Source organism: Wolbachia endosymbiont (group A) of Cydia strobilella, assembly GCF_964026745.1.
GTDB classification, from domain to species: Bacteria; Pseudomonadota; Alphaproteobacteria; order Rickettsiales; family Anaplasmataceae; genus Wolbachia; species Wolbachia pipientis.
The window spans coordinates 980,415-1,095,757 of the sequence record NZ_OZ034694.1; the positions used below are offsets into that span (position 1 = coordinate 980,415).

General features: G+C 35.2%; 114 protein-coding genes, 5 tRNA genes and 6 pseudogenes (2 of these 125 cut by a window edge). 59 read left to right on the forward strand and 66 right to left on the reverse strand.

Annotated features, from left to right (window positions below; genetic code table 11):
• The 6 genes from AAGD76_RS04885 to rseP form a co-directional block, all read right to left on the reverse strand.
• On the reverse strand, window positions 1–756 hold the 5' portion of the coding sequence (locus AAGD76_RS04885; RefSeq protein WP_155969468.1) for a proton-conducting transporter membrane subunit. 804 nt of this gene lie to the left of the window's left edge; only the first 756 of its 1,560 coding nucleotides appear in the window; the start codon lies at window positions 754–756; the stop codon falls past the left edge of the window.
• Window positions 757–1,059: 303 nt separating this feature from the next.
• Window positions 1,060–3,942, reverse strand: a complete 2,883-nt coding sequence (locus tag AAGD76_RS04890; protein WP_341820468.1) for an FAD-dependent oxidoreductase — start codon at window positions 3,940–3,942, stop codon at window positions 1,060–1,062.
• 45 nt (window positions 3,943–3,987) lie between these two features.
• Window positions 3,988–4,419 carry a 3-hydroxyacyl-ACP dehydratase FabZ gene (gene fabZ / locus AAGD76_RS04895; protein WP_065094742.1) on the reverse strand — a complete coding sequence of 144 codons (432 nt, stop codon included), beginning with the start codon at window positions 4,417–4,419 and terminating at the stop codon, window positions 3,988–3,990.
• Window positions 4,420–4,423: 4 nt separating this feature from the next.
• Window positions 4,424–4,975 (reverse strand): OmpH family outer membrane protein, encoded by a 552-nt coding sequence (locus AAGD76_RS04900; RefSeq protein ID WP_077188197.1) that lies wholly within the window; start codon window positions 4,973–4,975, stop codon window positions 4,424–4,426.
• On the reverse strand, window positions 4,976–7,312 hold the full coding sequence (gene bamA, locus AAGD76_RS04905; protein ID WP_264719027.1) for an outer membrane protein assembly factor BamA: 2,337 nt from the start codon (window positions 7,310–7,312) through the stop codon (window positions 4,976–4,978).
• 8 nt (window positions 7,313–7,320) lie between these two features.
• On the reverse strand, window positions 7,321–8,439 hold the full coding sequence (gene rseP, locus AAGD76_RS04910; RefSeq protein ID WP_341820469.1) for an RIP metalloprotease RseP: 1,119 nt from the start codon (window positions 8,437–8,439) through the stop codon (window positions 7,321–7,323).
• 99 nt (window positions 8,440–8,538) lie between these two features.
• On the opposite strand from rseP, the gene AAGD76_RS04915 reads away from it, so the two are divergent.
• Entirely contained in the window at window positions 8,539–8,817 is a 279-nt protein-coding gene (locus tag AAGD76_RS04915) for a succinate dehydrogenase assembly factor 2 (protein WP_006279484.1), read from the forward strand.
• Here the strand turns inward: AAGD76_RS04915 and AAGD76_RS04920 are convergent.
• The 3 genes from AAGD76_RS04920 to AAGD76_RS04930 form a co-directional block, all read right to left on the reverse strand.
• Window positions 8,792–9,118, reverse strand: a complete 327-nt coding sequence (locus tag AAGD76_RS04920) for a cell division protein ZapA (protein ID WP_010082086.1) — start codon at window positions 9,116–9,118, stop codon at window positions 8,792–8,794. The genes AAGD76_RS04915 and AAGD76_RS04920 overlap by 26 nt on opposite strands.
• A 72-nt stretch (window positions 9,119–9,190) precedes the next feature.
• Window positions 9,191–9,469, reverse strand: a complete 279-nt coding sequence (locus AAGD76_RS04925; RefSeq protein ID WP_341820470.1) for an HU family DNA-binding protein — start codon at window positions 9,467–9,469, stop codon at window positions 9,191–9,193.
• A 29-nt stretch (window positions 9,470–9,498) separates the two neighbouring features.
• Window positions 9,499–11,151 (reverse strand): 30S ribosomal protein S1, encoded by a 1,653-nt coding sequence (locus AAGD76_RS04930; RefSeq protein ID WP_012673366.1) that lies wholly within the window; start codon window positions 11,149–11,151, stop codon window positions 9,499–9,501.
• Between the two features lie 139 nt (window positions 11,152–11,290).
• On the opposite strand from AAGD76_RS04930, the gene trmB reads away from it, so the two are divergent.
• Window positions 11,291–11,956, forward strand: coding sequence for a tRNA (guanosine(46)-N7)-methyltransferase TrmB (gene trmB, locus AAGD76_RS04935; RefSeq protein WP_012673367.1), 666 nt, complete (start codon window positions 11,291–11,293; stop codon window positions 11,954–11,956).
• Between the two features lie 476 nt (window positions 11,957–12,432).
• On the opposite strand, the gene AAGD76_RS04940 is transcribed toward trmB, so the two are convergent.
• Entirely contained in the window at window positions 12,433–13,080 is a 648-nt protein-coding gene (locus tag AAGD76_RS04940; RefSeq protein ID WP_010963039.1) for a heme exporter protein CcmB, read from the reverse strand.
• Between the two features lie 106 nt (window positions 13,081–13,186).
• On the opposite strand from AAGD76_RS04940, the gene AAGD76_RS04945 reads away from it, so the two are divergent.
• A complete protein-coding gene (locus tag AAGD76_RS04945) occupies window positions 13,187–13,579 on the forward strand; it encodes a TraR/DksA family transcriptional regulator (RefSeq protein WP_010963040.1) in 393 nt (130 codons plus the stop codon).
• A gap of 296 nt (window positions 13,580–13,875) precedes the next feature.
• Window positions 13,876–15,060: pseudogene (locus AAGD76_RS04950) on the forward strand (IS4 family transposase).
• Between the two features lie 9 nt (window positions 15,061–15,069).
• On the opposite strand, the gene AAGD76_RS04955 reads toward AAGD76_RS04950, so the two are convergent.
• Window positions 15,070–15,279: a hypothetical protein gene (locus AAGD76_RS04955; RefSeq protein ID WP_010081834.1), complete on the reverse strand. Its 210-nt coding sequence runs from the start codon at window positions 15,277–15,279 to the stop codon at window positions 15,070–15,072.
• 131 nt (window positions 15,280–15,410) lie between these two features.
• On the opposite strand from AAGD76_RS04955, the gene der reads away from it, so the two are divergent.
• The 5 genes from der to AAGD76_RS04980 all read left to right on the forward strand — a co-directional run bounded on the left by der (window position 15,411) and on the right by AAGD76_RS04980 (window position 19,935).
• Window positions 15,411–16,736, forward strand: a complete 1,326-nt coding sequence (der, locus tag AAGD76_RS04960) for a ribosome biogenesis GTPase Der (protein WP_010963041.1) — start codon at window positions 15,411–15,413, stop codon at window positions 16,734–16,736.
• On the forward strand, window positions 16,733–17,254 hold the full coding sequence (locus tag AAGD76_RS04965) for a disulfide bond formation protein B (protein WP_010963042.1): 522 nt from the start codon (window positions 16,733–16,735) through the stop codon (window positions 17,252–17,254). The genes der and AAGD76_RS04965 overlap by 4 nt, the downstream gene beginning before the upstream one ends.
• Window positions 17,229–17,771, forward strand: a complete 543-nt coding sequence (locus tag AAGD76_RS04970; protein ID WP_006279362.1) for a demethoxyubiquinone hydroxylase family protein — start codon at window positions 17,229–17,231, stop codon at window positions 17,769–17,771. The genes AAGD76_RS04965 and AAGD76_RS04970 overlap by 26 nt, the downstream gene beginning before the upstream one ends.
• Before the next feature lie 580 nt (window positions 17,772–18,351).
• The gene (mraY, locus tag AAGD76_RS04975; protein ID WP_209472500.1) at window positions 18,352–19,332 is read left to right on the forward strand and encodes a phospho-N-acetylmuramoyl-pentapeptide-transferase; all 981 of its coding nucleotides are present in this window, start codon (window positions 18,352–18,354) and stop codon (window positions 19,330–19,332) included.
• A 6-nt stretch (window positions 19,333–19,338) separates the two neighbouring features.
• The gene (locus AAGD76_RS04980) at window positions 19,339–19,935 is read left to right on the forward strand and encodes a ribonuclease HII (protein ID WP_010082329.1); all 597 of its coding nucleotides are present in this window, start codon (window positions 19,339–19,341) and stop codon (window positions 19,933–19,935) included.
• Between the two features lie 3 nt (window positions 19,936–19,938).
• Here the strand turns inward: AAGD76_RS04980 and virB9 are convergent, their stop codons facing one another.
• The 3 genes from virB9 to AAGD76_RS04995 form a co-directional block, all read right to left on the reverse strand.
• Window positions 19,939–20,721 carry a P-type conjugative transfer protein VirB9 gene (gene virB9, locus AAGD76_RS04985; protein ID WP_010082330.1) on the reverse strand — a complete coding sequence of 261 codons (783 nt, stop codon included), beginning with the start codon at window positions 20,719–20,721 and terminating at the stop codon, window positions 19,939–19,941.
• A 185-nt stretch (window positions 20,722–20,906) separates the two neighbouring features.
• Complete coding sequence (locus AAGD76_RS04990) at window positions 20,907–21,362, reverse strand: outer membrane lipid asymmetry maintenance protein MlaD (protein WP_010082331.1); 456 nt, start codon at window positions 21,360–21,362, stop codon at window positions 20,907–20,909.
• Window positions 21,363–21,364: 2 nt separating this feature from the next.
• Window positions 21,365–21,679, reverse strand: coding sequence for an NADH-ubiquinone oxidoreductase subunit NDUFA12 family protein (locus AAGD76_RS04995; RefSeq protein WP_182321137.1), 315 nt, complete (start codon window positions 21,677–21,679; stop codon window positions 21,365–21,367).
• Window positions 21,680–21,743: 64 nt separating this feature from the next.
• Between AAGD76_RS04995 and AAGD76_RS05000 the strand changes: the two genes are divergently transcribed.
• Genes AAGD76_RS05000 through purF form a run of 3 tightly spaced genes read left to right on the forward strand, consistent with a single transcriptional unit; the run spans window position 21,744 to window position 25,778 of the window.
• Entirely contained in the window at window positions 21,744–23,210 is a 1,467-nt protein-coding gene (locus AAGD76_RS05000; RefSeq protein WP_038199409.1) for a proton-conducting transporter membrane subunit, read from the forward strand.
• 53 nt (window positions 23,211–23,263) lie between these two features.
• Complete coding sequence (gene rodA, locus AAGD76_RS05005; protein WP_341820471.1) at window positions 23,264–24,367, forward strand: rod shape-determining protein RodA; 1,104 nt, start codon at window positions 23,264–23,266, stop codon at window positions 24,365–24,367.
• Window positions 24,368–24,392: 25 nt separating this feature from the next.
• Window positions 24,393–25,778 (forward strand): amidophosphoribosyltransferase, encoded by a 1,386-nt coding sequence (gene purF / locus AAGD76_RS05010; RefSeq protein WP_341820472.1) that lies wholly within the window; start codon window positions 24,393–24,395, stop codon window positions 25,776–25,778.
• On the opposite strand, the gene AAGD76_RS05015 is transcribed toward purF, so the two are convergent.
• The 5 genes from AAGD76_RS05015 to AAGD76_RS05035 all read right to left on the reverse strand — a co-directional run bounded on the left by AAGD76_RS05015 (window position 25,760) and on the right by AAGD76_RS05035 (window position 30,758).
• Window positions 25,760–26,299 carry a DNA-3-methyladenine glycosylase gene (locus tag AAGD76_RS05015; RefSeq protein ID WP_341820473.1) on the reverse strand — a complete coding sequence of 180 codons (540 nt, stop codon included), beginning with the start codon at window positions 26,297–26,299 and terminating at the stop codon, window positions 25,760–25,762. The genes purF and AAGD76_RS05015 overlap by 19 nt on opposite strands.
• Before the next feature lie 389 nt (window positions 26,300–26,688).
• The gene (gene ruvB, locus AAGD76_RS05020; protein ID WP_341820474.1) at window positions 26,689–27,669 is read right to left on the reverse strand and encodes a Holliday junction branch migration DNA helicase RuvB; all 981 of its coding nucleotides are present in this window, start codon (window positions 27,667–27,669) and stop codon (window positions 26,689–26,691) included.
• Complete coding sequence (gene ruvA, locus AAGD76_RS05025) at window positions 27,666–28,238, reverse strand: Holliday junction branch migration protein RuvA (RefSeq protein WP_341820475.1); 573 nt, start codon at window positions 28,236–28,238, stop codon at window positions 27,666–27,668. The genes ruvB and ruvA overlap by 4 nt, the downstream gene beginning before the upstream one ends.
• 862 nt (window positions 28,239–29,100) lie before the next feature.
• Window positions 29,101–29,430, reverse strand: coding sequence for an SWIM zinc finger domain-containing protein (locus AAGD76_RS05030; protein WP_007548583.1), 330 nt, complete (start codon window positions 29,428–29,430; stop codon window positions 29,101–29,103).
• Window positions 29,431–29,801: 371 nt separating this feature from the next.
• A complete protein-coding gene (locus tag AAGD76_RS05035) occupies window positions 29,802–30,758 on the reverse strand; it encodes an IS5 family transposase (protein WP_209472359.1) in 957 nt (318 codons plus the stop codon).
• 41 nt (window positions 30,759–30,799) lie between these two features.
• Here AAGD76_RS05035 and AAGD76_RS05040 point away from each other — a divergent pair, with 41 nt between their 5' ends.
• Window positions 30,800–30,976 (forward strand): hypothetical protein, encoded by a 177-nt coding sequence (locus tag AAGD76_RS05040; RefSeq protein WP_264705856.1) that lies wholly within the window; start codon window positions 30,800–30,802, stop codon window positions 30,974–30,976.
• 180 nt (window positions 30,977–31,156) lie between these two features.
• Here AAGD76_RS05040 and tyrS read toward each other — a convergent pair whose 3' ends face one another.
• From tyrS to rsfS, 3 genes are read right to left on the reverse strand one after another with little or no spacing between them, the layout of a single operon-like run.
• A complete protein-coding gene (tyrS, locus tag AAGD76_RS05045) occupies window positions 31,157–32,407 on the reverse strand; it encodes a tyrosine--tRNA ligase (RefSeq protein ID WP_007548582.1) in 1,251 nt (416 codons plus the stop codon).
• Between the two features lies 1 nt (window position 32,408).
• Window positions 32,409–32,648, reverse strand: a complete 240-nt coding sequence (locus tag AAGD76_RS05050; protein WP_010963049.1) for a hypothetical protein — start codon at window positions 32,646–32,648, stop codon at window positions 32,409–32,411.
• Window positions 32,639–32,956, reverse strand: coding sequence for a ribosome silencing factor (gene rsfS, locus AAGD76_RS05055; RefSeq protein WP_006279567.1), 318 nt, complete (start codon window positions 32,954–32,956; stop codon window positions 32,639–32,641). Before rsfS ends, AAGD76_RS05050 begins: the two co-directional genes overlap by 10 nt.
• Before the next feature lie 179 nt (window positions 32,957–33,135).
• Between rsfS and AAGD76_RS05060 the strand changes: the two genes are divergently transcribed.
• Genes AAGD76_RS05060 through AAGD76_RS05070 form a run of 3 tightly spaced genes read left to right on the forward strand, consistent with a single transcriptional unit; the run spans window position 33,136 to window position 34,998 of the window.
• Entirely contained in the window at window positions 33,136–33,753 is a 618-nt protein-coding gene (locus AAGD76_RS05060) for an AAA family ATPase (protein WP_022626414.1), read from the forward strand.
• The gene (locus AAGD76_RS05065; RefSeq protein ID WP_006279569.1) at window positions 33,746–34,234 is read left to right on the forward strand and encodes an RNA pyrophosphohydrolase; all 489 of its coding nucleotides are present in this window, start codon (window positions 33,746–33,748) and stop codon (window positions 34,232–34,234) included. The genes AAGD76_RS05060 and AAGD76_RS05065 overlap by 8 nt, the downstream gene beginning before the upstream one ends.
• Window positions 34,231–34,998 (forward strand): TatD family hydrolase, encoded by a 768-nt coding sequence (locus AAGD76_RS05070; RefSeq protein ID WP_010082353.1) that lies wholly within the window; start codon window positions 34,231–34,233, stop codon window positions 34,996–34,998. The genes AAGD76_RS05065 and AAGD76_RS05070 overlap by 4 nt, the downstream gene beginning before the upstream one ends.
• 27 nt (window positions 34,999–35,025) lie before the next feature.
• Here AAGD76_RS05070 and mdh read toward each other — a convergent pair whose 3' ends face one another.
• Genes mdh through AAGD76_RS05105 form a run of 7 tightly spaced genes read right to left on the reverse strand, consistent with a single transcriptional unit; the run spans window position 35,026 to window position 38,831 of the window.
• On the reverse strand, window positions 35,026–35,976 hold the full coding sequence (gene mdh / locus AAGD76_RS05075; RefSeq protein ID WP_007548577.1) for a malate dehydrogenase: 951 nt from the start codon (window positions 35,974–35,976) through the stop codon (window positions 35,026–35,028).
• A 3-nt stretch (window positions 35,977–35,979) separates the two neighbouring features.
• Window positions 35,980–36,552 (reverse strand): NADH-quinone oxidoreductase subunit C, encoded by a 573-nt coding sequence (locus AAGD76_RS05080; RefSeq protein ID WP_006279573.1) that lies wholly within the window; start codon window positions 36,550–36,552, stop codon window positions 35,980–35,982.
• Window positions 36,545–37,051, reverse strand: a complete 507-nt coding sequence (locus AAGD76_RS05085; RefSeq protein ID WP_006279574.1) for a NuoB/complex I 20 kDa subunit family protein — start codon at window positions 37,049–37,051, stop codon at window positions 36,545–36,547. Before AAGD76_RS05085 ends, AAGD76_RS05080 begins: the two co-directional genes overlap by 8 nt.
• Window positions 37,052–37,054: 3 nt before the next feature.
• Entirely contained in the window at window positions 37,055–37,408 is a 354-nt protein-coding gene (locus AAGD76_RS05090) for an NADH-quinone oxidoreductase subunit A (RefSeq protein ID WP_006279576.1), read from the reverse strand.
• A gap of 18 nt (window positions 37,409–37,426) precedes the next feature.
• Entirely contained in the window at window positions 37,427–37,795 is a 369-nt protein-coding gene (locus AAGD76_RS05095; protein WP_010082356.1) for an HIT domain-containing protein, read from the reverse strand.
• 3 nt (window positions 37,796–37,798) lie between these two features.
• On the reverse strand, window positions 37,799–38,056 hold the full coding sequence (locus AAGD76_RS05100) for a hypothetical protein (RefSeq protein WP_006279579.1): 258 nt from the start codon (window positions 38,054–38,056) through the stop codon (window positions 37,799–37,801).
• Between the two features lie 16 nt (window positions 38,057–38,072).
• Complete coding sequence (locus tag AAGD76_RS05105) at window positions 38,073–38,831, reverse strand: hypothetical protein (protein WP_341820476.1); 759 nt, start codon at window positions 38,829–38,831, stop codon at window positions 38,073–38,075.
• A gap of 183 nt (window positions 38,832–39,014) precedes the next feature.
• Here AAGD76_RS05105 and AAGD76_RS05110 point away from each other — a divergent pair, with 183 nt between their 5' ends.
• Both AAGD76_RS05110 and AAGD76_RS05115 read left to right on the forward strand, forming a co-directional pair.
• Window positions 39,015–40,544 (forward strand): UDP-N-acetylmuramoyl-tripeptide--D-alanyl-D-alanine ligase, encoded by a 1,530-nt coding sequence (locus AAGD76_RS05110; RefSeq protein ID WP_264329492.1) that lies wholly within the window; start codon window positions 39,015–39,017, stop codon window positions 40,542–40,544.
• A gap of 50 nt (window positions 40,545–40,594) precedes the next feature.
• Window positions 40,595–41,545: a complex I NDUFA9 subunit family protein gene (locus tag AAGD76_RS05115; RefSeq protein WP_010082395.1), complete on the forward strand. Its 951-nt coding sequence runs from the start codon at window positions 40,595–40,597 to the stop codon at window positions 41,543–41,545.
• A gap of 8 nt (window positions 41,546–41,553) precedes the next feature.
• Here the strand turns inward: AAGD76_RS05115 and AAGD76_RS05120 are convergent.
• Window positions 41,554–41,627, reverse strand: a tRNA-Arg gene (locus AAGD76_RS05120).
• A gap of 1,062 nt (window positions 41,628–42,689) precedes the next feature.
• Here AAGD76_RS05120 and AAGD76_RS05125 point away from each other — a divergent pair.
• Window positions 42,690–43,142: pseudogene (locus AAGD76_RS05125) on the forward strand (terminase); the annotation flags it as partial.
• Here AAGD76_RS05125 and AAGD76_RS05130 read toward each other — a convergent pair.
• Window positions 43,140–43,660, reverse strand: a pseudogene (locus tag AAGD76_RS05130) (IS5-like element ISWpi1 family transposase); the annotation flags it as partial. The pseudogenes AAGD76_RS05125 and AAGD76_RS05130 sit on opposite strands and share 3 nt — an antisense overlap.
• Before the next feature lie 41 nt (window positions 43,661–43,701).
• Between AAGD76_RS05130 and AAGD76_RS05135 the strand changes: the two are divergent.
• From AAGD76_RS05135 to AAGD76_RS05155, 5 genes are all read left to right on the forward strand, one after another.
• Window positions 43,702–44,814, forward strand: coding sequence for a WH2 domain-containing protein (locus AAGD76_RS05135; RefSeq protein WP_341820477.1), 1,113 nt, complete (start codon window positions 43,702–43,704; stop codon window positions 44,812–44,814).
• A 102-nt stretch (window positions 44,815–44,916) separates the two neighbouring features.
• Window positions 44,917–46,185 (forward strand): proline--tRNA ligase, encoded by a 1,269-nt coding sequence (gene proS / locus AAGD76_RS05140; protein WP_341820478.1) that lies wholly within the window; start codon window positions 44,917–44,919, stop codon window positions 46,183–46,185.
• Window positions 46,182–46,559 (forward strand): holo-[acyl-carrier-protein] synthase, encoded by a 378-nt coding sequence (locus AAGD76_RS05145; RefSeq protein WP_341820479.1) that lies wholly within the window; start codon window positions 46,182–46,184, stop codon window positions 46,557–46,559. Before proS ends, AAGD76_RS05145 begins: the two co-directional genes overlap by 4 nt.
• 11 nt (window positions 46,560–46,570) lie before the next feature.
• Window positions 46,571–46,825: a hypothetical protein gene (locus AAGD76_RS05150; RefSeq protein ID WP_010962852.1), complete on the forward strand. Its 255-nt coding sequence runs from the start codon at window positions 46,571–46,573 to the stop codon at window positions 46,823–46,825.
• A 114-nt stretch (window positions 46,826–46,939) separates the two neighbouring features.
• Window positions 46,940–48,436, forward strand: a complete 1,497-nt coding sequence (locus tag AAGD76_RS05155; RefSeq protein ID WP_010962853.1) for a proton-conducting transporter membrane subunit — start codon at window positions 46,940–46,942, stop codon at window positions 48,434–48,436.
• Here the strand turns inward: AAGD76_RS05155 and AAGD76_RS05160 are convergent.
• From AAGD76_RS05160 to AAGD76_RS05180, 5 genes are all read right to left on the reverse strand, one after another.
• A complete protein-coding gene (locus AAGD76_RS05160; protein WP_010082435.1) occupies window positions 48,433–49,095 on the reverse strand; it encodes a hypothetical protein in 663 nt (220 codons plus the stop codon). The two genes, AAGD76_RS05155 and AAGD76_RS05160, sit on opposite strands and share 4 nt — an antisense overlap.
• Window positions 49,096–49,163: 68 nt before the next feature.
• Window positions 49,164–49,958 carry a hypothetical protein gene (locus AAGD76_RS05165; RefSeq protein WP_022626354.1) on the reverse strand — a complete coding sequence of 265 codons (795 nt, stop codon included), beginning with the start codon at window positions 49,956–49,958 and terminating at the stop codon, window positions 49,164–49,166.
• A 73-nt stretch (window positions 49,959–50,031) separates the two neighbouring features.
• Window positions 50,032–50,853 carry an AAA family ATPase gene (locus AAGD76_RS05170; protein ID WP_038199127.1) on the reverse strand — a complete coding sequence of 274 codons (822 nt, stop codon included), beginning with the start codon at window positions 50,851–50,853 and terminating at the stop codon, window positions 50,032–50,034.
• A 17-nt stretch (window positions 50,854–50,870) separates the two neighbouring features.
• Complete coding sequence (locus AAGD76_RS05175; RefSeq protein ID WP_006280292.1) at window positions 50,871–51,458, reverse strand: L-threonylcarbamoyladenylate synthase; 588 nt, start codon at window positions 51,456–51,458, stop codon at window positions 50,871–50,873.
• Window positions 51,459–51,576: 118 nt separating this feature from the next.
• On the reverse strand, window positions 51,577–52,047 hold the full coding sequence (locus AAGD76_RS05180) for a hypothetical protein (protein ID WP_341820480.1): 471 nt from the start codon (window positions 52,045–52,047) through the stop codon (window positions 51,577–51,579).
• Between the two features lie 75 nt (window positions 52,048–52,122).
• Here AAGD76_RS05180 and miaA point away from each other — a divergent pair, with 75 nt between their 5' ends.
• Window positions 52,123–53,016: a tRNA (adenosine(37)-N6)-dimethylallyltransferase MiaA gene (miaA, locus tag AAGD76_RS05185; RefSeq protein WP_341820481.1), complete on the forward strand. Its 894-nt coding sequence runs from the start codon at window positions 52,123–52,125 to the stop codon at window positions 53,014–53,016.
• A 3-nt stretch (window positions 53,017–53,019) separates the two neighbouring features.
• On the opposite strand, the gene AAGD76_RS05190 is transcribed toward miaA, so the two are convergent.
• The gene (locus AAGD76_RS05190; protein WP_264374043.1) at window positions 53,020–53,847 is read right to left on the reverse strand and encodes a hypothetical protein; all 828 of its coding nucleotides are present in this window, start codon (window positions 53,845–53,847) and stop codon (window positions 53,020–53,022) included.
• Between the two features lie 296 nt (window positions 53,848–54,143).
• Between AAGD76_RS05190 and recG the strand changes: the two genes are divergently transcribed.
• Both recG and AAGD76_RS05200 read left to right on the forward strand, forming a co-directional pair.
• Window positions 54,144–56,165 carry an ATP-dependent DNA helicase RecG gene (gene recG / locus AAGD76_RS05195; RefSeq protein WP_341820482.1) on the forward strand — a complete coding sequence of 674 codons (2,022 nt, stop codon included), beginning with the start codon at window positions 54,144–54,146 and terminating at the stop codon, window positions 56,163–56,165.
• Window positions 56,166–56,753: 588 nt separating this feature from the next.
• On the forward strand, window positions 56,754–57,041 hold the full coding sequence (locus tag AAGD76_RS05200) for a hypothetical protein (RefSeq protein ID WP_007549783.1): 288 nt from the start codon (window positions 56,754–56,756) through the stop codon (window positions 57,039–57,041).
• Window positions 57,042–57,056: 15 nt separating this feature from the next.
• On the opposite strand, the gene AAGD76_RS05205 is transcribed toward AAGD76_RS05200, so the two are convergent.
• The 4 genes from AAGD76_RS05205 to walE1 all read right to left on the reverse strand — a co-directional run bounded on the left by AAGD76_RS05205 (window position 57,057) and on the right by walE1 (window position 60,016).
• Entirely contained in the window at window positions 57,057–57,632 is a 576-nt protein-coding gene (locus tag AAGD76_RS05205; RefSeq protein ID WP_010962863.1) for a hypothetical protein, read from the reverse strand.
• An 18-nt stretch (window positions 57,633–57,650) separates the two neighbouring features.
• Window positions 57,651–57,725 (reverse strand) — tRNA-Gln (locus AAGD76_RS05210).
• Window positions 57,716–58,051 carry a divalent-cation tolerance protein CutA gene (gene cutA / locus AAGD76_RS05215; RefSeq protein ID WP_006279213.1) on the reverse strand — a complete coding sequence of 112 codons (336 nt, stop codon included), beginning with the start codon at window positions 58,049–58,051 and terminating at the stop codon, window positions 57,716–57,718. Before cutA ends, AAGD76_RS05210 begins: the two co-directional genes overlap by 10 nt.
• 441 nt (window positions 58,052–58,492) lie before the next feature.
• Window positions 58,493–60,016 (reverse strand): actin bundler, encoded by a 1,524-nt coding sequence (gene walE1 / locus AAGD76_RS05220; RefSeq protein ID WP_341820483.1) that lies wholly within the window; start codon window positions 60,014–60,016, stop codon window positions 58,493–58,495.
• Between the two features lie 155 nt (window positions 60,017–60,171).
• Between walE1 and AAGD76_RS05225 the strand changes: the two genes are divergently transcribed.
• The 8 genes and pseudogenes from AAGD76_RS05225 (at window position 60,172) to AAGD76_RS05260 (ending at window position 69,791) form a co-directional block, all read left to right on the forward strand.
• Window positions 60,172–60,387: a hypothetical protein gene (locus AAGD76_RS05225; protein WP_006279848.1), complete on the forward strand. Its 216-nt coding sequence runs from the start codon at window positions 60,172–60,174 to the stop codon at window positions 60,385–60,387.
• Window positions 60,388–60,469: 82 nt separating this feature from the next.
• A complete protein-coding gene (hflK, locus tag AAGD76_RS05230; protein ID WP_341820484.1) occupies window positions 60,470–61,504 on the forward strand; it encodes an FtsH protease activity modulator HflK in 1,035 nt (344 codons plus the stop codon).
• A gap of 2 nt (window positions 61,505–61,506) precedes the next feature.
• Window positions 61,507–62,379, forward strand: coding sequence for a protease modulator HflC (locus AAGD76_RS05235; RefSeq protein WP_341820485.1), 873 nt, complete (start codon window positions 61,507–61,509; stop codon window positions 62,377–62,379).
• Between the two features lie 3 nt (window positions 62,380–62,382).
• On the forward strand, window positions 62,383–63,876 hold the full coding sequence (locus tag AAGD76_RS05240) for a DegQ family serine endoprotease (RefSeq protein WP_341820486.1): 1,494 nt from the start codon (window positions 62,383–62,385) through the stop codon (window positions 63,874–63,876).
• Window positions 63,877–63,992: 116 nt separating this feature from the next.
• A pseudogene (locus AAGD76_RS05245) lies at window positions 63,993–64,730 on the forward strand (hypothetical protein); the annotation flags it as partial.
• Window positions 64,731–65,123: 393 nt separating this feature from the next.
• Window positions 65,124–66,404, forward strand: a complete 1,281-nt coding sequence (locus AAGD76_RS05250) for a hypothetical protein (RefSeq protein WP_341820487.1) — start codon at window positions 65,124–65,126, stop codon at window positions 66,402–66,404.
• Between the two features lie 272 nt (window positions 66,405–66,676).
• A complete protein-coding gene (locus AAGD76_RS05255; protein ID WP_341820488.1) occupies window positions 66,677–66,871 on the forward strand; it encodes a hypothetical protein in 195 nt (64 codons plus the stop codon).
• Window positions 66,872–66,908: 37 nt separating this feature from the next.
• Window positions 66,909–69,791 carry a hypothetical protein gene (locus AAGD76_RS05260; RefSeq protein WP_341820489.1) on the forward strand — a complete coding sequence of 961 codons (2,883 nt, stop codon included), beginning with the start codon at window positions 66,909–66,911 and terminating at the stop codon, window positions 69,789–69,791.
• Window positions 69,792–69,971: 180 nt separating this feature from the next.
• On the opposite strand, the gene uvrB is transcribed toward AAGD76_RS05260, so the two are convergent.
• Both uvrB and AAGD76_RS05270 read right to left on the reverse strand, forming a co-directional pair.
• On the reverse strand, window positions 69,972–71,879 hold the full coding sequence (uvrB, locus tag AAGD76_RS05265) for an excinuclease ABC subunit UvrB (protein WP_341820490.1): 1,908 nt from the start codon (window positions 71,877–71,879) through the stop codon (window positions 69,972–69,974).
• A 395-nt stretch (window positions 71,880–72,274) separates the two neighbouring features.
• Window positions 72,275–72,595, reverse strand: a pseudogene (locus AAGD76_RS05270) (transposase); the annotation flags it as partial.
• Window positions 72,596–72,680: 85 nt separating this feature from the next.
• Between AAGD76_RS05270 and AAGD76_RS06435 the strand changes: the two are divergent.
• The 5 genes and pseudogenes from AAGD76_RS06435 to AAGD76_RS05280 all read left to right on the forward strand — a co-directional run bounded on the left by AAGD76_RS06435 (window position 72,681) and on the right by AAGD76_RS05280 (window position 73,753).
• Window positions 72,681–72,854 carry a hypothetical protein gene (locus tag AAGD76_RS06435; protein ID WP_010082315.1) on the forward strand — a complete coding sequence of 58 codons (174 nt, stop codon included), beginning with the start codon at window positions 72,681–72,683 and terminating at the stop codon, window positions 72,852–72,854.
• A gap of 167 nt (window positions 72,855–73,021) precedes the next feature.
• The gene (locus AAGD76_RS06440) at window positions 73,022–73,177 is read left to right on the forward strand and encodes a transposase (protein ID WP_369408983.1); all 156 of its coding nucleotides are present in this window, start codon (window positions 73,022–73,024) and stop codon (window positions 73,175–73,177) included.
• A gap of 5 nt (window positions 73,178–73,182) precedes the next feature.
• A pseudogene (locus AAGD76_RS06445) lies at window positions 73,183–73,364 on the forward strand (transposase); the annotation flags it as partial.
• Window positions 73,341–73,493 carry a transposase gene (locus tag AAGD76_RS06450; RefSeq protein ID WP_369408987.1) on the forward strand — a complete coding sequence of 51 codons (153 nt, stop codon included), beginning with the start codon at window positions 73,341–73,343 and terminating at the stop codon, window positions 73,491–73,493. The pseudogene AAGD76_RS06445 and the gene AAGD76_RS06450, both read left to right, overlap by 24 nt.
• 41 nt (window positions 73,494–73,534) lie before the next feature.
• Window positions 73,535–73,753: a transposase gene (locus tag AAGD76_RS05280; RefSeq protein ID WP_209472609.1), complete on the forward strand. Its 219-nt coding sequence runs from the start codon at window positions 73,535–73,537 to the stop codon at window positions 73,751–73,753.
• Between the two features lie 344 nt (window positions 73,754–74,097).
• Here the strand turns inward: AAGD76_RS05280 and AAGD76_RS05285 are convergent, their stop codons facing one another.
• The 3 genes from AAGD76_RS05285 to AAGD76_RS05295 are packed head-to-tail and all read right to left on the reverse strand — an operon-like array spanning window position 74,098 to window position 75,863.
• Window positions 74,098–74,484, reverse strand: coding sequence for a cytochrome c-type biogenesis protein CcmH (locus tag AAGD76_RS05285; protein WP_182309927.1), 387 nt, complete (start codon window positions 74,482–74,484; stop codon window positions 74,098–74,100).
• Window positions 74,468–75,508, reverse strand: a complete 1,041-nt coding sequence (locus tag AAGD76_RS05290) for a hypothetical protein (protein WP_341820491.1) — start codon at window positions 75,506–75,508, stop codon at window positions 74,468–74,470. Before AAGD76_RS05290 ends, AAGD76_RS05285 begins: the two co-directional genes overlap by 17 nt.
• Window positions 75,501–75,863, reverse strand: a complete 363-nt coding sequence (locus tag AAGD76_RS05295) for a ferredoxin family 2Fe-2S iron-sulfur cluster binding protein (protein ID WP_077188202.1) — start codon at window positions 75,861–75,863, stop codon at window positions 75,501–75,503. The genes AAGD76_RS05290 and AAGD76_RS05295 overlap by 8 nt, the downstream gene beginning before the upstream one ends.
• A gap of 943 nt (window positions 75,864–76,806) precedes the next feature.
• Here AAGD76_RS05295 and AAGD76_RS05300 point away from each other — a divergent pair.
• The 3 genes from AAGD76_RS05300 to AAGD76_RS05310 are packed head-to-tail and all read left to right on the forward strand — an operon-like array spanning window position 76,807 to window position 79,294.
• On the forward strand, window positions 76,807–78,360 hold the full coding sequence (locus AAGD76_RS05300) for a Mur ligase family protein (protein ID WP_007549232.1): 1,554 nt from the start codon (window positions 76,807–76,809) through the stop codon (window positions 78,358–78,360).
• A 6-nt stretch (window positions 78,361–78,366) separates the two neighbouring features.
• Window positions 78,367–78,957: a COQ9 family protein gene (locus tag AAGD76_RS05305; RefSeq protein WP_341820492.1), complete on the forward strand. Its 591-nt coding sequence runs from the start codon at window positions 78,367–78,369 to the stop codon at window positions 78,955–78,957.
• Between the two features lie 4 nt (window positions 78,958–78,961).
• Window positions 78,962–79,294, forward strand: coding sequence for a hypothetical protein (locus AAGD76_RS05310; RefSeq protein WP_341820493.1), 333 nt, complete (start codon window positions 78,962–78,964; stop codon window positions 79,292–79,294).
• Here AAGD76_RS05310 and rsmD read toward each other — a convergent pair.
• The 8 genes from rsmD to AAGD76_RS05350 all read right to left on the reverse strand — a co-directional run bounded on the left by rsmD (window position 79,252) and on the right by AAGD76_RS05350 (window position 94,799).
• Window positions 79,252–79,800: a 16S rRNA (guanine(966)-N(2))-methyltransferase RsmD gene (rsmD, locus tag AAGD76_RS05315; protein ID WP_006280837.1), complete on the reverse strand. Its 549-nt coding sequence runs from the start codon at window positions 79,798–79,800 to the stop codon at window positions 79,252–79,254. The two genes, AAGD76_RS05310 and rsmD, sit on opposite strands and share 43 nt — an antisense overlap.
• A gap of 122 nt (window positions 79,801–79,922) precedes the next feature.
• The gene (locus AAGD76_RS05320; protein ID WP_010082417.1) at window positions 79,923–80,555 is read right to left on the reverse strand and encodes a hypothetical protein; all 633 of its coding nucleotides are present in this window, start codon (window positions 80,553–80,555) and stop codon (window positions 79,923–79,925) included.
• On the reverse strand, window positions 80,545–84,060 hold the full coding sequence (locus tag AAGD76_RS05325) for a type IV secretion system protein (RefSeq protein WP_341820494.1): 3,516 nt from the start codon (window positions 84,058–84,060) through the stop codon (window positions 80,545–80,547). Before AAGD76_RS05325 ends, AAGD76_RS05320 begins: the two co-directional genes overlap by 11 nt.
• A gap of 89 nt (window positions 84,061–84,149) precedes the next feature.
• Window positions 84,150–87,128 (reverse strand): type IV secretion system protein, encoded by a 2,979-nt coding sequence (locus tag AAGD76_RS05330; RefSeq protein WP_341820495.1) that lies wholly within the window; start codon window positions 87,126–87,128, stop codon window positions 84,150–84,152.
• Window positions 87,125–89,521: a type IV secretion system protein gene (locus tag AAGD76_RS05335; protein ID WP_341820496.1), complete on the reverse strand. Its 2,397-nt coding sequence runs from the start codon at window positions 89,519–89,521 to the stop codon at window positions 87,125–87,127. The genes AAGD76_RS05330 and AAGD76_RS05335 overlap by 4 nt, the downstream gene beginning before the upstream one ends.
• Window positions 89,522–89,530: 9 nt before the next feature.
• The gene (locus AAGD76_RS05340) at window positions 89,531–92,095 is read right to left on the reverse strand and encodes a type IV secretion system protein (protein WP_341820497.1); all 2,565 of its coding nucleotides are present in this window, start codon (window positions 92,093–92,095) and stop codon (window positions 89,531–89,533) included.
• The gene (locus tag AAGD76_RS05345; RefSeq protein ID WP_341820568.1) at window positions 92,088–94,493 is read right to left on the reverse strand and encodes a VirB4 family type IV secretion/conjugal transfer ATPase; all 2,406 of its coding nucleotides are present in this window, start codon (window positions 94,491–94,493) and stop codon (window positions 92,088–92,090) included. Before AAGD76_RS05345 ends, AAGD76_RS05340 begins: the two co-directional genes overlap by 8 nt.
• Before the next feature lie 9 nt (window positions 94,494–94,502).
• The gene (locus tag AAGD76_RS05350) at window positions 94,503–94,799 is read right to left on the reverse strand and encodes a type IV secretion system protein VirB3 (RefSeq protein WP_007548615.1); all 297 of its coding nucleotides are present in this window, start codon (window positions 94,797–94,799) and stop codon (window positions 94,503–94,505) included.
• Between the two features lie 108 nt (window positions 94,800–94,907).
• On the opposite strand from AAGD76_RS05350, the gene AAGD76_RS05355 reads away from it, so the two are divergent.
• Window positions 94,908–96,443 (forward strand): lysine--tRNA ligase, encoded by a 1,536-nt coding sequence (locus tag AAGD76_RS05355; protein ID WP_010082403.1) that lies wholly within the window; start codon window positions 94,908–94,910, stop codon window positions 96,441–96,443.
• Window positions 96,444–97,174: 731 nt separating this feature from the next.
• Here AAGD76_RS05355 and AAGD76_RS05365 read toward each other — a convergent pair.
• Both AAGD76_RS05365 and alaS read right to left on the reverse strand, forming a co-directional pair.
• The gene (locus AAGD76_RS05365) at window positions 97,175–97,318 is read right to left on the reverse strand and encodes a hypothetical protein (protein ID WP_153801319.1); all 144 of its coding nucleotides are present in this window, start codon (window positions 97,316–97,318) and stop codon (window positions 97,175–97,177) included.
• Window positions 97,319–97,391: 73 nt separating this feature from the next.
• Entirely contained in the window at window positions 97,392–100,025 is a 2,634-nt protein-coding gene (gene alaS, locus AAGD76_RS05370; RefSeq protein ID WP_341820498.1) for an alanine--tRNA ligase, read from the reverse strand.
• Between the two features lie 165 nt (window positions 100,026–100,190).
• On the opposite strand from alaS, the gene AAGD76_RS05375 reads away from it, so the two are divergent.
• From AAGD76_RS05375 to gpmI, 8 genes are all read left to right on the forward strand, one after another.
• Window positions 100,191–100,634, forward strand: a complete 444-nt coding sequence (locus tag AAGD76_RS05375; protein ID WP_010962890.1) for a PAS domain-containing protein — start codon at window positions 100,191–100,193, stop codon at window positions 100,632–100,634.
• A 98-nt stretch (window positions 100,635–100,732) separates the two neighbouring features.
• Window positions 100,733–100,939 carry a 50S ribosomal protein L35 gene (rpmI, locus tag AAGD76_RS05380; protein ID WP_007548610.1) on the forward strand — a complete coding sequence of 69 codons (207 nt, stop codon included), beginning with the start codon at window positions 100,733–100,735 and terminating at the stop codon, window positions 100,937–100,939.
• A gap of 20 nt (window positions 100,940–100,959) precedes the next feature.
• Window positions 100,960–101,325, forward strand: coding sequence for a 50S ribosomal protein L20 (gene rplT, locus AAGD76_RS05385; RefSeq protein ID WP_341820499.1), 366 nt, complete (start codon window positions 100,960–100,962; stop codon window positions 101,323–101,325).
• A gap of 12 nt (window positions 101,326–101,337) precedes the next feature.
• The gene (gene fmt / locus AAGD76_RS05390; RefSeq protein ID WP_341820500.1) at window positions 101,338–102,237 is read left to right on the forward strand and encodes a methionyl-tRNA formyltransferase; all 900 of its coding nucleotides are present in this window, start codon (window positions 101,338–101,340) and stop codon (window positions 102,235–102,237) included.
• Window positions 102,238–102,357: 120 nt separating this feature from the next.
• A protein-coding gene (locus AAGD76_RS05395; protein WP_341820157.1) for an IS5-like element ISWpi1 family transposase occupies window positions 102,358–103,190 on the forward strand; the annotation gives its coding sequence in 2 pieces (ribosomal slippage) (window positions 102,358–102,727 and window positions 102,727–103,190; 834 coding nt in all).
• Between the two features lie 46 nt (window positions 103,191–103,236).
• Entirely contained in the window at window positions 103,237–104,748 is a 1,512-nt protein-coding gene (gene purH, locus AAGD76_RS05400; protein ID WP_341820501.1) for a bifunctional phosphoribosylaminoimidazolecarboxamide formyltransferase/IMP cyclohydrolase, read from the forward strand.
• Between the two features lie 516 nt (window positions 104,749–105,264).
• A tRNA-Asn gene (locus AAGD76_RS05405) sits at window positions 105,265–105,336 on the forward strand.
• A 33-nt stretch (window positions 105,337–105,369) separates the two neighbouring features.
• A complete protein-coding gene (gene gpmI, locus AAGD76_RS05410; RefSeq protein WP_341820502.1) occupies window positions 105,370–106,890 on the forward strand; it encodes a 2,3-bisphosphoglycerate-independent phosphoglycerate mutase in 1,521 nt (506 codons plus the stop codon).
• A gap of 39 nt (window positions 106,891–106,929) precedes the next feature.
• Here gpmI and fabD read toward each other — a convergent pair whose 3' ends face one another.
• Window positions 106,930–107,910 carry an ACP S-malonyltransferase gene (fabD, locus tag AAGD76_RS05415; protein ID WP_038199165.1) on the reverse strand — a complete coding sequence of 327 codons (981 nt, stop codon included), beginning with the start codon at window positions 107,908–107,910 and terminating at the stop codon, window positions 106,930–106,932.
• Window positions 107,911–108,038: 128 nt separating this feature from the next.
• Here fabD and rpmE point away from each other — a divergent pair, with 128 nt between their 5' ends.
• The 3 genes from rpmE to AAGD76_RS05430 all read left to right on the forward strand — a co-directional run bounded on the left by rpmE (window position 108,039) and on the right by AAGD76_RS05430 (window position 110,514).
• A complete protein-coding gene (gene rpmE, locus AAGD76_RS05420; RefSeq protein WP_007548602.1) occupies window positions 108,039–108,242 on the forward strand; it encodes a 50S ribosomal protein L31 in 204 nt (67 codons plus the stop codon).
• Between the two features lie 38 nt (window positions 108,243–108,280).
• Window positions 108,281–109,075 (forward strand): NAD kinase, encoded by a 795-nt coding sequence (locus AAGD76_RS05425; RefSeq protein ID WP_070356930.1) that lies wholly within the window; start codon window positions 108,281–108,283, stop codon window positions 109,073–109,075.
• Window positions 109,076–109,158: 83 nt separating this feature from the next.
• On the forward strand, window positions 109,159–110,514 hold the full coding sequence (locus tag AAGD76_RS05430) for a hypothetical protein (protein ID WP_341820503.1): 1,356 nt from the start codon (window positions 109,159–109,161) through the stop codon (window positions 110,512–110,514).
• Window positions 110,515–110,754: 240 nt separating this feature from the next.
• Here AAGD76_RS05430 and AAGD76_RS05435 read toward each other — a convergent pair whose 3' ends face one another.
• The 9 genes from AAGD76_RS05435 to AAGD76_RS05470 all read right to left on the reverse strand — a co-directional run bounded on the left by AAGD76_RS05435 (window position 110,755) and on the right by AAGD76_RS05470 (window position 113,656).
• Window positions 110,755–110,919: an IS3 family transposase gene (locus AAGD76_RS05435; protein WP_080717614.1), complete on the reverse strand. Its 165-nt coding sequence runs from the start codon at window positions 110,917–110,919 to the stop codon at window positions 110,755–110,757.
• The gene (locus AAGD76_RS05440) at window positions 110,909–111,073 is read right to left on the reverse strand and encodes a DDE-type integrase/transposase/recombinase (protein WP_156768661.1); all 165 of its coding nucleotides are present in this window, start codon (window positions 111,071–111,073) and stop codon (window positions 110,909–110,911) included. Before AAGD76_RS05440 ends, AAGD76_RS05435 begins: the two co-directional genes overlap by 11 nt.
• A gap of 84 nt (window positions 111,074–111,157) precedes the next feature.
• Window positions 111,158–111,499 (reverse strand): IS3 family transposase, encoded by a 342-nt coding sequence (locus AAGD76_RS06455; RefSeq protein ID WP_095866567.1) that lies wholly within the window; start codon window positions 111,497–111,499, stop codon window positions 111,158–111,160.
• Between the two features lie 122 nt (window positions 111,500–111,621).
• Window positions 111,622–111,804, reverse strand: a complete 183-nt coding sequence (locus AAGD76_RS05445) for a transposase (RefSeq protein ID WP_265031869.1) — start codon at window positions 111,802–111,804, stop codon at window positions 111,622–111,624.
• A gap of 18 nt (window positions 111,805–111,822) precedes the next feature.
• Window positions 111,823–112,098: a transposase gene (locus AAGD76_RS05450; protein ID WP_010082387.1), complete on the reverse strand. Its 276-nt coding sequence runs from the start codon at window positions 112,096–112,098 to the stop codon at window positions 111,823–111,825.
• Window positions 112,099–112,140: 42 nt separating this feature from the next.
• A complete protein-coding gene (locus tag AAGD76_RS05455) occupies window positions 112,141–112,521 on the reverse strand; it encodes a helix-turn-helix domain-containing protein (protein ID WP_007549224.1) in 381 nt (126 codons plus the stop codon).
• A 33-nt stretch (window positions 112,522–112,554) separates the two neighbouring features.
• Complete coding sequence (locus AAGD76_RS05460) at window positions 112,555–112,800, reverse strand: transposase (RefSeq protein WP_341820504.1); 246 nt, start codon at window positions 112,798–112,800, stop codon at window positions 112,555–112,557.
• Window positions 112,801–112,904: 104 nt separating this feature from the next.
• Window positions 112,905–113,063, reverse strand: a complete 159-nt coding sequence (locus AAGD76_RS05465) for a hypothetical protein (RefSeq protein WP_265017762.1) — start codon at window positions 113,061–113,063, stop codon at window positions 112,905–112,907.
• A 520-nt stretch (window positions 113,064–113,583) separates the two neighbouring features.
• Window positions 113,584–113,656, reverse strand: a tRNA-Gly gene (locus AAGD76_RS05470).
• 180 nt (window positions 113,657–113,836) lie between these two features.
• Here AAGD76_RS05470 and AAGD76_RS05475 point away from each other — a divergent pair.
• The 4 genes from AAGD76_RS05475 to AAGD76_RS05490 all read left to right on the forward strand — a co-directional run.
• On the forward strand, window positions 113,837–114,457 hold the full coding sequence (locus AAGD76_RS05475; RefSeq protein ID WP_341820505.1) for a ribonuclease H-like domain-containing protein: 621 nt from the start codon (window positions 113,837–113,839) through the stop codon (window positions 114,455–114,457).
• 127 nt (window positions 114,458–114,584) lie between these two features.
• Window positions 114,585–114,908, forward strand: a complete 324-nt coding sequence (gene trxA / locus AAGD76_RS05480) for a thioredoxin (protein WP_213862767.1) — start codon at window positions 114,585–114,587, stop codon at window positions 114,906–114,908.
• 42 nt (window positions 114,909–114,950) lie between these two features.
• Window positions 114,951–115,027 (forward strand) — tRNA-Ile (locus AAGD76_RS05485).
• 70 nt (window positions 115,028–115,097) lie between these two features.
• On the forward strand, window positions 115,098–115,343 hold the start of the coding sequence (locus tag AAGD76_RS05490) for a CADD family putative folate metabolism protein (RefSeq protein WP_155969607.1). Its footprint extends 411 nt past the window's final position; only the first 246 of its 657 coding nucleotides appear in the window; the start codon lies at window positions 115,098–115,100; its stop codon lies beyond the right edge, outside the window.

Consider the following 115,343-nt stretch of genomic DNA (forward strand, 5'->3'; position numbering starts at 1 on the left):
TGGTATTGCTTTTTCCGAAGGACTGAGCAAACTTCCTGCAATAATCAGCAAGCCCATTTGTCCTACAACGTTATAGCATAAAAATCTGCGAATATTTTGCTCAAGAGAAGCAAATATAATGCTGTAAATTGCAGTGATGGCGCCTACAAGCGCTAATATTTCAGTACAATCTTGCCATAGGTTATAAGTGTGTAAAAGCATCACTAAAAAAGAGACTTTAGTGGTAAATAAAGAGAGATATGTGGTGCCATGTAGCGATGCAGCAGGATATGCATCAACAACCCAAAATGAAAAAGGAAAACAAGCGCAGTTTATCAATAAACCCAAAATTATCAGGTTAGTGCTTTGAAGTGCCAATCCTGCTATTAATATAACTCCAACGAAAAAGTGTACACAAGCGTACCTTATTGCAGGTCCACTATCTCTACAGCTAGCTGCGATAATAAAAAATGCACTGATGGTCATTAATTCACAGAATATTATAACCAATATCATATGTTCAGATAAAACTGCATAAAGTGAACTAATAGTGTAAGCAGCAAAAGATAGCATCTCTGAAAAAGTCAAATTTTGTGCTGGTAGAACAGCTAAAAATGCAACTGATAAAAAAGATATTAGTATGGTACGAAAAGATAAATCAAAATCTAGAATTGGGAGAGACCAATTTACTGCAATGCTCAAATTTTCAGGTAATTTTAGGACTATAACTATTAATACAGTCAGTAGAAGTAACAGTGACGATTTATAAAGTTGCACAATAATTAAAACCAATATGGTTTATGCTATCTCAATATATGAATAAAATCAATTTGCATATTAACCACTAATTAAACTAATTATCATATAATTATATCAGAGTTTAGAGGGTTATAGAGAAACCGGTCAGATTAGGTTTTTAATCTAATCTGACCGATAGCTTTAATAGTGAGGTAAGCTTTAATATAGCACTCCTAATTCATAACGCTACACTCGTGCATAATTTATTTTTAATTTGTGCACGAGCGTTAGTAAATTATTTACTTTTTGAAATAAAATTTGGCATCACTTTAATATTGAGACTTAGTAAACCTCAGTAGGTCTGCCAGTTGGGCCCATAAGAATTATTTGCTCGCCTTCTCTTAAGTGTCTGCATAAATTAGTGGAGCCGCCGATTTCCAGCACAATAGTGGAAATAATTCCTTTTTTTTTGTCTACTTCAGTGCCGGTTACGGCTATACCTTCCATAGCAAGGTTTGTATTATTGGCTTTTCTGCCATTGGTTTCAAAATTTTGCAATCTAAAGAATTGCCCAGGCTTAAAATTCTTTGCCGCAAGTGGTGCTTTGATCACTATTTCCACAACTTTGTCTGTTAAATATTGAACTTTTATAACCTTTGCAGTGAATTGCTCTTTGATTCTATTAAATAATTCTTTATTAGCCAGGTCTTCAACACTTGACCACGCATTTTTTTTCTGGCCCACAACATCACACACTGGAATGACAGAAACGAAGCTATTAACTCCACTCAAAAGCTGAGAAATAATAGGGTAGCCGTTTTTAGCACTTGCCATAGCTTTCACGACGCTGCCACTATACGAAGGGTGAAGATCACCAAAAAAGCTGATTGTTTTATTGCCTTGCTTATACACTAATATTCTATCTTTATTTTGCATTTTAGGAGAAAATATTGGGTCTATTTCTTTTCCTGATGAATTCAAATGAGTAAAATACCCATTACTTAATTTAAAATGCTTTTTATCTTCTGTTGCAATAACTGTATTTGGCTCAGTACCTGCTGCTATAAAAATAGAACGTGCTTTTATACGTTTGATTTCGCCGGATTTTGTGTCTATCAGTTTTATTAATTCAGCATGGTTATATTTATCCGTCACAACTTCAACTGGCTCTAAGTTTTCAATAAAGTAAATTCCTTCTGACAGTGCATTTTGCACCTCTTCGCTATTTAATCGATAACTTGGTGAATCTTTTAGCTCTTTTCTATATATAACTTTCACTCCCCCGAGGCTCTGCATTAACTCTAATATTTTTATTTCTCTATTCTCTTTTTTTGCTAACTTTTGCTTTTCTCGGATCAATTGTGCGTGCGATATAAACTCATTCGCAATTTCGCGCTCTTCTTCTGTCCAATCTTTTTCAACACAGTCCTTTCCATACTTATCAACTAATATCTCATAACGAAGAAGAAATTTTTCTACTTGAATTGGATAATACGCTAAAGCTTCAGTGGCAGTGTCAATCGCAGTAAGCCCCGCCCCTATGACAACTATCGGCATACGAACTTGCAGATTTGCTATAGAATCAAATTTAAGAGCGCCAGTCAGTTGTAACGACATCAGAAAATCAGATGCCATGCGTACTCCACGAGCTAGTATGTTTTTTATTTTGATCATTCGTGGCTTACCAGAGCCAAGTGCTAGGGCGATGTGATCAAAACCCAAGTTGAACGCGTCATCAGCATTAATCGTGCCACCAAAACGAATGCCTCCATAAAGTACGAAATTCTCACGTCTTTCCAGCAGTAATCTAGTAATCTTTAAGTAATTCTTATCCCACCGAGAAGTAATGCCATATTCTGCCACCCCACCAAACCCATCTGCCGTGCGTTCACTCAATTTTTCGTGTTTGAAATCTTTAATTAGCTGGAAATTATCGATCAAAGGCTCAATTTTTAGTCCATCAATGGCAATAACGTTATGCCCATCATTCAACAAATGATGAGCTAAATTAAAACCAGCAGGACCAAGGCCTACAACTAGAACGTTTTTTCCAGTGTTTCCTCTTGGCAATGAACGCTGAAAATTTAAAGGATTCCAACGGCTGAGCAGAGAATATATTTCAAATCCGTACGGTAAACTGAGCACATCATCCAGAATCCTTGTTTCAATTGCTGGCACATTTACGGGTTCTTGTTTTTGATATATGCACGAATTCATGCAGTCATTGCATATTCTGTGTCCAGTAGCCGCGCATAATGGGTTATCTATCATCACAATTGCAAGACTTGCTATGCTGTACCCTTCGCTTTTCACCAGATTCATTTCTGATATTTTCTGCTCTAGTGGGCAGCCGTGCAGTTCAACTCTAAGTGGAGACTTTTTGAAAGTATTGTCATCATTAATTAGCCCCTTTGAGCAGCTATCCTTACTTTGCTTATGACAAAATATGCAGTAGTGAGCATTATCCAATGCTTTATCTAAACTAGCCTTTTCACTTGTTAGGTCAAAACCGTATCGTCTTTTTACTTCATTTGAATACAGCACTTCAACTTTGTCTACTTCTTTTTTAGAAAATGGTATGAGGTTTTCGTGGTCAATTTTTTTATGTATGCTAAATAATATGCTCTGTTTATTTTTCACTCTCCACGCTGCATATTGTGCCGCAAGTTCTATTTCCTCTTTGTGATTTTCTTTATCTTCAAACCAATGCATCACCTGCTCAGCGAAATTTTTTTCTGTTGTTGGCAAAGTGAGAAAAGGACTTAGTTTGTTAGTAATATTTATATTCGCCACATTAGTGTATTTCTTCAATGCATAGCGTTGGACAAATAACCTTTTGCATTTATATATTACAGCAAAGTCGTTGTGCTTTTTCTTTAGCTCCTCTATTTCTTTTTCAATATTGAAAAGTTTTGCAATAAATCCATCAAGTAAGTACGAAAGGTCTATAATGAGCTGGCTATCTGTCATCCAAGTAGCTGACCGTTCTTCTTGTTTTCTAGATCCCAGTGTCAAGCACTGGGATGACGGGGGGTGACACTGGGATGATGGGAGGTGACACTGGGATGACATCGAAGAAGAAGCTGCTTTTTCTCTTGCTTCAATTAATGAACAAAACAAGCTCTCATCACATGATTTGATATAATTCAAAAATGTCTCATCTAATTTTATTAATCCATTGCGAGTATATAGATTAGAAAATGAGATGTTGAAATTCAGCTTCATTGCTATACTATACAGTGTACATGCTGTTTCTTACAGATGAAGATTTTATTTATTTTGCAATACTGCTGAGATTGTTGCTTCTGCAACTTTTTCTTCGCTAACAGATGCAATACACCTAAATTTGTGTACACCTAAACACACACTTTGAATGTTAGCTTGAAGAATCAATGTGTCCCCTGGAGTAACTAGCTTTCTGAATTTTGCATTTTCAATGGATCTCAAGTAAACAACTTTATTTTCTATTGTTTCTTTACCTAGAACACATATAGCAGATGCCTGAGCTAGAGATTCAATTATCAAGACTCCTGGCATTATTGGATGACCAGGGAAGTGGCCAATAAAAAATGGCTCATTGAAAGTCACATTTTTGATTGCTTTTATACTTTTACCAGGATCACACTCTATAACTCGATCTACTAAGAGAAACGGATAAGAATGTGGTAATATTTTTATAATATCACTGATATTAAATTGCATAAGCCTACTCAATGCCTTTCAAAGCAAATTCAGGTATTTTCTTGTTTATATTGTTTAATACCACATCTGATAAATCAACTTCATCCATGGAGTATAAAACTTGGTTCTTTTTTGAAATAAATAGTACCAAATCTATGTTGTTTTTTTCTGCCGTTTTTTTAGCGACTTCTTTTATCTTGTTAAAAACACTCTCTACTGCGTCTCTATAGCTTTCTTCTAAATGTAACATTTTTTTAGCGTAATTATCTCTAGTATTTACAGTGTGCTTATTAAACTGTTCTGTCTTTTCTTTTTTTGCTTCTTCTGACAAAAGTTCAAATTCTTCTTTTGATGGCTTAAGTTTTTCTAACTCACTTTCAAATTCTTGTTGTAATCTAGAATTCTGCTCCTTTATTTGTTGTTGTATATTTTGCAGAGCAAGAGATTCATTGATGACTTTGTCACTATCGATAATTGCAGCTTTTGTGTTCTGAGGTTGATATCCTACAAACTTATACCCCACAAATAAGGAAATAATTAAGGCAATAACTGATATAAATAACTGTATATATTTCATTCAAATCCCCGCTTCAATAGAAAATTTAACATTTGGTGATGGTATTATATCATAAGATTCCTTTACTAAAGGAAACCCGAAATCCAATCTAAGTCTACCAAAAGGAGAAAGCATTGAAAAGCCAAAACCTGGTGACACTCTCACAAGCTTGCTATCGTAGTATTTCCCTTCATACTTCTTATTTTTATCATCTAAGCCAAAAAGTGTTGCATAGTCAACAAATAGTGAGCCTTTGATACCAGCATAGTCATATAGTTTTGGTAGAGGAAAATCCACTTGCTGTGTTAGATTAAAATAAGTTTTGCCTCCTAATGAGCTTTTATTTTTGTCTTCTGCTCTTGGTCCAATACCGGAAAGGTCAAACCCTCTAATCTCATTACCCCCTTTAAAAAAGTGCTGGCCAATGTTTAGATTTTCATCAGTATAAGAAAAAATATGACCTGCCGCCATCTTAAAGCGTAGCGTTATATCATCGTCAATTTTGCTTAATATAGGGTGCGTATAAAAAGATAAGAATTCAGATTTTAGGAAATTCACGTTTCCTCCCAATCCTGAAATATCCTGACTTAAGCGCAGTAAATACCCTTCTTTTGGAGCATATAGATTATCCAGTTTATTATATGCCAACGTGTATCCCACTGATGAAATCTGATGTTTACCTTTTCGGTCCAGTATTATTTCAGAGATATCGGTGTCTTGTCCACCCTTATTATCCATGTGTATATGATTATACTTATAAGAATAGCGAAGGGAATTAGTTAAGTTCTCTGTGACTTTATATGATAACTTTGTAAAAAATCCCATATCGCAACTATCAAAAGTAGTGTTTGGTTTATCTTGTTTTTCATAAAATACACCCATGCCTAGTGACGTATCAGAATCGTTAAAATTATTTTCAACAAACTCTAAATCAGTAGAAAATACGTATTGACTTTTTTCAAGAGCAAAAGAGAGCTCTTTTCCAGTACCAAATAAATTACGGTCTTTGAGGTCAATTTTAATCAATGCTCCACCAGGAAGAGACACACCTCCTCCCAAATACAACGAAGTAGTGTTTTTTTCTTTAACACTTAAGTCAAGATTTACTGCATTATCATTAACTGCGTAACTATTTACTTTCACTGTTTCAAAAAAATCACTACTCATTAGTTTTTTACGTGACTTTTGAATCTCAGATATATTGTACGCATCACCTTCTGCTACACTTAGCTTACTTCTGATCACTTTATCTAAAGTGCGATCGTTACCATCAATTGTAATTTGATTTATATAAATCTTTTTACCCGGCAGCACTCTGTAGGTTACATCTACAACGTTGTCACGTTGTGCATACTCTGGATTAACTTTTGCAAATATGTATCCTTTTTCATTTAAATATTTGTTTATTTTTTCTACTGTATTATTAATTTTAACTCTATTAAATATCTTATCGTTTTCCTCTGTTATAAAATCCAATATTTCTTCTTTTAGGCTCAAATCCTGAATTTCAGTTTCAATATTAACCTCATTATTTCCAAACAAATACTGCTGTCCTTCGTCAATCAAAAAAGTTAACTCTGTTTGATTGTTATTATCAACCTCAACAATTGGTTGAATATTATTTTGAATATATCCCTTAGACGAATAAAAACGATCGAGCAATTCTGTGTTAATCAATAGATATTGCGGTGAATAATGATTTTCGCCTTTAAAAATGGCTCTAAATAACTTACTAAATATGTCATTACTATGTCTTTTAATAACTTGCTCTAGCTCATTTTCAGAAAAGTTTTTATTGCCTATAAATCTTATATCCTTAATTTTAGAGGTTTTGCCTTCTTTTATTTTGAAAATCAGATTGACCCTATTACTATCGAGCTTCTCCAACTCATATTCAATTTTAACGCCAACCTTACCGTTATTTCTATAAGTAGTGATTAAATTCATTAAATCGTTTTGCAATTTTGTTTCAGTGAAAATAGTTAGCGATTTTGACTGAATCACATTATTTAGTAACTCTTTGCTATTAAATAACTTATTACCCTTTAATATTATCTTGTTAATTAGTGGATTTTCTTGAATTTTTATTACTAAATTTTTTTTATCATCTATGTAAGCATTAACACTAGCAAATAACTTTGTTTTATATAGATCTTTTATAATTGAGTCTATATCATCGTCGTTTATATAATCACCAGATTTTAGTTTTATATAGAACCCTATTGTCTGGTTGCTTACCCTCTCATTACCAATACATTTGACATCTTTCACCTGCACTTTTTCCGCAGTTCCTAAAGCAACAAGCAGGGCAGGAAAAGAAATAAAAACCACTACCAGTATATAAAATAGCTTTTTCATATTTTATTTCAAAAAAGATCCCTAATATCATTTGACATTCCAGTTGCCATAAGCAAAAACAACACTAAAGCACCAAAAATAGCTGCATATTTTTGACATTTCAAGCTTAAATCCCTACGTATAACCGCTTCTATGATATAATGCAATAAATGCCCACCATCTAGCAGTGGTATTGGCAGCAAGTTAATTGCAGCTAAATTAGCTGAAATGATTGCCATAAAATATAGAACCATAATAAATCCCTTTTTAGCTGATTGTCCTGAATATTTTGCGATTTTTATTGGCCCACCTATTTCATTGATACTCCTTTTACCAACAATAATGTGAAAGAGAGCTTTGATCGTTAAGCACATAGTGTGGTAAGTTTCACTTACTGATAAGCTCACAGCCCCAAGAAAAGACGACTGCTTTAATGTATTGACTGAAATAATCCCTATAGTTTCTCTTTCTATTGTGTTGCCAAAAACGTCTTTGTCCTTGATTATTAATGGAGTTAAACTGGTCCTGTGCTTCTCATTATTTCTGCTATACTCAATCTCCATTCTTGTTTTAGGATTCGACATTATCACACGTGAAATATCTTCAAAGTATTTTATTTTATGCTCATTGATTTGTGTAATAGTGTCACCTGGCAACAAACCAGCTTGCTTAGCTGCACTACCTTCGATTACATTTTCAATCACCGGTGGAGTGCGATAATAACCTGCTATGCTAAAAAATATTGTAAAAGCTATAACAGCAAATACCATGTTTGCAAAAGGCCCTGCAAAAACTACTGCTGCTTTTTTATGACGCGGTTTTGTATGAAATGAATACAATTTTTCTTCTTCCGTTAATTCTTGTTGATCAGCTGGGACACTCGCTGCATTAGTATCTCCTAGCATTTTAACATAACCACCCAATGGAACAGCGCTTAATTTCCATCTAGTTCCAGACTTATCATTAAAACCAAAAATTTCAGGACCAAAACCTATGGAAAAAGATTCAACTTTAACTTTGCATGCTTTGGCAACAACATAATGCCCATATTCATGTACGAATACTATGACAGAAATTATTAAAGAAAATGATAAAAAATAATATATTCCATCGCTAAATTGATGGATAAGATTAGAAATTAATTCCACCTGTATATTTAGATCTTAACAAAATGTTAAGTATATTAAAATGCGCCTCGCTTGACAAGTATTTAGTTTAACTTTTAAATTAAAAAAAGTTTAATTGTAATGACAGATACCTCACTACTCAGAAGAAAATTAATATATAGAAGCTGGCATAGGGGTTGCAAAGAAACCGATATACTTTTAGGGCATTTCGCATTGAAATATCTTGATAAATTTTCCTTAAGCGAACTAATCGAATACGAAAAAATAGTTGATCTTGATGATTACGAATTATATTGTTACATAACTCGTAAGACAAACCTCCCTCCTGGCTTGAATAGTCAGATAGTCAATTTAATTGCTTGCTTTATTGAAGCTAATCCTTTATGCACTCAAGATTAGTGATAATCTTATTTACCTTATCTAGTACCTCAGTATATTCTATTCTTTTCTCGTTTCTATACTTTTCGCGCTCTTGATTTACTTCATCTAATCGCTTTGTTAATTCTAAAATTTTATCCTCAAGAATTAGTGCTGCAAGTAAGAAATTTAATGCATCCGAACCCTTACCTCCAGTTTTTTGAGATACAGAACTAACTAACTTGTCAAAACTATTAGCAAGGCGTAATAAATGATTCCCCTTCCCACTTTCGCAAGATATTTTATATGTGTTATTACGTATAACTATTTCTACTACTTGCATATGGTGCTAAAAATTTCTATCGTACAGTATAAACTCAAACCCCTACTTTCATCTTATTTATGGTATAAATTTTTATTCATTTATCAAATCAGATAATTTTTTACTGCTACGAAAATATGTTTTAGAGTATTGATTCTTTGTAAACTTCTGTAACATTAAATGGCTTGTTTCCTTCAAGTTATAACTTCTAACTGAAAAAGAACCAAACCCCCTAATTTCAACTCTATTATGATGTTTCAATGTGCTTGAAAGTATCCCAAAAAATCTATCAACTATAGCTGCTATAACAATCTTATCTAAAAAAGGATGTCTTTTTGCTACCCTCGCTATTATATCAGACTTTGTTGCCATTTATATGAAGCCAAAATAAGTAAACCTTATCACTTAGCAGATAATGCTATGTTATATTCTTCAACACCCAATACTTCAACTTCTATTTTTTCTGATATAGAGAATTTTTTATTCTCTGGTAAATGCTCTTGATCTATTAGAAGGGTTACATCGTTCTCAACTTCAACGACTAGTCCATTATCTTCTCTCTTACCTACAATAACCTGTATTTTATCACCTACCTTAACTTTCTTTATCAGTTCTTCAAGAGGATCATACTCTATTTGTTTTATTCCAAGATAAATTCTTGCCCGATTCACGTTAGCCCTTATTACTTTTGCTTCTATTTTATCACCTACATTATACTTCTTTATCTCATCTGAACCATTTTTAGACCAACTAAAATCTTTCACATATATTGTCCCTTCTACGTTCTCATCTATTTCAGAATCACCGAAAGCAACAGATACATATGAGCCGGTATTATTCTTCACTTCACCAGAAACAATAGAACCAGGAGGATATTTATTGATAAATACTTGCCAAGGGTTGTCTACACACCTTTTCATGCTTAAACTCATCCTACTCTTAGCAATGTCAATACTGAGAATTTTTACATATACTTCTTGTCCCCTTGTTACGAGACTACTAACTGGTAAATTACTCTTAACCCAAGTTATTTCTGACGAGTGCACTAAACCTTCAATTCCAGGTCTAAGCTCAACAAATAATCCATAATCTTCTATGCTTGTTACATAACCCTTATGCACACTATCAACTGGATATTTTGACTCTGCATCTTGCCAAGGGCTATCTTCTAGCTGCTTCACACCCAAGGAAATTTTAGCATTTTCCTTATCTATTTTTATAATTTTAACTTTTATAGTCTGACCACAAGTAAAAACTGCAGACGGATGACTTACCCTACTCCAAGAGATATCTGTAATATGTAACAATCCATCTATAACTCCCACTACATCTGATTCATGAATACCGACAAATACACCGTAATGAGTGATACTTTTTATTTTCCCTTCTATTATATCGCCTTCATTTAAAGATTCTAAAAATTTAATTTTTTCACCAGCGTGCAATTTTTCTAACACCAGCTTTCTTGATACTACAATATTGCCCTGCTTCTTATCCATTTTAAGCACGATGAACTTTTGTTCAGTTTCAATAAGGTGCTTCGCATCTTTTACTTGCTTCAAATCCACATGACTCAGCGGTAAAAAAGCGCTTATTCCGTCACCAAGATCAACAATAAAGCCACATTTAATTGAGCGTTTAATAACTCCGCTTACTTCAGCCCTTGTAACTGTATCTTCTTCCAACTTATTCCATTTTTCGTCCCTAATTGCTTTTTCACGACTAAGAACAACATTACCATGATAATCTTCAATTCTTTCCACATAAACTCTGATTTTCGAGCCAATAATGACCTCATCATTACAACCGAGTTCCTTGATCAGAATTCTCCCGTCAGATTTTAAACCAATATCAACCACAACGTCGTTAGGGTTTATTCTTGTAATTACACCTTCTACCACATCTCCTTCTTTAATTTTGTTAACAAAAGAATCTTCAAACAAGGTATTATCTTGATCCTCAAATTGGCCTTGACATATCTCTTCTATAAATTTGTTTGATGATAGCTTTCTGATAGTAACCGGTAGATTTACGACTGGATTATTATTATTCATACCTTTAACTTAAACTTTATTAGAACTCATATATTATATAATATTAACAATTATTGACAAGTAATTTTTCATTAACTCATTTCGAGAATTGTTTAAGCTATATAAAATATAGTGAGAAAATTATATATGTATCAAGAATATGCTATTTAAGAATAGCAAGTGGATTAGATCGTTCTCCAGAAGGTCCAGGCTAAAACCTGATGTTGATGAAATATTGGAAAAATATTCTATTCAAAACAGCAAGGAATCTATAGAGAAAATTGTAAATTCACAAAAAAGAATATGGGTAGAAATAGGCTTTGGCAACGGTGAAAATATGCTTTACCAGGTGCTCAATGAACCTGATCTATTATTTATAGGATGTGAGCCCTACTTAAAGGGGGTTTCTCGCTTGCTAACAAACATAGAAATACAGAACATAAAAAATATTTTAATGTGGACAGAAGATGCAAGAGAATTGATTGCAAATTTTCCTGATAACAGTGTTGAAAGATTCTTTATTCTCTTTCCAGATCCATGGCCAAAAAGAAGTCACAATAAAAGACGATTAATTAATACGGAATTTTTAAATTTATTAGCAAAAAAAATACTTATAACAGGGGAAATATTCATTGCAACCGATCATCAGGACTATGCAGAGTGGATAGCATCACATATAAAGCAGTGTAACTCTTTAATCTATAGGGAAGACGATTTCACAAGTTATACTCTTACAAAATACCACAGAAGAGCGCTCAAAGATCAGCGTAAAGTGAGGTTCTTTAAAGTAAGTGTTATTAATAATTTGCAGACTATGGATCAATAGAGTTTTTGCATATCTCTTTTACGTTAACTATAGATTAAAAATAATAAAAAAAGAGGGAGAAATAGAGTAAATTCCTTTAACTACTTCTCCTTATGAAGGAATAGACTTCTTGCATAACCCAAACTAAGTAGAAAAAAGGTATCATCCAAGTAGCCCCTTTCTCGTCATGCCGCTGCGAATCGTCATACCGCCGCGGCGCTAACACGTAGCGGGATGATGAGGCTTATCGTCATGCCACCGCGAACCGTCATACCGTCACGGTATCTCTTAGCCGCTAACAAGTAGCGGGATGACGGTTGTCAGGTTAGCTGTTATCCCAGTTTTTGACACTGGGATGACAACGAAGGGCTACTTGGATGACAGGGAAGGATGCTGGAATGAAGGTTTTTCAAATTGTCGATAAACCTAAATCTATAATAACTATTTGCCTTTTTTCTAGGTTATGCAAGAAGTCTACTGAATAACAGTAAGATTTTTCAATCCTGTTCCACAGCAAATTTTAGTGCCATGTGAGTAGTTATGGTGCTGTTAACAATCAAAATAACAAAAACTAAGATGGTGATTAGTAGTGTATAAATATTCAAGGATAAATTTTCAAATTGAGTTAGCATTTTAAAATACACAAAGGTTGGCATTATCATTGGCAAAACAAGAATTTGCGATACTCCTGATGCTAAGTTGTTTTGACCAATCATCAATGCATTTCCAGTAGCTGAAATATTAGTGATTATCAGCGTATTAAATAATAAAGACACTCCAACTGCTATTGAGTGTTCAATACTATTGCCTAGAATTGCAAAGCTGAATATGGAAGAAATTACTGAAATCGGTAACCCAAATAATAACCAGTGAGCGAAAATTTTATAAGCAACTATAAGCCTAGAAGAGAGTGGCTGTACAAAGATTTGCTCTAATATTCCATCATGATAATCAGATGTAAACAAATTATTTGTAGAAATCTGCAAAACAAATGTAGCACATATCCATGTTAATGTTAACATAACTTCTTGTTTATTGTTGTTTTTAAGTGTAAATGAAGATAAACTTAACATTATGATAAAAATACATACTATATAGGTAAAGTTCTTATCATCTATTACTAATTTTTTTACTGAGTCGATCATACTAGGCTTTTAAATGTTTATTATAAATTATAGTGTTTACTTTGAGGTAGTATAATTTTTTGTTCATAAATTATATAGGTTTTATTATTTTTTTGATAATGCAATTATGGAAAAGTTACCAAAAATAAAGTCACCAGAAGATTACACTCCTTCAGAAGATGAAGAATATATGAGCGTAAAACAACTGGAATACTTCAGCTTAAAGTTACAATCAATACTCGCTGAGTTAGAGAAACAAGAACTAGAAGATAATAGTATTGATACATACTATTCTGATGAAGATAGTGGAAACGAGGAATTAATCAAGCGTCGAAAAGATAGAAAAGAAAAAATTAAGGAGGCGTTAGAAAAAATAAAATTAGGCACTTATGGTTACTGCGATGGAACAGGAGAAGAAATAGGAGTCGAAAGACTTAAAGCTAATCCGCTTGCTATATATTGTATTGAAGAGCAAGAGAGAGTAGAAAAAGAAAAGAACGTGTACAACATTAACGATTAATTTACACATAAGTGGTGAGCCCATTGGACTTCAAGAGGAGCAAGAGGCGCTGAAGTATGTTATGCTATAAAGAAAGTGGAAAATTGGACATTCTCAACTTGACTCCTGCAGATTAAAAATTAAGTTGTATCCGTTCAGGCAATGGCGTCAACTTAAGGAAAAATATCAGCGATAGTGTATAAAATTTCTCTCCAAATTTTTTATCATTAAATTATCCAAAGAGTGCAAGGGACAGCACTTTTGTTTCTGTTTTATTTCAACAAAGAAGTCTAAAATGTGTCCTTTTTAGGTGAAATATGCAAAAAGGAAAAAACCTTATTCTACAAATTAAAAATATAATATACTCGAAAACTTTTCAGAAAATCCATTGTGTTGAGTTTTACACGAACAAGAAAACTTCCTTTTTCGACAGTATTTTCTATGATTTTAAAGTTAGTTAAAAAAAGTTTGGGAATAGAATGTGAACTTATGGAGCCATTGACATGTACCCTCAAAGCAAGCTTTTTCTAAAGCAAGATATAAGATTTGCCATACAGGCTTTCAAGAATCTAAGCATCCAAACAGCCTATCAGGATGAACCTGAGTTGGAGAGGCTATAGACTTATTGCAGCAGATGGTTCTGGTATGAGATTACCCAGCTCTGGGGAAATTGTATCCGAGTTTGAACCAAATGGAACAACAGGCACCATTGGCAATTTGTTTGTTGATTTGTGTACTTCATTGATTTGCAGTGCTCGTCTTGCAGCTTGGAATATAGGTGAACAAACGTTGGCGGCAGAGCAATTACCCGAAGTTATCACTCAAATGCGTTTATTAAATCAAGAGAAATTATTATTTATCTATGATCGTCTTCAGTAAAATTCATTCAGCAGCATTATAATTTGGAAGTAGATTTTATTTTTCGCTTGCAAAAAAGAAATTATAGTAAGCTATGGGAACGCTGGCGAATTAGATTTTGATTTTATATTAGAAAATGAAAAGCTAAAAAATAAAATGAAAGGACAGAAAGTAAGAGTTATAGTGCTGACATTAGCCAACGGAGAAACAGAGGTATTGATTACTTCACTTTTTGACCGAGTAAAATTTACTTTGGAAGATATCAGCAAAGCTTATGTGTTAAGGTGGCATATAGAGGAGTGCTATAAACGACTCAAAATAGGTGCAGAATTAGAGAATTTTTCTGGCGTAAATTTAGAGGCTGTATTACAAGAATTTTGGGCAAACTTAGTCATGTGTAATATATTGTCGCTTCATATGTGTGATGCACAAGGGCCTTGGAACCCAGATCAAATTACTGAGTATCGTTTAAATTTTTCAGTTTTATTTGGTGTAATGAGGCAGAAACTCTATCAGGTACTTATTGCGCCAAAAAACTTTCAAGCCCTTTTTAAGTATACGCGCTAAAGTTAAAATCCGACCGGGACAGCCGCAATAAAGTAGATAAGCCTAAACGCCATCATGTCTTTAGGAGAGTTTGCTAATGAAAGTTCTTAAGTTGACGCCATTGGCTGTTCCGATTCGTTATATGACATAAGAGCATCATATATTTCATGCAATGTATTTGAGATGTTTTTTTCCATATGTTGATTAATATGCCCATATATTGTCGTCTCTTCCGAATACTCTGTATCTTTATGTATATGATTTTGTTGCTTTAATTCTTCTCTATCTACACTCTCTATTTGCTCTGACACTAGCATAACTACCCCATATTTTACATAACGAAATAAAAAAATTCTAACTGTAGTGTGCTTATATAATCTACGAAGTCAATAGTTAAATTGAAAAGTTTCGGTTATAATTTACTTCATATAGAACATGCCCTTGAATTATGCTAAAAATCGCCATAGTAGGCCTACCAAATGCTGGAAAATCGACCCTATTCAACAGATTAGTAGGAAGAAAAGCAGCAGTAGTGAGTAACATTCCAGGAGTGACAAGGGATAGGCGAGAGGGAATGGGGAGAATTAGCGATTTGGAGTTTAAAGTTATAGATACAGGAGGATGGAACGACCAAACTAATTTTTCACTACAAGTTATTGAACAAATCGAATTTTCTTTATCCAATTCAAACATAATTTTCTTTCTTGTTGATGCAAAAGTGCAAAATGAGCGAAATGAAGAGTTTGCAAAGTGGCTGAAGAGAAAAATAAATAAACCTGTAATACTAGTAGCAAATAAATGCGAGAGTCATAAATCCGAAAATGTTGATTATTTGCAGTTTTTTGATTTTCTTGGCCCGGTGTATATCTCTGCCGAGCATAATCTTGGCATGGTTGATCTTTATGATGCATTAGCTGGTGTTATTGAAAATTTTAACGAGAACACTGAGTTACCTAACAATGAACTGAGTAGGCTGAGGATCGCGATCATCGGCCGTCCGAATGTTGGAAAATCAACTTTTTTAAATGGTTTACTTGCAGAAAACAGACTAATAACAAGTTCAGAGCCAGGTACCACACGTGATTCTGTGGATATTACATATGATCATGATGGAGAGTTAATTACTCTAATTGACACTGCCGGAATCCGCAGAAAGGCGAATGTTGTAGATGGCTTAGAATCAAGATTTGTTGAGAAAAGCATGGAATCAATCAAGCGCTCTCATGTGGTAGTTTTAATGCTAGACTCCCTAGTTGGTATTGAGCAGCAGGATTTATCAATTGGTGAAGCTGCAATTAAGGGAGGGAAAGGGATTATTGTTGTTTTAAATAAGTGGGATTTAATAGGTAAGGATGACAGAAGCAGGTTAATAAAATTTGTCAAACAACAGGAAGTAACCAGGTTATTCTTGGAAGTGCCAACTATAACAATTTCTGCGTTAAAAGGCATGCGCTGCGGTGATGTGATAGATAAGTGTCTTGAAGTGAGTGAATCCTTGAACAAGAAGATCAGCACTGCAAAACTGAATAAGTGGCTCATAGATGCTGTAGGAAAACATTCTCACCCTCTTGTAAAAGGCAAAGCAGTTAAAATGAAGTATATCGCTCAAATTGGTACTAAACCTCCAGCTTTTTCTTTGATATGTAACATACCTGAAAGTGTTGATGAAAGTTACAAACGCTATTTAATTAACGATCTCAGAAAAAATTTCTTTGCAGACGGTGTGCCAGTTAGATTGCTTTTGAAAAAAAATAAAAATCCCTATGTAAAATGAATACTCTGCTTTATACTTTCAGGGATAATTTACTTAAAGTTATGTGTAATAATTCCAGAATTCCTGCAATCTTTCTGCTGTCGAGTGCCGCTGCTCTAATTTTTGCATATGTGCTAGAATATTTTTTCAACATGCTGCCATGCAAGTTATGTACATACGAGCGAATAGTTTACTATATCGCTGGATTACTTGCAGTAGCGTGCATGCTTAAAGACAACAAAATTCTAATCTATGCAATGTTTTGCAGCTACCTCATAGGTGCAGTAATATCTTTTTATCATATAGGTCTTGAACTCCACTTATTTCATGATGTTTTAGGTTGTACAGAGCAAGCAAGTAGTAACGTTAGTATAGAAGAGCTCAGAAATAATCTACTAAATCCTAATTACTCTCCATCTTGTGACAGACCTCATTACGTTCTAGGTGTTTCCTTAGCAACATGGAATCTAATTTATCTCATAGTAGCTCTGTTCGTATCAGGTAAGGTGTATTGTGGAGAAAGAAAGAAATCTAAATAATTTAAGGTACAGCAACAATCAGTTCTTGCAACAGGCAATTAGAGTAGATCACGCTGGAGAATATGGAGCTATTTGCATTTATTCTGGTCAAAAATTTATTCTTAAGAAATCTTCTATAATCAATGAAATAATTGAAATGGAAGAGCAGGAAAAAAAGCATTTTCACTATTTTAATGAGAAAATCAAAGAGCAAAAAGTTCGTCCTACTGTTTTGTTGCCTGTTTGGCGTGTTTTAGGAGTGTCGCTTGGCGTTGCAACTGCCATTATGGGCAAAAAAGCTGCTATGGCTTGCACTGCTGCAGTTGAAGAAGTTATCGGGGAGCACTACAAAGAGCAAGTTTCACATTTAGAAGATGGGGAATTAAGAGAAACTATAAGTAAATTTCGCGACGAGGAGTTAGAGCACAAAGATATTGCAATTCAGCACAATGCTGAAAGCGCATTTGGCTACAACATTTTATCATCATTCATAAAAACAGGCTGCAAAACTGCTATTTACTTGTCTAAGTTAATTTAACTAAGCAGCTTTCTTAAAGTGTTTTAAATGTTCTGATAACAACAGAAACCAGGAAGGAATTCAAGTGTAACAATTATTTTATAACTATATTTACATATCACCATTATTAATAAATAATTAGTATTTGTAAATTAAATACATCTAAAGTATAGACTGCAAAGGAGGCAAAAGTGCGTTTTAATTTAGAAGAGGGAAATGCTCTTATGTAATACCTGCCACAGGTTCACAACTGTACGAACATTCATTTTTGAAGGTAAATTGCACAGCAAATGGTGTCATTCCAGTCTGGAATCCAGAAATTTTGCTTATAACTGAGCTGATAAGCTAAAGGTAATTGTCTTACACTAAAACAAACGTTTTTAATTAAGTTGCATAGAACCAGTGTCTGGGCACTGGGATGACACCCCACTGGTGGTCCAAACTACAACGTTCGTACAGTTGTGGATTCCAGACTGGGATGACACCCTACTGATGGGCCCAAATCACAATGTTCGTACAGTTGTGGGTCAGGCTATAGGATGACAGAAGTTGACTTTATTAGCTATAGGTGGTATGACACTTAGTCAATTTAAGTAAGCAGATGATCTTAGCTACAAAAGTATTTTTTACCTCATTTGTTTTTGGGTTTATTCTTTTTCCCTATTTTATAAAGCTTCTAAAAAAAATAAGCAAAGATGGGCAACCAATTAGATCATGTGGACCAGAAAGTCATTTAATAACAAAAAAGAATGTACCACCTATGGGCGGAATAATAATACTGATTTCTTCTTTATTACCAATTTTACTCTGGGCTCAGTTAACACCAGAAATTTTGCTGCTGATATTGATAACTCTATTTTTTGCTCTACTTGGATTTATTGATGATTATTTAAAATTGAAGACAAATCACTATCGAGGTTTAAGTGCAAAAACCAAAATACTTATTCAGTTTATTGTTGCTCTGGTTGGTGTGTTTATACTTAAGCTATACTCTGCTGAATGTTTTACAAAAACGTCCCTATTTAAAGGAGTAATAATAGATTTTGGCTATCTATATGTTCCGTTTGCTGCGTTTGTAATTGTCGGCTCTTCTAATGCTGTGAATCTCACAGATGGTTTGGATGGCCTTGCTGCAACTCAAGTTATCACTTCCTTTGCTTTTTTGGGGCTAATTGCATATATAACTCAGGCAGATATGAATATTACTTTATTCTGCATTGCATTTATAGGAGCTATTCTAAGTTTCTTGTGGTTTAACACACATCCAGCAAAAATATTTATGGGTGATGTTGGTAGCTTGTCGGTAGGTGCGGCTTTAGGGTTAACTAGTGTCCTAATTAAAAGAGAAATGCTTTTTGCCATTATTGGAATAATCTTTGTAATAGAGACTCTATCTGTTATTATTCAGATATCATATTTTAAATATACAAAGTTTAAATATGGAGAAGGAAAAAGAGTTTTTCTTATGGCACCAATACATCATCACTTTGAGAAGAAGGGATGGTCAGAAAATGTAATCGTTATGAAATTTTGGATAATTTCTATTATCTGTTCAGTTTTTACTATAACTTTCTTATTATAAAAACCTATGAAATACCCAGACTTTACATTAGAAAATAAATTATCAGGAGTGATAGCAGGAGTGGATGAAGTTGGAAGAGGTCCGCTAGCTGGTCCAGTAATATCCGCAGCCGTAGTGTTTATTGATAGAAATACAATTATTGATGGAATCAACGACTCGAAAAAGTTGACTCCTCAATGTAGGCAAGTCCTATATGAAAAAATAACATCCGTTGCAAAATTTGGTATAGGAATGGCAAGCGTAGAAGAAATAAATTCATACAATATCTTGCAAGCAACAAAGCTTTCAATGAAACGTGCGTTGATAGACTTGGACCTAGAATTAGATTATGTACTAGTTGATGGTAATCAACCACCTGAAGTGAAATGGCAAGTGAAATCCATAGTAAATGGTGATAATTTGAGTACATCAATTGCAGCAGCTTCAATCGTTGCAAAAGTTACGAGAGATCGGCTTATGCAAGAATTGCATAATAAGCATCCTGAATATAATTGGTATAAAAATAAAGGATATGGGACAAAAGAGCACCTTAACGCTATTGGCCTTTATGGAATTACAGAACATCATAGAAAAAATTTTGCACCCATATCTCGGGCATTATAGCCTTTACCCTTTTTTGAAAGGTATGGTTTCATTAAATAGGCAAACTGTACTCGATCCATTCCTTAAGGTAAACACTGAACTTACCCTTTCGATTATCAGGTAGTTATCAACTGTACGGAAATTTACTAAAGACTCATATCCTGCAGAATCAACCATAAAAACTGCCGGAAAATCAGAGTTTATTTTATTGAATTGTAGATATGTAAATTTTCCGTCATCAAAAACCTTAATTGGTATTATTGACTGACTACCTTTGACGTGCGAGATGGAATAATTAAAATTTAATCCCTTCTTTACAACTTCAATATCATTGATATCAGGAATAATGGTATGACTAGCTTGTTCGAAGATATCACCGTTATTTGTTGTGTAAATCTCATCACTGCTAAATAGTGGATAAAGAAACCTTACTTCATATGCTAATCTTGGATCATCTAGTCCAGTTGCTTCTTCAGCATGAAGTTCAAAGTAATAAACTCTTTTATTGGTAATTATAGTTGCATTAGTATCGGCAATATCATCTATAGGCTTAATAAACAATCTATTACCTTGAGGAAGGAGTTGCCAACCAGTTGAATCACCCATTGAAAGGTTTTGTATTACCTCCCCTGGTTCAAACAATATACTGGACTGATAACCATAAAAACCCGTATACTTATGTATAGCTTGTGGGTTATAATTTATCACCTTTATGTGATTATCTCCAGCTATTGAACGTGGCTCCTGTTTTGCAAGTGCATCACTACCACAGAGGAACAACAGTACGGCAAACAGTAAACCAATCATAATATCAAAATAAATTAATTTTCATTTTATCATTGATAGACATGCACTGCAACTATTAAGGCACTTTCTATACTATAAACCCCAAAGCAAGCGGTAGAAAAGGCAAGAAATAAGGCAAACTCCTTAAATACTTTAGAACTACAGGAGGCTTTACCTGAACGGATATACTTGGAATCCTGCCATTTTCACTTTGTAAACATACCAAGAATTCTGTCCATTATTCCACCCATATTTGCTTCAGCTTGAGTATACTCTATTTTACCACCATGCAAGATTAGTTTAATATCTGATCCAGGTGATATATTAACAAATTTACTGCCAACAACTCCACTGCTAGTGATCAGAGCTGAACTATCAATTGGCAATTTTATGTCTTTGCTTATACACATATCGATTCGTGCTACGTAGGTAGCTTTGTCAAGTGATACACCAGTTATGCTTCCAACATCTACACCAGAGATCTTGACACTATCACCAACTCCTATACCGTTAGCGTTAGCAAAAAGACCATATATTTTATTGCAATCCTTATAGTTTTTCTTTATGTAAGATAGCTTATCAATAGCAAAGAAAATCAGAAAAATAGTGAAAATTAATACAAATAATCCAGCGGTTATTTCAAGTATATTTGACCTTCGCATCTTTAGTTATCAGGACTCCAGCTTTTATAGTAATTTTTCACTTTTTGGTTTGGATAGTATGCATCTTTTGTACCCGTTAAATTAGGAGTATGTTTTACTTTTCTTTTTTTATTATTAACTGGTACTACATTATCAGTATAGTGAAGCCATATATGCCATTCCGGAGGCACTGTTGTAGGCTCAGAGACACTGCTATACATAACCCACCTTTTTCCTTTACTTGATTCATAGTAAGAATTTCCATTTTTATCTCTTCCTACAAATTTATCTTCTCTTCGTAATAGGCGTTTTATTGCGTTACAAATTTTAGATAACATAAGGGTATTAAAACAAAAAGTATTATATATACTAATACTTTAACGATATATTAACAACAATTTAATGCAATTACCAATCTTACAAGTTATTATACCAATAATTGCATCAATGTTTTGCTTTCTTGCCAAGAAACACAAGGTATCTTGGTTTATTTCTTTTATTGCAACAACAATCACTCTTATCATTTCATCAATACTACTCATTAAAACATATAAAGGTGAAATTATAACTTATCACCTTGGAAATTGGGCTCCTCCGTATGGAATAGAGTTAAGAATCGACGTGTTAAACTCCTTGATTCTAACTTTGGTGAATTTTATAGCGCTGATTAGCGTGCTTTATAGCTTTTATATTAACGAAAAAGAAATTAGCAAAAACAAAATCACTGGTTTTTACTCTCTATTTCTACTGTGCTTAAGCGGACTGCTCGGGATTCTAGTAACAAACGACATATTTAACCTTTACGTTTTCTTGGAAATTTCATCTCTTTCTTCTTATGTATTAGTTTCAATGGGAAGGGATAAAAAAGCCTTGGTTGCAGCATTTGAATATCTAATTAGTGGAACAATAGGCGCAACATTTTATTTATTTGGCATCGGGCTCTTGTATTCAATGACTGGAACGCTCAATATGTCTGACATGGCTGAAAGAATAGTTCCATTACACGATAACAACATCATAAAACTTGGCACGTTGTTCATTTTTATTGGTCTCTCAATCAAAATGGCACTGTTTCCATTAAGCAGGTGGCTGGTTAATGCATATAGTGAGGCGCCAAGTTTCATTAGCATATTCTTTTCAGGCACAGTGACAAAAGTGATGATATATGTTTTCATCAGAATCTTTTATACTGTTTTTCATCAAAATTTCTTCTTATTTAAACCATCACTAAGCAACGTGATAATTATCCTCGCACTTTGCGCTGTTATATTTGGGTCGATATTTGCAATAACCGCAAAAGACATAAAAAGACTGCTTGCTCACTCTAGTATTAGCCAAATTGGTTATATAATTTTAGCACTGAGTTTTAACTCAAAAACAGGTGTATTTGCAGCAATTCTTCACATAGTAAACCACAGCATAATAAAAACATCTTTATTTATGGCTGCAGGATGTATTTCTTACAAATTTGATACAACAAAAATAGAGAATTTATCGGGACTCAAGAAATCAATGCCTTATACAGCACTTGCGTTCACTCTACTCAGTTTAGCATTAATCGGTGTGCCTTTAACAAATGGCTTTGTAAGCAAGTGGTATATAATGAAAGCAATTATCGAATCTCATGCGTGGATTTCCCTTGTAACATTTGCTGCTGGCTCTTTCCTTGCATTGATATATATGTGGAAGATGGTAGAGAAAATGTATTTTGAAAATGATGCAACGTCACGCACTGGAATGACACCGGACAAAATTAATGATGTGCCATTTCCTATGCTTTTCTGTCTATTGTTTATGGCAGTTTTAACAGTAGTAACTGGAATATATAGCACTCCAATTCGGTTAGTAGTTGAGAAGTTGGTTTTTTGATTTTTATCTTTGTTTCATATTTTACTATACTTTAAGGTTATAAGGTCTTTATTGTGGATAGACTGAAGAAGATTCATTGGTTGTTAGTCATTAACGTGATAGCGCTGTTTTGCGTTGGCATTGTTGTTCAATACTCTTCTGCTGGAGGAAAGTGGGTGCCATTTGCGATTCACCAACTGGTCATATTCTCCTTCTTTTTCCTACTTGCTATAGCTATGTCATTCATAGAGCTAGATTTTTATTTGAAGCACGCCTACTTTTTTTATGTAGCAGCAGTGATTTCGCTATTAGTAGTGAATTTTTTTGGCTCACACATAATGGGTGCAACAAGGTGGATAAGAATTGGATCAATTAGTTTGCAACCATCAGAATTTGCAAAAGTAGGCTTAATACTTGCGCTTGCTCGCTATTTTGATAAGCAGAGTGTATATAAAATGATGGAATTTAAAAGATTGCTTAAGGCACTTATAATTATTTTCTTACCCGTGTTCTTGGTGTTAAAGCAACCTAATTTAGGCACAGCTGTGATAATGTTATTTATAGGGATATCAATTATATTCACAGCAATAATAAAAAGATCTCATTCGTTAATATGTGGAACGCTTGGCATTTTTGCAGTACCGGCTATTTGGCCTTTTTTACGTCCTTATCACAAGCAAAGGATATTGTCGTTTTTGGATTCATCAGTGGATCCACTTGGGATAGGTTATAATGCGCAGCAATCTCAGATAGCTATTGGTTCAGGAGGTTTGCTTGGTAAGGGCTTTGTTAACGGAAGTCAAACTCAACTTGGATTTTTGCCGGAGAAACGTACAGATTTTGCTTTTGCAGTGCTGAGTGAGGAATGGGGATTTTTAGGTAGCATGACTTTAATTTTACTCTATACTACATTGCTTGCTATAATGCTCTCTATTGCTTATAGGTCAAAAAATTATTTTTCTAAGTCGGTATCTATCGGCATTTTTGCCTTTTTTAGTGCTCATTTCTTTATAAACATCGGAATGACAATGGGCCTCTTACCTGTGATAGGCGACCCATTGCCATTTCTGTCCTATGGAGGAAGTACAACTGCTGCAAGCTTAATATGCATAGGATTATTGCTGGCAATAAAAGCAGATGAACAACAAAATGCTTGTATTTTACCTATGCTAAAGTAAAATTAAATTTTACTTAATAGTTTTTATGCTAGATGAAATGCGTGAGGAATGTGGGGTATTTGGCATAAGTTGCAACCAAAGTGCTGCTTTTAACTCTATACTTGCTCTCCACGCTTTGCAGCATAGAGGTCAAGAGTCTTTTGGCGTAGTAACCAGTAACAACGATAAGCTGCACTCTTATCACTTTCAAGGTCAAGTGAGCAGCGTATTTGATGATATAGATGAAATAAAGAAATCCTTACCTGGAGATTGTGCAATAGGTCATGTTCGATACTCAACAAGTGGTAATAAATTTGGAGTGCAGCCCATGTTTAGCGAAAGTGGCAAATTTGGGGATTTCGCCATAGCACATAATGGTAATTTAATTAATATTTCTCCGATACGCGAACAATTGATTAAACAAGAGTGCGTTTTTCAGTCAGATATTGATACAGAAGTAGTAGTGCATCTGACAGCAAGCGGTGAAAAAGATAGCTTTTTAGAGAGTTTTATATATGCATTAAAGCAAATACAAGGTGCTTATTCTTTTGTTGCAATCAATCAAGAAGTAGTTATTGGAGTACGTGATTCATCTGGAATCAGGCCTCTTGTTTTAGGAAAGTTAAACGGTTCTTACGTTCTTGCATCTGAAACTTGTGCTCTTGATATAATAAATGCAGAGTTTGTTAGAGAAATAGAACCAGGCGAATTAGTTACCATCAGTTCGGGTAGTAAGCTAGCCTCAATGTTTCCTTTCCCACAGCAAAAATCAAGTTTTTGTATTTTTGAATACGTTTATTTTTCAAGACCAGACAGCATAATGGAGAATAGGTCTATATACGATACAAGAAAAGAAATAGGAAGAATACTTGCAGAAGAGAGCCCACCAAAAAACAATGTAGATATGGTTGTACCAATACCTGATTCTGGAATACCTGCAGCTATTGGATATGCAAAGCATTCAGGATTACCTATGGAACTGGGAATAATTCGTAATCATTACATAGGAAGAACTTTTATACAACCAACCGCTGAAGTACGTAAAGTTAGAATAAAATTAAAATTCAATGCTAATAAGCACACTTTGAAAGGTAAAAACATAATTTTAATAGATGATAGTATAGTGCGTGGTAGTACGTTAACAAATATAATAGTTATGCTAAAGGATGCAGGAGTAAAAGAGATTCACCTCAAAATTTCAAGCCCACCAATTAAGCATTCTTGTTTTTATGGAATAGATACGCCAGAGTGCAAAGATTTAATTGCTGCAAATAAATCTGTAGAGGAAATTAAGGAAGTTATAGGAGTAGATAGCCTAGCCTTCTTGAGTATTGATGGATTATATCAGGCTGTTAAAGGAGAAGTGCGTAACAATGCTACACCACAATATTGTGATGCTTGTTTCACTGGTGATTATCCAATTGGCAAATAGTCTACGCAAGATCTTAAGTTTTTAAACCGCCAAAATTTCTCTTGGCCTTTACTAATTCCGATTCTCGGAGTGCACACATAATCTGGTTTGAGGTGAGATTCATAAACACAAAATTCGTGGCTTATAGTAAGGTCCTGTTTGTTATGTTCTTTTGTAATATTTAATCTTTTACACAATATTCCTGGCCCACCTAAATTTGCCTCAAGCGGTTCAATGAGCTTTAATCCCCGTATTAACACTGCTGCTGGGAACCCTTCTGCTTCTGTTACAATATTTAAACAGTAATACATTCCATATATAAAGTACACATATGAAAACCCCGGCATACCAAACATTACTGAGGTTCGGTTAGTATAACCCTTAGCTGCATGACAAGCTGGGTCACTCATTCCTATATAGGCTTCAACTTCGGTTATTACTCCACTAAAGTTAGAAAATTTCAGCATCTTTCCTAGTAACTCCCCGGCTACAACCAAAGTTGGGCGTTCGTAGAAATTTCTTGGCAGTATTATGCTACCCATTTTTTATTTTTGTTCTGAGGTTCTATATAGAATTCAGTTTAAGAATTTCTGGATCCCAGTGTCAAGCACTGGGATGACAAGAGGGGAGCTACTTAAATGACAAGAAAATGGTACTGGCATAATAAGAAAGAAACACTGAGATGGTGAAAGAAAGAATATACGCGAGCAGCACCCATAGGGTAGCGCGTGACGCTGGAATCCAGTTTTTTCCTATTACCACAAACCGTAGCTTCATTAGTTAGAATAGCATAACTAGCGAGTACGAAATGGAGAAGTTTTAATTTGAACTACAGTTTCAGTGCTATTTAACATATATGCCTCCATTATTTTTAATATATAGATGTTAGCATATAGATATCATGCCAATTAGTCAATATAAATTATGATGTTTAATGTTGAAAGCTCAAATACTCCTTTGCTTGGTCGGTTAGAACGCGTCCTCTTGGTGTGCGCTTTACAAAACTAATTTTGATTAAATAAGGTTCTACTGTTTCTTCAATATTGCCAACATCCTCGGATAGCGCAATAGATATAGTGTCAATTCCAACAGGCCCTGAGGTGTTGAATAAAAATCTTAGATAATGCACATCAAGTTTATTGAGTCCCATTTTATCTACACCCAATTTTAGTAATACAGAATCAGCGACTTCATAAGTGATTTTTTTATCATCTTTCACTTCAACAAAATCCCTTATTCTTCTGAGTAACCTCAAAGCAATTCTTGGAGTGCCGCGCGCACGGCAGGCAATTTCCCGTGCTGCATCCTCTTCAATTTCAGCAGAAAGAACTCTTGCGCCTCTTTTTATAATATTAACCAGCTCCTCAAAGGAATAAAACTCAAGATGCAAAGGAATGCCAAAACGATCTCTGAGTGGCGCAGAAAGTAATCCAAGCCGTGTTGTTGCTCCAATTAGCGTAAATGGTGGTAGATCTATCCTTAAAGTGCGAGTAGATGGACCTTCACCTACTAATATGTCCAGGCAAAAATCTTCCATAGCAGTATATAAAACTTCTTCGATGCTGCGATTTAATCTATGAATTTCGTCGATAAATAGAACATCTTTTGCATTTAAAGTGGTAAGCACTGCGGCCAAATCTCCAGCTTTACTAAGTAAAGGACCAGAAGTTGCGCGAAAGCTAACTCTTAATTCTTTAGAAACAATTTGTGCTAAAGTTGTTTTGCCAAGCCCTGGAGGACCATATAATAAAACGTGATCTAAAGCTTCAGTTCTCGTCTGTGCAGCGTTTATAAACACTTTTAAATTTTGTATTAAGTCTTTTTGCCCGACAAAATCATCAAGTTGTTCAGGCCTGATGTTGATATTGCGCACATCTTCAGTATATTCTTTACCGCACGATATTGATTTCATAGTATTGAAAGCTCCTTAAGCGCCATGCGAATAATATCCTTAGTGTCCAGATTTGGCCTGTATTTTTTTATCGTATCATAAGCTTTCATTTTTTCATACCCAAGATTGATCAATGCTGAAAGGGCATCTTCATTAATTGGATGAAAATTATTGTTATTTATTTCTAGTTTACTCACTTTGCCACTCAATTCAATGATGATTCGATTTATGAGTTTCAGGCCAAGTCCGCTCATCTTGAGTGCTACTTTATCTTCATTCATAATTGCCAAAAATAGCTGTTCTGGAGTTAATTTGCCCAAAATTGACATTGCAGTTTTATAGCTAACGCCGCTTACTTTAACTAGCAACCTCAAGCACTGCTGTTCTTCTTCGCTTATAAAACCATATAGCTGAGTAGTGTTTTCTCTGTTATTTGCATAGGTTTCGATAAGTAATTTGATTCTACTTCCAATTGCACAAGCACTTAAAGTTTTGGCTGAAAGATACACCATATAGCCAACATCATTCACATTCAGGATTATGTGATCACTGCGCACTTCATCAACTATTCCGCTTAGATTTCCTATCATTTTTAACACTATATAGAGTTCAGTTTAAATACTCCCGGATCTTAGGTCAAGCAAACGAACATTATAACAGGGAAACGTGGCTAAAAAACCACTTGACAAACTCCGCCAGCCCCCTTATCATAAACACTGAAGCTATTTATTTATCTTCTCTGTACAGATTAAATGACAAAAAAACTCACGTATCTGGCGTCTCATGTTTAATTTTTTGCACTATGTGCACCTTATGTCTTATAAAATTTCTACCTACATAAGCTGAAACGCGCTTATAAAGCGTTTAAAACATAAAAAAACGCCAACTTAAAAAATGGATAGTGAATAACTAGCTACCCTAGGGTTTCTTTTGCCTTTTTTTCTGTTTAGTAAATTTCTTAACGTTTATAATTTAGATTAGTTGCGGTTTAAAAGTAGCTGAGTCGCGGTTATTAAGTGTTTAGAATAAAAAAACGCCATACTTGAAAGTATAATGTAAGTAATTAGCCAATCATGGGGCTTTTTTTGCCTTTTTTTTCGTTTGGTAAATTTCTTAATGTTTATAGCTAAACGACAACCGTCATCCCGCTGCTTGTTAGCGGGATCTATGCTAAGAGATACCGCGGATGAATCGCGCGGTATGACGGTTCGTGGTGGCATCTCGTCATCCCGCTACGTGTTAGCGGCTAAGAGATACCGCGGCGGTATGACGTCTTAGCCATAGATTACCTGATCTCACCATCTTTCCGGTTGTTTTATACATAATTCTCGGATTTTGAAAGTTCACTTTGAATAAATTGCTCATATTCTTTATCCTCTAGTTCTTCAAAAATCTCAGGATAATGTTTACTGGAACGAGTAATTATTGAAATTAGCTCTTGCTTTGTTTTTCTTAGTAAAACCTTTCAAAGAGAGTCTGTTCATCTGGGCGCGCAGACGATCGATACTCCTTTCTATCAAGTGCAACCAAAGCAAAACCTGTTGCAGCCATATGCTTACATGGACCATAATACACAAATGCAGGACAGGAACATGTTCCACTCAAAAGAGGACCATCGTGCTTTAGTGTTACTCGATATACATTTGATCCAACTACCTTTGATTTAGCTTGAGATTCATTAACAGATATAATCTGTACCTTTCTTTTGTCAAAATAATCCCTTCCTCTGGAGCGGTAGGGTTCTTTGATAAGACCTGTGATATCTTTATAATACAGTCTCATTTTTACCTCCTTTAAAACCCTCAATTTTCTAATATATCCTTTCTTCCATAAAAATTTATTAACTCACCACGACTTTTATATGGCCCTGCGGACAATTTTATAGTGCTATAGCTAACTCAAGAAAGGTTTCCCTACGTCATACCGCGATTCATTCCATAACTGTATGAACATTCATTTTTGAAGGTAAATTGCACAGCAAATGGTGTCATGAAAGTAGCTGACACTGGAATCCAGCCTTGCCGTAATCTCATCAAGAACGTTGTGTTTTAACATAAAACGGCTACTTTTATACTTACCAACTTAATAAAATTCCTGGATCCCAGTGGGCTTTGTTGCATCGCTCTTCGGATAGTAGGTAACGCACAATAAATTTATGAAGCTATCTCAAATTTAGCCATACCAATATCAGTGAACTTATTGAGCAAATAGCATTTAACAAGTAGTTCCTTCTCTCTATTTGTCTCAGATTTATTCCTAAAACTAAACCCGAATGTTTGTTTCAGTCGCGAGAAAAAACTTTCTATATAAGATCTTTTTCCATAACTCATCTCTTTTTTCCACTTCTTTATACTATCTTCATCATATGACTTTATGAGCTTGACTGCAGAATTTCTCTCAGCCATATAGTCTAACTTTGGATGCTCTGCTGCGTTGTTTTTCGGAGGAATTTTCGTTTTTATACCATATTGATTACACAGCTTATAGAGCTTTTCTCTGTCATATGCCCTATCTGCATATAGTACTTTTATGACATACTGAAAATCGACTTCTTTTAGCAAATCACAAGCTCCATAGTGATCAGAGTAGACACCGTTACTGTATTTTACAGCTATGGCTTTTTTGCTGTTTGTATTCAACATTACATGCAATTTTCTTGTCTGTTCATAGCTGCGATACTTTCTATCTTCGCTATTTTCTTTGCTATGACCAGGAGTGTTGTTGTATATACTAATTCCTGTACTGTCTATAGCAATTTCGATATCTTCCATATTATTTTTATCAATTCTGCAATCATTGATCTTAATATTGAGTTTCTTAAACCTTCTTGATGATTGTGAATAGCTGATAACTTGCAAATTTTTCCCAATTTGCTCAAGGTATCCTGCTATAAACCCAACTGTTTGCCTCAGGCCTATTCTAAATAAACAAGTTATTATGTGCACCAAAATTACAACTTTATCGCTATAAATATTGTTGCCACCTGGTATTTTTGGACCATTCTCGTACCACTTTTCTATGGCTTCGTTGATATAATGAAAAATATTTCCTCTTTTTTCTAGAAATTTGTTATATTCGCTATGGTTACTGACCCTCATTTTTTGTGGCATATTTTTTCTTTCAAGGTTAAATGGCTATTTTATAATGAATTTTGTCAGTAGCCACCAGATTTTTTCAGTTGCTATGCAACAAAGCCATCCCAGTGTCAAGCACTGGGATGACAAGAAGAGGGTACTTGGATAAGAGGCATTGCCCTCCTGGTAGGCCCAAATTGCAATGTCCGTACAGTTATGGATTCATTCGCGGTATAGATTCCGCTAATGAGTAGCGGAATGACGAATTTGTTGTTTTTCAAATTGTAGGTAAACCTAAGCCACTTTAGCTATATATAATAGAATTTCGCTTTCTACTATCTTTCCAGTTGTTTTATACATAATTCTCGAATTTTTAAAATTTGCTCCATATCTAATTTCTCACTTGTATAAAATTTGTTTTCTTACTTCGAGACCTAATCTACCACAACTTTTATATGGCGTTTCTTTCCTGCAGATAATTTTATAAATGGCTGATCTTTAAAGCTTTCGAAATTTATTACATGATCAATATTGTTTACAACATTATCATTAATCTTGCATCCGTTGCCCTGTATTAAACGCTTTGCAGCGCCTTTTGAAGGTTCAAAACCGGTGTCATGTAGTAGGTCTACTAAGGATATGCCGCTTGCAACTTGTTCTTTTTTTATGATGTAATCAGGAAGTAATGAGCTATCTTCATTCTCAAAAGCAGAAATTGCAGCAAATTGTGCAAGTTCCGCTTCTTTGTCACCATGACATATTTTTGTCACTTCTGTTGCCAAGACCTTTTTTGCTTCATTTATTTCTTGATCCTTTAAAGACTCTAATTTTCTAATCTCATCAATTGGCACATCAGTGAGCAATCTTAAAAAACGTCCAACATCTTGATCATCAACGTTGCGAAAATATTGCCAGTAGTCGTAAGGCTTTAGCATATTATCATCAAGCCACACTGCTCCACTTTCAGTTTTGCCCATTTTTTTTCCTTGTGCATTTAATAAAAGAGGCATGGTAAGGCCAAATAGCTCAGGTAAATTCAACTTTTTTCCAAGTTCAATTCCGTTTACTATATTTCCCCACTGGTCTGACCCTCCAATCTGCAGACGACAATCATATTTTTTGTTTAATTCAATAAAGTCGTAAGCTTGCAATAGCATGTAATTAAATTCCAGAAAGCTTAAGGTTTGCTCTCTATCCAGCCTGGTTTTCACACTATCAAAACTTAGCATACGATTTACAGAAAAATAAGCTCCTATATCACGCAAAAAATCTATGTATTTTATGTTATCCAACCAATCTGCGTTATTTACTATCATTGCACCAGTCTTGCTGTCATTAAAAGACACCATTTTCTCTAATATTCTCCTTATACTGGATGTATTTTGATTGATGTTCTCTACAGGCAAGATGCTTCTTGCTTTATCTTTGAAGGATGGGTCACCAATTTTTGTTGTGCCACCTCCAAGTAAGACTATCGGCTTATAACCAAATTTTTGTAGGTGACAGAGCATCATAATCTGAATTAGGTGACCAGCATGAAGACTTGGTGCTGTGCAATCAAACCCAATGTATGCAACTATATAATTGCTCTGCAATAATAATTGATCTAGTCCTTCAATGTTTGTGCATTGGTATAGGTACCCTCTTTCTTGGATGAAATTTAAAAATTCAGATGCGTGTTTCATTTTATAAACCCCAGTCTATCCTGTCATTAATGCCGAAGGTAACCCTAATAGAGAAGCCAGTGCCCAGACACTGGAACTTAATTATAAACAAGCACACTATACAACGTTTTCGATGAAATTGCATGAAAAACTGGATTCCAGTGTCAGCTACTTTCATGACACCACTACCTGTGCAGGAGTTGCCTTCAAAATTACAACGTTTGTGCAGTTGTGCACCAGCTATCCAGGCAATCAGTTCCATAACTCTTCTATTTTATAATACTCCCTTACTTCCGGCCTGAATATGTGAACCATTATGCCTTGAAAATTCAAAACTACCCAATTGCCTTCATCCATACCTTCTACATCTATTTTATCATGTGGCTTGAGGCTTTTTATTACGTGCTCAGCTAAAGCTTTAACGTGACGGCTTGAATCACCAGATGCAATAATCATATATTTTGCAATAACGGTTTTATTCTGCACATCAAAAGTTACTATATCATGACCTTTATTTTGATCTATTATCTCTTCAATTGTACTTCTTATCGATTCCATATCGCTAAGCATTGTTTACAGGTTATATGATTCATTTATAATTATATACTCAAAATTTCTAAATATGAACTATTTTCAACGCAACTACTTGTTAAAGGTATTACCTGCATCTATTTTATCATCATGTTTTTAGCATGTACAATGTATATACTTTTTATATAATTGAAAATAGCTTTTTACTAGTATTCATTATGGGCAAGACTCTCATCTACTTAATCGGCTTTCCAGGCAGTGGTAAGTTTACTACTGCAAAGGAACTGTGTAAAATCATTGGTGCAGTAATAGTAAGCAATAATCTATTCAATAATATTATATTTGATATTGTTAAATTACAAAACGCTGAAGTTCCAGATGACCTATGGGAAAAAATTTTTGCAGTTAGGGAAAATGTATTAGCAATACTGGAAAAACACTACGTAAAATCAAAACATTATATATTTACAAATGAATTGATAGAGGGTGATCCCTATGACCAAAGATTATATAACTCAGTGGTAAATTTAAGTAAAAAAATGGACATGGAAATTTTTTCTGTAGTATTACATTGTAATAATGAAAAACTAGTAAGACGTGTCCAATCAGAAGAGAGATATCAGGAAAATAAAATTACTGATCCGGATTTTGCTATAAAGAAAATTGAAGGGAAAAGGCTATTTATACCTGAGGGTTCGCTTGAAATTGATAACTCGAACTTGAGTGCAAAGGAAGTTGCAAAGAAAATTGTTGAAGAGATGAAGAAAGAAAAAAATGGAAAATTAATTAAAACTTCTGTAACAAATCATTTAAAAACAGAGCGTACTCGTGGTTGAGCAGAAAGATAAGTACCGTCCTTGTGTTGGCATAATGCTATTTAACAGACAAGGACATGCCTTTATTGGAAAACGCTTTGATAGCGATTCTTACTGGCAGATGCCACAAGGAGGTGTTGATGATGGTGAGGAACTGGAACAAGCAGCGTTACGTGAGTTGCTAGAGGAGGTTGGTACTAATAAAGTAAAGGTTATAACTAAAAGCAAGGATTGGATATACTACAACTTGCCTGAAGAAGTTATACCAATATGCTGGAATGGAAAATATTCTGGTCAAAAGCAAAGGTGGTTCTTAATGAAGTTTTGCGGAGAGGATGAGGACATTGATATTAATTATACTGGTCATCCAGAGTTCAAAGAGTGGCGTTGGCAAGGTATAGATAGTTTAGTAGCCAGTGCTATATCATTTAAAAAAGAAGTTTATAAAACAGTGATAGAAGAGTTTTCTTCTATAATAAAAGCCTCAACAATAAGCTCATGATAGTAGATTCTCATTGCCACTTGATTTATTTTTCTGACGATGAAATACCAAAAGTAATTTCAAGGGCAGAGCAAAATGGTGTAAAGGTTTTGCATAACATATGCGTAAGCATTGACGATGTTCCTAAGTTATTAAAAATTTCTTCATCCTATGATCAGGTCTACTCCTCTGTTGGTATACATCCGCTTGATGCTGCTATAGAAAACGGTGAGTGTATACATGTTGATGAATTAGTTGAATTTACCAAGAACCAAAAGGTAATTAGTATCGGTGAAACCGGGTTAGATTTTTATAAATCTGACAACAAAGACAATCAGAAAAAAAGTTTTGCATTACATATAGAAGCGTCAAGAATAACTGGACTACCTTTAGTTATTCACACAAGAAGCGCTGATAATGAGATGATCGATATGTTAAGGTCAGAAATGAAAGCCGGTGCTTTTAGTGGAGTAATGCACTGCTTTGCTTCCTCTAAAGAACTTGCTTATCAATCTATAGATTTGGGGTTATATATTTCATTTTCTGGAATTATTACTTTTAAAAATGCGAGCTTACTCAGAGAAATTGCACAAAATGTACCACGCGAGCGTGTTTTAGTCGAAACTGATGCACCATATCTATCACCTGAGCCTTATAGGGGAAAAAAGAATGAACCAGCAATGGTGAAATACGTTGTTGATTGTTTGGCAGAGTTGTGGAATGAGTCACCAGAACAAGTAGCGAAGGTAACCACAAGCAACTTTTTTAGGCTGTTTGAGCTATAAAGAAGCTCTATAAAACCATTAATTTGCTTATGAACCTAAAGATTTCACCAGCTCTCTCACCGAGTTTACAGACTTATTAAACATTTCTTGTTCACTATCATTCATTTTAACTTCTAGGATCTTTTCAATTCCGTTTTTTCCAATAATTACAGGAACACCAATAAACAACTCTTCTACACCATATTCACCATTAAGGTAAGCAGCACATGGTAATATGCGCCTCTTATCTTTTAAATATGATTCTAACATGCATATAGCTGAAGATGCAGGAGCGTAGTATGCAGATCCAGACTTAAGCAGATCAACTATTTCTTTACCGCCATTGCGAGTGCGTTCAACTATTTCATCGACTTTTTTCTGTGTGATAAGACCCATATCGATAATTTGAGTAAGTGGAACTCCAGCAACTGAAGCACAATTGATTAGTGGTACCATAGTGTCGCCATGTCCTCCAAGCACAAAAGCAGATATATCTTCAACTGAGATATTTAACTCACTTGCAAGAAAGTAACGAAAACGGGAAGAATCAAGCACTCCTGCCATGCCAACAATCATATTAGTTGGAAGGTTTGAAAATTTATGCACCACTGAAACCATGGCATCCAAAGGGTTGGTAACCACTATTACAAACGCGTTTGGAGAATATTTTTTAATATTTTCGCCAACCTCCTTCATTACTTTAGCATTGGTTTGCAGGAGGTCATCCCTGCTCATTCCAGGTTTTCTAGCGATGCCAGCGGTTATTATAATTGCATCGGAGTTTTTTATATCTTCATACCTATTTGTGCCAGTAATATTGACATTAAATCCATCAATAGGGGATGATTCTGCTATGTCGAGTGCTTTACCTTGTGGTATTCCATCACTAATATCAAGTAAAACAACATCACCGAGTTCCCTTAGTGCAATCATATGGGTGAGAGTTCCACCGATATTTCCTGCACCGATTAAAGATATTTTTTTTCTTTGTACTGTCATTTTCTACTCCTTTGTATTTACTTTTATGGTTTTACCTTCCCAAGGCGATAAGCTATCAAACATACGAAAATCTTGCGGTAAATCTATAGGATTATACACAACCTTTTTTGTCTCTATATCATATCTTACTTCCTCATAACCAGTGAGAGGGAAATCTTTTAACATTGGATGACCTTTGAATCCATAGTCTGTTAGAATCCTACGCAAATCAGGGTGATCAGAAAACTCTATTCCATACATATCAAACACTTCACGCTCAAACCACAAAGCCGTACTAAATATCTTCGCTACACTTGGAGGCATGTCGCTTTCACATAACTGAAGCTTTATGTGTACTCTAATATTATGCACAATGCTGAGCAGATTGTATATTAGCTCGAAACGCTTCTCTCTATTTGGATAGTCAACCCCAAAAATATCAACTAATAGTTCAAACCTACACTTTTCATCATCACGTAGAAAGAATAGGTACTTTTCAATTTCATCTAAAGTTGAATATATTACAATAATGCCATCATCTTTTTGAATGCACTCGCATTTGGTCTTTTTTTGTATATACTTTGCAGTTTTATCCATTCCGAGTCCGTTTTATTTTGTTTTGTAGGCATAGCATTCCATATAGCAACGCCTCAGCGGTTGGTGGGCATCCAGGGACATACACGTCAACTGGCACAATTCTATCACAGCCTCGGACTACTGAATAAGAGTAATGGTAATAACCACCACCATTTGCACAACTTCCCATGGAAATAACATACTTCGGGTCTGCCATTTGATCATAAACCTTGCGCAATGCTGCTGCCATTTTATTAGTTAGTGTGCCAGCAACAATCATCACATCTGATTGACGTGGGCTTGCACGAAACATTATACCATATCTATCAAGATCATAACGGCTGGATGCAGTATGCATCATCTCAACTGCGCAACATGCAAGACCAAATGTCATTGGCCACAATGAACCAGACCTTGCCCAATTCATTACATAATCTGTTAAATCACCAAATTTAGTGACAAGAAACCCTTCTTTTTTATAACGACCCCAGTCATCATTAGATAGAATTTGATTTGTCATAAACTACTCCCACTCTAATGCACCTTTACACCATTCATAGATAAAACCTATAGTGAGTATTGCAAGAAATACCATCATAGACCAAAATCCACCATAGCTTATCTTAGATAAAGAAACAGCCCAAGGAAAAAGAAAAGCAATTTCTAAGTCAAATATTATAAATAATATTGAAACTAGGTAAAATTTAATGTCAAAATTTTTCCTTGCACTGGATAGTGGATTGAAGCCACACTCATATGTGGAAAGCTTTTCACCATCTGGCTTACTCACTGCAAGAAACATAGGCAATATACCTAAAGCAAAAGATACTACAATTGATACGCAGATAAAGATTACTATGGTTAAATATTCGCTCATTTAACAAAACATATAACACTATGAGTTTACATGCTTTCCTAACTTTTTACCACCTAAAATATGCACGTGAAAGTGTGGTACAACCTGCTCTCCATTTTCACCGTAGTTAGTGACTAATCTATATCCTGTTTTTTCTAGATTATATTTGTGTGCTATCTCTCTTACAGTTTTGAAGAAATCCGCTATTTCCTCTTCAGGAGCTTTTAGAATGAAATCATCATATGAAATATATTGATTTTTTGATATAACTAAAATATGAACTGGTGCGTCAGGGTACTTATCATGAAAAGCTAGTACATTTTCATTTTCATGTACCTTCTCACAAGGTAACTCACCTCTTAATATTTGAGCAAAGATGTTATCGCTATCATAAACTTCATTGCTCATATTTTAAGAGCGACCTTTCCCTCTTTCTTCGTTTTTCTCTACATTAGGTGTAGATAGTGGTTTTATCGCTTCACCAGAAGCATCTTCAAGATTTAAAGAGCTTACAAGTTCCCTTACTTTTACCATGTCCTGCTGTTCTTTCAAAAAGGGTTCTATTCCACTTACCCTTTTTCCAGTAATAACTCCTGGTTGTAAGTGATACATATCCCCAGGAACAGTTAGACTATGATGTCTTTCCTCTATTTTTTTAGCTTCACTCATAATACTCCCCTATAACTTATTTTTGCATTCCACAACTTTGCGACTTACCTGCTTTTATAGCTTCTTGCGCCCATTTTTTCTCACCTGAAGCTATAGTTTCTGAAGGCTGACCAACATCAGACTTCACAACTTTGTCTGATGACTGCTTTTGATTATCATATTCCTTATACAATTTTTCTGCAATACCATACAGCAATTTTAAGTCTGTGTGAACTTTAAATTCTCCACCAGTAATTTTTGCTAGATCTTTAAGGTTACCGTCAACTTTTTGTTTAATTTCTTCAATAGCAAGCTTTTTTATCTCCTCTGGACTCTTTCCTTTATAGTCAGTTTTAATGTCTTCAATTATTTTTTTAACATCAACTTCAATTACAATTTTATTTTCTTCTCTATGTATAGTGATGTTTGAATACTCACTTTTTAGTGCTTTTATTTGTTCATCATTCAAATAAGGTATATCTCCCGTCAGAGTTCTTGACACTAAAAAACTTACCTTTCCTATCCCTTTCTTTTGCTCTGTTATTTGTACACCAAGATCCTTACTAGCCTGTGTGGTTTCTATAGGTGGATCATATTCCCTTTCTTCTTCAGGTACATCTATACCAACAGCTTTCTTTAACGAAACTGTAGCATCATGTTTCATTTCACCCGTTGAAGCAAACGGCTTCTTTATAGGGTAAACAAGTGCTTTAGGCACAAGAGCAAACACCCGACCTGTAGCTTCTACACCTGTTTTAACTGCTCCGCCTATCTTAGCCCAAATAGATTCTGCCATACATACCTCCAAGGTAGTTTCTATAACTAAATACATTTTAATTATAGACGAAAAAATTTAAACTTCTATATCCATTATAAGATAGAATTATAGGGATTGCAACCATTATTTGCACATTGTCTAAAACATGTAGTATTTTCGCTACTTTTATTGTTCAATTTATTATAAAGAATACTCTAAATTATGTTTAAATGGAACACAAATAATATCATTGATGCAACTGGCGGAAGAGACGTAAATGGTTGTAATTGGATACATAGCTCAAATATTTCAACGGACACAAGAAGCATAAAAAAAGGTGATTTATTTATTGCCCTCAAGGGAAAGAATTTTGATGGCCATAATTTTTTGCATGAAGCGTTTTTAAAAGGGGCTGTCGCTGCAATAGTGAGTGAGGGTAAATATAAAAGTTTCCCTCTCATGATTGTACAAGATACCCTGAAAGCTTTGCACGATATGGCATCATACTACATTAGAAATGTTCTTATTGATGCTAAAGTTATTGCAGTTACAGGCAGTGTCGGGAAAACCACTACAAAGGATATGCTGCATACTGTTTTATCGCAATATGGAGTGTCCCATGCAAACGAAGGTAACTTAAATAATAATATAGGATTGCCTTTGACAATTCTGAAAGCTCCAAAAAACTGCCAGTACTTAATTCTTGAAATGGGAATGAATAAAGCTGGTGAAATAAAAGAATTATCAAAAATTAGTAATCCGAATATTGCAGTTATTACCAACATCGAACCTGCACATACTGAAAATTTTTCATCACTATTTGACGTTGCACAAGCGAAGTTAGAAATTCTGTATGGTATGAAAAATAACGGTACTTTGGTTTTAAGCAGAGATAATAAATATTATGATTATCTCTCATCACACGCCAATAGAAATGTAATAAGCTTCGGTAAAGATAAAAATGCTGAAGTTTGTTTACTAAACTTAATAAGAAACGATGAATCTTCTGTCATTTCAGCACTATCTTCTGTCATCCCAGTGCTTGACTACTTGGATCCAGGAAGTTCAATTGCAAATGAGCATATCAGACGGTTGTATAATAAAGACTGGATTCCAGCGTCACGCGCTGGAATGACATCAAACCGAGTTGCTAATAGATTAAGTTTAAAAATCAGGCTGAGTGATAATCAAATTATAAACTGTAATTTACGTGTACAAGGTGAGCATTTTGCTTATTCGCTACTTGCTGTTGCAGCAGTTGTGCAAAGCCTCGGACTTGATTTATCAAAATTACCACTTGCACTTAAGAATTTTAGTGTAGCGAAAGGTAGAGGCAATATTCATAAGGTCAAATGCAATAAAAAATATATACATTTAATTGATGACTCCTATAACGCCAGCCCTGCTTCGATGAAAACTGCAATAAAAACTTTGAGTACATATTCTAATCAGAGAAAAGTAGCTTTGCTTGGTGATATGTTGGAACTTGGTGATGAAAGCATAGAGTTTCATACAGATTTGGTTAAGATTATCACAGAAAATAATATAGATAAAGTTTATACAGTTGGTAAATTTATGTTAGAATTGCATGAGCTTTTGCCAGATAATATAAGAGGCACGCATTTTAATGATTCTAATCAATTGAAAAGTGATTTAGCTAACATTATTCAGAATAATGACGCAATTCTAGTTAAAGGCTCACGAGGAATGAAAATGGATCTTATTGTACGGGAATTCGTAATAAAATATTAAGCGAAATCATTGTATTAATTTACAGTAACAAATTATTAGGAACTTTAATTGTGACAAAACGTGTAATTATTTTTGGTGGAACGGGGTTTATAGGGAAACACATCGTAAGACGCTTGGCAGCAGAAGGATATTTAATAAAGATATTCACTCGTAATCAGGAAAAAGCTGCTTGTTTAAAATTGTGTGGCAATTTAGGACAAATATCAATATTTAAAGGCGATTTTTTTGATGAAAAATCAGTTCTGGATGGTATGGAAGAATGTGATGTAGCTATAAACTTAGTGGGAATATTATATGAAGCAAAAAAGCACGATTTTTACGCTGTTCACGTTAAAATAGCTGAAAGGATAGCAAAAGCTGCAAAAATGAAAAATGTACCTATGATGATACATTTTTCTGCTATGGGAATAGAAAATAGCAAGTTGTCAAAATATGCCAAAAGTAAATTGGAAGGTGAAAAAGCTGTAACTTCAGCATTTCAAAAAGCAATAATAATTAGGCCAAGCCTTGTATTTGGTAAAGAAGACAACTTCTTTAATAAATTTGCAAGATTAGCAACTATTCTTCCTTTCTTACCACTAATTGGCAATGGAACAACTAAATTTCAGCCAATATGTGTAACAGACTTAGCTGAAGTGGTATATCGTATTATCAGTTTTAATAAGCAAGACAAGAAAATTTATAACATGGGTGGACCAAAGGTTTACTCTTTCAAAAGCTTATTGAAGTTTATTCTGAATGTTACTAACAGAAAGTGTTTGTTGATCAATGTATCTTTTCCAATGGCAAAGTTAATAGCTTTCTTTTTAGAAAATAAAATTATTTCTATGCTGCTAAAACCAATAACCGGAGATACGAACCCTATGCTTACTCAAGATCAGGTGAAAGTTATGATGAATAGTTCAATCGAAAAGTCAGTTGACCTTGAAACAATGAAGGTTCGACCATTAGCAATTGAAAATGTGGTGCCAGAGTACTTGAAGATTTATAGAAAGTATTGATAAAAGAGTGTGCCCGGTGGGATTCGAACCTACGACCCACAGCTTAGAAGGCTGTTGCTCTATCCAGCTGAGCTACGGGCACACAACATATATAAAATGCTTCTTAGTACAAGTGAAGTCAAGTACTTCGTGTGAATATGATGTTTATCTTGCGACACCTTGTCATTGCAGTTGTGTGTCGCGCGCTGCCAAAATTGGATGCGAGAAGTCTATTTATTTTAGAAAATATTATATAGAAACTTACTTGACACCCTTCGCCAGCGCCCTTATCATGATAGTGAAGCTATTGTATTTGCTTTCGCCAATCTGCAGATTAAAAGGTAAGGATTACTTAATGTATCGGCGTCTTATGTTCAATTTTTTGCAGTATATAGATACTGTATGTCTTTACAAAACTTCATCTACATCTAGATTTTTATCTAAATAAGCTGAACGCGCTTATAAAGCGTTTAAGACATCAAAAGACGTCAAATAGAACAAGGGAGAATTTGAATACTAGCTACCCTAGGTTCTCTTTGCCTTTTTTTCTGCTTAGTAAATTTCTTAAACATTTAAACTAAGGTGAGTTGCATTTAAAAGCAGCTAAATTGCAGTGTTTAAGACTTAAAAAACGCCAATACTGAAAATAGACAATGACTAGGGTTTCTTTTGCCTTTTTTTTCGTTTGGTAAATTTCTTAATGTTTATGGCTAAACGACAACCGTCATCCCGCTACGTGTTAGCGGCCGAGATACCGCGAATGAATCGCGGTATGACGGTGTAGATGATGGTTAAGTAATTCGTCATCCCGCTGCTTGTTAGCGGGATCTATGTTAAGGTATAGTAGGGAGATCTATGTTAAGAGGTACCGCGAATGAATCGCGGTATGACGGTGTAATGATGGTTAAGTAATTCGTCATCCCGCTGCTTGTTAGCGGGATCTATGTTAAGGTATAGTAGGGGATCTATGTTAAGAGATACCGCGAATGAATCGCGGTATGACGGTGTAATGATGGTTAAGTAATTCGTCATCCCGCTACGTGTTAGCGGGATCTATGTTAGGAGATACCGCGAATGAATCGCGGTATGACGGTTAAGTAGGGTGTCATTCCAGTGCTCCTTTTTTTGTCATCCCAGCGTTACGCGTTGGTTTCAACATTATATCATGAACTTTCTAAAATTCATTGAGTTATGCTTTCAAACGGTAGTGCCGGGGTGTGAGTATAACGATTATCAGTATATAAAAGTCATAGCAGACAGGCTGGAAGCAGCGAGCGCTGGTGAAGTGAAACGAATAATATTCAATATGCCTCCGCGCTCGATGAAGTCCATGTGCATAAGCGTTGCGTGGCCCGCATGGATACTGGGAAACCAACCAACTGCGAGAATAATAGTTGCAAGTTATTCTCAGCGGCTCAGCGAAAAGCACTCGCTCGACACCAGGTGCGTGATGCAGTCTAGTTGGTATAGAGCGCTATTTCCAGAGATAGAACTATCCAAAGACCAGAATACCAAATATAAATTTCAAACAGTGCAGAGAGGATACAGAATCGCAACATCAGTTGGTGGAACACTAACTGGTGAAGGTGGTGATTTTATCATTGTGGACGATCCGCTTTTTAACTTTAGTATATTTTGTTCTCATATTGTTTAATGCTATTTTAATACCATCTCTATCATTTTCGTTAGCAGCGCCTACGTAACAACCTAGTATAAAACCCTGAGTGTCTGTAATTATATGCCTTTTTCTACTCTTTACTTTTTTACTTCCATCATAGCCTTTGATCCCCCCTTTTCTGTAGTCTTTACAGATTGACTATCTACTATACAGGCACTCGGCTGCTCATTCCTTCCTATTTTTCTTCTACTATATTTTGTAATTTCATAATTCATTTTCTCAAAAATTCCCTGCTTCTTCCATTGCCTGAACTGCTCATACACAGTCTTCCATAGCGGAAAATCATTTGGTAAATACCGCCATTGACACCCTGTACGCAATACATAGAAAATTGCTTCTAATATTTCTCTTTTGCTATACTTTGGCGGCCTTCCTCCTTTCTTGTATGATACTCTGAAGTGTTTTTCTATTCTTGCCCATTCCCTTTCGCTTAGATCTGTTGGATACTTTTTTCTCATCTTTACCCCGTACTAAAATTTCAGATATTATAGCCTTTTACTTGTTTCCGGACAACCTCTTAATTGCTGTTTCATTATTATCTATATTTAGTTTCATATCTGGTCAATATCTTCCTTATGTTATTATAGCAGTTTCTGGTTCTGGTCCTATTGCAGCAGTTCCTTTAGCAATTTTTGCTGTTTCTACGGCTGTTGCATTGATTTCAAAAATATATCTCATTAGACTGGCCGTTTCTAGAGCTGACAATAAGAAAGAAGAACCACAAAAATTTGTGTGTAAAAATTGTACTAATCTGGAGAATAAATCAAATGTACCTACTCCTCAATCACCTCCAGTAACGTTTGGAACACAACCAAATCCAAGTGCCAATATGCTACAGCCGCCGCCTCCTCCTCTATCAAGCTGTGCATCACCACCACCTCCTCCTCAAAATTCATCAACTCAACAGGGTAGTAATGATTTACTTAATAGTATAAAAAAAGCTGGCGGTAAGGCAGGTATGAGCAAAGAACAGAAAAAAGCACGCGATGAAAAATTAAAACAAAATAGGGAAAAACGAGAAAAGAATAGTGAAGGTGAGCAAACAGATTCCAAAAATGCTTTACTTGCAGAAATAAGAGGAGGTTTTAAATTGAAATCAGTTAATAAAAATCAACAAAGCCCTGAGAAGAGTACTCCAAAAACAGAGTGTGATATAGCTGTTATTCTTGCAAGGAGAGTAGCCATGGAATGCTCAGATAGTGAAAGTGAGAGTTCTAGTAGAGAGTCAGGTTGGTCTGATGAAGGCGAACAGGAAGAAGTAGGACCGAAACAAAAGATGCTGACAAAACACAGGAAAAAATCTATGCCTTCAAACCCCCAATCGTTCCATAAAGAAAGAAGCAAGAGTCCTGACAGTGGGCATGTATCTGGTGATGATGCAAAACCTGAACCCACATCTCCGTCACATCCTGCACCAGAGGCAGGGAAGCCACCGATACCGCCTAAGCCTGCTGGTTTACAAACGAAACCTGAAGCTCCTCCTGTAAAAGAAGAGAGTCCAGTAAGCAGTGAGATGAAAGATCCATCTACTCTTTCTGTTAAGGATCACATAACAAAGTTTGGTGGAGAAGCGTTGCGATGCCAAAAGGAAAATGTTGTACAAAGACTATGATAACTATGAAATGGTCAGCCATGCACTTCCCTTCCTTTTCAAAATAAGTTTACCTACAGGTCTGATTGTATTAAGATTACTTAATACAATCAGATCTATTATATGCGTTTATCCAAGTATTACTTACCAACTTTAAAGGAAAAGCCTGCTCATGCTAAAATTATCTCCCATCAATATTCTTTACGTGCAAGTTTAGTAAAACAGGTAGCATCTGGCATCTATTCTTGGTTACCACTTGGTCTCTTAGTGCTTAAAAATATTGAAAACATTATCAGAGATGAAGTGAATAAATCTGGTGCAATTGAAGTGTTGATGCCTTGTGTCCAACCAGCAAATCTTTGGCGAGAATCGGGACGTTATGATGATTACGGTAAGGAAATGTTGCGTATAAAGGATAGGCATGAGGAAGATATGCTTTTTGGTCCAACGTACGAGGAGGTAGCAACTGATTTAATTAGAGATGTGGTAAAAAGTTACAAAGATTTGCCACTTTGTTTATACCAAATTCAATGGAAGTTTCGTGATGAGGTAAGACCACGTTATGGTGTTATGAGGGGCAGGGAATTTTTGATGAAGGATGCGTACAGTTTTGATGTAGATTACGAAGGTGCACTGAATTCATATAATTTGATGTACAAAACTTACATAAAAATCTTCAAACGCATGGGACTTACCCCAATTGGAGTGAGAGCTGATACGGGGCCAATTGGAGGAAATTTGAGCCACGAGTTTCATATATTGGCAAACACTGGTGAAAGCACTTTATATTACGACAACAAATTTTCTGAACTACTAGAGAGTGAAGATATTGAAAGTTTAAAGAGTATATACGCAGTTGCAGATGATATGCATGATCCTGAGACTTGCCCTATATCACAAGAGCAGTTAAATGTTAGTAAAGGTATTGAAATAGGGCATATTTTTTATTTTGGCGACAAATACTCAAAGCCTATGAAGGCAAGTGTTACTTCTCAAGATGGAAAAAATGTCAATATACATATGGGTTCTTATGGCATTGGGGTTTCAAGGCTTGTTGGTGCAATAATAGAAGCTTTTCATGATGATAAGGGAATTATCTGGCCAGAATCGGTGGCTCCTTTCAGAATTGGTTTAATCAATTTACAAACGAAAGTAACGGAGGCTGCAGATAAAATATACAAAGCTTTGAAGAGCGATGAAGTGCTTTACGATGATACGGAAGGAAGTGTAGGAGTAAAATTTTCTAGAATGGATCTGATAGGCTTGCCGTGGCAAATAATTGTCGGAAAAAAGGCAATAGATGAAAAGATAGTTGAAGTAAAAAATAGAGCAACTGGAGAGGTAAAGGAAATGCAGATTGAAGAAGCAATAAATCACTTTAGCACAAAATGATACACGGTATCGGCACTGACATAGTATATATACCAAGAGTATTGAGAATATTACAAAAATACGGGGAAAAATTTCTCAATAGAATCTACACTGAAAAGGAAATAGAGCTAAGTAGAAAGTATAATAGTCAAGAAATGCGAGCAAGGTATTTTGCTAAACGCTTTGCAGCAAAAGAAGCTTTTGTTAAAGCACGAGGTACTGGATTTAGTCAGGGCATTACAATGAAAGATATAGAAATATACAATGATGTGAGAGGCAAGCCATATCTTACCGTTAGCAAGGATTTTATCTCCAAAATTCATCTTTCTTTAAGTGACGATGGAGATTACGCTACTGCATTTGTTGTAATTTGCGTCTATAGCTCACACAGATAAAGTTTACTCTTTTGTCATCTTATGGCTTACTGTATGAACATTCATTTTTAAAGGTAAACTGCACAGCAAATGGTCAGTGCTTGACACTGTCCTCCTTTGTCATCCCAGTGCCCAGACACTGGTTTTCTGCAATCTCATCGAAAACGTTTTTCTATGCTAGTTTGCTTGCTCACAAGCAAACTTTCCTGGATCCAAGTAGTCAGGGCACTGGGATGACATCTTTGTTGTGTTTAACAAAAACAAATGTTCGTACAGTTGTGGAATGAATCGCAGTATAGCTATAGCATACACAAACGACTAGTTTGCCAAAAAAACATAGCGGTTTTTCTATGATTTTAGTATAATTCTAGCTTTACCTAAACAAAAAGATGAATTATTTAATGGACTGTGTTTTAACGTCTCTTTCCTTACCATTTTCAATTACTGAGAATTATTTATTAATTACTGCGTTGATTCCACTTTTAAGTGCGTTAGTTATTTTTTTTACTGGTAAATGGCCCGGAGTGAACAATAGTATTACTGTCACTTCTTCTGTACTTCTGTTTACGTATACGTGTCTGTGCACTTTATATTGGGTATATGGTGATCATTCTCAATTTATTCTCATGGATTTTGGTAATAATTTGCACATTAGTTTAAAGCTAGAGTCTACCGGAGTAATATTCAGTTTATTAATATCGTTTTTATGGGTGCTGACCAGTATATATGCAATATGTTATATGCAGAATAACTATGCTGATAGCAATCACTCAAGTTTTCTATGCTTTTTTTCAATATCGATTGGCTGTGCAATGTTTATTGCTTTTTCTGGAGACTTGCTCACTACATTTGTCTTTTATGAGCTTCTAACTATTAGTACATACCCTCTGGTTACTTACAACTCAACAAATGAATCAATGATTGCAGGACGCTATTACTTTGGCGTGCTATTTTTCTCTTCTTTGGTATTATTTTTTCCTGCAATAGGCCTTTTATATCATGAATTTCATACTTTAGACTTTGTAAGCGGTGGAATATTCAAATTTGATACTTCACTCATCACTTTCATTGCAGTGTGTTTTGCTATGCTGATTTACGGAATAGGAAAAGCTGCATTAATGCCAATGCATTTTTGGTTACCAAAAGCAATGGTTGCACCAACTCCTGTGAGTGCACTACTGCACGCTGTTGCTGTTGTGAAATCCGGAGTTTTCATCATCATAAAAGTTATATTATACACTTTCGGCGTCGATAATATGCAACGTTTTGTGCAGCAAAATTGGTTTGCTGGAGGGTGGCTTCCGTACGCTGCTGGATTTACTATTATTACTGCATCATTGATTGCACTAAAGCAAAAAGAATTAAAGAAATTGCTTGCTTACTCTACCATCTCTCAATTGTCGTATATTATATTATTCGCTTCAATTTTTAGTGATCTCAGCATGAGGGTTGCAATTTTTCAATTAGTTTGCCACGCATTTGCAAAAATCACTTTGTTTTTCGTTGCCGGAGCAATAATAACGAGAGCAGGTGAGAAATATATAGATAAGATTTACGGTATAGGACGCAGTATGCCAATTAGCATGACAGCATTTGCTATAGGTGCATTGTCTATGATAGGGGTGCCGCCTGCTCCGACTTTTTGGGGTAAATTTCTCATTTTTCAAGCTGTTTTCAACTCTGGCAATGTAATACTTTCTGTGTTTGTAACTCTAGTGTTAATTGTTAGTACTATACTCAACGCTCTGTACTTTTTACCGATAATTTACAACGCCTTTTTCTTAAAACCTTCTCAGAATTACTTTATTAAAAAAACACCAATTCTTCTAGTTTTACCTCCAGTTATTACTGCTATGTGCACTTTGGTTATTTTTTTTAGCTACCAAGTAATATTTTAAAATCTGTATTTATAACCATTAACAATAAATTTAAATGGTATTATACCAGCCAGAGTTGCTTTTATATTCGACAAAGTGAAGCTAATCTCCACAGTATCCTCCTTATTTTGCTCGGTTGTAAAAACTACAGTAGCATTTCCAGCAAATGTAACTAAGTCCTTGGTCGATCGATCAATAGATAATGTTATTACATTTATGTTGGCGATTTTTCTTTTAGATAAAGACAAATTACCAGCTTCATTATTCGTTTTTTCCTGAAAGCCTTGATAGATTTTATGTATAGAATTGTTTCTTATAAAATTTTCTTGGTACTTCGGTTCAACGATCTTAATGGACTCGTATATTTCAATGTATTTACTTATTAAGTACCTCGCTGTGGAAGTGTATTCATCTTCCTTTTTACTGAAACTAAGCTTATGCATTGCAGAGAACTCATCTTCTGTGTGGTTCATATACTTCACAAAATTTAAATCTTTTTTAATAGGAAATAACAGGTATATGTTTAATGTTAATAAACATAAGCATACTAGGAGAAGCGATACTATTAATGCCATCCAAGATCTTTCTGCTACACAAAACAGATACCTATGGCAGTACCATTCGACTGCTTTACTGAAATAACTTTTGTTTTTTACTGATTCAAGCAATTTATCTTCCATAACACAATACTACCAGACCTAATCGGATCATTATAATAACAATAAGCTTAGATACTCTAAAAAAAACTTTAAAATATGTCTAAATTTTCCCAAATAGGATGAATGATTATATCACCTTGTTCTGCAATGAGGTAGAATTTATCGATTTTGCTCACATCTATATTTATCATTTTTACACTGAAATTTTCAGGATCATAAGTATTACTTTCTACACTTTTGTGATAATTATAATAATGTAATTTATTTTGATCATCAAAATAACCAAATTCATCAGCAAAGGTTCCCACTTTTCTACCTTTACCACTTTTGACTAGCTCAAATAGATCAATTACATGGTTTTGGGATCCAGGCTCAATAGGCCCTTCTGCAGCAAAAAATTTAGGTGCATGACCAATGTATTCCTTAAATTTTAGATTATGAGTCTTTTTTACACTACCAAAATCCACAAATTTATATTCATCTGAAATACCAGAATATTGTGGATCATACTTTTTATATTCAAAAAACTCATTACCTAAAAAATTACAAAACGTTAATTTATAATTATCATGATCGGATTTTACGACTTTAAGGTAATGAAAATCTCCAGGAATCTTTACTTCCTCTTCCGTAATATGATTACGTACAACAAGCTCACCATTTAGCATATGATAGCCAATTTTTGGCAAAGTAGCTATATTGATTGTCTTGTTTAGCTTAAAATTTGCTTCATAAATGCCACTTAACAACTCCTTTCCTTTTTCTAGGGTTATGTCTTGATCTGAAGCTATATTCTTAATTAAGCTTAATTTTTTCTGCATGTTCAATATGGCTTTCGTCAAAACTTCTATTGATTGCCATACAGTTAATTTATTATCAGTCAAATTATATACTTCGAGTATTAAATTAACAGAATTTTATCATGAATTTATGTTAAAAGTATTATACTTTGTAAACTTATGTCATGATATTAACTACATTAGCTAAAACATGCTTTTTATCTAAGTGGAGTTGCTTTGCGGCAACGAAAAGTTCATCTATTTTTTTCCACTGACTTAGCAGAATTTCAACACCATTTACCTCTCTCTTTATGCTTTCTAAAATGAAGGCCTGAATTATATATGATGCTAGTTCTAGTTCGATTTCGCTATTAATTACTTTATTAATCATATTGGGATTCTTTAAATCATGAAGAAATTTATAAAAGCATTTGTATGCTTCATAAGCATCACTACTTATTGTATTTATTATCATTCCTGGCATTCCAGGAAATAAAGTAATCATTTCGTCAAACGTTTGATTATCAAATTTACATTGAGATGAAGCAACTTGCTTTGTTTCATCATAAGTTAATGGGAGTAAATTTAGCTGAAAGCACCTACACCGGATAGTGGTTTGTATATCATATGGCTTATGGCTAATTATAAATATCTTAGAATTTTTTGGCGGCTCTTCTAATATTTTCAATATTGCGTTTTTAGCGTTATTAGTCATTGCCTCTAAGCTATCTATTATAGCTATTTTGTGTTCTGATTGAATGGGACTTAAGTGTAGAAAGTTTTTCATTTCTCTGACTTTTTCTATTCCGATAGTATCACCTTCAACAATGTGTAAGTCCAATGCTACTTCATTATAGTTTTTTATGAGTAACCAATTGGAGAAGGATTTTGCAAGTGTTGCTTTTCCTATACCTTTTTTACCACAGATCAGCCAAGACTGAACAGATAAGTTGTTCATTATTTTTTTTTTGGCTTGGTTGTGGCCTATTACTTTTTTCATTCTTTCTCCTATAGATTTTAGTTTGAAAATGCGTTGTTTACTGTTTGTAATGAAATTGCACCTTCCCTTAAAACCTTAATCTTATCTTCGGTTAAGTCAATAATAGTAGATTCTATACCAGAAACTAGTTCGTCATCTTCAATCACTACAGATAAATGTTGCTTAATGGATTGTGGTATATCGTTTGCCTTACATACACTTTCTTTTCCTGAAATATTTGTACTAGTTGCAACTATTGGAACTTTCAGTTTGTTTAGTATTGAAATTGCAATAGGATGCTCAGGAATTCTGATACCTATACTATCTTTAAAGAATTCGTTTGGCAATATGTTGTTGTTTTTAAGTGGTAAAATATAGGTAATTGGTCCAGGAGAAAAGTGGTTTATTAAATCAATATATCTTTCCTTTACCTTTGCTATTTTTGTCAAATTGTAAATATCACTAACAAATATAGACAGTGGTTTATTTTGAGAGCGTTTCTTTATCTGATATATTTTTCCTATAGATTCATTATCTAGTGCATTACAAGCAAGAGCATACACTGTTTCTGTTGGAAAACACACTAATAAATTGTTCTGTATTGCATTTATTATTTTAGATACCATATAGCTAAAAACTTATTCATAACAACTAGATCAGTTTTGTTGGACTGTATCTTATATAGTAACTGCTAGTTTTTGTAAACGTAATGCAACGCAGCTTACCATTTGTTATGCAGATTTGCTACAACCCAAACTCTTCATTGACTTTATCAATTATTGCCTGTGGTGGATCCTCTCCCCATCCTGAATACAAAATCTCTCCATAGTCTGCAACATCTATAGAGCCAGTTCTGCTTTTTGCTAGAAACATTTCTCTTTTCTCTTTATCAACTAATACATAATGCCACGCTGATTTTCCACGATCTTTACCACGGACTAAGTATATAAGATCTGACCTACTTCTTTTTGTTGCATCAGCAAAAGATCTTTCATTGACAGTTCTGCTTTTACTTTTTATGCCGCCACTTTCAGAAAAAGCTTCCTTGGATTCGGTTTTTTTGCCTGCTAATTCAGAAATTCCCCCTTTTTCCCCTAATGCCCGTTCTTTGGTGTTTTGAGACGAATACTTACTGGAAAAACCTTCCCCTGTACCGCCAGGAGTCCTGTTTGTGAAACGCTTAGTAAATGAATTATTGTCGTTGTTTTCTGCCATAAAAATCTCCAAACTTTAGATTGTAGAATCCAAACTTTTACTACACTTTATCATATGTTAATTAAATTAATATAAATGAAAAATAATATAGTAATTATTACAGGAATTACGGCCTCAGGTAAATCAGAATTATGCGATAACCTGAGAGAAAAATATGGAAATATTAGTATAATAAATTGTGATTCAAAGCAGGTATACAAAGAAATTCCCATAATTACTGCTCAACCACTAAAGCAAGAAGAATTTTATAAATTATATGGTTATGTTTCAGCAAAAGAAAATTATTCCGTGGGTCTATGGTTAGAGGATTTAGAAAAAGAAGTTAATCACGCATTAGAAAATGCTCAAATACCTATCATCACTGGAGGAAGCGGGCTTTACATCAGCAGTTTAATCAAAGGCTTATCATCAATGCCACAAATAAGTCAGAAAGTAAGGAAAAATGTAAGCGAATTAAGGAAAAATTTAAGTAAAGAGGAGTTTTACAAATTAGTGCTAAGCAAAGATCCAAGGATTCAAGGTAAAGTATTCATGAATGACTCGCACCGCCTTTCAAGGGCACTTGAAGTTATCACTGAAACTGGCAAGTCGATTTTCGTATGGCAGAAAAATCGACAGCCTCCTTTATTCAATAATTTTAAGATATATACAATTTTGCCTAAACGTGAGGATGTATACCAAAAAATAAATTCTCGTTTTATCAAAATGATTGGAAATGGAGCAATTGATGAAGTAAAAAAGCTACTTAACATGAACCTAGCCCCACATTTGCCAGCTATGAAAGCACACGGAGTGCCAGAAATTATAAAGTACTTGAAAGGTGAGATTACTTTAGACGAAGCGATACAGATTGCTCAAACCAATACAAGACACTACGCGAAACGTCAGTATACTTGGTTTAAAAACCAGTTCCCAAGTTCTGAAGTCATTGATTGTGCAAATGAGCTAACAGCGCTTGAAATATTTTAATTGTTAGTTTCCAGGTGTATTTCCATACTCATTGCTATGAATGGGCGGTTCCATATTTTCCAGATGGCTGTTCACTTTTGGTGGCTTATCCAAGCCATGCTCTATTTTTATTTTAAAAAATCCAAGCCTCTCGCAAAATTTCTGAAAACACTCTTTTATAACGTCAAACAAGTTTTTATCACCTATATTATAGTCCTTCAGTCTCTTAGGAACAGTAAGTGACAATTTACCATCTTCATATGTTACATTTTTATCACCTTGAGACTTAAGTGTGAATTCTAGCGAGCTATCCAATTTACATAATTCTTCTTCCAGTTCTGCAAAAGTGCGAACTGCAATTTTTTCTTCAATTCTGATTGCCGCATGACTTGGATCACTACAATTAATATGTGTTACATGATTAGACTGAAACAATAACCCATATGTTTCAGCTAAATGAAGGATAGGTCCTCCTTTACCATACAATGCACCCACATAAGCAGCCTGGTTACAATTAGTGATTAGTTCTTCTAGAATAGAATCATTTGGAACTTCTGCTTCAGCATATTCAAATAGCTCTGTAAAAACTTGTTTTACAAATTGGCGGTACTTATTTTTGTCATTTGAAATGAGGTTGGTATGTTTATTATATAATTCATCAACAAGCTCTTTTGTTATAACTTTGTTCTGAATAACAAGTTTCATTCTTGGAAGATCTACGTACATAGTTGCACCAGAATTCGCTTCAGCATTATCTTTACCAGCCCTCAACCTGCTAAAACCAAACTTTTCTGCTTGAGCTCTTAGTGTAACTATTGGATTTTCCTTTTCTTTTGGTGTAGAGCTGTTCATCATTAATACCTTGATATAGACTGCTAATGGTATAATAACACATAAAAATGATTAATAAGTTAATAAAATACCTACTATAAGCCCTATGATAGCAAATATAGTTAGGGGTAACTTAGGCTTACCGACGATTTTAAAAACAACAAATTCGTCATTCCGTTACGTGTTAGCGGCTGAGATACCGCGAATGAATCGCGGTATAACGTTAGAGAGCTGTGCTAGCTATAGTGCATACCTGACCATAAGGTGACAAGATTTTAAAAAGGCTCTATAACAGTTTTACACATGTATGAATCTCAATGAGCAATCAGATTTTTCTAAATAGCAGGCTGGAGAATATACCTAAGTTCCATTCCGCAATATTGCCTAAACTTTGTGGTGGGGACAAGGTGGTGGATCTGCTGTTTTATAAGCCACTTAGTTATGTGGATAGAAGCAAGTTACTATCTGATGCTCGAGTTGGAGAATTTACAACTTTCATTGCAAAAGTTTATGAGCATCAGTCGCCCACTTTTAGAGGTAGACCATATAAAATAGTCGTTGAAAGTGAGAGTCAGTATATATTCATAGTCTTTTTTAATTACTCAGTTAAGTATTTATATAAACTATTTCCAATTGGAGCGAATGTGATCATCAGTGGCAAACTCGAAAAATTTGCTGAACATTGGCAAATTACTCATCCAGATTACGTGTCGCTTGACATCAACCAATTTAAAGAAATAGCTTGCATAGAGCCAGTTTACCAATTATGCCGTGGCATTACCAATAAGCGCATTGGGAACATAATAAGCTCTAATCTAAAGGAATTGCCTGATTTACCAGAGTGGATAGATGATACATTAATCAAGCAAAAAAAATGGTTAAGTTGGAGGGAAAGCATCATAAAGTTGCACAGGCCAAGCTCATTGGCGGAAGCCGAGGTTTGTAGAAAAAGGCTTGCTTATGATGAATTGTTTGCGTATCAGCTAGCACTGAAACTTGCAAGAGAGAATCATGTAAAAGAAAGGGGAAGAGAATTTATAGTATTGAGTAAATATAAAGAGCAAGTTTTAAATGAATTATCGTTTCAATTAACAAACGATCAAATTCGTGCAATAGATGAAATTTCAGAGAGGCAAAAATCCAAGTATCGCATGATAAGCTTGCTGCAAGGTGATGTTGGTAGTGGCAAAACCGTAGTTGCACTTTTTACGATGCTAAATATGGTAGAAAACAACATGCAGGCAGCTCTAATGGCACCGACTACTATCTTGGCGGAGCAACATTATAATTGGATTGAGGAAGTTTTATCCTGTACCGATATAAAAGTTGCGCTGCTTACTGGTAAAACTTCGCGCAAGGAAAGAAAGATTATCATGAACGAACTTGCAAGTGGTGTTTTAAATATAGTGATTGGCACTCATGCACTATTTCAAGCTAACGTTACATTTAAAAATTTAGGGCTTGCAGTCATAGACGAGCAACAGCGATTTGGAGTGATGCAGAGAAATCGCTTGGTAGGAAAAGGAGAAAATGCCGATATACTTTTCGTTACTGCAACTCCCATTCCAAGAACCTTGCAGCAAGCTATGTATGGTGACGTTGAATGTTCAATTTTGAAAGAAAAACCAAAATCCAGATTGCCAATAAAAACTGTAACTATGAACATTAGTAGGGTGCCAGATGTTATTGAAAAGCTAAAAGGTGCTATAAACAGGGGCGAAAAAGCATATTGGATTTGTCCATATATAGAAGAAAACGAAGAGACCAATATTGCTGCAGCAGAGATGCGTTTTCAGGAATTACAAAAAACATTTCTTGATAAAGTCGGGATAATACACGGAAAATTGACTCAGGAGCAGAAAGATCAAGTTATGTTTTCCTTCAAAAGGAATGAATTTTCTCTGCTTGTTGCAACCACTGTGATAGAAGTTGGTATAGATGTGCCAGATGCAACCATCATGATTATAGAAAATGCAGAGCAATTTGGGTTATCACAATTGCATCAGTTAAGAGGCAGAGTAGGGCGAGGAAACAAGCCATCTTTTTGTGTATTATTATACGATAATTTAAGTAAAAGCTCATCTTCAAAGTTAAAGATCATGTGTGAGTCACAGGACGGATTTTACATTGCTGAAAGGGATATGATGCTAAGAGGCAGTGGAGATATTTTAGGCACAAAACAATCAGGATGTATGGAATTTAAATTTGCTGATTTATATCAGGACAAAGAGCTGCTCAATCTCGCGTATAATAACGCAAAAGGCGCAATGGCTGATTTTGAATTACTGCTTGATATATTTGAATATAGGAGTAGATTACATTTTTCAAAATTTCAGTAGGAAAACCAGGTAGCCCACAGAAACGAAAAAACTTCCTTGACAAACTCCGCCAGCCCCCTTATCATGAAACTGAAGCTATTGTATTTGCTTTCGCCAATCTGCAGATTAAAAGGTAAGGATTACTTAATGTATCGGCGTCTTATGTTCAATTTTTTGCAGTATATAGATACTGTATGTCTTTACAAAACTTCATCTACATCTAGATTTTTATCTAAATAAGCTGAACGCGCTTATAAAGCGTTACAAGACATCAAAAAATGCCAATACTCGACAGAGATAGTAAAAGACTAGCTAACTCGGGGATTCTTTGTCTTTTTTTCTGCTTGGTAAATTTCTTAAACATTTGCAGCGTAGGTTAGTTGCAATTAAAAGCAGCTGAATTTCGCTTGTCAAGCGTTTAAAACATAAAAAACGCCAATATTTTAAAGCAGATAATAACCACGGGGCTTCTTTTGCCTTTTTTTCATTTGGTAAATTTCTTAATGTTTATGGCTAAACGACAACCGTCATCCCGCTGCTTGTTAGCGGAATCTGCTGTGGCGACATAAACTCAAATCATTTCAAATTTCAATCCAAAGAGGTATCATTATGTCAAACAACTTCAATTTTAAAGAATTTTTTAACCACTATGAAACAAATAGTACGTCAGATGATATACAAAGGTATTATTTGCTGTGGAAATCAGTAATAGCGCAGGCAATGATTGATGCAGCAAGTCACTGCAAAAAAACAGAAAGCTTGGTAGAAAAACGTAAGGCAATTTCTTGGTTATCAGACTTTAGTCAAGATTTTGTGCACACATGTATATTGGCTGATTGTGATCCGGTATACGTAAAAAATAAAATACAGCCAACCTTAAAAAGCCTTACTAGATAAAGCCTTTTTATATACTTAATGAGGTTTACTCCTTTTACCGAAAAAAATATAATTCAATCTCCTATCTATAGTTGCCTCTATATCTTTGATTAATAGCTGCTTTATCATGTTTACTTTTCGCTTTGCATCTTGAGCTTGACGCTCATTGTTACCACTGTTATTGCTGTAATTATTCTTATCACTATAACTACTGCCACTTGGTTTGCTACTGTTACTGAACTCACTACCCTTTTTTCTTCTTGTGTTGAGTATCTGTATTATCTTTTCCTTTAAAAAGGACTTCCAGCCTGTGCCAAGTAATAATTTATAGAGAAAATGCGGAGTAAGAAACGCCACTAATATTCGAATAGAAATTCCGTAACCGAGATCTTCCCTATTTTCATAATACCACTTGCAATATTGAAACAAACGGTAAAACGCATTTTTGAAAGAGCAAAATTCTACAGCATACCAAAAACCATTGCTGAGAAACATGAGCACAATGCTGAATGTGTAAAGATACATTGTGAAGAGAAACAGTTTCACAATTATATCTTTTAGACTACCTAATATATAATTCAATAATCTTAATTTATAGAAAAGTGATATCATTTCACACCCACTTCAATATGGCTGGGGTGGAAGGATTCGAACCTTCGCGTGGCGGTATCAAAAACCGCTGCCTTACCACTTGGCTACACCCCAATACTACTTACATCAATAACACTATTAGCCCAATTAGTAAAAGATTTATTTGCTTTTTCTATGGGCATCACAGCAATAGCTGGCTGATCATAAGAATGCATTGCTTCGATTTTTTCTACAATTTTATCAACTTGATCATTCCTGCTCTTCATAATTGCCACTACTTCACAACTATTACTAATTTTACCTTCCCATAAATACAGAGAATTCACTTCGGGAAATATATTTACACATACAATTAATTTCTCGTTTAACAATTCTTCAGAAACAGTTTTAGCCTCCTCAAAATTTGAAAAAGTTGTATAAACCAAAACTAAATTATTCATTAGTAGCTACATAAATGCATTGCTACTATACTCTACCGAGATTTATTCATCAAGAGAAAATAACGCCAGCGCGTACTGTATGAACATTTGTTTGCAAAGGTAGTATGTTAAGTGTTATAGCTAGTTTGCCTCAAACGTAAAGGTGTCATCCCAGTGCCCCTGTGATGTCATTCCAGTGCTTGACACTGGAATCCAGTTTTCCATATAATCTCATCGAAAACGTTGTAACCACTTCCTATGCTAGTTTGCTTGTAAACAAGCAAACTTTCCTGGATCCCAGTGTCAGCTACTCGGATGACACCTTTCCTAGCAGAGAAATCACAATGTTCATACGGTTGTACGCATACCGCTGGGATCTAGGATTTTTCTATAGTTTAAAAACAAAAAAAGGACGTTACTCATTGAGTAACATCCTTTTGGAGAAGGTAGAAGTTTTACTTATTACACTGTTCCTGGAGTTGCTGTAGCTCTTGAGTTGACAGGTTCTGCACTAGGTTGATCTAGAAATGCGCGTCGTTTTGCCAACTTTTCTTCGAGTTCTCTGTCAAATTCTTCTTTTAAAGGAAGAACTTGTTTTCTTGTTAGCGTAGAAGAACCAGAACCCATTCCACTATCAGTAGAATTACTGTGAGTGAGAGTTCTGTTACTCAAACTATCCAGGTTTTGCTCCACAATAGGATCACTGAGAACATCTTCACTGAAAGAACTTTGTCCATTTAAGTTAGTCAATGAGGCGCTTCTAGGTAGTTCTGGTGGAGCAACTGGAGTAAGCTTAGGAGTTAAGCTACTAGATGAATTGCTTCTACGGACTGTTGCAAAGTTCTGAGAATCTGAATCAGAGACAGTAGCAGTACTTTCAGTTCCTATAGAATTTAGTGAATTGCTTTTTGACAAGCTGTTAGATTGTTCAGAGCCTTTTCTTCCCAGTGAAGAAAATGATGATGACACAGACCTAGTTAAACTTTTGACAGAAGGCCTGTTAGCTTTTTTCTCTGCTCTGTCAAACATATTGCTTACGCTTGAGTACAAATGATTTTCTCTACATTCTTTAATAACCTTCTTAATTTCATCGTAATGTTCAGAGAAAACACTGTCGATGAAATAACTACCTTTAGGTAATGACCTTTGTGTTAACAAGTTATGCAAGCTTTTTTCATTTAAATTATTAATGAATTCTTTCTGTACTTGCCATCCAGAAGTATGTTCAATCTCCCCTGATTTTGCCTTCTCTGCCATTTTTAAATCAATTTCTGACGATATTCCAGAAAGTACATTTTTCACTAACCCAGAATTATTTCCTTTATCAGCAAAAATTGCTTTCATATCATTTCTTATTTCGTCAGATTTCTTAATTGCATCTGGAGTAAACCTTTTTACCTTATCTAAATAGTCCGTCTCACCAGATGCCTTATGGAACTTATTTGCCACTCCTTCGCCTACAAAACTAGCGCCTTTTTTCAGTGAATCTACTGAATGTTCATAACCTTCTTTCACCTTATCTTTAACATGTACAGCACCATCTCTAACTTTTCCGGCAGCGTATGTTGATGCGTCCTTAACTTTCCCAGCAGTATATTTCGCCCCATCAACTGTTTTTTCTGCTGACCACTTGAGCCCTTTATATCCAGATTGAACTGTTTTTACAGCGACTTCTACAGCGAAATATAAAGCAAGACCAACTATAGCACCTGGTATAGCAAGTGTTGCACCAACTGCCAAAAGTGGTAGTACTGCCGTAAATAATCCACTTGCTGCACTTACTACAAGAATCTTATCTCCTTGTTTCATCTTAGAGAATTCTGTATCTCCTTTTAACAGGTCAGTCATTCTTTCTTTTAGCTTCTTGTGATCATTAGCAATATCTGAATTTGGTAGATTTTGCATCGTTTTATTCAAATCAAAACTATCTTCTGGTTGGTTTTGTTGAGTTCCAACAGAATTTGAATTTTTTTCATTATGTAACATTTTAAACCTCACTATTAATTAAATATATTATAATTGTATTCCTTGATTCTTAAGTTAGTGTTAAATTGATTGCCAGTATTTATTTGTCTTCAAATAATTTCGCTTGACGTGTTTTGTGGTAACATAGAAAATTAGGTCAAGAAGCTGCAGCATTTATGAAGTATAGAAAAAGAACACTCATCTTTTTGGCTGTTATAACTTTAATAATAATAGCTTTACTATTTAGGTATAATTCCCATTTTCACAAAGACGTAGTGCACTTAAAGAGTGACAACAAAGAATTCAAAAAAAAGCCAGAAAATTCCATAGAGTCGACCATATTACATAGAGAAAAGGAAGTGTACGATCATGTTTTCCATCCTGATGATTAATTTGTAAATAAAATAGCAATTTATGTTTGCATTTTCTTATTAAAGAAGTAATATTAGCGTATTAATTATAGAATCAATCATTATGTTTGATGATAATAATCCTTGGGATCTGGGAAAGAAACCGGTAGGGAACAAAACTCCTAATAATGAAGATATTTTAAGTAAAGCTGTATCTGATATAAGGTTCTTTCTTAATGGATTAACCAGAAACAGGGGCAAAAAACCTTATTTCATCATTTTCATTATTTTGCTGTTCTATGCTTGCACTGGCTTTTATATTGTCCATCCTAGTGAAGAAAGTATAGAACTTACCTTTGGTAAATATTCTAATACAGAAACACCTGGTTTACGTTATCACTTCCCCTACCCTATTGGCAAGGTTTTTAAAGTGAACGTTAAGGAAGTAAATCGTGAAGAAATTGGGGTAAGTAGTTCTTATGGGCGAGATACAGATCGCGGTGAAGGCGTGATGCTAACTGGAGATGAAAATATAGTCAACGTTAACTTCGAGGTTCAGTGGCGCGTTAGAGATGCTAAGGACTATTTATTCAAAGTGCGGGATTACAAACCCGGTTTCAGTGTTAAAAATGCTGCTGAAAGTGCCATGAGAGAAATAATAGGTAAAAATACGATCTCTTTTGCACTTGGTCAAGGCAGACCAGAAATTTCTAGAGATACTAGAATTCTATTGCAGCAGATTCTTGATGGATACCAAATGGGTATAGAGATTTTATCTGTTCAAATGAAAAAAATTGATCCACCAGAAAAAGTAATCAGTTCGTTTAGAGATGTACAAAGTGCTCGTGCAGACAAAGAGCGTACTATAAACGAAGCATATGCTTATAATAATGATATTATACCTCGAGCAAAGGGTGAAGCGATAAAGATAAAATTAGATGCACAAGCATATGAAAATGAAATAATAAATGAAGCAAAAGGTAATGCAAATCGCTTTTTATCTCTTTATGAGGAATATAGACAGAATCCTTCTCTCGTTAAGAATCGTATTTATCTTGAAACTATGGAAAATATTTTCAGTAAGGTAGACAAAGTTGTTGTAACTGATGATCTGAAAGGTATGTTTTCTTATTTACCTCTTACAAATTTAGGAAAATAACCATGAGTAGTAATATTAAAATTGTTTTTGTTTCTGTATTTGTTGTTTTATTGATTGTTTTATTTAATTCAATATTTGTTGTGCAAGAAACAAAGCAAGCAATAGTTATACAACTGGGTAAAGTTGTAAGGGATGTTAGGGAAAGTGGCTTATATTTTAAGTTGCCATTCATAAATAGTGTAGAGTTTCTTGATAAGAGAGTTTTAGATTTAAGTCCTGATAAGATCCCAAGGGAAGTGATAACAGCGGATCAAAAACGTATTATAGTAGATGCGTATGCAAAATATAAAATAACAAATCCTGTTACTTTTTACCAGGCTGTGAGGAATGAATCAGGGCTGGTTAGAAGATTATATCCGGTTATAGAAGCACACATAAGAGAAAATATAGGCAGATTTTCGTTGATTAGCTTGTTGAATGAAAAAAGATCAGAGGTTATGCAATTGATTCAGCGTGGAGTTTATTCTGAAGCTGAAAAATTTGGCATAGAAATAATAGATGTAAGAATTAAGAGAGCAGATTTACCAGAAGAAAATAGTTCTGCAATATTTCGCCGTATGCAAACTGAAAGGGAAAAAGAAGCAAAAGAAATTAGAGCAGAAGGAGAGCAAGCTGGGCAGGAAGTTAGATCAAAAGCTGATAAATTAAAAAGGGAAATTATCTCCAGTGCAGTAAAAGAATCGTACGAAATAAGGGGCCGTGGTTATGCTGAAGCAACTAGAATTTATAATGAGGCATTTAAGGTTGATGAAGAGTTCTTTAACTTTTATCGCTCTATGAGCGCTTACAGTAAATCATTTGCCGAAAATAATACTAAATTTGTACTTTCACCAAATAATAATTTTTTAGATCTTTTAAATAAAGGATGGAAATAATTTATGAAAAGTAAGGCATTTATTTTATCTATATTTGCATATTTTCTAATTGCGTTTTCTTCGTATGCTAATATGTTTGATTGGAATGCAAAAAAGGTCGTTGATGCTAGCACTACTGCATGCAACTGTAATCAAGGACTTGCCGATTTAGTGGAAGAACTCATTCCTGCGGTTGTAAATATTTCAAGCGAACAAATCATCAAACAAGAAAATAACAGCAGAACTAGAGTTCCATCTATGCCAGGAAATAATTTTTTTGATGATTTTAGAGAGTTTTTTGAGCATTTTGATCAGTTTTTTATGGATAGGGGCCCTAGTGTTAACAAAGAGGTGGTGTTGCTTGGCTCTGGGTTTATTATAGATAAAGGTGGAATCATAGTAACAAATTATCACGTTATTAAAAACGCCCAAGATATCACAGTTACTATGAACGATAATACTTATTTCAAAGCAGAAGTTTTAGGCTATGATGCAAGAACTGATCTTGCTGTGCTTAAGATTAATTCTGATAAAGATCTTTCTTCTGTTGCATTTGGTGATTCTGATAAAGCAAGGGTTGGTGATACGGTTATGGCAATAGGTAACCCATTTGGTTTGGGTGGCTCTGTAAGCACAGGAATTATATCTGCAAGGTCCAGGGACATTAGTATTGGCACTATGAATGAATTTATTCAAACTGATGCTGCAATTAATAGGGGTAATTCTGGAGGACCGTTATTTGATTTAAATGGAAAAGTTATAGGTATTAATACTGCTATCTATTCTCCATCTGAGTCTGGCGGCAACGTGGGTATAGGTTTTGCCATACCATCTAATTTAGCTATGTCAATTATTGACACATTAAAAAGTGGCAAAAAAATAAAACATGGTTGGCTTGGTGTGCAAGTTCAGCCTATAACGAAAGAATTTGCTGAGTCCTTGGGTTTAAAAGATATAAAAGGCGCATTGGTTGCAAGTATAGTAAAGGATAGTCCTGCAGAAAAAGGTGGGATTAAAGTAGGTGATATATTATTAGAATTTGACGGTAAAAAAATCGATAGAATGACACAATTACCTCAAATGGTTTCAAGAGCTGGACCTGAGAAAAAAGTGCAAGTTAAGTTACTTAGAAAGAGCAAAGAGGTTAATATTAAAGTTGTGATCGGAGAATCTACAAATGATGGCCAAGATAACAATCAAGAAGAAAATAAATCAACATCTGATTATGTAACCGGTTTAACTGTTTCAAATCTGCCAAAAGAATCAAAAGAAAGTAAAAATAATGTACCTACAAAAGGTGTGATAGTTACCAATGTAGATAGTAACAGTAATGCCACGTTGCGTGGTATTAAAAAAGGAGACATTATTATCCAATTAGATGGAACCGATATAGAAAATACTAATGATTTTCAAAAACAAGTTGATTCAGCAGTAAAGAAAAACGGTAAAGATTCAATAATGTTGCTCATTTACCGCAATGGAAATCAATTCTTTACTTCGATAAAGTTGAAGAAATAGCACTCGTAGGTTATTTACTAAATTAGCAGCATTGTAAGCCTGTCACTGTAACACCTCAATCTTACAAGACAAATCAAAACTATTAAAGTCTACATTCCATTCACTAAAATACACATATGGATAATATAAATTTTCTAAAATTCATTGAACTGTGCTTTCAAACAGCGGTGCCGGGATGTGAGTATAATGATTATCAGTACATAAAAGTCATAGCAGACAGGCTGGAAGCAGCGAATGCTGGCGAAGTAAGGCGCATAATATTCAATATGCCTCCGCGTTCAATGAAGTCCATATGTATGAGTGTTGCGTGGCCCGCATGGATACTGGGAAATCAGCCAACTGCAAGAATAATAGTTGCAAGTTATTCTAAGTTGCTTAGTGAAAAACATTCGCTTGATACCAGGTGCATAATGCAATCTGATTGGTATAAAGAACTATTTCCAGAGGTAGAACTATCCAAAGACCAGAACACTAAATATAAATTCCAAACAGTGCAGAGAGGATACAGAATCGCAACATCAGTTGGAGGAACATTAACTGGTGAAGGTGGTGACTCTATTATTGTGGATGATCCGCTTAACCCTGCTCAAGCTTTGAGTGAAACATTTAGAAAACGTGCCACAAACTGGTTCGATCAGACTTTAGTAACGAGACTCAACGATAGAAAAAAAGGAGTAATTGTGCTTGTGATGCATAGGCTCCACCTGGAAGACTTAACTGGGCACCTCTTATCCAAGCCAAAAAACATATGGCATCACATTTGTTTGCCAATGATTTCTGAAAATAAGGAGGTTATTTATTCAATTAATAACCATACTGGTGTCATTCCAACCCCCCCTCCTGTCATCCCAGTGCCCAGACACTTGTATCTGGGATCTCATTCCTTAACTTTATAGTGTAAATTATTTCAAATTGTGTCTAGCTGCAAGTATAATAATTTCCATTTATAGATAAAGTATGTTGCAAATGTTATGCCAAAGAGTATAATAAAATCTATATCAAATACTTTACAAGAAAAAGTGGGATAGAGGCAAAAGCAAATATTAATAAGGATAATTTAAGAAAAGCGCATGCTAGAGTTTGAAGAAGCAGTAAAAATAAAAAATATTATTGAAAGGTTAAATAGCACATGATATAATATATATAGTGTAAAAATGTAAATAATTTTATTAACATCTTTACATTAATAGTTCTTAAATATTTAGTACTGTAGAATTAAATTATTAAGTTTTATGAAGGAAGTAAAAATGGTGGAAAGCTTTTCAGGTAATAATAAAGATAGTAATTTTATTGAGGGGGCAAAAATAATGGAAAATTTTTCAGATAATAACGGAAACGGTAGCTCGATCTTCCAAGGAAAAATCAGGGAGCAAGATTTCTCTGCAGAGCAGAAGCTAAATGAACTAAAAGCAGCCATAGAGGCGCTTACCAGACAAGATTTGCTCAGGAGGCTCGAGTGTGAGCGTCAGGCTTCTAGTTGTATCGATGAAATCTCATCTCAAGCAGAGCTACATATCGGAAAAGGTGATGATGAGGATTACTTCACTGGTGAAAAAGGAAGAGTACTCGGAGATTTCTGGAATTTCTTTGAATCTCTCTTTAACCTTTTTGAAGTAGATGTAGATGATCCGAAAATCTACCAAATGCTCAAGGAGAAGAAAGAAAAAAACCTGATTGCTGCGATAATGAAGTTTTTGCGTGATAAGCTTAAGGAGTTAATCAAGAAGATTTTTGCACGCGATTTAAGTTTCAATCAGAAGTTGGACAAAGAGATAAAAGAATTGCAGGAGAAATTAGGCAGTGGTGAGTTATCAGAAGAAGAGTTTGCAAGGGCGTTAGAAAGATTAACTGCATTGCAAGATCTGAAACTCAGGTTACAAATGGCCGTTGTCGGATGGATTGTTACAATGTTCGCAGAGATGTTTGGAGTTGAGTTGGCGGCTGCGGTAGAGGCATCTACAGAAAAAGAAGATAAAAAAGCAGAAAAAACATCATTAGAAGCAACTAAAGAAGTTCGTAAAGACGTAGAAATCAAGGTAGACGAAAGAGAAAAGCCTAAAGTGCCAGTTTCCCTTTTTGAAGTTTCACCCGGATTTGTAAGGCCAGTTCCTCTGAGCAAACCAGAGCTTGATCTTTTACCAAAGCCTATAATGCCTTCTATATTTAAGGAGGTTATAAACAATGAGAACCGCGAGGAAACAAAACCAAAAGTGGAAGAAGAGAAAAAAGCGGAACAGCCGAAGAAAGAGGTGTGTCCACCGAAAGCTCAGGAGGAGGAGAAGCCAAAACAAGATCAGCGAAAAAGAGGTGGAAAATTTAAACTTGGTGATAGGAAATCAAGAAAAATCAATCGGGATAGCTTTCCTGCACACAATTATCCAATTGGTGATTGGCAAGAGCAAGCTTCTAATGGAAAGTCTAATGCTAGTACTGCTCAACCACCAAAAAGATTGATTGATGATGTAAAAGTTAATAATCATGTGGATTCAATAGGAAAGGCACCAGAAAAAGCACCATCGAGGGGATAGCTAGTGTTAGCTTTAGATGACAAAAAAGACTGGATCCCAGTGTCTGGGCACTGGGATGACAAGAAAAAGAGGTACTGGTATGACATTAAAGAGTAGGGATTGATGGCAAAGAGAAATACAGGTGTCATTCCAGCGCGTGACGCTGGAATCTAGAAAACTGAATTTTATGAAAAAGAGTGAATAAAATTTTTTGAAAAAAAATATAAAAAAGTGCTTGCACTTAATTTTATTTTTAGTATATTGGCTACATAATGTTTTTACTGGGGGATAATATGGATAGTAATAAAGGTTCAGGTTATGAAAAACGAAAATATGGCGATAATACTGCACCAGGAGGAGGAAGAATTAGAGCGGATGCTATAGATCCAAGGAGAGTTGATGACTTTACAGAGAGAATTAAGCGTGAGGAGGGGAGAAGGAAGCAAAATCAATCTAGTGGTCAAGGTAGTGGCAGAAGTGGTAAGTAACAGTAAATTTATGGTAATTTGAATAGGGAGGGGTATTATGCCTAATATAATGAATCAAGAATTAGTAAGAGCATTTAACATTATTCTTTGTCATAATGAGGTTGCTATTACTAATCTTACCGTACAAAGCACAGATCAACCTTTTTTTAAGAAGGAAGATCGTATTGTTATCTCATTTGATAAAACTATGGGTGCTGGTCAATGCATGAAGTACTTACACAATATAAAGAAAAGCATAGTAGAAACATTTTGTGGGAGTGAAAGTGGTGCTAATATGTCTTTTAATACACAGTTTTTTCCTTTTAACTTTAATAAAAGGCAGTTGACTAAAGATAATGAGGGATATAAGTTTTCAGTGCCAATAGATAAAGGTGTAGTTTTTAATCTAAAATGTTTACTAGCTAATGGGCTTGCGAGAGACGTCACAGGTGCTATGGGAAGAGATTTTGGTTTAGAACATGTAGAAGAGTATACATCTGATGAAAGCTTTGACAGGAAATCTTATCTATATTGTATGCGTTTCTATGATAAAAGGTTACAAGAGTATTTTATAGAGTCATTCTCAGCGACAGTAAAAGGTTATAAAAATAGTCCTAAAAGCACTAATGATTTCTTGAAAGTCAAGGGCAATTGTGTGTATATAAAGGGGAGCATCTTTAATAAGGCTAAGTTCATTAAGGACATAGTAAAACACAAAGCATCTTTGGAATGTCGTGATTTTGAGGTTACAAGTGCTGAGGATGAAACTGTTGAGAGTCTAAAGTTTCCAATGATTGATTTGTCTCGTAAAGTAGGTATACCAATTAATTCTGTACTTCATGTTTCTTATACAGGCAGTGGTGAAAATTCAGTTCTTATACCTGCTGCTAAGGAAATTATTGATAATATTATATATTATAAAATTTTAAGCAAGGAACAAGCGGATGATATTAATAAAGTATTTGGTATGACCGTGTTAAATAATGTTGAAGATTGTATTTCACCAAAACATCTACCAGTATTTGGCAGGAGAGGAATATACGGAATAGATTTTGCTAATCAAGACATTTCTTATTGTGTGCTGAATAAAATCATGGAAAGCTCTGTAATCAACAAAGACCATGAACTGTCCATTGACCCTGAGCTTCCTCGAACGCTATTAGCTGAAGCATCACAGACACAAGAGTTTCCCAAGCAAAGTCGTGGTGAAGAGTTAGAGAAGCATCCCAGGCAAGGATCAGAAAGAGAGGGAGGAAAAGGGGGGCTGTTTCAGTTGGTGCCGGGGAAAATAGATTCAAGTCAATCCACTGGTGATCAATCACAGCTATCTTTATCGATTCCTTCTCCTATAGCATGGAATGATTCAATGTCCTTAAATTCTGGGGTTTCTGAAGATTCTCTAAAAGATACGGCGAACATTTGTAATGAGGAACCTGAAAAACAGCAAGTTACTGATGAAAGTGATCGAAAAAGTAGTAATGAGTGTTCTGAAGCAAAGTCACAAGAGAGTGAATCTCCGAAGAAACATGGGGGTGGTTTGCGTTGTAGCCAGAAAGGGTCAGAAAGTAATTCGTCTTCAGGTAGTAGCACTCCATCAAAGGTACGACAATCTAGTATATTAGAGTCTCTAGAGAACACGTCTTTTGAGCGAAATAGTCAAGAACGTGATTCGGTGTATTCAAGTGCAAGTACTCCTGTTACTGAACCAGATGATGGCCGATTTCCCAATAGACCAAAAATACGAGCATTACGTTCTGAAACGAATGGTGGTATTCCAGAATCCTTGCCACAAGATGCCGTAAGCAAGCCAAATGTGCCCGGGGACCGTAATTCTAAAATTTCTAAAGATAGTGGTTTCGAGTCGCTTGAGCGGCCACAGTCGAATTCTTCTATCACTACTAGTACTGTTCCAGGGATATCTGAATCAAGGAAAGATCTAAATCCTCCCGTAGACAATAAGCGGCCAAAGTCACTGCCACTTGCGGATTTTTCTACTTGTGCTAGTAATGAAACAGTAAAAGCTTTTTTGTATTTTCTAGATTATTTTTCTTCTCCTGAAGGGAAGAAGCAACTACCCTCACTTCTTTCTTCTGAGGTGGGAAAGCAGTTATCCTCGATTTCTGATCCTTGTGAACAGGAAAACCTGCTAGACTTTCTTTTTTCTACTGAGGGGAGTAAGCAACTATGCTCGCTTTTTTCTTCTGAGAATAAACAACAACTGCATTCACTTTTTTCTCCTAAGGGAAAAGAGCTGCTGTTTTCACCTTCTCCTGAGGGGCAAAAGACGATACCTTTAGTTCTTTCTCCTGAAGGGAAGGAGCGATTACCCTTACTTTTGTCTCCTGAGGGAGAGCAAATATCCAAACCTTTCTCTCCTGAGGCAGGCAATATAATATCCTTACTTATTTGTTCTTATGTAGAACCTAAAAATATGTCACACCGTTCATTTCGTGACAAATTAGCAAAATGGCTTCACCGTAATTCTTCACTCTCAAAAGTGGCTTCTTCTCAAGAAAAACCTCTTACTAATGACGAGAAGAAGGAACTACGCCCATTTCTTTGTCCTAAGCTGCAGAAGAAACTAGATTCCAACTCTCTTGAGGATGCACAGTTAAAATACTTGCTGTATACTCCTGGTGGGAGAAAGAAGCTAAACTTACTCCTTTCTTCTCCTGAGAAGGAGGGAAAGCAACTACTCTCAGATTTACAAAAAGTTGGTGGTAACGCTTCTACAAGTTTTGCAGATAATGGTTGTTATTCAGGATCGTCTTCACAAAAATCGACTAGTGATACTGGAAGTGATGAAGATGAAGATGAACTAGAAGCTAGTGGTAGGTCGTCAGTCTCATCGAACTCCAGTACTTCCACTGTTAGAACTAAAATGGATGCTACTAAGATCGAGCAATACTTGCAGGAGAAAAAAGTTAACAGTCGTACCTAATCCACTGCTCTCAGCCACCTAAGTGTTTTATTAGCTGACCCTGAGAGCACTGGTGTTGGTTTTTCTTGTCCATTGTAAGTATTGCATGGTACTAAATGTTTAAAAAGTATTAATATAAAGATATCAATAAAATTATTTACACTTTCATGCTATGCCCATAGCATCATATATTACTTAACCTTACAATAATTTTTTTATTCTTGCTGCTTCTTCAAACTCCAAATTTTTAGCATGCTCTATCATTTGCTTTCTCAAATCATCCTTATTAGTATTTACTTTCGGTTCTGCTATTGCCCTCTCCTGTAAGGTGTTTGATATAGGTTTTATTATAGTCTTTGGGACAATATTGTGCAATATATTATGTTCTTCTTGTTTTTTTCTTCTTCTTTCGGTCTCTCTTAATGCACGGTCCAGAGAACCAGTGATTTTATCTGCATACAAAATTACTCTACCTTCAGCATTACGCGCAGCACGACCGATCGTTTGAATTAATGAAGTTTCCGATCGCAAAAATCCTTCTTTATCAGCATCCAAAATTGCAACCAACCCACACTCTGGAATATCAAGACCTTCCCTCAGCAAGTTAACACCTACTAAAACATCGATTTCTTTAGATCTCAATTTGTATATAATTTCTATTCTCTCCAGCGCAGCAATATCAGAATGCAAATAACTCACTCTCATATTCAATTCACTCATATATTCAGCTAAATTTTCAGCCATTTTTTTCGTCAATGTAGTGATTAAAACACAAAATCCCTTCCCTATTGTCACTTGTGCCTCATGAATTACATCATCAATTTGACTCTCTATTGGTTTTACAATGCAGATTGGGTCTGTAAGCCCTGTTGGACGGATAACTTGCTCTATAAATACATTATTGGTCTTTGCCAACTCATACTTTCCTGGAGTGGCTGAAATGTAAACAGTCTGCGGCCTAACTCCCTCCCACTCTTCAAATTTTAATGGACGATTATCAAAAGCGGAAGGGAGCCTGAAGCCATAGTCGATCAATTTCTTTTTACGCGCCTCATTACCACTGTACATCGCACCAACCTGAGGAACGGTGACATGACTCTCATCAACAAATAAAATTACGTCTTTAGGTAAATATTCAAACAAAGTAGGTGGTGGATCCCCAGCTTCCATTCCATAGAGATAACGCGAATAATTTTCAATACCTTTACATATTCCTGTTGTTCTCATCATTTCGATATCAAAATTAGTGCGTTGCTCGAGGCGCTTTGCTTCAACAATTTTTTTCTGTGAATAGTAATAATCCAAGCGTTCATGCAGCTCTTTTTTGACTAGTTCAATTGCCTGCAACAAAGCCTCACGCGGGGTTATGTAATAGCTATTTGGAAAAATGGTGATTTTATTTACGCCTTTGGTAACATTGCCCGTTATAGCATCAACTTCAAAAATTTCTTCTACTTCATCGCCAAATAACGATAAACGCCAAGCTTTACTTTCATAATGGGAAGGAAATATATCAACAATATCGCCGCGCACTCTGAAATATCCTCTCTCAAACCTGGCATCAGAGCGCTTGTATTGAAGATCAGTTAAGTTGCTCAGGAAATCATTAATACGAATTTTATTTCCAACACTAAGCGGTATGATCATGCTGCGGTAGCTCTCAGGCGAACCAAGACCGTATATGCAGGAAACACTGGCAACTACGATCGTATCCCTGCGCTCCAAAAGGGAGCAGACGGTGGAATAACGCAGCATCTCAATTCTTTCGTTAATTGCAGAATCTTTTTCGATATAAGTATCAGTTTGTGGTAAATAGGCTTCAGGTTGATAATAATCATAATAAGAAATGAAGTATTCAACAGCATTATGGGGAAACAATCCTTTCATTTCCTCATAAAGCTGTGCTGCTAAAGTTTTATTGTGTGCCATAATTAATGCAGGCCTGTTTGTCCTTGCAATAACATTTGCCATAGTAAAAGTTTTCCCAGAACCAGTAACTCCAAGCAAAACCTGATCTCTTTTATTGCTATTTAGCCCTGCAATTAAGCTATCGATTGCCTGTGGTTGATCCCCAGCCGGTTGAAAATGTGTAGCGATTTGAAATTCCATAGACTTTACTTACTATCTTTGATTCATTGTATAGTAAACACTATATTGCTTTTAAGATAAGTTGTATAGCTATCGTAAAGCCATAAAACATTAACCAACAATGTCATGCAAGTAGCTGACACTGGAATCTTGTTTCAATGTTAAACAAAATACCATAGAATTCAAGAAGACAATTCCTAAAAAATCCCTACATCCAAAAAAAGGCAAAATGCTGCTTGAATAAGCTAAATTTTTTTAGATGCAAAAACAATAAAACATAGTTGATACTAAAGTTATAGTACTCCTATGACAACGTTACAAAAATTAAGGAAATGGATAGCTCTGATCAATTGGAATAGTATTTTCAGGTACCGGTGGTCAATATGACATTTTTAAAATAAAGATTTAGAACCTGTTTAAAATCTTCTCAATAGAAGAGAAATGAAGGAAAGAACGACCATTTGTAGGCTAGTGTTAAGTTTTCGCTCGCAATTTTTCCACAATCGTCTGCATTTTCCTAACCAAGCGAAAGATCGCTCTACAACCCATCTTTGTGGCAATACAGCAAAGGAATGTAATTCACTTCGTTTTATTACTTCTACAGTTGCTCCAATAATCGTTTTTATTTGAGTTGCAAAATTTTCTTCTGTATAACCTGCATCGACCAGTATATTTTTAACTTCCGAGAGGTTTTCTTTTGCGCTTTCAACCATTCTCACAGCACTGCTAACCCCAGTTGTAAATTAGAAAAAATAGAAAAGGTAAGGAAATAGGGTAAACTCCAAGGTATTTGATATTCATTCCTAAAATAGGAGGTTACCAATGAAAGAGAAAGTAACAGAAATCTTTTGTATAGTCGATGATTTTTGCAATACAGTCGATGAAAATTTTGCAGAAAAACTTCTACCAAGTGGCAAAAAACCAACCAGGACGCCAGAGATTACGCATTCAGAGATTTTTACCATAATATTGCTATATCAAGTGCGACAATTTTAAAATTTTCTATGTGCATTATTTGAAATTATTATACGAATCAGCGTTTCCAAAATTGCCATCCTATAGTAGGTTTATCAGGTTAAAATCGCGGGTTTTATGGTATTTAGCGCTCTTAATGCAATGGTTTTGCGAACAGTCAAAAGTGACAGGTATTTCGTACATAATCTATCGCTGTTTGCCATCCAAAAAGGACCTCGAGAAACAAAGTTTTCAAAGGGTTGGCAAAGATTGGAAAGACTACTTATGGGTGGTTTTTCGGTACATCTAGTAATCAACGAAACTGGCGAAATTCAAGGGGTTACGGTGACAAAAGGCAACGTTGATACCTGTGCCAAATTTAACTCAGAAATTGACTGGATTATTGTTTAGAGATAAAGGATATATCAAAAAAGATCTTTTTCACGAATTATTCGATAGAGGGTTAAAGCTTGTAACCAGTATAAAAAGGGTATGAAAAACTCATTAATGGTGCTAAATGAGAAGATTTTGTTAAGAAAAAGATCGATTATTGAGACAGTTTTTGGCTCTCTGAAAAACAAATTTGAGATTGAGCATACTCGCCACAGATCACCGATAAATTTTTTGGTACACATTTTTTCTACGCTTGTTTCATATTCCATGCAGCCGCTGCATTTCTAAGCTTTACTTCGTTGGCTAATCCGCAACTGGGGTATATAGGGTTGACACCAAGGCAATATTCTTCTGGAGAAGTTGATCGGCATGGCAGCATATCAAAGATGGGACCAGCGGAATGTAGAAGTATGTTATATGAAGCTGCACAAACAATGCTTACAGTTACCAAGAGGACATTTAAATTAAAAAACTGTGGTTGCGAAGAAAAAAGGAATGAAAAAAGCAATTGTAGCAGTAGCAAGAAAATTAGCTGTAATTATGCATAGGATGTTGGTTGATAAAACAGAATTTTATTATCAATAAACATCAAAAGAGCATAGGACAATAATTTTATTGAAAATAAAGATAGCAATGCCGATGGAAGGGACAAGCAAGAACTTAGTTAGACTTCGTGGTAAATATGTTGCCGTCCACTTCCGCCTAACAAGTATAATGCGGCTTGACAAATTTATTGTCATCTCAGACCGCGGAGAGAACCATATGCTACTTTTAACTTATGTAAAATTACCAAGGATTATGGAGAAGATATGCTGTTTTGATTTGTGTGAAAATTATTGTTGACTTATGTGCAATTAGAGAACCTAAGTCACTTTAGCTATATATAAAAGGTTTAAGTGGTTGTATTGATGTATCTTTGTATTAAAAAACACCCAATAAGCAGAGTTGTAAGTGGAATAAACCACAAAATGTAAGTGCTAGATTTTATAGGCGGTACGATTATAATTGAATTGCCGTAAGAATTTTTTAACTCTGAGATTATCTCTTCATCTGTGTATCCATCATTGATTTTTTTACGAATTGCTTCTCGCATATCATACGCGATCTGAGATCCAGATTCAGACAATGATTCGCCAGAACATATTGGACACCTTATTATTTCAAATAAACTGGTTGCTCGTTTTTCCATGCTTTTATCTCTGAGTTTATTATCCAGAGTAAAAGCGTTTACGCCTGAGTGGAATATCAATATGAAAAGTAAGCTAATTACTATTCTCATTCTTGGTTAATTGGATTATTTTACTGAGTTGGTTCATAAAATCAGTGATGGATAACTTTCCAATAAAGCTTGACCCTACATCATCATCGTACTTTATTGAAAATTGAATGCCATTATCAGTTGTTTTTTCTGATAAGGAAGGTACTAATTTTTCGAACGCATCTGAAGTTTTTGAGTCACCAATCATAAACGAGATTAATTCTTTATAATTTGATATAGCCACGTTGATTTTGTCTTTAAATGAATATGTAACTAAGTTGTAATTGTTTACCCCACCATCTGCAGCAAAAGAAAAATTATTACTTTGAATCAAAAATTTCTCTATATTGAAATTAATTCTGGAAGCCGAGATGTCGTTTACAAATTCATAATCAAATTTAGTGTCGATACTAAGGTAACTTTCAGGACTTGCAGTATTTTTATACCGATAAGTATACAAATCAAATCCTAGCTTAGCATTTCCACTCAGTTCTTTATCGAGGTAAAATTGAATGTAATTACTTTTATCATTCACTTCAGTTATAACACTTTGCTGATTTTCTGAAACATCACATTTTAATCCATAATCTTCGTAACGAAGTGTACCTATATAGTCTATCACGGTACTATTTCTGTTGAATCGCAATGAAGATGGTAAATCGTTTAGTCTAACAACAAAGTGGCTGCTATCGTTTGTGTGGCATTTTATATTCTTTTTCTCATCATCATGAACAGCAATGTTGACTTCATTGCTTGGTATGTAGATATATACTGATTTATCAAACAATCTATTTTTTATCAATAAAGCATCAGATGAGATGGTTAATTGCTCATTGGAAAATTTTGGGTTTGTCACACGGAAAATTAGGTTAGAAGGAAATCCACTAAAATCATGTGAAATATCAAATTTTTCGTCGTTAATGTATAGTATTGTTTCAGCTAAAAGATTTTTTACCTTACATGCAGAAAAATACCAAAAACCACTATACGCTACAGGAATAAACAAAAGTAAAGAGATGATAATATAGATAAAAATCTTACGCATGATTCCCCTGTTTATCTAATGATATGTTTCTTGTACCCCTTGGTATGGTTACACACAAGCCGTCGATATCTTTTGTGATTTTTATTTGGCATCCAAGCCTCGACGTCTCTGTTAAGCCGAAAGCTAGGTCTAACATATCATTTTCCTCATCAGATATAGGGTTATGTATTTCTACAGCATTATAAAACTTTGGATCAACAATTACATGGCATGTAGAGCAAGCAAGAGAACCTTCACATGCACCTTCAAGCAGATCTGGATCACTTCTGTGGGCTAAATTGAGCAGAGTTTCTCCCTCTGCAGCTTCATAGCTTTTCTTACTCCCATCAGGTAAAATAAAAGTAACAGATGGCATATTATTCCTATTAAAATCCTTACTAATTTCTTTATATCCTACAGGTAATAACTAATATTTGCAAACTCTTTACAATTCCAGTACCTATATTTCTTGTTATCCAAGTAGCTCTTTGTTGTCATCCGAGTAGCTGACACTGGTTCCTTTATGACGGCAGTGCCCTCTTCTTGTCATCCCAGTGCCCAGACACTGGGATCCAGGAATTTTATTAAGTTAGTAAGCATAAAAGTATAGCTAACGCGAGCTCTACGTCATACCGCCGCGGTATCTCTAGATCCCGCTAACACGTAGCGGGATGACGAATTGCTATACCGCCACGAACCGTCATACCGCGATTCATTCGCGGTATCTCAGCCGCTAACAAGAGATCCCGCTAACAAGTAGCGGGATGACGGTTGTCGTTCAGCCACAAACATTAAGAAATTTACCAAATGAAAAAAAAGGCAAAAGAAGCCCCGTGGTTATTATCCGCTTTAAAATATTGGCGTTTTTTATGTTTTAAACGCTTGACAAGCGAAATTCAGCTGCTTTTAATTGCAGCTAACTTACGCTGCAAACGTTTAAGAAATTTACTAAGCAGAAAAAAAGACAAAGAATCCCCGAGTTAGCTAGTCTTTTACTATCTCTGTCGAGTATTGGCATTTTTTGATGTCTTGTAACGCTTTATAAGCGCGTTCAGCTTATTTAGATAAAAATCTAGATGTAGATGAAGTTTTGTAAAGACATACAGTATCTATATACTGCAAAAAATTGAACATAAGACGCCGATACATTAAGTAATCCTTACCTTTTAATCTGCAGATTGGCGAAAGCAAATACAATAGCTTCAGTTTCATGATAAGGGGACTGGCAGAGGGTGTCAAGTAAGTTTTTTCGTTTCTATTGAATGACAGTTGTAACCTACGAAAGAAGTCTGTTGTAGTTTGTACGATATCTTTATAAAATGGTTCGCATAAGTTATCTAGCAGTGCAACTAAACAAATATAAAAATCAAAACGTCGCGGTTTTTGGTCTTGGTAAAACTGGTTTATCCGCCATTAACGCTCTAACAAAGAGTGGTGCAAGAATATATGCATGGGATGATCATGAAGAGCAAATAGCAAATGCAAAAATGATGTATAAAAAATGTAATTTTATTCATCCCAAGGAATACAATTGGCATGAGATCAGTGCATTGGTTTTAAGCCCTGGAGTGCCAACAGAGCCACATTGGATAGTAAAACTTGCAAGGAGATTTGATTGCAAAATAAAATCAGACATTGAGCTATTTCTTGAAGCTAAAACTACGAACCAGAAGGTAATAGGCGTCACAGGAACAAATGGTAAATCAACCACTACATCACTAATAGGGCACATATTAAAATCTGCAGGGAAAAAAGTAGCTATTGGTGGAAATTTAGGCGTTCCTGTTTTGGATCTAGAAAGAGATGCAGAAATTTATGTAATCGAACTCTCCTCTTTTCAATTGGAGTTGATGAATGAAATTAACGTGGACATTTCAGCACTGCTCAATATTACACCAGATCACATAGATAGGCATGGAAGTATGGAGAACTACATAGCAACTAAATTAAAACTGATAAACGGTAGTGAGGTTGCCGTAATAGGATGTGACAATGAGATTACTGCTGATATATTCAACAAATTCACTGGAGACAAAATTCCAATCTCAGTAACATATTCCCCGATGTCATTCCAGCGCGTGACGCTGGAATCCAGAAAAGAAAAACCATTGCCAACTACTCAGATGACAGAGGGTGGTGCAAGAGATCTAATATCATTGGCAGGTAACAATTTGCTTGATTATAGTGAACAGATTACTGGTATAGATCGAAATTATCTGGATCCCAGTGTCAGCTACTTGGATGACAAAAGGGGCACTGGGATCCAGAAGATCTCGTTAAAACTAGAGAATCATAGCTTATCAGTAAGCGACGTGAAAATAAACCTAATATCCAACGCAGAAAACATAGCAGCCACATATGCCGTATGTAAGGTACTTGGAGTAGATAGCAACACTATTATCAATGGAATCAAGTCCTTTTCAGGACTGAGGCATAGGAATGAACTGCTTGGCAAAATAAGAAATGTGTTTTTCGTGAACGATAGCAAAGCAACTAATGCAAAATCGAGCGAAAAGGCGATCTTATCTTATGAAAACATAAATTGGATCGCTGGTGGAAGAAGCAAAAAAGGTGGAATAGAATCATTAAGCAAGCATTTTACAAGGGTTAGAAAAGCTTTTCTTATTGGAGAATCAACCGAAGCTTTTGCAAATGTTATGGAGAATAAAGTAGATTATGTTAAATGTTGCAATCTAGAAGATGCATTCAGATTGGCTTTTGAAGAGGCCTTAAATAGCGCAGAAGAAGTAACAATATTACTTTCTCCCGCGTGTGCTTCTTTTGATCAATGGAAAAATTTCGAGGAACGTGGTGAAGCATTTTGTAGAATGTTTGAAAATCTCAGGTACAATCACACATGCTGTTTAGTATGATGTTGCGTGGAACAAAAGTTAATAATAGATAAGCTAATTAGGGTTATTCCATTTGAAGGGATAAGCGATGAAACCCTATTAAAGGTGTGCACTGACCTTAATCTAGCTAATAGCTTTTGCAAATTTCAGAATGGAATATATAGCGCTTTGGAGCACATAGCAGAGGACTTAAATAGCTCAATGGAAGCTGAATTAAGAAATTCTAATTTAGAAGATATGAAAGTGCGAGAGCGAGTAAAGTTAGCTATTCACATACACCTTTCAAACTATGCTAAGCTACCGAATTATAGAGAACTTGTAAAAAATGTTTTATCATTCTCCGTATCACCAAAAAATACATATTTTTCTAGTAAACTTTTATACAGAACTATTAGTGCGATTTGGTATGGCATTCATGACCAATCAACAGATTTTAACTACTATACAAAAAGAGCAATATTAGCTGGAGTGTACTTAAGTACGATACTTTTTTTTATCAATGATTATTCAGAAGATTTTGTGGATACTTTATCGTTTCTTGATAACCGTATCAACAATGTCATGACATTTCAAAAATTCAAAACTCGCTTAAAAGGAATCATAGGAAATTTCTTATAAGCTATTGATTGTTGGTAGAAAAGTACTTGAGCACGATCCTGAAAAGGTTTGTGAAAATAAAAATATTCATGCTGATCATAAAGAACATTTAGTTTATTGTGAGGATAATAATGGTACAACAAAATACACCAGTTACGAAGAAAAAGAAAATAAATTTATTGAAGAAGCACATGAATATTTAATAGACTCTGAATTTAGTAAAAATTTTGATCTAGGGCAGTACAGAATAAGTAATTTCTCCGGAAACTTGACGAAAATAGAACTGGAACTCATCAATGAAAAGTATATGCAAGTTCAAGTTAATAGAGAAAGAAAAATTATTCTCGCTATACCGTAGGTGCGTTCCAAGATTATACTGAAGTTTTTATTGCACTCAAAATCTTCGTTTTTCCTAATCTCTAGAATTATCAATGCATCATCACTTAACCAGCCTGAGTGAGCTAGTCCATTCAACGTTGATTCAACTAGATTGCTATTGTAAGGTGGGTCTATAAAAACTATGTCACATTTTGAAATAGGTTGTGGTAAGCAGTTAGCACTGCAGCAAATTAGCGTAACATTGTCCGTAATTCCAAAATCTTTTGCTGTTTTTTTAGGCAATTGCAAATTGTAATAATCTGAATCTACCATAAATGCATGTTTAGCGCCGCGAGAAAGCGCTTCAAATGAAAAAGAACCACTACCACAGAATAAATCAAGTACATTCAAGTTATAAATAGGTTTTCTTGAGGAAAGCATATTAAATATTGCTTCTCGGACAATACTCATAGTTGGCCGTGCAGCTAAATGCTTACCTGTAGTTATTTTTCTTCCGCGATATTTGCCTGCAATGATGCGTAGCATATTAAATAAGCTCCAAAATAATTAATTATTTATACTATATGATTAATGTCAATATGGCTTTAGCAGTTTAATAGAGAGAAGCTATCGAGTCGCTTGTAAGAAAAACACAAACACAAGACTCATCAGTTATCTTTTTCTGATTTGCCTGCTGCATTAATTGCTTGACCAATCTCATCTTGTAAATCATCATGATCATTTTTTTCATCATGATTTAGCCCTTCAATTCTGCTTTCTAACTCTAACTTAATTATAGTATTGATTTTATCTATATTATCAAGAAAGCCTCTACATTCTTCTTCACTATACTCTTCACCAGATGCTTTTTTTTCAATAAATAGGTTTTTAAATCCTGCTAGATCAGAATTCTGATCGGTATTTAGTACAACATTTCTCTCTATGAAGCTAAGATCTGACAGCAGTAAGCTAACCTCTAACAGATCTTCACTTTTCACGCTTTTAAGGTCTTCAAGACTTTCTAAAATACTAAACACCTTAATCCTTTCTTGTACAATCTCTTTGTCTTCCTTATCAAATTCAGACAATAAACTATGATTATCTACAAATTTCTCACTCAAAGCTTTATTCAATTTAGCAAAATTGACATCCTTGTCAAGTGATGTGTTATCCCGCAACAAGTCTACCCTTGCCCTACGCGCATTTAAAATGTCGTCGTAGTCATTTAACTTTATGTTGCCATCTTTGTCTTGCTGCAATTTATAATAATCAAGGCCTTTGAAATTTTTATTAGTCTTCATCTTCAATCCTCTTCTCATCTCCTTTTGCATCTGGTTTCCTCATTGGTTCCGGTAATTTCCTTTTACTGTCTTCTCGATTTCTTTTTTCCTCTCTTTCAGCACGTTTTTCCATACCTTCAAAAGCAGATCCAAAATCATCAATTTCATCTGAACCTTTTGGTTCCGTGCCTAAATTTCGTGTCACTTCATTTGATTGATCAGGCTTATCTTCTTCTGTTGGCTGATCATGCTGTAGTTGATTAGGCTTGTCTTCTTGTTCTGTGCTTAGTTCTCGTACTACCTTATCTGGCTGACCTCCCCCTCGTAGTCGAAGAGGGTCGCCTTCTTCTAGTGGCTGATCATGGTTATCTCTTACTAGTTCCGTGCTTAACTCTCGTTCTACCTTATTTGATTGATCAGGATTGTCTTTTTCTGGTTCTCTCTTACGGCCTATGGTGTCATCATGAAGCTTATTCAAGAAATCTTGCCTATGCGATTTTGCTCTAAAAAGTAAGTTATTTGGATAACCATCTTTTTCTCCTGTACGGCGGCTAACTCCTATAGAATCAAGGCCATGCTCCCAAGTAAACTTCATAGCATCTTCTATTGTATAGCCCAAATGTGATCCTACGTATCCTTTATAATAATCTAAATATTTACCGATCCTTCTGTGTGTAATATCTTCCTTATCAACTCCAAATGCCCTGTAGATCTTTTCCTCAAGTTTATCAACGTCATTTTTAGGTGATGTTGCAAATTTTGTTGCTTCAATAGTAGCACCTACAAATTTACGTGGCACATCAATAGCGTATTTCAGCACTCCTCCAACTCTTGGTACTCTCCCCAGCAGATTAGCTGCACCTCCGGCTAATCTATCCGGTAAATGAGTAGCCCAACTGCCTAAAGACTCAAGTCCTCTACCAGCAAAATTTTGCCACTGCTGTTTGAATCCTTCCATTATGCCAGTCAAAGGCGATGCCTGATACATACTAGATATATTGTAAACGCTGAATCCACCACCAGCGATACTTGAGCCCATTTGTTGTACGAACGTGCGTAAGGAGAACATTAAAAATGAAAGCAAGAATAGTATAAAGATTTCCCCTGCATTGATTAAATAACCTCTCTGTATGTCTTGCACCCTTTGGTAATCGCTATTTTCTTGATAATTTTTGCAATCCTCACAATCTTTACATTTCTGACAGTATTCACTGTTGGTATCCTTATATAAATCATGAAGTTTCAGTATTCTACAACCTTGTTTTTCTACCGCACTCCGCACTAAAGATCTTATTTCATTAATTATTTCCCTATAACTATTGCATTTATTTATATCTTGACAGTAGCGTTTTATTATTTCACTAACATCACCTATCCTTTTCTCTATATTGTTGATCAGTAATATAATGTCAGCCCTCTCTGATGCATGGGATAAACTATTTGTTAAGCGTACTAGATCTTTTGCACTGCAGCCATTACTAACTACCATATCACTTTCTGCAATATAGTGGTCTGCTGGATTATCTTTAGTTCCAGGCATTGGATTAAAGAAAGGATAATCTATATAACGAAACCCTTTTATATGTTCACCATTTTTATCTTTAGGGTAATCCGGTGGAAGCGGGATATATCCAGCGCCTCCAGTAAATTTTATTGTACCACCTTCTCTGCTTATCTTTTCTATACCTTCTATACTTTTATCTATGTTAAGAGAAGAAGCTTCTCCAAGAGTGTAAGGTACAAAAATTTGCCCTGGGGTCCAACCAAAGTACTGCTTATCAACGATACAAAAACCGCCAAACACCCATTTTGGAGCACATAACTTTACCTCGAACCATTTATTGTAGCATACAGTAAAACCTAGTTGTCTATAAAAGGTGTTCATTATCATTGAAGCCAACAATGACAAGAGAGTAAATATCATAATCGATTGTAAACAAAAACTGATGCAGAATTTTATCCAACCTTCAAGTAGACTTTTCAGCGGTGAAAATAAAATAGAAATTAGAAACAGTGGCATGATAGCTATAAGAAAAGCTATACCCATAAAGCCAGAGAGAAATATTATGTAAGCATACAAGCACAACAAGAAGTATAGTACAATCCCTATGAAAATTGCCGGTATCATAAGAAGGCTTGCCCACATTTGGTAATGTAAAAACGCTGCAAACTTTTTCCAAACAGAATAAGCAAAAAATTTATTGAACATGTCCTCCATGAAGCTAAACAACTTAGCTTCATCTCCTTGAGCAATACTTCCGGTGTTCATGTTGGGAGCAAAGTTAGTAATTACACTTATCAATTGTTCAAGACCTTTAACGAATAAAACAAGAAAATGATCATAGAAAAATCTAAAACTTCCAGGAGATATAAGCACTATTACTAGAGTGATTTTCATCATTCTGATGAGCATATCATGCTTAGTTTCTCGTATCATGCCAAAAAGATAAAGAAGCGATGAAATCATTACAAATAGAACAAGCAAGGAAAGAACAAAATTGTGAAAGCTCGTACTTTTTTCAGCTATATTTTCGAACATAGCTTGTGCAACTGCAGGATCATTGCTATTAAAATGTTCTTTGCAATTTTCGTTAATCAATAATACACATTTTAGATAGTTATAAATGTAATCAAAAAACCCAAAACTACTTGGCTGCTGCACTCCACTTAAGAACTCAAAAGAGTAGCCACCTACATTATCTAAGTAATATCTATCTAATATTTTTACATATATTTTCCATCCCTTTTTTAACTTCAACTCATTACAATTTCTGTCCTTTAATTTAGTGTTATCTCTGTCTAAAGTAAAAAATCCATTGTCGCCCTCTGCTGTGGAGTTATAACCTAGATGTACAGTAGGATATTGAGGATCGCGCATTAACTTTAGATTTTCGTTAGGATCATCTTTCCCCGTTTGAAACAAAAGATAAGCACCATGACCATTGGTAAACCAACATGGAGCACCACGTGATACTGTATTTGCGCTATCATCTTCATTAATGCACTTGCAATTTACAGTGCAACTTGTATCAGACTTACTTGAAAATTTTTGTATGCTAGGTTTATAATCATTACAAACTAAGTGAAAATTAGGTAAACTATTATCACTTTGTTTACCTTCAAATTTAGTTGCATATTTTAACTGCTCCAAGCTTTGTAAGGTATAACTGCCTTTTTTAGATTCCTTCTTGTTATTATTACTCCAAGATGTCCATGCACCATTAACTCGCACTTTTAAACTATCTCCATTGGTTTCGAGTCCGGTATCCTCCCACTTCACCACTTGGTTATGGTGAAAACCATAATTAATTTCGCCAGTTTCAGGATCAATAACTTCTCCATCTCCTGGAATAAACGCATCGTGGTCGCTTGAAAAATGAGCGCTTACTGCAATAGGTTTAGGACCAAAATAGTCAGCAGATATACACCTTGGAAAAGGCATATCGTTTTTACTACAACCTGTGATCAGCACATAAGCTGCAAGAAGTAATACCCTAAACCAACATTTGCCTAAACGTGATTGCATATCTAAACTTTTTCCAAATACAGAATAAATTTCTAAAACTTTACTTAAAATATCTTTTTAATTAGTTACTCCATAATATCATTTATATCTTACTCCTCTCCATTTTCTTCCTTGTTTTTAGCTTTAGCACTAGGATCACTTCTTATTGTTTCATCAGAATTTTTTTGCTGATCTGATTGTTTTAATGTTTTAGGTCTATCACTCGTTGTTTTATCAGAACTTCCTTTAGAATCTTCTTTTTTGTCTGGTTGCTTTGGTGTGTTAGGTAATTTAGCCTCAATTTTTCCCCGATCTTCACTCATTTTCTGCTTGATACTCTGTATCATACTTTGGGTCTTATCATCAAGGCCAACGGTTGACAGCATAGCTTGCGATGCGCTCTTAGCAACTGTACCAACACCGCCAGTAACTCCATAACCAGAGCTAAATAGTGTTTGTACCATAGTTTCCGATATAGAAACAAAAGCTTCCATTGCACCGGCAATAATGAGGTATATAAACGCCTGGATTAGGTCTATAGGTAATGCTGCAAAGTGTCCACCAGCCCTTTCTCCGGTACTGAGTGCAACATCAACGCTAGTGCCAGGACTGTATCCAAGAGGCAGTATTGATTTCATCAAGCACAGATCATACGATAAGAAATTTACGCTAATTAAACATTGATAGCATGCAGAAAAATTTGTGAGGTTATATAAAACTGAATACATCAACTGATTTAAAAGAGATAAAAATGAAAATAAAATGACTGGTTCTAATGAAACATGAGCCAACGTTTTTATCCAATTATCAAACAAGGGTTTAGTCTTTTGAAATAGAATAAATACGATAAATAAAGGTGTTAATGACAGTAAAAACGCCACTAGAACAGTAGATATTACATATTTAAACGTAGCGCTAATAATGCATTTTAAGAACATAAAAGTAGCATAGAGTATTGCCAAAAATGCAATAAAGCCAAAAGGACCAGAGAGCATCAACGATAAAAACTTTAGCCAAGTTTCTGTTGTGAATAATACTCCTGCTGTCAAGTCTAAGAATGCAAATTTTCCCTCCCCTTCCCCTATATAGCCAGAAAAGCTATCAACTAAATAAGTGCTACCATCTACAAAAAGTCTGGATAAAGTTGTACCAAAGAGTTCCCAGCTTCTATCGCTAAAGGCAAAAGCTATAAATGCTATCTTGAACATCCTTACAATGAAATCAAATTTACTTAGCTGTATTGTTCCAAGCATATAGCCAATGACAGTAAATATAACGTATAGAGTAAGTAAAGCTCTTACCCCCTGAAGAAGACCTCTTGCATATCCTTTGTATGAATCTTTAACGCTGTCCCCAATTACTTCTTCTTTTATAAATTTAAATACCCCGTTTACATTCGATGAAATAAAATCATTAATTTTTCTTTTGACAAATAAAGTTACACTATACTTATTGTTTTCGTAATATTTGCCATTTTTGTCCGTAATGTCATCTTTCTCTACGTTGCTTACATTGATGCCGAAATATATCTTCTTAGGTTTGCATTCATCTGTTATAGGTTTTTTGTCTTTGCATTCATCTGTTAAAAGACCTCCATCTATTATATAATATACCTTATCCTTTGTTTTATCTAAGTGCTCTACTTTTTTGAAATCATTAGTCTTTGGAGCAGATGGATCCCCTGGCGGGTTATCACCCAAATACACATACAGTTTTTCACCATTGATATATTCACACGATCTAGTCACTTTAACATAGTACCCGCCCCTATTAGCTCCATAGTAACCATAATCTGCTATAGCAAGCATCACACTACTACCATATTTTACATTGTCATTTACTGCATAGTCACTATTTAATTTCAGAGAAAAATCCTCGAAATTGTCACTAATTTGCGAACACACATTATCCTTTCTTGCACCTACTTCATTATCTGGAAGACATTGCATACCTTTATCAGTATCTTGATCACCAAGATCACCAATTTTTGCAACAAGAGCCTCAGCCCAAGATTTATCATCTTCAGTAAAACTACCTGCTTTAACATTCCCTTCCATTTTTTCTAGATAAGAATACATATCACATTTATTTCCTTTATCGTACTTCTTATACCTTATAGAGGAGACACAGTTCCGTTCTCCTGCTCGACCTGAATCATAGCTCCATATACCTTTTCTAGTATAGCATATATTCTGATAGTAACAATTAAGCTCATAAGAACTGTACTTTTTTTTCTCATCCAAACTACAGTTTTTTCCATCACATAACTCATTCAATCCTATTTTAGCTCGGCGTAAATCGAACAGCGAGCCATGTATCCATGGTTCGTTGTTTTTAACATAACCTTTATTAAAATGTACCTTATTATCATATGGAGTGTACCCATTGCCAACTAGCACTTTGCTTTCCTTTGCTTTTGTTTTATCAAGAGGTAAAAATTTTATTTTATTTCTCTTTCCATCCTTGCCCTCACAAAAAAATTCCTCTCCCTCTTGCTTGCTAACATTCAATATTTCACTTGCTGACACTTTTTCACCTCCTTCTTCAGCTCTATAACAATTGTCATCAAAGCTGATACCTTTCCCTCCTGGATTGTCATAATCAATTGTTATTTTTCTGGGAACTAAGCTAAAGCTTAACTTATCACCAGGATTTACTTTAATTCCAGTGTCTACATAACGTCTATTGCTGCCAAATCCTTTACCACCGCACAATTCGTTTTTATTTACGCCTTTTTCATCAACGCCATAATTATTAGGCACATCGTTAATATTTGCAGCTTTACTATAATTTGGTTCTGAGCCATCAGCACAAAAGCTAGCTGGCACAAGTACTTTCCTTGGATTTTTGTCTTCTTTAAAAGGGCAAAAATTTACTGATCCATCGAGGGTGAATTTGATTTCCTCACCCTTACTAATTACTTGACCAGAATCAACCCAATGAATTTTAACTTCTTCACCAGCTTTATGAACTGGAACATCCACGTTAACACTAGTGTTTCTGCTCTGCAACCCAGGTTCGACACAATCCATGTTACAACCAGTGATTGCAAGACACAGTATCAACAATAGTGATCTTTTACTTATCATTGCTGTCTTCCTGGTGGTGGTATCTGAGGCGTTGACCTTTGAGTCCCTTGTGGTATTTGAGGTCTTGACGTACCTAACTGTTGAGAAGCACCTCCTCTTTCTCTTCTTTGAACGCTTTGTTCATCTAACCCTACTGTTCCCATTAAGCTTTGTTGATACTGTCTTCCAGGTTCGCTTGCTACATAAGCACCAAACAACGAGTCAGATATTGTCGAAGAAGCTTCAACTAAAGCTTTCATAGCGTGTCCCAAAATAACAAAAGCCATCATAGCGGTAATATTAGGTGTATATTTGGAAGCATAACCATAAAAAATACAAAGGTTAAAAATCTTTAAGTTAATATTAAGTATACATGTAGAGCAGACCTCAAAATCAAATACTGAATACACAATATAATCCATAACCTGGCTTATCAGTGATATAAAAATTAAAAGCACTACTGGATGAATCGCAAATCTTGCTAAATTTTTAACCCAGTTGTGAAACATCTGCCTAGTATACGCAAATAAAAGACAAATAATAAAAATAGGTGCTAAAGAAAGCAATAACGCAACTATTGCTATAGATGTAATAAAAGAAAATAAGGCATTAAAAATAGATAAGCTCACTGTGATTAAACCCCAAATCACCAAGCAAAAAGATACAATGCCCAAAGGGCCAGAAAATATAAGAGATACTATTAACAATACTGAATGCGATGACAAGAACCTATTGAGCGGCAAATCAAGAAACTCAAAAACATTTGAAGTAGTGCCTCTAAAATTTGCTATTTCTATTAGTTGTTTTGGAGTGTTAATAAATATAGAGAATGCGTTGTTATAAAAAAAGTCCCAGCTATTATCCTGCAATAGCTGGGCGATGATTCCTATCTTTACGCATATAATTAAAAACTCATATATAGAAATATGAGTTAATCCAAAAAAGTAATAAAGAGTATATAAGATTATATATAGTACTAATAGTGATATTATAGTAGATCTAATGGTATTTGTTCTGCTTGATTTTATAAAACTTTCGTAAAGAGACTTTACAGGACTAGTATCAGAGTGAATTGCGTTAGGGTCTTTATAATTAGAGCCGAAAAATGCAGTTTTCACTTTTTCATCAAAGAAATTATATATTGCACTAAAAGTTTTTGTAGGTGGCTCTTTAGTTGTTAGGTTAATACTAAATTGACCTTCATTTTTGTAATCGCAGCCATGGTCTCTTATTCCGTAATATATGGTGCCTGTTTTGTCTTTTAATTTTCCTTTCAAGTTTTCCATGTCATGAACTTTGCTGATATCTACAGATATATCCGCTTGATTTTCACCAGGCTTATGCTCAGGGAATTTATCGGAAACACTTATATACAAGCTATTTTCCAGACTATGGTTCTTCGTTACTCTTATGTTGAACCCGCCTTTGTCATTTGTATTGTAGCAGCTCTTGTCATTTCTGCTACATAGACTAAAAGTTAAACTTGGTATTTGATGGTCATTCTCCATCTTATGATCACAACTAGTACATAAACCACCACCTGGAATGTGTTCAAGAGTTTCATTATCCATACCAACTTTTAGAAATGTAATGTCAGTTTTTACCTGTTTTCCCTTTAATACGTTACTAATAATTTCAGCAACAACAGATTCACCACTAGAATTTAAAGCATTGAATAGCTCAATTTCTATATTATTATATTCAATATACACGCAATCCTCGCCTCTACGACCAGAAGAAAATTTACATATACGTCTACAGAGTGAATTTAAAATGTGCGTATCTATCTTACTTGCACTGCTCTCTGAAAGCTTGCTGCAATCTATATTCTCTCCTTGTTTTATAGAGTTAATAATATTTTCAATTTCCTTTTTTCTTTCATCTTGATCTAACTTCGAAAAATCTGAATCCCAGTACTCTTTTCCACTCAACCATTGCGCATCGCCTATTATATATTTATTAGGACATATCCCATCCTTGCCACCTTGGCATTTCTCTTGATTTAAAACATGTGCAAAATGTTCCGTTTCTTGCTCGCTACACTTTTCGTCGATTTTCAAATACCTGATTTTTGTCTCACTCTCTTTATCTTTACACACTTTACTTCCAATCACACTAAAGCTTATCGTATCGCCTTTTTTAAGTGCAAATGGTAATGCAACGTCATTTCTCCCAGGCCCAATTGCAAAATCTGCATACTGCTTAGGACAAAAATTAACCTTACTAGGCACTATATCAATCTCTGTTACTCTTATTCTATCTGAGATATTAACACCAGAATCAACCCATTTCTGCTCTGTTGACACTATATCTAGTTTTTCACGCAAACCTGATAAATTTTCTGGCTTAATACAGTGATGTTCCCCGCAGCCTGACAGAAAAAAAAACGGTATTATCAGCAAAAATTTTAGCATAAATCCAACTCATTCAGTGCTTTTGTTAACACTCTCGGAGCTACTAGAACCAGAACCTCGAGATTTACTCTTGTCTCCACCACTCAACTTCTTAGCAGCAGCACCAGCAACTCCAGCAACACCCCCAGCAGCAGCTTTGGCAGCAGATAAAGCTTTGCCCACCATTTGTCCAGGTGTCTGACCTGAGCCAAGTGCTGCTCTATGGTTACCAGCAAGTTCAGCAGCCATGCCAGGAAGAATGTTTAAAAAGTGGTAAAAGAGGAATAATACTAAACACAATTTTAATAATTCTCCGATGAGAGAGCTGCCAAACTCCATGTATGTAAAGTCGAATAGACCAAGTATGCTGCTCTTTTTAAAGCTATAATTTTGCATCATACATGCAAGAGTAGTTTCATTTTTATCACATTCCCCATCTTTCAATTTAAACCACTGTTTTTTCTTACTATATGAGATTTCTGCTTGTTTCTTTTCATATGACTTGTCCGGTTGTTCATTTTTATATGACTCGTCCAGTTCAAAATTTAAATTTTTAAAATAGATTTTATCACATGCTATGAACATAAAGGACAAAAACGCAAAAAGGATAACCGGGTATAAGCTATAGGTAATCAACTCTTTCACCCAGCCTTCAAAATATCCTTTGGTGTGTTGGAATAAAACCATAGGAATGAACAAAGGTGATAAAATGATGATTACACTTAAAGCAACTAGAGATAAAATAAATACATAGCACAGCCACAAAATAACCATCATCATCAGAACGGCCATAAATATACAGACAAGAGCTACTAAAATTTGTCCACCAGCAAAAATAATACCGATTACCGAACCTGCAACTAATAAGACAGGAGCAGCACCAAGCAAGACTGCTAACGTTGCAACACCTCCAGTACCAATTTTGCCACCAATTCCATCTAAAGGGGCACCTAAATAAAATAAAATTCTACAATCAAGCCTATCCCAAGGTGCAAGATAACTGTAAGATACCCTCTTTCCTGCACGAGTATATTCATAATCTGTACCTGCTTTATAATTACATATGCCTTTACTTTCAGATGATGCTTTTAGCACTATCTCTGACAAACCATTTGAGAGACGAGTTAATTCTCCATAATAATGAGACATGGTACTGCCTGTTGTGAAGTAAATCACTAAAGCGAATTTTATGATCAACATATACATTTCTTGAGGCCTCTGAACTCCACCAGACATGGCTTTTATAGAGAACAGTATTAAAGCTAAAACTAAAACAGCAGTTACAGTGTTTTTCAGCCTTTTCTGTGCTACAGATATAAAACTCTCACCATTTGGTGCACCTTTACCTGCAACTAAATTATCTAACGATTCCTTAATGCATTGCACTATCATAGAAGTTACGGGAATAGGAGCTAATGATTTACTCCCTGCCTGGTTATAACAAGCTTCAGAAACATACGAGCTAAAACAGCCAGCATTATCATAACCTACAAAAATTTCCCCCCCTTGTCCGTTGAGTCTTTTTTCTTTAGATCTGATAATAGTTTTATAGTCATCATTATTACCAATAGGAACTTTTTTCTCTCCTGTACCATCTTTATTTTTGAATATCATCACAGATTTTTCACACATAGGAGCAAGTGGGTCAGGTGGCAATTCCGTGCACCCCATATCAACCCCTTGCGGCCAAGGAGTCATTTCGATACCAAGCATGCTAACACTGGCTAACTCCACACATAATCTGCCCGTTTTTCTCACTGCTTTGAATGTAGCTCCATGTATGGGTTCGCTCTGTCCTGCTTTGAGAACTCTACATTCCAGACCACCATCAACCTTCGAGGACCATGACCCATCTACGTATCCAGTGTCTTTCTCCCTGACATCAAAGTCTATGTATCCAGGTTTTCCTCTGGAATTAAAGTCTACCTTATTAAAAAGATTACCAAAAGTTAAAGGGTTTCGATGACATACTTCTATATATTCACTGTATTGCACACCATTTTTTGGCCAGTAATAACTCTCTGTACTCTCCTGAACGTTAGAATTTAAGGCTTCTTTTTCTGCTCTTTTCCCGTCATAATCTTTTTTGTTCACGTCTTCCCGAGCTTTATTTTGCAAACAAGAAAAATATTCCTCTTCTGTTTGGTAATTTTCATTGGTGCAGCCACTATAACCTGTGTCTTCTAATTTAAAATTTTTGTATTTTCCATCATGATCACGTGCAACTGGGTGTTTAACAAAACTATGTTCACAAACAACAAGCCCTCCTATCGCTTTCCAGACTCCAACAATTGCAGCTATCATTCCAACAATAACAAGAGCGGTAAACAAACCAGCAGAAGAAACGATCAAAACAATGCCAGTAAATATTGCGCCAACAGCAATCGCTATTCCAGCAAGTGCTGCAGCTGTTTTAAACGCTCCACAATCAGGATTAGAGGCACGACTAAAACTGCCAGTGGAATTAAATCTGCTAACAAATTCTGTCTTGTCAGTACCACTTACTCCATCTGCAAGCACTGGATATGAGAGTAAAAAGTCTATATTTAGTAAAAATATCGCAATTAATAGCAATGACAGCTTAGTCTTAAACATTTTTTACCTTCTGATAAAATATAGGCAACCATACTTTTGGGTTGTCCCCAACTTCATTTAATATATCGTGTAACAATAGAACACTTTCTGCACGTCCGGATAATACGTTGATTATATCATCCAGGCCTTTTAAGTCTATTCTAGCTACTACAGCATTGACTCCTTGTTTCACCAAAAAGAATCTAGTACTCGGATCTGTGTGCTTAATTAATATATATTCACGTTCAGTTAACATAAAAACATCCCGATAGACACTAGTAGCTTTCAGATTTGGTAAAAAAATCTGTGTCGCTGTTTGTTGTACAAGCGTATCGCTAATAGTACTTTTACTTGCATCCTCAACACTCTGAGTAGCAAAAATCACAAAAGCATTTAGTTTTCTCAGTACCTTCAACCAGTCTTTTATCTTGGGTGCAAAAACTGGATTATCTATTAACGCCCATGCCTCATCAAGAACGATAATAGATGGAGTGCCATCAAGAGATATACTAATCCTATGAAATAAATAAATCAAGACCGGTCCAAGAGCAACAGGATCTTTGAGCAAGCTAGCCATCTCAAAACCAAATACTCTTGCTCGTGAAAAATCTAGCAAATCTTCTTTATTGTCAAATATTGCAGCATGAGAACCATTATCATGCCACATAGATATTGCCCCAGCTAGAGTATCAGGACCTGCAAGCCCTAAAAACGGTACGAGGTTTCTCAAGAATCTGTCTTCTTTTCTTAATTTAAAATTTCCTTCAATTGCATCATTAATTCGTGCAATATCTTCTGAAGTAAATTTATCATTATATACCGAAATTAAAGACTTTATCCACTCCATTAAAAATGTTCTATTATCAGAGGTATCATCAAGTTGTAAAGGATTAAAATTTGTTTTAGTTCTTGGTTCTATTACAGTATAGATACCACTAAGTGCTCTTAAGAAAATCTCTGCACCGCGATCTTTATCAAAAAAGAATATCCTTGGAGAAAACTTCATCGCTTGGGCACACAGGAAATTCATTAAAACAGTTTTACCAGCACCAGTTGGGCCAATTATCATAGTGTGTCCAACATCCCTTATATGAAAGTTGAAAAAAAATGGAGTACCAGATGTCGTGTCAAAAACTGTAACGGCATCTCCCCAGTGGTTATTGAATTTATTACCAGTAGGATAATTATGTTGAGATGCAAATCCAGCCAAATTAAGACTACTTATTGTAGCTTTTCTCACTATATAATCGAAATTACCAGGAATTTGCGCCCAAAATGCTGGTTCAAGGTTAACTCTCTCACGTATAGGGTAAACACCGCAATTAGAAAGCTCTGATTCTACCAACGACAGAGCGTTATCCAATGATTTAGGACTTTTTTCTATACATAAAATAGTCAGGTGATGTTGACCAAACGCAATCTTACCACTCATTGCGTCATCAAGCGCTTGAGAAATTTCTGCTATTTGAGAAATAGCTTTATCTGCAGACTGTATCATTCGATTTTGCTGTATCTGCATTTTTCCAATCGCCATTTGCCTGTTTATAAATTGAAAAGATTGCGTAATTATAAACTCGTAAGGAAGTTGTAAAAACGAATCAAGCATTCCTGCAGAAGTATGATTTCCATATTCTTTGATACTAATTATTCCAGCATATTTACTCTCATTATGAGTCACAACCTGTATCATCTTACGGCCAAAGAATAACCTATGTACTGGTAAGTATCTTGATATTTCAGTTCTTAGCGGAAAAAGCGTATTTGTAACGAAGCCACAATTTACGATTCTAGATAGAAACTCCATTATTTCGCAGAACAAACCATCTGGAGTTTCTTTTACTCCAAGAATTTTAGGCGAATAATTTCTAAGGCTTGTCACTACACGATTTGTCGTTTCCTCTAAATCTTCATACGTGGCACGTATATCACTTTCCCAAGCATGTTTTGAAGTTACATGTCCGAATTTTTTTAGTAGATGTGACAAAAATTCTACTCCTTTTGTGTCCGCTCTACGGATAATCGTAACGTATAGGTCATTAATAAATGATTGCCTTGTTGCGTGTTTTTCTCTCCATTTTAGATTTACGTGATTAGCGAAAAAATTCGGCAAACCTTGACTTGCAAATTCATCAGAAAAAATATTTTTCTTACGTCTGATAGTATGAAAATACAAACTAAATGCCGGAGATGAAATGCTTCTTAGCATCTGATTCCTGATGTTGTTCTGTATGACTAAATCCTCGTCATCGGCAGTTTCAAATGCAAAACCACTTAATTTTATAACCTTAACCAACCAATTTTCTTTTGTCATCAAGGTTGTGCTATTCCAATAGCAAGAATAAGGAATAAATTCAGCAGCGTGAACTTCCCTGTTCAGAGTAGATTTATTCTTTGATTGAATAGCCCTAAACCTCAGCATCACACAACGTTAAGCAATATCATAAGAATTGGCTCCATGGTAAAAACGATTTAAACATTTCGAGCACTTTCCCAATTTTACCATAAATAATTCAATAAACAACGGTTCTTTTGCAGAAGCTATATAACCAAGTCCATGTATACCTGGTAACATTAAGAGAATCACTCTTAAATCATTTGAATTAATGAAAATTAGCATGCAAATCAGGACGTTTAATATTGCAAACATATAACTCACACCAAAGAGCATTGCAGGTCTTGTAAGACCTTTAAATAATTGATCTGTTTGTATACTACCTGTGGACATATCTTTAACCTTCTAATAATAGCTCTAACACTAATACTATATCATTATATTAAAAATCCATTGAAACTAGTAGCACTTTAAGTTAAGATACATTATTTAATCCCGATAATGACAAATTGGCCATTTCAAGAAGCAGAAAAAATATTGCAAGAGTTTCCTAATAAAAAAGAAATAATATTTGAAACTGGTTATGGACCCTCTGGTTTACCCCACATAGGAACCTTTGGAGAGGTTTTCCGCACTACAGTTATTGTAAATGCATTAAAAAAAATAGCTCCTGGTATAAAAACCAAAATCATTGCAGTTTCAGATGATATGGATGGTTTGCGAAAAATACCAGATAATGTGCCAAATCAAGAGATGCTAAGAGAGCACTTAAATAAACCATTGACTATGATACCTGATCCATTTGGCACTCATCAGAGTTATGGTCATCATATGAATTCATTGTTGTGTAAATTTCTTGATATGTTTGAATTTGAATACGAGTTCAGGAGTGCAACAGAGTGTTATAAATCTGGCGTTTACGATGAAAAACTTTTACTCTTACTGAAAAATTATGATAAAGTGATGGACGTAATGCTTCCATCATTTCGGGAAGAAAGACAGCAGACTTATAGTCCATTCTTGCCAATATGCCCAAAAACTTCTCAAGTTTTACAAGTTCCAGTAATTGAAACAAATACAGAGAAAGGAACAATCACATATGAAGACCCAAACGGGGAAAAAATAGAAGTTCCAGTGACAAAAGGAAAATGTAAACTGCAATGGAAACCTGATTGGGGAATGAGGTGGGCCGCATTTGGAGTAAATTACGAAGCTCACGGAAAAGATTTAACTCCATCTGCTGTGCTTTCAAGTCAAATATGTGAAATACTTGGAGAAAAGCCACCACTTCTGTTTTGCTACGAGCTTTTTCTTGATAAAGAAGGAAAGAAAATATCAAAATCAAAAGGAAATGGCATTTCAATTGAAGAGTGGCTAACTTACGCACCAACAGAGAGCTTAGCATTGTACATTTTTCAGAGTCCTAAAAAAGCTAAACGTTTATATTTTGATGTGATACCAAAATCAACTGATGAATATTTAGAATTTGTAAAGCGTTATCATGAGAACAAAGAAAAGGATATAAATAATCCTGCTTGGCACATTCACCAGGGCAATGTTCCCAGTATAGAAACTTCAGGCATAAATTTCTCACTACTTTTAAACCTAGCAGCAGCTTGTAATGCTGAAAACAAAGAGATCCTATGGGGTTTTATATCCTCTTATGCACCAAACGTTACACCAGAAAATAATAAAATGCTTGATAGACTTTCAGACTTTGCAGTAAAGTATTATCACGATTTTATCAAGCCAACAAAATCATATAAAACTCCAAATGAAAAAGAAAAAGCAGCGTTACTAGATTTGAAGGACACTTTACATTCTCTATCTACAACTGCTACTGCTGAAGAAATTCAATCTCAGGTATTTTCTATTGGAAAAAAATATGATTACACCAACTTACGTGACTGGTTTCAGCTATTATATGAAACGTTACTTGGCCAAAAAACCGGTCCAAGAATGGGATCTTTCATAAAGCTTTACGGAATAGGTAATACGATTTCTCTCATAGAAAGCGCTACTAAATGTATACTTTAGAGTTTACCTCCTTTCATTTGAGCTCTTTAGTTTTAATAAGAATTCCTTGACAAACTCCGCTAGCCCCCTTATCATGAAACTGAAGCTATTGTATTTGCTTTCGCCAATCTGCAGATTAAAAGGTAAGGATTACTTAATGTATCGGCGTCTTATGTTCAATTTTTTGCAGTATATAGATACTGTATGTCTTTACAAAACTTCATCTACATCTAGATTTTTATCTAAATAAGCTGAACGCGCTTATAAAGCGTTACAAGACATCAAAAAATGCCAATACTCGACAGAGATAGTAAAAGACTAGCTAACTCGGGGATTCTTTGTCTTTTTTTCTGCTTAGTAAATTTCTTAAACGTTTGCAGCGTAAGTTAGCTGCAATTAAAAGCAGCTGAATTTCGCTTGTCAAGCGTTTAAAACATAAAAAACGCCAATATTTTAAAGCGGATAATAACCACGGGGCTTCTTTTGCCTTTTTTTTCATTTGGTAAATTTCTTAATGTTTGTGGCTGAACGACAACCGTCATCCCGCTACTTGTTAGCGGGATCTCTTGTTAGCGGCTGAGATACCGCGAATGAATCGCGGTATGACGGTTCGCGGCGGCATGACGATAAGGTTTATACCTTGTCATCCCAGTGCTTGACACTGGGATCCAGCTTTCTTTATAAATTCACCAAAAGTGCTTCATTCTATAACGCAAAACCCATACTCACCAAATCCAATGCATTACTTGCAATTAAGTTTCCTGGATCCCAGTGTCTGGGCACTGGGATGACACCATCATAAAGGAATCAGTGTCAGCTACTTTCATGACACCATTCTTTTTCCTGGATCCAAGTAGTCGAGCTACTTGGATGACAGCTAGCCTGACAACCGTCATCCCGCTACCTGTTAGCGGGATCTATGCTAAGAGATACCGCGAATGAATCGCGGTATGACGGTGTAGACGATGGTTAAGTATCCCGCTGCTTGTTAGCGCCGCGGCGGTATGACGGTTCGTGGTGGTATGACGTAGAGTGCTTAGAAGCTGTTATTTTGCTATAAATGGCTGTAATGGCATCATCTATTTTATTGCTATCACAGCCTGTTTGTGCAAGTTCAGCATTCCCACCACAGTTCTTTTTAACTGCTATGGATATTAGTTCTTTTGCGCTAATCTTATTGATTAAGTCTTTACTTACTTTAATAATCAAGACTGTTTTATCTTTTTCTGTTGCCGTAAAAGCTATTACCGTTTTTGGTTTTTGTTGCTGCAAAACAAACTCTCTTATTACATTTGCTGGAATATCAGTGAAAGTGTGGCTTATAAAATTTATTCCATTTATTTCGGTGCTTTTTATATTCTCTGCACTCACAAGCTTTTTATATAGGTTTTTTATTTTGGTTTCGGATTTTTTGTGTTCTTGACTTAAAATACTTAATCTGCTTGTTATTTCACTCACTGGCGCTTTTACGAATTCTGCAACTTTTTTTAAGTTAATTTCATTATCACGTACATAATTGATTGCTTCCTGACCAGTTAAAGCTTCAATTCTCCTCACTCCAAAAGCAACAGAACTCTCTGTTACTATCTTAAATAAACCGATTTCTCCAGTATGTTCAACGTGCGTGCCACCACACAGTTCCCTTGAATCTCCAATCTTCACTACTCTTACTTGATCGCTATATTTTTCGCCGAATAACGCCATAGCTCCTTCGTCTATTGCCTGATTCATGCTTTGAATTTTTGTAGATGCGGAAAGATTTTCTCTGATTAGAGAGTTTACCATATCCTCTACCCAAAACAACTGATCTTGAGTCATTTGAGTGTTATGGCTGAAGTCGAATCTCAGTCTATCTGGTGCAACTAGGGAACCTTTTTGAGTGACATGATCACCTAGAATTTTTCTGAGTGTAAAGTGCAGAAGATGTGTAGCTGAATGATTTCTTCTTAAGGTTTGCCTTCTTTCCTTGTCAATGCTTGCTGCAACTGTGTTACCTTTACAAATTGAACCGAACTTAACTATGCATCTGTGCAAATATAGGTCATTAACCTTATTGGTATTCTCGACTATAATAATACTTCTATCAGATTTGATCAGACTGCCAGTATCTCCCACTTGTCCACCTGACTCGCCATAAAAAGGTGTTTTATCAAGTATAATGGTTATCTTCTCTCCTTCCTTTGCAGAATCAATTATTTCATTTTTAGAGGAAACTATAGCTAGTATTTTCGCATCACTTACTTCATTGAACTCATAACCAACAAACTCTGTTTTGCCAAATTTATCGATCAAATCAAACCATACTTGCTCAACAGATTTTTCACCAGATCCAGCCCATTTAGCACGTGCTCTCTCTTTTTGTTCTCCCATTGCATCATCAAAACCCTTCTGGTCAAAATTTATTTTTTTCTCTTTTAAAATATCAAGTGTAATATCCAAAGGAAATCCGTAGGTGTCATATAGCTTAAACGCTGATTCTCCAGGCAAAGTATCGCCCGATTTTAAATCTGTAGTAAATTTCTCCAGGAGATTGATACCTTTCATCAAAGTGTCTTTAAAGTTTTCTTCCTCTGATTTTAACGTCGTTTCTATTAAGCTTTTAGCTCTGACTAATTCAGCTCCCATATAAGCCGAACTCGTGCTATCTATCAACACTGGAAAAATACGATGGAGTAGGGAATCATTATATCCAAGCAGATGGACATAACGCGCGGCTCTCCTAATTAATCTGCGTAATACGTAATTCCTGCCTTCATTTCCAGGGAGCACCCCCTCTGCAATTAGAAATGCGGCTGCACGAAGATGATCTGCAATGATCTTATGGGCTATTTTATTTTCCGTATTTCCACAGTACTCCTGTGATTTACTTATCAAAGCAGAAAATAGATCAATATCATAGTTATCATGGACATTTTGCATAACAGCAGCTATTCTCTCAAGGCCCATTCCGGTATCGATGCATTTTTTTGGCAATTTATGTAAATTACCTTCTTCATCTTTATTAAATTCCATGAATACCAGATTCCAGATTTCAACAATTCTATCGCCCTCTTGTAAATTAGGACTCCCATGGTCATAAAAAATTTCAGAACATGGACCGCACGGACCAGTGCTTCCCATACTCCAAAAGTTATCATCCGTTGTAATTCTTATGATTTTATCACTTGAAAAGCCACTTATCTTACGCCAAATCTCGTACGCCTCATCATCAGTATGGTAGACGGTTATGGATAGTCTGTTTTTATCAAGAGATAACTCCTTAGTGATAAATTCCCACGCAAATTCTATCGCAGTTTCCTTAAAGTAATCACCGAAGCTAAAATTTCCGAGCATTTCAAAAAATGTGTGATGCCGAGTTGTATAGCCAACATTTTCCAGATCATTGTGTTTACCGCCTGCTCTTAGGCACTTTTGACTTGAGACAGCACGTTTCATTTCAGTTTTTTGAGCACCAGTAAAAATATTTTTAAACTGCACCATACCAGCATTTGTGAACATGAGCGTTGGGTCATGTTCTGGAATCAAAGGAGAAGAAGAAACCTGCTCGTGGTCATTATTTACAAAAAATTTTATAAATCTTTCTCTGATTTCGTTTAGCTTCATCGTTTTTATTGAGGTTATCTATAAATAATAAGTTGTAATGGAAATAAAATCAATACCACTCTCTAGATCTCAGAACTTCTAGTGACATGCACCTTGTGGTAAGAAAAAATCAATATATTCACGATAAATTTACCTCATATCTGTGTTTTATATGTGGAAATTGGAATGGAAATTTATGTAGGCAAAGAAAAAAGAATAGCAAATGTGGTGACTCAACACTGGAATGACATAAAAGGATCAGACAGAGATTGGCCAGAAAGGCATGAAATAGACACTGCAGAAATAATGGAATCATGGCAGCATTGTTTTGTCATTGAAGTCAAGGATCAAGGTTATATTTGTGAAAATGCAGGAGAAAAGGCTGTTGAATTCTATGGTTTTGAGAAAAAGACGCGCATTGATAATAAGTATGCAATTGATGCACCATTTTTGCGACTATATAAAATAGATGCAGTTATTGATAAACTTGATACTGTAATAGAGAGTAAATGCCCGATCAATGAAGAGGAAGAAAGTGAAAGTGTTAAAATGAGGCAAGTATTGTTGCCACTTGGGAATAAAGAAGGTATAACACACATATTGGGCGTAATTACTTTTAAACTCCTTTAATATACAATTTTAATTTGATTCTTTAATAAAATTATTTATACTAATGCTTAATTACTATTAAAGAACTCAATAGTAGTGCTTGTAAATTTATTTGGAATATGAAGAAAATAAAATTAAAAACCAAATCTTCTGTGAAAAAGCGCTTTCACCTTACAGCTAAGGGTAAAGTTATTTCTACTCAGTCAGGCAAAAGGCATGGCATGGTAAAGAGAAGTAAATCTAATATTCGTAATCAGCGCGGTACAACGATTCTTGGTAAATCTGACTCGCGTATAGTTAAGCTTCATATGCCTTACGGTATTTAACAAAATGGAGGTAAAATAAAATGGCTCGGGTAAAACGTGGAGTCACTACTCACGCTCGTCATAAAAAAATATTGAAACTGGCAAAGGGTTATAGAGGACGTGCAAAAAGCTGTTATAGAATTGCATTACAAAGAGTTGAAAAAGCACTGCAATATGCTTACAGAGACAGAAGAACCCGTAAACGTGATTTCCGTAGCTTATGGATAATACGTATTAATGCAGCAGCAAGAGAGCATGGGCTTACTTATGGTAGGTTTATGCATGGTCTTGCACTTGCCGGCATTGATTTAAATAGAAAAATTCTTGCTGAGATGGCAGTTAATTATAAGGATGATTTTGCCAAATTAGTAGAAACTGTAAGTGGTAAATTAGCGGAGAATTCTTAAAGCAAAAACACTATGAGAATTATTTTCATGGGATCACCAGGATTTGCTGTTAATTCTCTGAGCTTGTTACTGAAATCAAAGAGCGAAGTGGTGGCAGTATACACCAAGGCTCCAAAACCTTCAGGGCGTGGACAGAAGCCAACGAAATCTCCAGTACATGGTATCGCTGAAGAAAGTAACATAGAGGTATGTACTCCTATCTCTCTAAAGTTCTCGGCAGAGCAGGAAAAATTTAGAAATTTCAAACCAGACGTTGCAGTTGTAGCTGCGTATGGATTGATACTTCCAAGAGAAATTTTGAATATTCCTAAATATGGTTGTATTAATATTCATCCTTCATTACTACCAAGGTGGCGTGGTGCAGCCCCGATACAGCACACAATTTTAGCAGGAGATCAAGAAACCGGGGTTAGCATTATGCAATTGGATGAAGGATTAGATTCCGGCCCTATTTTAAAACAGGAAAAATTTCTTATCGAAAAGAACGATAATTACAAGACATTGCATGATAAATTATCTAAGCTAGGCAGTGATTTACTGCTGAAAGTGCTAAACGAAATTGAAAAACAGCTTCCCTTAAAACAGAACGATAACGATGCATGTTACGCTGACAAAGTGGAAGACTATAAAATTTATGCAAGTGATGCTTGTGAAGTTGCTTATAGAAAAGTTAAAGCGTTTTACCCAAAAGCGTTTATCAAGATAGAGAATAAACGTATCAGGATACTTGATGCTGACTTTGAAGCTTTCGCTTCAGAACAAGGTGAGATTGTTAACGATAATATGCACATAAGTTTAAAAGGTGGCACTTTAATTCCTAAAGTTGTACAAATGGAAGGAAGAAATCCTTGCAGTATTGAAGATTTTATTCGTGGCTTGAAATCAAGCATGGTAAAAAAATTTATAGAATAGACTGCTTTAAATTAGTGTAGAAATGTAATAGCTAAATTTCCTTTTCTTAGATATAATCTTAGAGGTTGTCCGGAAACAAGTAAAAGGCTATAATATCTGAAATTTTAGTACGGGGTAAAGATGAGAAAAAAGTATCCAACAGATCTAAGCGAAAGGGAATGGGCAAGAATAGAAAAACACTTCAGAGTATCATACAAGAAAGGAGGAAGGCCGCCAAAGTATAGCAAAAGAGAAATATTAGAAGCAATTTTCTATGTATTGCGTACAGGGTGTCAATGGCGGTATTTACCAAATGATTTTCCGCTATGGAAGACTGTGTATGAGCAGTTCAGGCAATGGAAGAAGCAGGGAATTTTTGAGAAAATGAATTATGAAATTACAAAATATAGTAGAAGAAAAATAGGAAGGAATGAGCAGCCGAGTGCCTGTATAGTAGATAGTCAATCTGTAAAGACTACAGAAAAGGGGGGATCAAAGGCTATGATGGAAGTAAAAAAGTAAAGAGTAGAAAAAGGCATATAATTACAGACACTCAGGGTTTTATACTAGGTTGTTACGTAGGTGCTGCTAACGAAAATGATAGAGATGGTATTAAAATAGCATTAAACAATATGAGAACAAAATATACTAAAGTTAAAAAAATGTGGGCTGACATGGGATACCAAGGAAGAAATTTAAAGAATCACATAAAGGAAGAATATGACATAGATATTGAAATTGTTAAAAGGCCTCCATGTAGATTTTGGGTGCACAAAGATACGCCACCTGAGCTACTACCAACAAGAGAACAAGGGTTTAAAGTACAGCCAAGAAGATGGGTTGTAGAAAGGACTTTTGCTTGGGTTAATAGGAATAGAAGGCTATCGAAGGAGTATGATTTACTCACAACATCCACTGAGAATTTCATATACCTAGCTATGAGTAGGGTTATGTTAAAGAGGGAATATGCTTGAATTTACTAGTTTCCGGACAACCTCTTAAAAAACTTTCCATATAAAAATGAAAATAAAAAGAGCTTTAATATCAGTATACGATAAAACGAATATAATTGATCTTGCATCGTTTTTAACGCAGCAACAAATAGAAATTCTTTCAACGGGCAATACTTATAAAGTGCTATCTAGTGCAGGAATAAAAACACAAGAGGTCTCAGATTACACACAATTTCCAGAGATACTGGGTGGTAGAGTGAAAACTTTACACCCTAAAATTCATGGAGGAATACTTTATGATCGAGAAAAGCACAAAAAGGAAGTGCAAGATCTAGAAATTGAGCCAATAGACCTGCTTATAACTAACCTATACCCATTTTGGGAGACAGTAAGTAGCAGCTCAAATGAAGAGCAAATTATAGAACAAATTGATATCGGCGGGGTGGCGTTAATTAGAGCTGCAGCAAAAAACTTTCGTTTTACTTCAGTTATTTCTAGCATTCAAGACTATGAAGCACTGAAAGCTGAGATGATAGAAAATAACAATAAAACAACATTGGAATATAGAAAACACTTAGCAACCAAAGCATTTGCTCTCACTGCACACTACGATTCTAATATTCACAGTTGGTTTTTATCCCAGAGTAAAAATAATGAGTTGCCAGAGTTTTTCGCACTATATGGGCATAAAGTACAAGAACTCAGGTATGGTGAAAATCCCCATCAAAAAGCTGCATTTTATAGTAATCAATTTACAGAATATCCGTTGGAAAAACTACATGGAAAAGAGTTGAGTTATAATAATATAGTAGATATAGAGTCCGCACTTAACATAATTTCTGAGTTTAAAGAGCCTGCAGCAGTGATAATCAAGCACAATAACCCATGTGGCGCTGCTGTTAGTAATAATGCTTTGGAGGCATATGAAAAGGCTCTATCATGTGATGAAGTAAGCAGTTTTGGTGGCATAGTTGCCTTAAATCGGGAGATAGATTTAAAGCTAGCAGAAAAATTAAACGAGATATTTTTGGAAGTAGTGATAGCACCATCGGTAAACAATGAGGCACTAAAAATTTTACAAAGAAAGAAAAATTTAAGAGTGATTATTCATAAATCTTTCCAACAAAATGTGAAATACCAAATTAAAAATGTTGTTGGTGGGTTTTTGGTGCAAGAAAATAATGACCACACAATAAAAGCAGAACAAGTAACAAAGTGCACTACAACAGAAAAAGAAAAGGAAGATCTTATTTTTGCCTGGAAAATATGTAAACATGTGAAATCCAACGCAATAGTTATAGCAAAAGATGGTTGTGCTATTGGCATCGGCGCAGGGCAAACAAGCAGAATAGATAGTGTGAACATTGCAGTGAAAAAAGCAGGTGAAAAATGTAAAGGTGCAGTGCTTGCTTCAGATGCATTTTTTCCATTCCCAGATAGCATAGTAGAAAGTGCAAAACATGGAATTACAGCTATAATTCAGCCCGGCGGCTCGCTAAAAGATCAAGATGTGATAAAAGCTGCAAATGAAAATAAAATTGCTATGTTTTTCACTGGCGTTCGCAGTTTTTTCCATTAGGCTTTGTGTCTTATCGTCATACCGCCACAAACCGTCATACCGCGATTCATTCGCGGTATCTCAGCCGCTAACAAGAGATCCCGCTAACAAGCAGCGGGATGACGGCTGTCGCTTAGCCACAAACGTTAAAAAATTTACCAAATAAAAAAAAAGGCAAAGAAGCCCCGTGGTGCGAGTTTTGACCCTCTAATACTTTAAATTGGCGCTGTAATAATGTGCTAACGCTTAAAATAAGCGCGATTTGGCTGAATGTAGAAAAAATTAAAAAGACATGCAGCCGCTATAATTTTATGTAATCCGCCAATAGATACTCCAAGTTTTTTACTGAATTTTTGTTATTGAACCCGCGCGGATCAAAAACAAGTTTTGAGTCAGAAATACCCTTAATACTACAATAAGGGGGCTGGCGGAGTTTGTCAAGTAAGTTTTTTTGTTTCTATGGGTCAGTTGGACTTAAAGTCTACACAAAAAACGTTTACAACCAACGTTCAACATGGTAAATTAAAAACGGTTTATTCCTCGGTAGCTCAGTGGTAGAGCAGTTGGCTGTTAACCAATTGGTCGCTGGTTCGAATCCGGCCCGGGGAGCTTTTCTCTGTGAAATTCTAGTGTTGATTTTATATGAACATTAAATCAGTGGTTTTATGTATACTAGATGGCTGGGGAAATGGAGTAGAAAGCAGTAAATACAATGCTATTAGCAACGCAAATCCACCCTGTTGGCAATATATTAGCTCTAATTATCCAAAATGCAGTTTATCCGCCTGTGGAACTGATGTGGGGTTACCTGGTGGTCAAATAGGTAACTCAGAAGTTGGCCATATGAATATTGGCAGTGGTAGAGTGGTAATACAAAGCCTTCAGCGCATTAATCAAGAGATTGGAACAATAGAAAACAATGTAAATCTACAAAGTTTTATTAATGATCTAAAAAGTAAGAACGGAGTATGCCATATAATGGGATTGGTGTCCGATGGTGGTGTTCATTCGCATCAAAAGCATATTTCAACTTTAGCAAATAAAATATCACAGCATGGAATAAAAGTGGTGATACATGCATTTTTAGATGGCAGAGACACATTGCCAAATTCAGGAAAAAAATGCATTCAAGAATTTACAAAGAGTATAAAGGGAAATGACACAAGAATTGCTACTGTTTCTGGGCGTTACTATGCTATGGACCGTGACAACAGGTGGAAGAGAACAATCGAAGCTTATGAGGCTATCGCATTTGCAAAGGCACCTTGTCATGATAATGCAGTATCGTTGATTGAGAATAACTATCAAAATAACATAACTGATGAGTTTATCAGGCCCGCAGTAATAGGTGATTATCAAGGTATAAAACCAGAAGATGGAGTGCTGTTGGCTAACTTTCGTGCTGATCGAATGATACAATTAGCAAGTATTTTGCTTGGCAAAACAGATTACGCTAAGGTAGCAAAATTCTCTTCAATTTTAAGTATGATGAAGTATAAAGAAGATCTCAAAATTCCTTATATTTTTCCTCCTACTTCTTTCGCTGATACTCTAGGACAAACAATAGAAGACAATAAATTACGACAATTACGTATCGCCGAAACCGAGAAATACGCTCATGTGACTTTCTTTTTCAATTGTGGAAAAGAAGAACCTTTCTCTGGTGAAGAAAGAATACTCATTCCCTCACCAAAAGTTCAAACTTACGATTTGCAGCCCGAAATGTCAGCCTTCGAGCTCACAGAAAAGCTTGTAGAAAAAATTCACTCCCAAGAATTCGCACTGATAGTTGTAAATTACGCTAATCCTGATATGGTAGGGCATACAGGTAATATAAAAGCAGCCGAGAAAGCTGTGCTAGCTGTAGATGATTGTCTTGCGAAAGTGCTGAATGCTGTTAAAAAGTCAAGCAACACCGCATTAATTGTTACTGCAGACCATGGTAACGTGGAATGTATGTTCGATGAAGAAAATAATACACCTCATACAGCACACACTCTAAATAAAGTGCCATTTATTGTGTCTTGCGATAATCTAAAACTAAGAGACGGAAGGTTATCTGACATTGCCCCTACTATTTTACAGCTACTTGGAATTAAAAAACCAAACGAAATGACAGGCAGTTCGTTGATTTCTTGCATTACCCTCTGTCATTCCAGCTAGGCAGCGTTATGCACCGGAATGACATCAAATAGATGTGTTTTAACTTAATCCAACTTTTAAATTTTTCGCTGTTAGTACTAATGATTCATTAAAGAAGCTGTCAATATCACCAATACTATCTATATTTTTTGTACTGATAGATTGGTCAATTCTTTTGACCAAATTAGATAAAACTTTATTAGGGCCAATTTCAACAAATTTGTTAATGCCACGGCTTGACATATACAAAACCATTTCTCTCCATTTCACTCTGCTTACAACTTGCTTGGCGAGTAAAGTTTTTATAACTTTGGGATCACTCTCCTCTTTAGCTGTAACATTTGATATCAAAGGAACTATAGGACGGGTTATTTTAATACCCTTCAAAAACTCCAAAACTTTTTCATCAGCAGGTTTCATAAGAGATGAATGAAAAGGCCCACTAACCTGTAATTTAATTAGTTTCCTCACACTCGAGTTTTTGAATAAATCGGGTAACATTTCAAGAGCTTCTCTAGTGCCACTTATAACCACTTGTCCGCCACCGTTATCGTTTGCAATTTCACAAATTCCGTCAATTTGAACTGATTTCAATATATCTTCCACTTCATTTATCTCTGCTCCAAGCAACGCAACCATTCCGCCTTTACATTTCAGTGAAGCTTCATGCATTGCTTCGCTGCGAACTTTCAGCAGCTTGATTGCAGACTCAAGCGTTAACGCTCCTGCAGCACACAGCGCTGTATATTCGCCAACTGAATGCCCACAAACATATTTAACATTGTGATCAGTGAAAAGAGATTTGCCAAACACATGCTCCATAACACGTAGCATTGCAATTGATACTGCCATTATAGCTGGCTGAGCGTTTTCTGTAATGGTTAATTCTTCAATAGGACCGTTGAAGATTAAATGAGACAGCTTTCCATCCAATATGCTATCTACTTCATTAAATACTTGTCTTGCAACAGAAAACTCACTATATAAGCTCTTTCCCATTCCTACAAACTGAGAGCCCTGACCGGGGAAAGCAAAAATCATGATAGTTATTATTTATTCCTTATTAAATATACTACTTTATTTATTTTTTGTCAATATTTTAGAATAATGATTGACTTAGTGAATTAAGTTCACTAGAATATTAACTGACTAAAAGTTTATAAACAACAATGAATTATCATAAAATTATTATAGTTATGACAGACGGTCAAGAGTTTGAAACTCGTTCCACTTATGGAAAGGAGGGAGATAGGGTAAAACTTGATAGAGATCCTCTTACTCACCCTGCATGGACTGGAAGTTTGACAAGCGGGTTAGCAAGTAAAACTAGCAAATTAGCTAAGTTTAACGATAAATATGGAAGCATTTTCTAATTCTCCTCCTCTTTAAGTTTTAGAGAGTTTACTGAAGCATGCATAAATACAAAAATATAGGCTATGTTGCTTCTCCATCACCAAAATCGCAGGAAGTATCTAAACTATTAAAGAAACTTAATTTTATCAATATAACAGAAGAAAATAAGTCCGAAATCGATCTATTGATAGTTGTTGGCGGTGATGGCTTTATGCTACGCACTTTGCACAATTACGTCATAGAAAATAAAAACATGCATGTGTATGGGATAAACACTGGCAATGTTGGGTTTTTGATGAATAAATGCTTTAGCTGCAGTGAAGATTTAATTGATCATATAGAGCATGCAACTTCAACTCAGTTAACTTTGCTAAAAATGGAAGCAACAGACACAAGTGGCAAGAGATATCATTACATAGCAGTAAACGAAGTATACGTTTTTAGAAAAGCGAACCAAATAGTAGAGATGAATATTACTATTAATGATAAGCTAAAAGTAGAAAAATTTAGAGGGGACGGAGTAATATTATCTACCCCCACAGGCAGCACTGCATACAACTTCTCTGCCGGTGGCCCAATCTTGCCGCTAAATTCAAATTTACTTGCACTCACTTCTATCAATAGCTATTACCCAAGGCATTGGAATGGAGCGTTAATATCAAACGATACAATCGTACAAATTGACATTAACGACACAAAAAACCGTCCAGCACTTGTAGTATCAGATTACAAGGAGTTTCATAATATATCACAGATAAAAATACAAAAAGACCACGAAAACACAATAACTTTGCTTTTTGACAAAGATTACCCTCTGAATGAAAGAATCTTTGATAGACAATTTCTATACTAATAATTATCCGTAAATTGGTATTTACTATATCTTAATAACTATAGCGTAATCAATGCAGCATAGTAATTAATTTTGGAGTGAATATGCCTGGACCAGTAAATGAAGAACAAACAGTAACATTAATTTCTTCCACATCAATAAGTGAAGATGGCGAGATAACACCAGGAATTTTACCAATACCAGCACTTAGGACAAGTACTCCGAAAAAAAATGATGAAAATACAGCTTTAAAAGCTTTGTTAGAGGAAGAATTTAAAGAGAAAAAAAACAGCAATGCTAATTCAAGAGATCCGTTAACTCTTGAGACTCAAGTATCACCTCCTTCCCTAGAAGAAACAAAAGGTGAAGAAACTCATGTTGACGTGCCACAAAATTCAACTCTAAGCAGATCCCCTTCTCAAGAGACAGTATTTGATGATCCTGATGATCTTGATAAAACATTAACACGGTTAAGCAGAGAATCAAGTAACAAACTTAGCAATGTACCTTCAACTTCTCCACCATCATATAAGACAGATGACTCTGAAGAGTCTTTGTCACTAAATTCTGATGTAGGTGGCACAACAAATAAAAAAACAAACAGATTCTTGCCAAGAGCAAAGTATTCCATGCAGCAGAAGGGCTTTATAATTTTTACTGCAAGTGCTATTATACTCAGTATATCTGCAGCTTTATTATATTTACAAGATAAAGCAAAATTTATTGCATTTTTTACAAACAGCCCAAAATATATCACTATACCAGTTATCGCACTTGCTGCATTGCTTGCAATTGGTCCAATATTTTTTGCAACAAGGCAATTTATAGATACTGAAGAACATTCCATTCAAAAAAAAGATGCGGATAAAATTTTAGCTGAGGTGTTGGAGCACCAGCCAAAAGATAAAGCTATAAAATCTGTAAGACTGGAATATAGCAATGGCACTCATTCAAATTTTGTACTTAATGCTTGGGAAGCTAAACAAGGCTTCACTAACATTGACGAAAAAGTAATTACTAGAACTAATAAAATAAAATCAGTAATTAACGACAGACCAATATTTACTGCATTATTTACTGGTGTAGTTGCTGCAAATATAGCGTTTCCTCTAGGGCTACTTGCAACACATGGTGTTAATGGTGTACAAAAATTTTACCAAAACCCTTTGACTAATAACATAGGATTATCATTACTTATAGGTTCTGGTATACTTGCATTACTCATTGTGGGTTTTGGCATACATTATTATAGAAAAACAAATTGCACTAATCTTATATATTCGCAGGAAAAGATTGACCCTGAAAGCGTTAACAAGAAATTCATTGAAGAAATAAAACACGAAAGAACAAATGTTCTTGGGGAAAACCACGGTAAAGACGCTAAACGCAGCAGCTTAACGCTTGAGCAAGTTGTGGTTCAATCTCATAATTGTAAGGATGTTGTTTATAGTGTCGGTTAATAAAATGCATGATATAGCTAGTGCAGCCCTACGTCATACCGCCGCAGACCGTCATACCGCGATTCATTCGCGGTATCTCTAGATCCCGCTAACACGTAGCGGGATGACGATTGTCAGGGTAGCACCTCCCTCCCCTGTCATCCAAGTAGCTGACTGACCTTACCCAGAAAAAGTGGAGAGAAAGTTTGGAATGTTTTTCACAAAGAGAATGATGAATCAAAATGCTCAGGAATGCAATAGTTAATAGTGACGTTGTTTGTTATAAAAAATTTCTATGTATTCAAATATTGCAGTTCTAGTTTGTTGAGCAGAGTGTTGTGAAGTATCAATAAGTATTTCTCTTTTCAATGAGCTAAAGAAGCTTTCCACAACAGAATTGTCGTAACAACAACCTTTATGACTCATCTATGTTTTTTATGGATAAGAGATATTGATAACCTTGCGAAGTATATTGTGAACCTTGATCACTATGTAATAGTAGATTTTTGGCAGGTTTACGCTTGTTAACGGCCATTAATAAAGAGTCCATAACCAATTGTTTATTTATTGAACTGCTCATTAACTACCATGCGTGAATATAGATCGATTATTGTTGCCAAATATAGCCATCCTTCTTTGGTTTTTATATAAGTAATCCCATACTTTATTTGGTTGATCGACAATAAAGTTTTGGTCTAATATATTGGGAGCTACTGTCCGTTTGTTGTTTCTTAATTTTAAATTTTCTTCTCAATATAGCCTGAATACCATTTTTCTGCATAATACTTTGCACTGTTTTTAAGTTGCAACTTTTACCCAAAGCCTTTAATTCAGCATGAATTTTAGGAGCTCCATATCTACATTTAGAAGCTTGATATATTTTTTGAATATCTGCTAATAACTCTTTATTTGCTGATTCTCTACTGCTTATTTTCCTTGTAGTCCACTTATAGTAGCCACTAGCAGAAAACCCTACATAATTCCTGCACTTTATAGTGTTTACTATGCTCTTTTATGAAAAAATATTTTACTCTTTTTGACTGGCCAGGGCTTTTTTTAAAATGTCTCTTTCTCTTGTTACTTTTGCTAACTCTTTCTGTAAATCAAATCTCTCTTTGTCATAAGGTGCTACATCTGGAAATGCATTTGCCGCTGACTTTTTTCGTTATATTTCTTCATCCATTTTCCTAATACACTATCCCTTATTCCTAGATCTCTTGCTACTTTTGCAACTGGTTGACCTACCTTTCTTTGTTCATTTGTCAGCTTAACAGCTTCCAATTTGAATTCTGCCGTATATTCTCTTGCCATTTCTAATCCTCCAAAATTTTATTTTACCCGAAAAAACTCCTTTCTTTCTCTCCACTTTTTCTGGGTAAGGTCAGTCTGTCCAGGTTCCAAGATCGGTGTCAAAAATTGCTCAAACCATCCATTAAAAACATCCATATTACAGTGGCCTTCAAAGGTTAACGGAACAACTATCTTTCTTCCACTTAAGGCTGCAACCATACTGATTCGTTGAGTTTTCTTTCCAGATTTTAAGGCATAAAACCGCTGTCCTTTCTGGCAATATCCGTAGTTCGGTGTTATCAATGCCAGACTCATCTATATACACTAAGTTTTTAGGTTCTTTTGTCGCTATAATTTTCAAAAATTCAGCACGTTTTTCTTCGTTTCTTTCCTTGTATCCATATGTCTTTTTTTGCGCGTAAATCCAATTTTTTTAAGGGCTCGATAGATCGTTTGGATACTAACGTTGTTCCAAAGTTTAGCCATTTCCGATAGAGTCTTTCCTCCGTGTTCTCTGGCAAATTTGGCAAAGGTATCCCAGTCGGTAATTTTGTGATTGTAACCCCCATTTCCAAGTTTTTTTGATTGAAAGTCTCCTGTTTCTTTTCTTCTTTGCTGCCACTCCCATAAAGTAGTTCGTCCAATCTTAAATCTTGCTGCCACTGTTTCTCTGCTTTCTCCTTCGTCTAGCGCTTCCATTGCTTTTTTTCTTAAATCATAACTATATGCTGCTGGCATTCAACCTCCTTATCATCATCTACCCTTATCCTATCACATCCGGACTTTTATGGAAAGAGCTATATTTTTATCAATTCTGCAATCATTTATCTTAATATTAAGTTTCTTAAACCTTCTTGATGCTTGTGAATAGCTGATAACTGCCAAATCTCTTCCTATTTGTTGCAAATACCCTTTTATAAACCCGACTGTTTGTCTTAAACCAATTCTAAAGAAACTGACGATTATATGCACCAAAATCACAACTTTATCACTATAAATATAGTTGCCGCCCTGCATTTTTGGACAATTCTCGTACTAATTTTCTATGGCGTCATTGATATAACAAAAAATGCTTCCTCTTTCTTGGAGAAATTTGTTATATTCATGGCAGTTACTGACTCTCATTTTTTGTGGCATATTTTTTCTTCAACAGTTAAATGGCTATTTATAATGAATTTTGTCAGTAACTGCCAGTTCTTTTCACTTGAGCGATGCAACAAAGCCATCCCAGTGTCAAGCACTGGGATGACATCATCCTTTTTTTGGGATTCCAGCGTCACGCGCTGGAATGACACCTCTCTTGGGCTCTCTTAGCTATAAATATTAAGGAATTTACCAAACGAAAAAAAAGGCAAAAGAAGCCCCGTGGTTGGCTAATTACTTACATTATACTTTCAAGTATGGCGTTTTTTTATTCTAAACGCTTAATAACCGCGATTTAGTTGCTTTTAAGCCGCAACTAATCTAAATTATAAACATTAAGAAATTTACTAAACAGAAAAAAAGGCAAAAGAAACCCTAGGGTAGCTAGTTATTCACTATCCATTTTTTAAATCGGCGTTTTTTGATGTTTTAAATGCTTTATAAGCGCATTTCAGCTTATATTAGGTAAAAACCTAGAAATTTTATAAAGACATAAGGTGCACATAGTGCAAAAAATTAAACATGGGACGCCAGATACGTGAGTTTTTTTGTCATTTAATCTGTACAGAGAAGATAAATAAATAGCTTCACTTTCATGATAAGGGGGCTGGCGGAGTTTGTCAAGGGATTTTTGACGAAATGATTTTGAAAGCAAAGAGCGGGAGAAGGGGTTCGAACCCTCGACCTCAACCTTGGCAAGGTTGCGCTCTACCAACTGAGCTACTCCCGCAATTAAATTAACCTAAATTTACTTAATTATAGGCATATACAGCGATTTGTAAACCCCGTGTACACGAAAAATGTGAGAGCCCATAAATTTGCGTGGTTCCTTCTATGATCTTTTCGTATACTTAAGACTCATTTTTGATTATCATAGGTTTTCAATTGTGCCAAAAAATGTATTAATTTTATGGGAATATTTTTATATAAAGACGACTTGCCAGCTAGTTCAATACCAGATGATATAAGGTCTATAGCTGTTGATACCGAGGCAATGGGGCTACTTCATAGCAGAGATAGATTATGCCTTGTGCAGCTCTCTTTTTATGATGGCAACGCTCACTTAGTTCAACTCAAGAACGATTATACAGCGCCAAATTTAAGAAAAATATTAGAGGATAAAAATATAACTAAAATATTTCACTTCGCGCGATTTGATGTGAGCATAATACGTTATTACTTGGAAACTTGGGCACTTCCGTGCTATTGCACAAAGATAGCTTCACGTTTAGTTCGCACTTACACAGATAATCATAGCTTAAAAGAGTTGTGCTTAGAGCTGCTTGATACCAAACTAAATAAGCAGCAGCAATCTTCTGATTGGGGAAATGAAAATTTAACAGACAAACAAAAAAGTTATGCTGCATCTGATGTTTTGTATCTCCACAGGATAAAGGAAAAGCTAGACTTAATGCTGGAACGTGAAAATAGAAAAGAATTGGCCCAAAAGTGCTTTGAATTTCTTCCTACTCGTATTGAATTAGACTTAATGGGTTGGGAAAACGTGGATATCTTTAACCACCAGATGTAATAGAAGTTTTTTGTTTGTGCAAAACACTTTAGGGCAATTTTTCAAGCTCTGCGGTAAGAATTTAGTTGATTAACTGCTAATAGATACGCTATATTTTACAAGCAATCGTTTTAAGTTTAGGTATTTTATGAGTGATGATATTACACCGGTAAATGATCAAAATTTCAAATCTGAAGTCACTGACTATAAAGGGTTTGTTCTGGTAGATTTTTGGGCAGAATGGTGTGGGCCATGTAAAAGTCTAATGCCGCGTATTGAACAGTTGGCTAAAGACAGAAAAGGCAAGATTAAGATCTGCAAGTTCGACATAGATGAAGGGACTGAAGTGCCAAGTAAGTATGGAGTGCAATCTATACCCACTTTAATCATATTTCAAGATGGTAAGGAAATTGCACGCAAAATTGGTGCAACAAATGATTTGCCAAGTTGGGTTGATAGTGAAATAAGCTAATAGACAAATTTGCTTTTGTGTGTATTATAAATCTTGATAAAAGGGATTGTAGCTCAGTCGGTTAGAGCAGTTCGCTCATAACGAATTGGTCGTAGGTTCGAGTCCTACCAATCCCACCATTGTTAGCATGATCGTAACAATGAGAAAACTATAGTATATGAACTATATATTAATGTAATGGGGGAAATGATGGAATTTACTAAGTCTCTAAATAACAAGTTAGATGAATTGCACTTACTAAATCATCCATTTTACCAGTCATGGAATACAGGAAGCTTAAGCTTGCAAGCTTTACAAACCTATGCTAAAGAATATTATCACCACGTTGCTGCGTTTCCTCGTTACATCAGTGGTATACATTTTCTGTGCCCAGATCTAAAAATGCGACAGGTTTTACTTGGTAATTTAATAGAAGAGGAACAAGGTGATGAAAAT

Coding starts and splice junctions, on each gene's coding strand:
- AAGD76_RS04890 (WP_341820468.1), bottom strand. CDS start 3,942: ATGAAGCTGAATTTCAACATCTCATTTTCTAATCTATATACTCGCAAT.
- fabZ (WP_065094742.1), bottom strand. CDS start 4,419: ATGCAATTTAATATCAGTGATATTATAAAAATATTACCACATTCTTAT.
- AAGD76_RS04900 (WP_077188197.1), bottom strand. CDS start 4,975: ATGAAATATATACAGTTATTTATATCAGTTATTGCCTTAATTATTTCC.
- bamA (WP_264719027.1), bottom strand. CDS start 7,312: ATGAAAAAGCTATTTTATATACTGGTAGTGGTTTTTATTTCTTTTCCT.
- AAGD76_RS04915 (WP_006279484.1), top strand. CDS start 8,539: ATGACAGATACCTCACTACTCAGAAGAAAATTAATATATAGAAGCTGG.
- AAGD76_RS04920 (WP_010082086.1), bottom strand. CDS start 9,118: ATGCAAGTAGTAGAAATAGTTATACGTAATAACACATATAAAATATCT.
- AAGD76_RS04925 (WP_341820470.1), bottom strand. CDS start 9,469: ATGGCAACAAAGTCTGATATAATAGCGAGGGTAGCAAAAAGACATCCT.
- AAGD76_RS04930 (WP_012673366.1), bottom strand. CDS start 11,151: ATGAATAATAATAATCCAGTCGTAAATCTACCGGTTACTATCAGAAAG.
- trmB (WP_012673367.1), top strand. CDS start 11,291: ATGCTATTTAAGAATAGCAAGTGGATTAGATCGTTCTCCAGAAGGTCC.
- AAGD76_RS04940 (WP_010963039.1), bottom strand. CDS start 13,080: ATGATCGACTCAGTAAAAAAATTAGTAATAGATGATAAGAACTTTACC.
- AAGD76_RS04945 (WP_010963040.1), top strand. CDS start 13,187: ATGGAAAAGTTACCAAAAATAAAGTCACCAGAAGATTACACTCCTTCA.
- AAGD76_RS04955 (WP_010081834.1), bottom strand. CDS start 15,279: ATGCTAGTGTCAGAGCAAATAGAGAGTGTAGATAGAGAAGAATTAAAG.
- der (WP_010963041.1), top strand. CDS start 15,411: ATGCTAAAAATCGCCATAGTAGGCCTACCAAATGCTGGAAAATCGACC.
- AAGD76_RS04965 (WP_010963042.1), top strand. CDS start 16,733: ATGAATACTCTGCTTTATACTTTCAGGGATAATTTACTTAAAGTTATG.
- mraY (WP_209472500.1), top strand. CDS start 18,352: ATGATCTTAGCTACAAAAGTATTTTTTACCTCATTTGTTTTTGGGTTT.
- AAGD76_RS04980 (WP_010082329.1), top strand. CDS start 19,339: ATGAAATACCCAGACTTTACATTAGAAAATAAATTATCAGGAGTGATA.
- virB9 (WP_010082330.1), bottom strand. CDS start 20,721: ATGATTGGTTTACTGTTTGCCGTACTGTTGTTCCTCTGTGGTAGTGAT.
- AAGD76_RS04990 (WP_010082331.1), bottom strand. CDS start 21,362: ATGCGAAGGTCAAATATACTTGAAATAACCGCTGGATTATTTGTATTA.
- AAGD76_RS04995 (WP_182321137.1), bottom strand. CDS start 21,679: ATGTTATCTAAAATTTGTAACGCAATAAAACGCCTATTACGAAGAGAA.
- AAGD76_RS05000 (WP_038199409.1), top strand. CDS start 21,744: ATGCAATTACCAATCTTACAAGTTATTATACCAATAATTGCATCAATG.
- purF (WP_341820472.1), top strand. CDS start 24,393: ATGCTAGATGAAATGCGTGAGGAATGTGGGGTATTTGGCATAAGTTGC.
- AAGD76_RS05015 (WP_341820473.1), bottom strand. CDS start 26,299: ATGGGTAGCATAATACTGCCAAGAAATTTCTACGAACGCCCAACTTTG.
- ruvB (WP_341820474.1), bottom strand. CDS start 27,669: ATGAAATCAATATCGTGCGGTAAAGAATATACTGAAGATGTGCGCAAT.
- ruvA (WP_341820475.1), bottom strand. CDS start 28,238: ATGATAGGAAATCTAAGCGGAATAGTTGATGAAGTGCGCAGTGATCAC.
- AAGD76_RS05030 (WP_007548583.1), bottom strand. CDS start 29,430: ATGAGACTGTATTATAAAGATATCACAGGTCTTATCAAAGAACCCTAC.
- AAGD76_RS05035 (WP_209472359.1), bottom strand. CDS start 30,758: ATGCCACAAAAAATGAGGGTCAGTAACCATAGCGAATATAACAAATTT.
- tyrS (WP_007548582.1), bottom strand. CDS start 32,407: ATGAAACACGCATCTGAATTTTTAAATTTCATCCAAGAAAGAGGGTAC.
- AAGD76_RS05050 (WP_010963049.1), bottom strand. CDS start 32,648: ATGGAACTGATTGCCTGGATAGCTGGTGCACAACTGCACAAACGTTGT.
- rsfS (WP_006279567.1), bottom strand. CDS start 32,956: ATGCTTAGCGATATGGAATCGATAAGAAGTACAATTGAAGAGATAATA.
- AAGD76_RS05060 (WP_022626414.1), top strand. CDS start 33,136: ATGGGCAAGACTCTCATCTACTTAATCGGCTTTCCAGGCAGTGGTAAG.
- AAGD76_RS05070 (WP_010082353.1), top strand. CDS start 34,231: ATGATAGTAGATTCTCATTGCCACTTGATTTATTTTTCTGACGATGAA.
- mdh (WP_007548577.1), bottom strand. CDS start 35,976: ATGACAGTACAAAGAAAAAAAATATCTTTAATCGGTGCAGGAAATATC.
- AAGD76_RS05080 (WP_006279573.1), bottom strand. CDS start 36,552: ATGGATAAAACTGCAAAGTATATACAAAAAAAGACCAAATGCGAGTGC.
- AAGD76_RS05085 (WP_006279574.1), bottom strand. CDS start 37,051: ATGACAAATCAAATTCTATCTAATGATGACTGGGGTCGTTATAAAAAA.
- AAGD76_RS05090 (WP_006279576.1), bottom strand. CDS start 37,408: ATGAGCGAATATTTAACCATAGTAATCTTTATCTGCGTATCAATTGTA.
- AAGD76_RS05095 (WP_010082356.1), bottom strand. CDS start 37,795: ATGAGCAATGAAGTTTATGATAGCGATAACATCTTTGCTCAAATATTA.
- AAGD76_RS05100 (WP_006279579.1), bottom strand. CDS start 38,056: ATGAGTGAAGCTAAAAAAATAGAGGAAAGACATCATAGTCTAACTGTT.
- AAGD76_RS05105 (WP_341820476.1), bottom strand. CDS start 38,831: ATGGCAGAATCTATTTGGGCTAAGATAGGCGGAGCAGTTAAAACAGGT.
- AAGD76_RS05110 (WP_264329492.1), top strand. CDS start 39,015: ATGTTTAAATGGAACACAAATAATATCATTGATGCAACTGGCGGAAGA.
- proS (WP_341820478.1), top strand. CDS start 44,917: ATGCGTTTATCCAAGTATTACTTACCAACTTTAAAGGAAAAGCCTGCT.
- AAGD76_RS05145 (WP_341820479.1), top strand. CDS start 46,182: ATGATACACGGTATCGGCACTGACATAGTATATATACCAAGAGTATTG.
- AAGD76_RS05155 (WP_010962853.1), top strand. CDS start 46,940: ATGGACTGTGTTTTAACGTCTCTTTCCTTACCATTTTCAATTACTGAG.
- AAGD76_RS05160 (WP_010082435.1), bottom strand. CDS start 49,095: ATGGAAGATAAATTGCTTGAATCAGTAAAAAACAAAAGTTATTTCAGT.
- AAGD76_RS05170 (WP_038199127.1), bottom strand. CDS start 50,853: ATGAAAAAAGTAATAGGCCACAACCAAGCCAAAAAAAAAATAATGAAC.
- AAGD76_RS05175 (WP_006280292.1), bottom strand. CDS start 51,458: ATGGTATCTAAAATAATAAATGCAATACAGAACAATTTATTAGTGTGT.
- AAGD76_RS05180 (WP_341820480.1), bottom strand. CDS start 52,047: ATGGCAGAAAACAACGACAATAATTCATTTACTAAGCGTTTCACAAAC.
- miaA (WP_341820481.1), top strand. CDS start 52,123: ATGAAAAATAATATAGTAATTATTACAGGAATTACGGCCTCAGGTAAA.
- AAGD76_RS05190 (WP_264374043.1), bottom strand. CDS start 53,847: ATGAACAGCTCTACACCAAAAGAAAAGGAAAATCCAATAGTTACACTA.
- recG (WP_341820482.1), top strand. CDS start 54,144: ATGAGCAATCAGATTTTTCTAAATAGCAGGCTGGAGAATATACCTAAG.
- AAGD76_RS05200 (WP_007549783.1), top strand. CDS start 56,754: ATGTCAAACAACTTCAATTTTAAAGAATTTTTTAACCACTATGAAACA.
- AAGD76_RS05205 (WP_010962863.1), bottom strand. CDS start 57,632: ATGATATCACTTTTCTATAAATTAAGATTATTGAATTATATATTAGGT.
- cutA (WP_006279213.1), bottom strand. CDS start 58,051: ATGAATAATTTAGTTTTGGTTTATACAACTTTTTCAAATTTTGAGGAG.
- walE1 (WP_341820483.1), bottom strand. CDS start 60,016: ATGTTACATAATGAAAAAAATTCAAATTCTGTTGGAACTCAACAAAAC.
- AAGD76_RS05225 (WP_006279848.1), top strand. CDS start 60,172: ATGAAGTATAGAAAAAGAACACTCATCTTTTTGGCTGTTATAACTTTA.
- hflK (WP_341820484.1), top strand. CDS start 60,470: ATGTTTGATGATAATAATCCTTGGGATCTGGGAAAGAAACCGGTAGGG.
- AAGD76_RS05235 (WP_341820485.1), top strand. CDS start 61,507: ATGAGTAGTAATATTAAAATTGTTTTTGTTTCTGTATTTGTTGTTTTA.
- AAGD76_RS05240 (WP_341820486.1), top strand. CDS start 62,383: ATGAAAAGTAAGGCATTTATTTTATCTATATTTGCATATTTTCTAATT.
- AAGD76_RS05250 (WP_341820487.1), top strand. CDS start 65,124: ATGGTGGAAAGCTTTTCAGGTAATAATAAAGATAGTAATTTTATTGAG.
- AAGD76_RS05255 (WP_341820488.1), top strand. CDS start 66,677: ATGGATAGTAATAAAGGTTCAGGTTATGAAAAACGAAAATATGGCGAT.
- AAGD76_RS05260 (WP_341820489.1), top strand. CDS start 66,909: ATGCCTAATATAATGAATCAAGAATTAGTAAGAGCATTTAACATTATT.
- uvrB (WP_341820490.1), bottom strand. CDS start 71,879: ATGGAATTTCAAATCGCTACACATTTTCAACCGGCTGGGGATCAACCA.
- AAGD76_RS06435 (WP_010082315.1), top strand. CDS start 72,681: ATGAAAGAGAAAGTAACAGAAATCTTTTGTATAGTCGATGATTTTTGC.
- AAGD76_RS05285 (WP_182309927.1), bottom strand. CDS start 74,484: ATGAGAATAGTAATTAGCTTACTTTTCATATTGATATTCCACTCAGGC.
- AAGD76_RS05290 (WP_341820491.1), bottom strand. CDS start 75,508: ATGCGTAAGATTTTTATCTATATTATCATCTCTTTACTTTTGTTTATT.
- AAGD76_RS05295 (WP_077188202.1), bottom strand. CDS start 75,863: ATGCCATCTGTTACTTTTATTTTACCTGATGGGAGTAAGAAAAGCTAT.
- AAGD76_RS05300 (WP_007549232.1), top strand. CDS start 76,807: ATGGTTCGCATAAGTTATCTAGCAGTGCAACTAAACAAATATAAAAAT.
- rsmD (WP_006280837.1), bottom strand. CDS start 79,800: ATGCTACGCATCATTGCAGGCAAATATCGCGGAAGAAAAATAACTACA.
- AAGD76_RS05320 (WP_010082417.1), bottom strand. CDS start 80,555: ATGAAGACTAATAAAAATTTCAAAGGCCTTGATTATTATAAATTGCAG.
- AAGD76_RS05325 (WP_341820494.1), bottom strand. CDS start 84,060: ATGCAATCACGTTTAGGCAAATGTTGGTTTAGGGTATTACTTCTTGCA.
- AAGD76_RS05330 (WP_341820495.1), bottom strand. CDS start 87,128: ATGATAAGTAAAAGATCACTATTGTTGATACTGTGTCTTGCAATCACT.
- AAGD76_RS05335 (WP_341820496.1), bottom strand. CDS start 89,521: ATGCTAAAATTTTTGCTGATAATACCGTTTTTTTTTCTGTCAGGCTGC.
- AAGD76_RS05340 (WP_341820497.1), bottom strand. CDS start 92,095: ATGTTTAAGACTAAGCTGTCATTGCTATTAATTGCGATATTTTTACTA.
- AAGD76_RS05345 (WP_341820568.1), bottom strand. CDS start 94,493: ATGCTGAGGTTTAGGGCTATTCAATCAAAGAATAAATCTACTCTGAAC.
- AAGD76_RS05350 (WP_007548615.1), bottom strand. CDS start 94,799: ATGTCCACAGGTAGTATACAAACAGATCAATTATTTAAAGGTCTTACA.
- AAGD76_RS05355 (WP_010082403.1), top strand. CDS start 94,908: ATGACAAATTGGCCATTTCAAGAAGCAGAAAAAATATTGCAAGAGTTT.
- AAGD76_RS05365 (WP_153801319.1), bottom strand. CDS start 97,318: ATGACGGTTGTCAGGCTAGCTGTCATCCAAGTAGCTCGACTACTTGGA.
- alaS (WP_341820498.1), bottom strand. CDS start 100,025: ATGAAGCTAAACGAAATCAGAGAAAGATTTATAAAATTTTTTGTAAAT.
- AAGD76_RS05375 (WP_010962890.1), top strand. CDS start 100,191: ATGGAAATTTATGTAGGCAAAGAAAAAAGAATAGCAAATGTGGTGACT.
- rpmI (WP_007548610.1), top strand. CDS start 100,733: ATGAAGAAAATAAAATTAAAAACCAAATCTTCTGTGAAAAAGCGCTTT.
- rplT (WP_341820499.1), top strand. CDS start 100,960: ATGGCTCGGGTAAAACGTGGAGTCACTACTCACGCTCGTCATAAAAAA.
- fmt (WP_341820500.1), top strand. CDS start 101,338: ATGAGAATTATTTTCATGGGATCACCAGGATTTGCTGTTAATTCTCTG.
- purH (WP_341820501.1), top strand. CDS start 103,237: ATGAAAATAAAAAGAGCTTTAATATCAGTATACGATAAAACGAATATA.
- gpmI (WP_341820502.1), top strand. CDS start 105,370: ATGAACATTAAATCAGTGGTTTTATGTATACTAGATGGCTGGGGAAAT.
- fabD (WP_038199165.1), bottom strand. CDS start 107,910: ATGATTTTTGCTTTCCCCGGTCAGGGCTCTCAGTTTGTAGGAATGGGA.
- rpmE (WP_007548602.1), top strand. CDS start 108,039: ATGAATTATCATAAAATTATTATAGTTATGACAGACGGTCAAGAGTTT.
- AAGD76_RS05425 (WP_070356930.1), top strand. CDS start 108,281: ATGCATAAATACAAAAATATAGGCTATGTTGCTTCTCCATCACCAAAA.
- AAGD76_RS05430 (WP_341820503.1), top strand. CDS start 109,159: ATGCCTGGACCAGTAAATGAAGAACAAACAGTAACATTAATTTCTTCC.
- AAGD76_RS05435 (WP_080717614.1), bottom strand. CDS start 110,919: ATGAGTCATAAAGGTTGTTGTTACGACAATTCTGTTGTGGAAAGCTTC.
- AAGD76_RS05440 (WP_156768661.1), bottom strand. CDS start 111,073: ATGAGCAGTTCAATAAATAAACAATTGGTTATGGACTCTTTATTAATG.
- AAGD76_RS05445 (WP_265031869.1), bottom strand. CDS start 111,804: ATGGCAAGAGAATATACGGCAGAATTCAAATTGGAAGCTGTTAAGCTG.
- AAGD76_RS05450 (WP_010082387.1), bottom strand. CDS start 112,098: ATGAGTCTGGCATTGATAACACCGAACTACGGATATTGCCAGAAAGGA.
- AAGD76_RS05455 (WP_007549224.1), bottom strand. CDS start 112,521: ATGCCAGCAGCATATAGTTATGATTTAAGAAAAAAAGCAATGGAAGCG.
- AAGD76_RS05460 (WP_341820504.1), bottom strand. CDS start 112,800: ATGCAGGGCGGCAACTATATTTATAGTGATAAAGTTGTGATTTTGGTG.
- AAGD76_RS05475 (WP_341820505.1), top strand. CDS start 113,837: ATGGGAATATTTTTATATAAAGACGACTTGCCAGCTAGTTCAATACCA.
- trxA (WP_213862767.1), top strand. CDS start 114,585: ATGAGTGATGATATTACACCGGTAAATGATCAAAATTTCAAATCTGAA.